Consider the following 115343-nt stretch of genomic DNA (forward strand, 5'->3'; position numbering starts at 1 on the left):
TAACAAATGAGATTTTGGCACTAAATTTGAAATCGTATTTTTACCGTATAAATAGCAATTCAATGTATAGATTTTTTTGGATATTTTTTATTTCAGCCTTAGGTCTTTCACAATCACCTAAAACCAATGCACAGCAATTTATGGACAAAAAGCAATACCAAAACGCTCAGAGCGAAATGCAAATCTATTTAGAGTCAAATCCCAATGATAAGGAAGCTATAGAATTATTAGGTGATGCATATGGTCATCAAAAAAAATGGGATGAATCTATTAATCAATACGAAAAATTAGTAAAAAAAGAACCTAGCAATGCAGATTACCACTATAAATATGGTGGTGCATTAGGTATGAAAGCATTGAGTATTAGTAAAATTAAAGCGTTAGGAATTATTGGTGATGTAAAATCATCATTTTTAAAAGCGGCCGAACTAGATTCAAAACATATTGATGCGCGTTGGGCTTTGGTGGAATTGTATGTGTCTCTGCCAGGCATTGTTGGCGGGAGCTTTTCAAAAGCTTTAAAGTATGCTGATGAATTAGAAAACTTATCTAAAGTTGATGGTTATTTAGCAAAGGGATATGTTTACGAATATGACGACGAACCAGAACTAGCAGAAAAGTATTATAGGTTAGCCATAAAAGTTGGAGGTTCTATTACCTGCTACGAAAAGCTAACAAGTTTTTATGAAAAACAAAACCAGCCAGATAAGGCTATTGGTAATATGGAGGTCGCTCAGCAAAAACATCAACGCAATTCACTACACTACCAAATAGGCAAAGTTGCTGCCGATTATAATATCCAATTAGAAAAGGGAGAAAAATGCCTAAATGCCTATTTATCCAATCATTCTGCAAAAGATGGAGTTCCCAAAGCCTGGGCATATTACAGGTTGGCTCAAATCCATAAACATAAGCAGAATAAAACGGAAGCTTTAAAATGGATTGATAAAGCCATAGACGGTTTGCCGGATATTGATGTGTTTAAAGAGGAAAAGAACACAATCACCAAACTCTAAAATTCAAATTTATAGATGATAGAATGCCGCAGACATTGTGGCATAATTTTTTGTTAAAAAGTTAAAATTAATAGTAATACTATTATATTTGCAATTAAATATTTTAAATATGATTGATTTACTTTCAAATATAAAAATTGCAGTACCCAATAAAATTTATATTAAAGATCCAGAATCCTCAGCTTTAGGCAAACGAATTGTTGAGAATAGTATTTTATTAATAGATGAAATTGGCTTTGATAATTTTACTTTCAAGAAATTGGGTGCTAAAATTGGCTCGAACGAAAGTTCAATCTACCGTTATTTCGAGAGCAAACATAAACTTTTGCTTTATTTGACCTCATGGTATTGGGCTTGGATTGAATATCAATTGGTATTTGCTTCTCACAACTTACCAGACCCAGAAGAAAAGTTGGTAAAGGCAATTGAGATTGTAACTCGCACCATTAAAGAAGATACTACGATATCCCATATTAACGAAGTGGTTTTAAATCGAATCATCATTAATGAAAATTCTAAATCCTTTTTAACTAAAGAGGTCGATACGGAAAATAAGGAAGGGTATTTTGAAGTATATAAACGTTTAATAAAGCGCTTAAAAACTATGATTTTAGAAATCAACCCAAAATACCAATTTGCCTTGAGTTTGGCCAGTACAATTGTAGAAGGTGCATTGCACCAACATTTCTTGAAAGATCATTTTTCTTCCATTACCGATTGTGGTAAACAGGTAAGCCCAACAGAATTTTTTACGCAATTAACCATTAATTCAATAACCAAATATTAAGTATGAATACTAAACAAATTATGTCACCTTGGGAAAGATTAGTCGGTTTATTAAAACTGGAAAAACGGGATGTTTTGCAAGTTATATATTATGCTGTCTTTTCTGGTATTGTGGCACTGACGTTACCACTGGGAATTCAGGCGATTATTAATTTAATTCAAGGAGCGCAAGTAAGTACATCTTGGGTTATTTTAGTTATTTTGGTTACAGTTGGTGTTGCTTTTGTGGGGATTTTACAGTTAATGCAAATGCGTATTATAGAAACGATACAACAACGGATTTTTACTAGAGCATCCTTTGAGTTTACTTACCGCTTTCCAAAATTGAAAATGAATGAATTGCGCAACTATTATCCACCAGAATTAGCTAACCGGTTTTTTGATACCCTCAACATTCAGAAGGGATTGGCAAAAATTTTGGTCGATGTGCCTGCTGCAATTTTGCAAATTTTATTTGCATTGATTTTATTGTCTTTTTATCATCCGTTCTTCATCGCTTTTGGTTTCATTCTTCTATTGCTTATTTACGTTGTATTTAAGTTTACAGCAAGAAGAGGCATGGAGACAAGTCTTTCGGAATCTAAAAACAAATATAAAGTAGCACACTGGATTCAAGAAGTGGCTAGAGCAGTTGTAAGTTTTAAGTTATCCGGAAAAACAACCCTTGCTGTAAATAAAAATGATCAATTAGTCGATGATTATCTAAAAGCCCGTGAAAGCCATTTTAAAGTATTGGTCATTCAGTTTATTCAAATGATTGGGTTTAAAGTAATAGTCACGGCTGGTTTATTGTTAATTGGTGGTTTGTTGGTGTTGAATCAAGAAATGAACATCGGTCAATTCGTGGCGGCAGAAATCATTATACTTTTAGTTATTGCGTCAGTTGAAAAACTAATTCTCGGTTTAGAGTCCTTCTATGATGTACTCACATCTCTTGAAAAAATGGGACAGGTGGTAGATAAAGAACTTGAACCCCAAGAAGGCGATAAACCAGAATTTAAAGAAAACTTTGTCATAGAATTGGATAACGCCTCATACAAAGTGCCAAATAGAGAAAAACCGATTTTAAAAGATATTACTTTAAAAATCAATTCGAAAAGTAGATTGTTGATCCGAGGCGAGAGTGGTTCTGGCAAATCGAGTTTACTACGTCTCATTGGTGGCATTATAGAACCCACTAAGGGTAAAGTATTTTTAGATAAATATTTGTTGAAAAACATAAATCTAAATCACTACCGATCACATTTGGGTATGTCTCTGGCGGACGAAACACCGTTCGAAGGTACCATTAGGGAGAATATCACCTTTGGTAATCCAGATATATCAGACGACCAGCTAATGTGGGCCATTGATAAAACAGGATTGTATGAGTTTGTAAAACAAAGTGCTCAAGGTCTTAATACGGTTTTATATCCTGAAGGTAAACAGACTTCCGCAACGGTTGCAAAAAAAATAGTATTAGCTAGAGCCATAGTAGACCAGCCAAGAGTTTTGATTCTAGAAGATCCATTACAATATTTTGAGAACGACGAAGCCCAGAGAATCATTTCATTCTTAACCGATGATTCTAATCCTTGGGCGCTCATCGTGGTGAGTGCAACAAATGATTGGTCACTGAGTTGCAAAGAGGTTATTACGCTTAAAAATGGTGAACTTATTTAAAGAAAAAGACAATGCTAAATATATCTAATAACCAATTGCATAAGTCCGTAGACATTACAAACTCAAAATCAGGTAGTCGCGTATTTCACGGTAGATATTATAAATATTTCAATCGCTTTCTAGGTGCCTTTGCCATCATTGGTGTGCTTATCCTTTTTTTACCTTGGACTCAAAATATCACGGGACGAGGAAATGTCACCACCTTGACACCAGACCAGAGGCCACAGACGATTCAGTCGCCAATTCCTGGTAGGATTGAGAATTGGATGGTTTTAGAAGGGGATTTTGTTAAAAAGGGAGATACCATCATGAAAATCTCTGAAGTAAAAAGCGAGTATTTCGATCCAAACTTGGTAGCGCGTACCGCTCAACAGCGTAATGCTAAAGCCATGTCTGTAGGTTCTTATGGCGAAAAAGTAAAAGCTCTAGACAGGCAAATTGCGGCATTAAACAGCGAGCGCCAATTAAAATTTGAGCAAGCTAAAAATAAGTTAATGCAAGCAAAGCTTAAAGTACAAAGTGATAGTATAGATTTTGAAGCAGCCAAAACCAACAACCAGATTGCTCAAAGACAGTTTGACCGAACTGTGACCTTGCAAGAAGAAGGTTTTAAGGCTACAAGAGATGTCGAGGACAAACGTTTGAAACTTCAGGAAACCGAAGCAAAATTAATTTCTCAGCAAAATAAATTATTGGCGAGTAAAAATGAAGTACTTAACGCACAATTCGAAATCTCAAGAGTGAATGCGGAATATGCCGATAAAATTTCAAAAGCTCAGAGCGATAAATTTACCGCACAGTCTAGCCAGTTCGATACGGAAGCGCAGGTAAGTAAGTTGGAGAATGAATATTCCAATTATCAGATACGCGACTCTTTACGTTTTGTTAAGGCACCTTACGATGGTTACATCAATAAAGCTATAAGAGGTGGAGTTGGCCAGACTTTTAAAGAAGGAGAGCCGTTGGTGGGGATTATGCCTGCTAAGGTCAATTTAGCAGTAGAGACATTTGTAGAGCCAATCGATTTGCCATTACTTCACATTGGCGAGAAATTTCGTGTTCAGTTTGATGGCTGGCCGGCAATCGTCTTTAGCGGCTGGCCAAATCTATCCTATGGTACTTACGGTGCAAAAGTGGTAGCGATAGAAAATTTTATAAGTGATAATGGTAAATTCAGAGTGCTTTTGGCGCCAGATGAAGAAGATCACCAATGGCCAAAAGATATTAGACCTGGCTCAGGAGCTTTTACAATGGCTTTACTGGATGATGTGCCGATTTGGTATGAGTTATGGCGAAAACTCAATGGTTTCCCTCCAAATTATTATCAACCAGAAGCTCAACCGCAGTCAAAAAAGAAATAAGAATGAAATTTAAACTTACATTTTTTTTAATAGTATTAGGTTTTTTTGGATATGCTCAAACGGATGCTCTAAACAATGTGTTGCGTTTTGATGAGTACTTGGCCATGGTGAAAAAATTTCACCCTATTGTAAAACAGGCCGAACTGGTTATTGACGAAAGTCAGGCAAGCCTTTTAAAGTCGAGAGGAGCCTTTGATCCAAAAATCGAAGTGGATTACGACCGAAAAAAATTTAAGAATACTGAATACTATGATAAACTCAACGGAACATTTAAAATACCAACCTGGTTTGGTATAGAACTTAAAGCGACGCTAGAAGAAAATACAGGAGACTTTTTGAATCCCGAAGCTTTTGTGCCCGAAGACGGATTGTATAGTGCAGGTATTGCAGTGCCCTTGGCACAAGGTCTTTTAATAAACAATAGAATGGCAGCTTTAAAACAGGCACGATTATTCAGAGAGCAAGCTAAGGCAGATCGTGACATATATGTTAACAACATTTTGTATGAAGCCTCTATATTATATTTTGATTGGCTAAAGGCTTACAATGAATTAAAGTTATTCGAGAATTTTTTAGTTAATGCCCAATTGAGATATAACGGAATTTTAAAAGGTGTTGAGGTAGGCGAAAATGCAGAAATTGATGCCACTGAGGCCAGAATTGCTCTTAATAATAGAAAACTTAGTTTGGAGCAATCTAGGGTAAACCTTATAAAATCCACTTTGCAGTTGTCTAATTATTTGTGGTTAGAAGATAATATACCTGTAGAATTACAGCCCAACGTCATTCCAGATGTTGATACAGAGACAATTGTCGATGTTGTTTTTAATATAAGTGAGTTACGGAGTACAGATAATTTTATCGATTCACACCCAAAATTGTTGTCTTTGGATTACAAATTTCAAAGTCTAGAAGTCGATGCGCGTTTAAAATCAAACAAATTATTACCACGAATAGATGTAGAGTATAACTTTTTGTCCGAAACACCAGAAGTTGCAAGGTCGTTTAACACGGCAGAGTACAAAGGTGGAGTCAATGTTAGTTTTCCATTGTTTTTAAGAAAGGAACGCGGCGATTTAAAGTTGGCTAAGATAAAATTACAGGATACAGAATTCGAAATTGGTGCCACAAGAGTCAATCTCGAAAATAAAATTAGTGCCCTCAAACAAGAATTGCAATCTTATACGATTCAAAACCAGATTACGTTGCAAATGGTAGAAGATTACCAGCGCATGTTATTAGCCGAAGAACGAAAATTTGAGCTAGGTGAGAGTTCGTTATTTTTAGTCAACTCAAGAGAATCTAAATTAATCAATGGACAATTAAAAGCTATCGAAATACAAAATAAGTTTTTTGATACAAAAGCTAAATTGTTTAATAGTTTGGCTGTGAGCCCAGAATTGTAAAAGCTTCTTTGTTTTCGACAGAAGTAAATTTACTCTAGGTTCACGACTAGTTTGTTATTCTTGTGAAAGTAGAAATCTAGTCTGAAAAGATTTAAAATATTTTGGATTCCTGCTTTTGCAAGAATCACAGAAGAGTACGGTTACAAGCTTTATACTTCAAAAAACTTACACTATTTTTACCTCACATAAATTTAGAAATGAACGTACACTTTATAGCCATTGGTGGTGCAGCCATGCATAACCTTGCTTTGGCACTACATAATAAGGGTTATCAGGTCACAGGTAGCGATGACGAAATTTTTGACCCATCTCAATCACGATTGGAGGCTAAAGGAATACTGCCCCAAACTTTCGGTTGGTTTCCTGAAAAGATTACTATGGATTTAGATGCGATTGTTTTGGGAATGCATGCCAAAGCCGATAATCCTGAATTACTAAAAGCCCAAGACCTTGGCTTGAAAATCTACAGCTATCCTGAATTTCTATACGAACAAGCCAAACATAAAACACGAGTGGTTATTGGTGGAAGCCACGGAAAAACAACGATAACCTCTATGATTTTACATGTGATGCATTATCACGATAGAGATGTTGATTATATGGTGGGAGCACAACTCGAAGGTTTTGACGTTATGGTAAAACTTACGGAAGACAATGACTTTATAGTTTTAGAAGGTGATGAATATTTAAGTTCACCCATAGACAGACGACCAAAATTCCATTTGTACAAACCTAATATAGCGTTGTTAAGTGGCATTGCTTGGGATCATATCAACGTGTTTCCAACCTATGAAAATTATGTGGAGCAGTTTAGCATTTTTGTAGATTCTATTGTGACGGGAGGGAGTATTAACTATAATGAAGAAGATGATGAGGTGAAACGTGTTGTGGAAGCTTCGGAAAACCCAATCCGAAAAATTCCCTACCAAACACCAGATTATACAGTTGAAGATGGCGAAACCCTTTTGGAAACTCCAGAAGGTCCAATGCCTATTGAAATTTTCGGTGCGCATAACCTCAATAATTTAGCAGGAGCCAAGTGGATATGCCAACACATGGGCGTTGACGAAGACGATTTTTACGAAGCCATTTCAACCTTTAAAGGAGCGAGCAAGCGTTTGGAAAAAATTGCTGAAAATTCAAAAAGTGTAGCTTATAAAGATTTTGCACATTCACCAAGTAAGGTTGAAGCTACAACCAAAGCCGTAAAGGAACAATATAACGATAGGACTTTAGTTGCGTGTTTAGAATTACATACCTACAGTAGCCTCAATGCCGAATTCCTAAAAGAATACAAAGGTGCATTGGATGCTGCAGATGTTGCTGTGGTATTCTATTCGCCACATGCCGTTGAGATCAAAAAGCTAGAGGAAGTCACTAAAGAACAAATTGCCAATGCCTTTGAGCGTGATGATTTAGTCATTTACACCAATCCTGCTGAATTTAAAGACTTTTTGTTTTCTCAGGATTTTGAAAACAAGTCGTTATTATTAATGAGCTCTGGTAATTATGGTGGTTTAGATCTTGGTGAGGTGACAAGGCTTTTTTAAAGCTTTGTCATCCTGAACTTGTTTCAGGATCTCATCATAATTTCACTACACTTTTGGATTCCGCATCAAGTGTGGAATGACAAAAAAAGTTTGGATTTTTTTGAGGTTACAAAATTATTTTAGATGTTTCGCTATCGTTGAATGTATGGTGCGTTTGCTTCCCAAAGGGAGCAAATGCACCATACATATTGTTAGGGCATGTAATTATAATGATTGAGCCAGTAACGCTCTGTTAAAAGTTATTGACAAGGCTGATAATATGAGATATTGCCACGATAAGAGGCAGCTTCAGCATCAGCTCCCGGATATAATGCATAACGCTCAAGAACCCATGTTTGCCATGCATCATCAACTATCAACAATGAGTCACCTAGGATTTCCTCAACAACCTCTGATGTCATTTCCCGTCCCCCATACATAATGTCCAATGCGGCATGACGGCCGTAGGTTTCGTCAACAAATCGGAACCATGATGCACGCATCGTGTAGGACTGATGTGCACACGACAGGTTGAGTTCTTCATGTGACGTTCGAAGTAATGCAAGTGTTGGACCACCTTGGGATACCCAGTGACCCGCAACCACGTTTTCGTTAAAACCGTAAAATGGGAAGCCTGTCTTTTCCGGGTCGATGAGTTGTGCTACGTACTCCGCCCAGGCCTCATTGTAGAAACCGAGAGACGCCCACTCTAGTGCCCCGAGCTTAGCAGAGGTGTCAAAGGCAATTGCATGCACCAGTTCATGAGTGAAAAGTGACCAGTAGCCGCCTTCAGCAGCTGAGTAGCGCCATAGCTCTATAGTTCCGTCACCATCAACATATGGCCCCTGACTTTCATAGTTACCATTTAGCTTTACAACAATAATTGAATCAAGTTGAAAGTCCGTGGGAAAAATCTTAGTTAAGGCGATATATAATTCTTCTGCTCGCTTAATGCCTTCCTGCATCTCTTCCATCGAGCTTGTTTGTGTCGTTGCAGTGAATAGAAAGTGCTCACTAGAGAGTTCTAATGGTTTTGCGAAGAAGCTGCATCCACTCATTACAAACAGAATCATAAGTGCACTTATGCCTCCAAGTACTCTTATCACTATGTAGCAGTTGAACTTCATCATATATGCCCTAACTTTAATGATATGACGTCGTTTCAATGACTTATATCAGTCGATAGCGAAGTTCGGTGAAATTTTTGATAAAGTCAAATACTATGTATTTTCTACCTTAACAATCATCTGCTTAAAAAGATCCAAAAGAAAAACAAGTTTTCCAGCATCACCAGCTGCTAGGAATTTCTGATTTTCAACCTTTACGCCATACCAATCTTGGCGATTTATTTCGTTAAGAATCCATTTGATTTCTAAATTCGCTATGGATGTTTTTGAAATATCAATTTCGACTTCCCATCCTGGCGTTGCTAAATTGGTAATTTGAATCACTTCATCCTTTTCCCATTCACCATCACAATTATCTTCGAACCAATCTTGTATCCAGTCTAAAATTTCCATTTGTGTTTAACTTTTCAAGTTAATTGATTTTTTTTGTGTGTTACCTTGAGTATTGGTTGAAATGAAAATTTATTTTCATAGAAATCACTTTGCATTGCAAAACGATAGGTCTTTTAAATACTTTCAACAAAATCCAAAAAAACCTCCTTGTGCTTTTCCAAATCCAAATCAGGGGACACGGAAACACGTGCAATATAATCCTTGTCACCTTCTTTGGTAGTGCCCTGAGTTGAGGTAGCAGGTATGGTCCAGTAACAACCTTTTAGCTGTCCGTAACTTACACAATACTTACTTTCATCAGGGATTTCCGTAATCATTAAATTGATTAATTTATGATTCAGTTTTCGCTTGTAATCTTCTTTTTCTTCAGCAGAATTTCCTTTTGTAGGTAAGTCTAATGAGAACACGGATGGTGTAAAACCTTGTTCGGCCAATTCCTCAGACACGAAATTGATTTTAGCTTCAGGCAAGGTCTTCTCGATAAAGTTGACAAACTCACGCGTATTTTTGTAAGCCTTTGCAATACGCTCATTCATAGATGGCATTTGTTCCGCCAGAAGATGGTACTGATTTGCCGTAGCTTCATTATCGCAAAGTATTAGATGTGTTTCGATTTTACTCAATAAACTTTCTGCTTTTTTGTTGGCTACCAAATAACCAGCTGTACATTTTCCGCCACTTGGAAATTTTGAACCACTGGCATAAGAAATTGATCTTACGGTAGAGAGTATTTCACCTTCAGCCAAAAACTGAACATTAGGACAAAAGGTTTGATCCAAGATAAAAACAGGGTCGACAGCATTGTTGCCGTTTTTCGTTTTTCGATGTTTTGTTAACGCTGCTTTTAGAGCTTCAAGATCTGGAACTTCCACACGTGGATTGGTCGGGATTTCGGCAATGATGTAGGGAATCCCATCTTCATGGGCAATTTGGTCTAAAACGTTATTGACACTCTTTACCATATCGTTATCGCCATCTACAGGTAAATCTACAACGTCCACATTATCGAGGCAAGCAGCTACACGACGTGCTTGGTCATTGGTGCCACCATAACAATTTGGTGGTACTACAAACTTAATGGCTTTGCCCTTGTGAAGTTCTAAAGCATCGTCAATCAATCCCATCATTATTGCATATTGCACAGATAGTCCGCTTGAGCCAACCAAAGGTTGAGCCGTTGTGCCAGTTACCTCTTTGATGAGGCTTAGTACGCTTTTTTTATTTGCTTCAGTGTTGGTGGATTGCGATTGTAAGGACGATTGTTCTATAAAGGCTTCCAAAGCTATAAGACAGTCCGAAGGTGTCATGGCAATGGTTTCACGTCGTCGCACATGCTGAATGGCCGAAACGTAATTTTCATTTTCCTTTCCATTTGCAATTAAAATACTACCAAGATTTTCATAAAGGTTGATATAAAAATCGACTTTAGCATTAAGCTCAATGTTAGAAATGTCACTTTGTTTTGAAACTAAAATAGTGGTACCATTAAAATCAGGAATGCTTTTATCGGTTTCAACTTTTTTCAATTTAAAATGATAACCATAAACGTGATTAATGAGTTCAGTATCAAAAGATTCGGGTAATGTTTCGTTGTATAAGATTTGAGTGTTTTTATTAGCTAATAAGTTGGTTCTTAGAATTGCTAAAATTGAAGCGGTATGTGATGAAAAACTAATCACATTTTCGGGATTTATTTTATGCAGTTTAGCAATAGTCCATTCTAAAACGGAAGACAAAGGATGTCCTAGACGAATGTAATCGTAAGCAGTTGGTAAAGCTTTGAGTGCAGATTTTACAGAGTTTTCAGATTTATATAAAATTTCAAATTGGTCTAAAAACTGTGTTTTTGCTAATTCCTCATTATAAATATCGAGTCTATGAGTGGTGAGGTTTAACCAATCTGACGGCATATTTTTCAATACCGATTTAATATAATTTCTGATGTTTACTTTGGCCATAAAATGTATCTTACTATAAACTTGTAAAGATACGTTAGTTAGTTTTTATTGGAAACCTTCCGGCAGGTTTTATAACACCATATTTGAAAACTTTTTTACTTTAAATGCTTCTTAAAAAATGCCATAGTTCTTTCCCAGGATAATTGCGCAGCTTCCTTGTCATAACGTGGAGTGGTATTGTTGTGAAATCCATGATTGACTTCGGGATAAATATAAGCGGTATGCTCAATATTGTTCTCTGTTAAAACTTGTTCGAACGCTGGCCAACCAGCATTTACTCTAGTGTCTAATTCGCCATATTGGAGTAGAAGTGGAGCTTTAATTTTTTTGGCGTCTTCGGGTTCAGGTTGTCTACCATAATACGGCACTGCGGCTCCCAGATCTGGTAAACGAACGGCCATCATGTTAGAGATCCATCCTCCAAAACAAAAACCTACAACTCCAACATTACCGTCACAATTTTCGTGATTTTTGAGATAGTGAAAAGCTGCAATAAAATCCTCGAGCATTTCTTGTTGGTTGCGTTGTTTTTGTAGAGCTCTTCCGTCATCGTCATTTCCAGGATAACCTCCTAGTGGAGTTAATGCATCGGGAGCTAAAGAAATAAAACCTTCTTTCGCAGTACGTCTTCCCACATCTTCAATATAGGGATTTAATCCTCTGTTTTCATGAACAACAATAACACCTGGTAATTTGTTTTTATGATCTTTTGGTTGAGATAGTAAACCTTTTATTGTACCACCACCTTTTGGAGATTTGTAAGTAATGTAACCAGAATCCAAAGTGGGATCGTTTGGTTTTACTAAAAGCGAATCTAAATAATTTGGGGACATAAAGCTTAAAAGAGAAGACACCGTTAAACCGCCAACTGCATATATACCTAGTTTCTCTATAAATTGCTTTCTGTTGAGCTTGTTATGGGCGTAATCATCATACAGGTCAAATACTTCTTGTTTGATGTCTTCTTTTTTTAAATCTTTCATTTTGTGACTTATTTGAATTGCCTTTTAAAGTTACTGATTAAATTGATTGATTCGTCTATGAAATAGAGGTATATTCTAAAGTATTTCGTCGGTTTTCTCTTTTTGCCATGGAAACTTACCCTCCAATTCAACTTGAATGGATAAACTTAAAATTATTCGAATAATAACAATTATACCGAGTGTAACTACGGACTTAAGATCTGGTATTGTTACAACTGTAGCCATGATATCTGCAGCAATTAGAATCTCTAATCCTAGTAAAATACATTTGCCAAGTGAAATCCTAAGCGTCATATATTTGGATTCTGATGATTTGGCTAGTTTATAGAGGAATTGTAGTAAGGAATAAATTACGCCAAAAAAAATGATTAAGATCCCTATAATCTCTGTGATTTTTGCTGCTTGACTAACTATGTTGTCTATTTCTTCCATGTTTTAAAAAATTCTATCGATAAAATGCCTGATGCTTTCTTGGTTTACTCTCACTAATTCTTCTCTAGCAGCTTTAATGTCTTTCGGTTTTTTGTCCTGCGAAAGTTTAAATTTACCATCCCAGTTTTTTATTTCAATTTCAAACATTTCTATATAAGCAAGGTTACTATCTAGTCGTGGATTGTTTGCTTCTAACACATATTTGTGTTCTGGAGCTTCTAGAAATTTAGTCATTGTAATTAAGGATTGTTTCAATGCCGCCTTACTTTCAATGGCTTTTGCTGTACCTGTTAAATGAACTTTTATATAATTCCAGGTTGGGAGTTGCGTGGTCGAATAGATGCTTGGCGAAATATAACATTCTGGCCCTGAGAAAATTACTGCAACCTCATTATTGTTTTTAAGTAATTTGGCTTGCGGATTATAGATGTCTATATGGCCAATGAGTTTACCCTCTTCATAAACTAACGGTAAATGTGTGATTAATGGTTCATTGTCTTTTATAGAAATGACTGTAGCTAAAGGGTATGTTTTAATAACATCAATCATGTGATTAATGTTGTTATCTTGATGGTGTTTTGGAGGATAGTTCATGTTGTGTTGCTCTAATATACTGAGCTTGTAGTTGTATGGAAGATGATTTAAAAACACATGGATAAATCAGAATTAATTATTCTTAAATTTTTATAGATCAAACTCCAAACTGCCGTAAGTGGTGATCCATATGTTTATATTGCATTTGTCCCCATTGTTGTGCTGTAAAATACCCAAATGCAGGGTGTGGATTCCATTCCGTTTTGTTTTTTTGGGCGTGAGCTTCGTCAATTAGAATTTCAAGAATTGCTTTCTCAGCTTGAAAAATTTTGTGGTCTTTTGTTTTTAAAAATTTAGCTGTGGGCAGTCCTTTTTTCCATGGCTTATTGTTATAAAGTGATTTTTTAAAAAATACTTTTGCGAGCCAATTGGGTTTCATGCCGTAATCATTTTTTTGAAGCATAATATTAAAAGGGCCTTGACAATGCCAGGCCATTTGCCCCACATTCATTTTTCCCCAACTTGCTGTAGAGTTCTCATTGAGATTGTTTAAGCGTTCTTTGATCTCAGTATACGTTTGGTCTTCAAAAATAGATTTCATTTTGTTGATTTTAATAGACGCTTAAATTTACAATTTTTTATCTTTAACGCATGTCAGAAAAACAGACTTCGTTTTCCATTAAAAATTGGTCGCAGGACGACCAACCCAGGGAGAAGTTAAGAGATAAGGGGAAAGCTGTACTGAGTGATGCAGAATTAGTTGCCATCTTAATCGGCTCTGGGAGTAGAGATGAAAGCGCAGTGAGCTTGTGCAAACGTATTTTGGCTAGTGTAGATAATAATTTAAATGCATTGGGAAAACGTTCTATTGCACAGCTCATGGAGTTTAAAGGTATTGGCGAAGCAAAGGCCATAACTATTGCAGCAGCATTGGAGTTAGGACGTAGAAGAAGATTGGAAGACGGGGTAAGGCAAGATAAAATCGATTCGAGTAGAGCGGTTTTTAATGTGATGCAACCTATATTAGGAGAGCTACCGCACGAAGAGTTTTGGATACTGTATTTAAACAACTCGAACAAAATCATCCATAAAAACCAGTTGAGTAAGGGAGGCATTACTGGCACCTTGGTAGATGTCCGTTTAGTACTTAAAAATGCTTTACAAGTTGGTGCCACTGCTCTTATTTTATGTCATAATCATCCATCTGGAACGCTTTTGCCGAGTAACGCTGATAAAGCAATTACAAAGAAATTAAAAACCGCAGCAGAAGCCTTGGATATCAAAATCTTAGATCATCTTATCATAACCGAGAAAGCCTATTATAGCTTTGCCGATGAAAATAATTTATAGCAAACAATAACTCATTTTTTTAATGACATCGATTTTTTAGGAATTTATAACCATTTATGCTTTTAGTTTATACACATAAAATAACACCGAGACTAACTTATACGTTTAAACATATTTGCAAGCGTGTTTTGGGTTTAGAGGTAAGTTTCACCTCGAAAGTTGAAGATTTTATTGCCCACGATAGCATAAAAATGACTTATACCAAACAGCCCTTAAGTAACGAGTTGTTTGTGCGAAGTAATGAATTGTTATTTGAAACTGGGCTTTCGGATTTGGACATTAATGTGCAGCAATGGGATGAAACCAAGGGCTTTTTTGCCACTGGAGAACGTAGCGATTTGCCGTTCGATATTTTTGCAGCATCTTTTTACTTATTGAGCCGGTATGAAGAATATTTACCACATGTAAAAGATACCTACGGTCGTTTTGTTGCAACAGAAAGTTTAGCCTATAACCATAAATTTCTCAATCAGCCTGTTGTGGATATTTGGGCCAAAAAACTCAAGACAGTTTTACAAGAACGCTTTGAGGATTATGAATTCCCAGAACGTAAATACTCGGTAAAACCTGTAATTGATGTGCCCATGGCATATTATTACAGAAAAAAGGGACTTTTACGTTCTGTAGGTGGTGCGGTAAATGACTTAAGACGATTTAAGCTTGGTCAATTTTATCAGCGTTTTTCAGTATTGATGGGTTTTAAAAGAGATCCTTACGACACCTTTAAATGGATTATAAATCGTCAGAAAACTTTTAAATTTAAATTTATGGTATTGTTTCTGGTAGGTGACTATTCCACTTATGATAAGAATATCAATATAAACAAACGCGAATTTGTTACCCTTATAAAATCTATGGCAGATTATTGCAATGTAGGTATAAAGGCTTCTTATTTAGCATTGGATGATATTTCGATATTAAAGAAGGAAAAATCAAAATTAGAATCAATTATTAATACAGAGCTAAAAGGTGTGAGACATTCGTATTCTAAATTGAATTTACCAGTTTCGTACAGAAATTTAATTGAACTAGAAATAAATCAGGATTTTTCCATGGGTTATGTAGATACTTTAGGCTTTAGAGCCGGCACATGCACGCCGTTTCAGTTTTATGATTTGGATTATGAAGTACAGACACCATTGCAGATCAATCCGTATCAATTTATTGATGCCGCATTATTAAAATATAAATCTCAACTTGATAAAGTAGAACATCTACAAAAAATCATCAAAGAAGTAAAGCAGGTTGATGGAACTTTAATACCGGTATTCCATAACTATTCCCTTAGTGATATGAGTAGATGGAAAGGTTATAAATCGCTTTTTAATTTAATTCTCGATTCGGCCGAATGAAACGACAAATAAAACATATATTTTTTGATCTGGATCACACCCTCTGGGATTTTGATAAAAACTCAGGATTAACTTTTGGTAAGATTTTTAAGGAAAATAAGATTGAGGTTAAGCTCGAGGATTTTTTGTGTGTTTACGAACCTATTAATTTAAAGTATTGGAAATTATACAGAGACGAAAAAGTTACCAAATCTGCATTGCGCTATGGGAGGTTAAAGGAGGCTTTCGATACCTTAAATTTTACTGTTAACGATGATGTCATTAACATTTTATCTCATGATTATATTGAGTACCTTTCTACATTTAATCATCTGTTTGATGATACTTTTGAAGTCTTGGACACTTTATCTCAAAGGTATAAGTTGCACATTATCACAAATGGATTTGAAGAAGCACAAGAGAAAAAAATGCATGGAGCAAAAATTAGAAATTATTTCGAAACCGTTACAAATTCAGAAATGGCAGGTGTAAAGAAGCCTAATCCAAAAATCTTTAATATGGCACTAAAATTTGCCAATGCCAAAGCAGAGGAAAGTATAATGATCGGAGATAGCTTAGAGGCAGATGTTGAAGGGGCCCATTTAATAGGAATGGATACAATCCATTTTGATTATAAAAATGTGCAAAACAATCATAGTTTTAAACGTGTCACTGATCTCAAAATGATTTTAAATTATTTATAAAAATTTCTTTAATGAAAGCTTTAATTATTTTCATCGTTACAATTCTTTTTTGTGCTACTGTAACAGCACAGAAAGATGTAAATAATTATAAGTATATCTTAATCCCAAAACAATTCGATTTTTTAAAGAGAGCAGACCAATATCAAGTTAATTCGTTAACTAAGTTTCTTTTTAATAAATATGGTTTTGATGCTTACTTTATAGATGATGAATTGCCACAGGATTTGCGGCAAGATAGGTGCCTCGCATTGACTGGGAACGTAAATAAACATAGTGGTATTTTTAAGACCAAATTGGAAGTTACACTGACCGATTGTTATGGTAATATCGTTGCACAATCTCGAGTAGGAGAATCTCGACTTAAAAAATTTGATAGGGCATATGCCGAAGCTTTGCGTGATGCATTTATTACCTATGAAGAAATGGATTATAAATACCAGCCGCATAATGTTATTCAAAAAAGAAAAGAGGAAATAAGCTTTAGTGATGAGAATCCGGAGCTGCCGAAGCCACAACCTTCTGTTAAATTTGAGAATGAAAATAATCATCTTATTTCAACAAACACGGACTATAAAGCAATAAAAGTAACTAGTGGTTTTAAATTAATGGATTCTGAAAACAATGTAGTTTTGACGATTTTCAATACACCACGGGAAAATATGTTTTTAGTAAAAGATAAATCGGCAATTGTATTTAAGAAAAATGATCAATGGATTTACTACGAATCTACCGAAAGTTATAAACTAGAAAAAATTATTAAAATTCAATTTTAATTATATATAGAAATGAAAAAATTATTAATAGTATTCATAATATTTATAGGTATTTGTAAGCTTAACTCACAAGAAAGCATCAATAATTATAAATATGTTGTGGTTCCGCTTCAATTTGATTTTCAGAAAGGGCAAAACCAATATCGTTTAAATACATTGATCAAACAGCTTTTTGAACAAGCAGGATTTGAGGTTTACTACGATAATAAGAATTTGCCAAAAGACCTGTTCGATAATAGATGCTTGGCCCTATATGCCGATGTAAAGGAAGCTGAAGGTGCATTTCTGTACACCAAAGTAGAGATTTTACTTAACGATTGCAATGATAATCTTATCATGAAATCACGTGAAGGACTATCTAAGGAAAAGCAGTTTAAGGACGCTTATAAAATTGCTGCCCGAGAAGCATTTAAAACATTGAAGCTTTCGGGTTATAGTTATCAACCCGATAAGATAAATAGTAATGAACAAGTTGAGGTTGTAGAACAACCAGTGGGAATAGAAGCAGAGTCAAAGAAGAAACTTACGTCAGACAAAACTTCAAAGGAAGAAATAACAAGTGTAACACCCAATAAAACTCAAGAAAACGATTCGGATTTAAATCAAAAGCCTACATATTATGCTCAAAAGATTAATATGGGCTACCAAGTTGTTGACGCCACACCCAAAATCATAATGGTTTTATTGTCAACAGATGCAGAACACATTTTTATTGTCAAAAACAAAAATGCTGTAGTTTATAAAGAGGATGGATTTTGGATCTATTCGGAAAATGATGGAGCCAAACAAAAAACAGAATTTATTGTTATTAAATTTTAGATTATATTAAAAAATTTCAATATCCATATTTCTCTTTCCATAAGACTTTTAGATAATTGCGTTGTGCCTGTTCTCTAGTATTATTTCCAGGATTATAGAGTTGTGTCCCGGAGATTTCTTCTGGTAAGAATTCTTGGTCTACAAAATTATTTTCATAATTGTGAGCATATTTGTATTTGTCACCATACCCTAATTCTTTCATCAATTTAGTGGGAGCATTACGTATGGGTAGTGGTACAGATAAATCTCCTGTTTCCTTAACAAGTTGTTGTGCTTTATTAATAGCTTCATAAGCTGCGTTGCTTTTTGGTGAGCTTGCCAAATAAGTGGTGCACTGACTCAAAATTATTCGAGATTCTGGATTTCCAATAACTGACACAGCCTGGAAGCAGTTGTTAGCGATAACCAAAGCTGTTGGGTTGGCATTGCCTATATCCTCACTTGCCAAAATTAATAAGCGTCTAGCTATAAATTTTACATCTTCACCGCCTTCTATCATACGTGCTAGATAATAAACAGCAGCGTTTGGGTCACTGCCTCGTATAGATTTGATAAAAGCCGATATAATATCGTAATGCTGTTCTCCAGTTTTGTCGTAACGGGCTGGTTTATGTTGTACCTGTTTCGTTACTAAGTCATTGGTAACGATAATTTTTTCATCATCAAATGAAGAGACAATAAGTTCAAAAATATTAAGTAATTTTCTCGCATCACCACCTGAAAGTCTAAGCAAAGCTTCGGTTTCTTGAAGTTGAATATCTAACTTAGACAAAATCTCATCCTTATCCATCGCTCTTTTTAACAAGGCCTCAAGATCTGCTTTGCTAAATGCTTCTAGTGTATAAACCTGACACCGGGAAAGTAAAGCGGAAATGACTTCAAAACTCGGATTTTCCGTTGTAGCACCAATTAATGTTACCCATCCTTTTTCGACTGCTTCTAACAATGAATCTTGTTGGGACTTGCTGAATCTATGAATTTCATCGATAAATAAAATAGGGTTTTTAGCCGTGAACAAGCCACCACTTTTTTTAGCTTTATCTATAATTTCCCGAATGTCTTTGACGCCAGAATTGATGGCGCTCAACTTAAAAAAAGGCCGTTCAGACTCATTCGCAATAATGTTGGCCAAAGTGGTTTTTCCAATACCAGGAGGTCCCCAAAATATTAAAGAAGGAATGACTCCACTTTTAATCTGTTGATAAAGCATGCCGTTTTTTCCAACCAAATGTTGCTGGCTCAAATAGTCATCTAAATTTTGTGGTCTAAGCCTTTCTGCTAATGGAATATTCATATTTCAAAATTACAAAATGTGTCTCACAGTTGCATTATCAAAAACCTCTCTTCTGCCAAAATAGCAGAAATAGAAATATTGGTTATAAATTTGAGATGGTATATTAAACTAATAATATGGCGGCTCCAACACAATTTAAATATTCTAATAGCGTCATTGTTTATCCAATGCTATTACTGCTAATAATGTGGTTGGTGTTTTGGTATCAAGTAAGGGTTGATTATGGCATAAAATCTTTTGGGATAAGGCCACAAAAAATTGAAGGTCTTGTAGGTATTTTTACGAGTCCATTTTTACATGGCGATATTAACCATCTCTACAATAATAGCATTCCGCTTTTTGTACTATCCTTGTCGCTCTTCTATTTTTACAATAAAATTGCTTGGAAAGTAATAGTTTTTGGAATCCTTTTATCAGGAAGTCTTACTTGGATTATTGGAAATTCAGGAAACCACATTGGCGCCAGTGGATTAGTTTATGTTTTGGTGAGTTTTATCTTCTTTAAAGGCATTTTGGCTAAACATTATAGGTTAATTGCTTTGTCTCTTATGGTTATTTTTCTTTATGGAAGTTTGATTTGGTATGTGTTTCCTATTAAAATGGGTATGTCTTGGGAAGGGCATTTATCCGGTTTAATAACGGGATTTTTATTTGCTCTGATATTCAGAAAGCAAGTTGCAAAGCCAGAAAGATATAAATGGGAACAACCAGATTACAATGAGGACGACGATCCTTTTATGAAGCATTTTGACGAAAACGGAAATTTTATAGAAATTGATGTTGAGCCTGAGGGTGAACTTAATACCGATTTTGAAAAAGAATTAAAAACTGAAAGTGATCAAACTTCAAACATTCGGTATATTTTCAAGAAAAAAGAAGATTAATTTTACTGTCGTTGTCTAACTGCTTCATATAAAAAAGCACCACAAGCTACAGAAACATTCAAAGACTCTATCTCTCCTAAAATTGGTAGTTTAGCTTGAGCATCAACAACTTTTAAAACCGAAGGATTGATTCCTCTCCCTTCTGAACCCATTATAATCGCACAAGGTTCTTTAAATGAAACATTAAATAAATAGTCCTCTGCTTTCTCAGTGGCAGCTATTACCTTAATTCCTGATGACTGCATATGAAAAACAGCATCTTTGATATGATCCACTTTACAAATTGGGATTTTAAAAATTGCACCAGCGCTAGTTTTAATTGTATCTCCGTTTACAGGAGCACCACCTTTTTTCTGGATTATAATTCCATTCACACCAGTACATTCTGCGGTTCTTACAATAGCTCCAAAATTTCTAACATCACTCAATTGATCCAATAATAAAAATAAAGGTGTTTTACCAGATTCAATAACATTCATAACTAGATCGTCTATATTATGAAATTCAATTGGCGAAATTTGCGCAACTGCTCCTTGGTGGTTGCCTTTTGTCAATCGATTAAGCTTTTCAATAGGGACATGTGAAGTATTTATCCCTTCAGTACGCAATAAGTGCTCTAATTCTTGAAATAACTCACCTCTTAATCCTTTTTGCACAAAAACCTTATCAATGGTTTTGCCAGATTTTATAGCTTCAATTATGGCTCTGATTCCAAAAATAGTAGTGTCGTCTTTCATATGGCAAAGATAGTTATAAAGAAATTTCGCTATGGATTAATTACAAAGAAAATCCCCAACATTAATTTTTGTTGGGGATTTTAAGAATTATAGAATTAAATAAATTCTAAAAATTAGTTTTGATCAGATGATGAAATATTTGGATTTGCATCAATTTCTGCTTGAGGTATTTTAAAGATCCAATCATCATTAACTGAAGGTCTTTCTCTCTGAAAAGATTCTTGATACAATACTTGTGAAGCACCAGAGCCACCATTAGCTGCATGGTCAATACCTTCATCCCATCTAATATGGTTAGTGTATCCAAATCCTTCTCCCCACATTTCTACTCTCCATTGGAATTTAATTTCATCCATTAATGAAGTTTGAGTATTAAACGCATTTACATTATAATTGCTGTCACGTGCATTCACTAAAGTTTCAAGAGCCGTTTGTGCACCTCCAATATCGTTCATCATAGCTTTTGCTTCTGCTTCGATAAGATACATTTCTGAAGAACGCATATAGATAACATCATCAGGATCGATACTTCCAGGATTTGCATTTTTCAATTTAAAATGCATATATGGATGTGTATTATGTCCTGAAACTAAACCATATTCAGCTTTGATACTTGCAACAGCAGCGTCAAATTCATCTTCGGTAGTATATAATGGGTTTGTATTATTATCCCAGCCACCTTCACCGTTCGCAGCAGATGTATTTGAGTTAGGTGCATCCGGTAAAAACACATCTTTTCTATAATCCGTATCTGGTATTGCATCTACCATTCTTCTATCGGCAATTTTAGGATTATTTCTAATCTGACTACCGTTAAAAGTATTGCTAGCTAAATAGAAATAAGATCTAAAAAATGTAGTTTCCGCAGCAATTACGTTACTTCCCCAAATTACTTCAGAAAGCGTGTTAGTGTTAAAACCTGACTTCCAAGCTCCTTCGCTTAGTAAAGGATATCCTTGTCTTGCAGCTACAGCAGCATCTGCAGCTGTCTGCCAATCTCCTTTAGATAAAGCCCAACGAGCTTTAAGTCCATTAGCAACATCAATGTTTAATTGAGATTTTGCTTCAGCTCCTCCTCCAGGTCTTCCTGATCCGTTTTCAAAAGCGTCTATTGCAGATTCCAAATCTAAACCAATTTGGTCGTAGATTTCTTGAACAGTAGATCTTGGCTGACTAGTAAATGGAGATTCTGATGAAAATAAAAGTGGAACACCAGGATCAGTAGAAGGGTTTCCAATTAAGTAACCTCTACCATAATGCTGTACTAATGATAGGTAAGCGTATGCTCTATAAGTATAAGCTTGGCCTAATATATAGTTTAATTTAGGTGTCTCAGTTAAATTTCCGTTTTCAATTCCATTAATTAACAAATTGGCATGTAGGATAATATTATATCGGTGATACCATAATAAACTTGATGTTAATGAAGTCGGTTGCGTATGCTCATTCCATTGCATAACATCTCTCCAACTTAAATTATTGGCGTTTGCAGAATGTATTAAATCACCTACTAAATTGTCTCCCATTGGTACCCAATAGTGGTTATTTGCCCTAGCGGTGTTTCCTCCTGGAAAAACCGTTTGAGATTGTGAATACAAACCACGATGTACACCGTTAAGTACAAGTTGCATGTTGTCTTCGTTCGCTAAAGCATCTGACGCAGAAATTGCATCAGTTGGAGTTCGCTCCAAAAAGTCTTCTTGACATGATATTATTGGTATCATGAGGAATACCAGTAATAGATATTTTATTCTAGTTTTCATATTGTTTATTTTTTTTAATTAAAATGATAAATTCAAGCCCATTGAAACAGTTCTAGCAGGTGAAAAATCATCTCCAGGTGCTGTTCCAGCTAAATTATATTGAGGGTCTAATCCTGTTCTTTCACTCTTTAAGAATAAGTTTTCTCCAGTAATAGAAACTCTTAAATTGTCTAAACCTAAATCGTCAGTTAATCCTTTACCGAAGTTATATCCAAGAGTAACATTCTTAAGTGACCAAAAAGATGCATCTGTAATAAATCTATCAGACTGTGTACGTACTAAATCAGGATTACCGTTTTCGAGTCTTGGTACATCAGTAATGTCTCCAGGTTGTCTCCAAGCTTTCAAAGCATCAGGGTGAAGTGATCTTCCATATGTACCACTGTGCATCATTGAAGCATAAGCATTATCTAGTGCGCTTCCACCGATACCATAGGTAATCAATAAATCAAATGTAAAATTCTTGTAAGTAAGATTACTAGATACAGAACCTAAAAGATCTGGTATAGAAGAATCTCCTGTGTAAGCACGTTCTGTTTCTTGCCAATCGTTTGTTGTTTCTTGATTTCCTTCAGCATCTAAAACAGGAACACTTTCGCCGTTGTCATCTAATTCATATAATAAGAATAATTGATCACCATTATCAGGATCGACACCTGCTGTTCTTAGAAGGAAGAAATCAAATATAGAGCGTCCTTCTGCCCATCTCTTACTTCCATTAATAAATGGATCTGGTATACTAGTAATTTCGTTATTAAATGTAGAAGCCTGTAAAGTCAAGTCCCATTTAACATTATCGTTATTCACTAAATGACCTGTAAGTCCGATTTCAACACCAGAGTTAAACATATCAGCTGCATTAACAGGTACAATGTTTAATCCGTTACTTGGTGCTATAGGTAAAAAGTACAATAAATCTGTTGTGCTCTTCTTATAGTATTCTACCGAGCCATCAATAAAATTATTGAATAGACCAAATTCTAACGCAACGTCAAAACTTTCTGTTGTTTCCCAAAGCAAATCTGAGTTACCAATATCTGTAAATAAGATTGCTGGACTTGCGGCATTAGAAGTAATTGAAAATCTAGCTTGAGATAAATAACTGTCTCCTAAATCATCATTACCTACCTCACCGTATGATGCTCTTAATTTTAATCTGTCAATGAATGACACATTTTCCATAAACTGCTCTTGGTCTATTCTCCATGAACCACCAACAGAATAGAATGTACCCCATCTTTTATCAGTATCAAAAACAGAAGTACCATCACGTCTAACCGATGCACTTAAGTAATACCTATTATCAAAGTTATAATTGGTTCTAAGAAAATAACCTTCAATACCTTTATCGAACGTAGCACCACCAAGGTCTACAATATTAGAAAAGTTAGCAAATTCATAAATACCATTAGCAGCTTGTACTGTCGCCAAACCATTTAGACTAGAAATCTTTCTGTCAAAACTTTCGTGACCGGCCGTGAAGTCTAAATTATGATTACCGAAACTCTTATTATAAGTCAAAATTTGGTTAAAGTTCTCAATTACTCTTCTGGCACGAGTCTGACTCAACCTTCCATCAGGTTGTGCATCACCAATGATTGCATTTTCGTATTCGCTTTCAAAAAGTTCATTGATATCTGTACCATAATTAAGTCTAAGCTTAAGACCATCTGCAATTTTTAATTCTCCAAAAAATCTAAAACCATAAGTATTGTCTTGATCCCTTTCCTTGTTTAATACAAGTTCTTGAAGCGCATGACGACCTTGGTTAACAGGTCTAGATCCTATATTGAATTCAGAAAAGCCCTCACCGTTATCATAAACAGGATTCCCAAATTCATCACGTACAAGATTCCCATCTAAATCATTAACAAAAACAGGATAAACTGAGCCAATACCTTGAGCAAAGCCAAATGGATTTACAATACTTCCTGTTCCTGCGGAACTTGGACCTCTAGCCTCAGTAAGCGCTACATTCGCACTACCACCAACTTTTATTGTTTTGCTTACGTCAAATTCTGCATTAAGCCTTGCAGTTAAACGGTCAAATCCTGAAGTTATAACATAACTTTCTTCATCTAAATAAGAAGCAGAGAAAAATACCGAATGGTCTTCTCCACCAGCTGCAACGTTTACGTTGTAGTTTGTTCTTACTCCAGTTTGTTGAAGTTCATCAAACCAGTCTAAACTTTGATAAATAACTTCGGCAGCTGGATTTAGTCTTCCATCTACACCAACAATCTGGTCATTTGGTACATTGAATGGATTATAACCTAGTTGGCTATAAATATTAGCACTTGCAAATGCAGGATCTCCACCACCAGCACTAGAATTTTTAAGAGCTTCCCACATCAATTCGTAATATTGTCCTGGTGAAACTTGATCATATCTTCTAATTGCATTTGATACAAAACCTGATTGAGCAGAAGCATTTACTTTAACACCACCAGTTTTAGAACCTTTTTTTGTAGTAATAATTACTACACCATTTGCAGCTCTTGAACCATAAAGTGATGTAGAGGCAGCATCTTTAAGAATAGTAAAAGATGCAATGTCTTCTTGGTTAATGGCATTTAAATTACCATCAAACTGAATACCATCAACAATATACAATGGGTCTGTATCACCATTAAAAGTACCGACACCACGAATTACGATACCAGGAGATTCACCTGGACCAGATGGAGATGTAAATTGCACACCAGTTGCCTTACCTTCAATAGCGGCAATTGGCGATGTTACATTTCTAATGGCTAATTCTTCTTCGCCAATGGTGCTTGCAGAACCTGTAAAAGCTTCTTTAGTTGTAGTACCATAGGCAACTACTACTACTTCATCTAAAACAGCGGCATCTTCTTCCATTGTTACATTGTAAGTATTAGCATTGCCAACTGTGATTTCTTGAGTTTTTAGACCAATAAAGCTAAATACTAATACATCACCTACGTTTGCCGTTAAATTGTACTTCCCGTCAAAATCAGTTTGGGCACCTCTAATAGTACCTTTAACCAGTACGTTCACTCCAGGGATTGGAAGTCCCTCGGAATCAGACACTGTACCTGATATTGTTTTTTCTTGTGCAAAAGTTAATTGCACCACCAACGCTAGAAAAAGCGTTAAAATTCCTTTGAATTTAGTTTTCATGCTTAAAATTGAGTTTTGATTGTTGCGTAAATGTGCTAATAAAAACTTAAAGGAACAACAATTCTTTAACCATTTCTTAAAATAAACCTAATTTTTAACATTTGAGAGTGCTTTAGGTATTCTTGATTAATAATCTAAACTCTATTTTAGATGTATTTTATGTAAATCTTGGGTTGTTTTTTGACTAGAAAAAAGAGATTAAGATGGATGTTAATAAGTCTTCCATTTTTGGTTTATACAAAAGTTACCTCAACCTCTTAAAATCATTTTAAAGATATGGATGATGATTAATAAATTAATGTCGTTGCCTGACAGCTTCATATAAAAAAGTACCTTAAGCAACAGAAATATTTATAATTTCAAATTTATGTAAGATTGGAAGTTTAGCTTGTGCAAATTAATTAGGGTAATTCAACTAATTTTTAATCACTTTTTTATTAATGATTCTAGAACCAGAATAAATTTTTAAATAATAAATACCTTCTGCATATTCTGATAAATCTATTTTAGAACTTTTGATTTCGTTCATTCTACGCCCCAAAGCATTGTATATATCAATTTTATCAATTGGGATTTTTGCATTAATTTCAATCTTGTTTTTAGATGGATTTGGAAATACTTTAACGATTGATTCTTCAAAATTAGAAATGCTCAAACTGTTGCACGAAGTAAGATCTGGATTTAGTTCTAATGTTGGTCCAGGTGTTAAGTCCCTTCCGATAAATCCAGGGTAATCCATATTATATTTAAAAGCTCTAAAGGTGAGATTGTCGGCTGGTGCCGAATCTCCTTGCGAAGTGGAAGTCCCATTATTGCTGCTAATTGGGTTGATGTATTCCCACACTTTTTCTCCATTTGAATTGATCTCGAAAAAATGCCCTTCCCTGCCTTCACATATTAATATATTTCCGTTATCTAATTGTTGTGCACTACTTACTATTCCCGAAAAAAACTCTGAGGGATCTGAGGATAGGTCCGAGTAAGTATAGTCAGGGTTCGTTGGTTCGTATGCTGTATTTGGCGCATAGTCGTAAACACCGAAACTGGTTTCTGGAGGTGAAATTATGTCAATCTGTGAGAAGTTGGGAGTTCTACCATTTCCATTGTTGAAAATTATAATTTTATCTTCATTTGGTAAACCAGGCTCAATAAAGTAAGGAGTATGTTGTCCGAATAATTTTCTGTCATTTAATGTGCCTTGCCTGTAAACTTCAGGGTTGCCCCATCTGTAAAGAAAGTCTCCGCCTTTATTGTAAATTCCGCCTGAGCTTGTTGCCGCCTCACTTGTTGAAGTTGAATGGTCTATAATCCATATTTCACTCAGATTTCTTGAGCTGATTATAATTTGATCTCGTGCTTGGTTATATTGTATTGAATTTAAATGGAGCCAATTGTTAGAGCCACTTCCGTTATTAGTATAATTAATATCTAGTAGTTGTTGGTTTTCGCTGACATTCCCAAAGTTATCTTTTGTACTATCAAAATCTTGAATCAAATGATCTTTGATATTCCATTCCCATACAATATTTGCTTGATTTGTTCCAATTGGCTCTACTTCAATAATTTGTTCATTGTATAATTCTCCGTCTTGAAGCAAGTTGGGGTTTCTGCCTGCCTGTATTGCTTCTGATTGGGACATTAAAGTAGCAGCCAATATAAGGACATTACCATTTGGCATCGGGTAAACATCATGATGTTGTCTAAAATCATTACTACTATAAGTGTAAGACCACAAGACGTTTCCGTCCCAATCAAAAAGTTCTACGATACCTCCTGTGCCAGGAAAGGTTATATTGCTGCTCCCGTCATTCAACCTTCCGGCTCTTAATAAATTTCCATTTTCTAATAGATATACAGCGTTACCTGGCGGATAGTTGCTATCCCATTGATTTATGACCTCTCCGCAATTATTAATAAGATATGATTTTGTGTGTACGGTAAACAATGTGAAGGCATCATTTACATCTTCTGTGATGGTGATGGTTCCAACTGTGTTCTGACTTTGCAGAAGATTAATAGAGAAAATTAAGGTAAAAAAATATATCTTTTTCATAATTGTAATTTAAATCAAGCAATTTTTTTACAAACTTAATTTTTTAATTAAAATGTAGCCGTTAAACTTAAATGAACTTTAGAGTCCGATAACTTGAAAGGCCTGTTCTCTGTTTTTCCGCTTGAATAATTAAGTTTAAAAAGCCCAGCATTAGTCAATAGCCCAAAACCAAATCCAAAACCAAATAATTTAGTTTTGAGATCTGAAAGTTTGTTCTCAAAATAGGCAAAATCAAATACTGAGTGCACATAAATACTATTGCTCAAGCGGTATCGATATTCAGTATTAATTACACCATAGAGGTCAGCGACTAAGCTGTTTTCTTCAAACCCTCGGATAGAATTAATGCCGCCAAACCGGAACAATTCATTATCCAAATAGTCGTCCGAAACTAAAATAGCGCTATTGACCCTGGCGAAAACACTATTTCTGTTGTTTAGGTTAAATATTTTGTAAGTCTCTAGATTAAAAACGCTTTGATCCTGTTGGCCTAAATTGTTGGTTCGGTCTCCAAAACCAGTTGAAAAGTCAAAATAAAAATTTATTGGAAATAACGGGTCGTAATATTGAGGATTTATGAAACTATAACTTAAAGTATAAAAACGAGAGCTGTAATCATTTAACTGATTGGTTTCGTTTTCTAATAAGTTTGTTGACGTTACTCCCAATATACCAATACCAAGTTGGTGCTTGGGATTGATTTGATAATTCACCTTTAGTTTTTGAGTAACATTAGAAAACGTTGAGTCTTGCCTAAAAATGTTTAGACCAACATCAATGCCAATAGGTGATGTGAAAAGGTATGGTAGCTTAGCATCAACTCTAAAGGTCAGTTGGTCTATTTCGTCACTTTTATAAAATAGATTTAAGCTCTCACCAAAATTTAAATTATTGACAAGCCTCAAGTCCAAATAACCATCAAATTCAATTTTGTTTGTCTGTTCGTTAGTGCCAAAACCTAAAAATCCGTCAAAATTATTTGATCTAGTTTTTTCAACATATATGTATAGTATAGTAGAATCCTTGGTGAAAAGCACTTCAGGATCTTTAATTTTATTTGCAAAAGGCAAGTCTTCTAGAAGTTCAACCTTTTTCTTTATATCATTTAAGTTGAATGATTTATACTTCCGTAGCTTTAAAAATCGCTTCACATAAGATTTTGGGAATTTTTCATAGCCTTTAACAACGATACCATCTATGCGTCTCTTTTGATTATTAATAATTATTAATTGAGCTGAGATTAAGGTAGAATCCAATTTGTTGAAATCAATTAATTGTAAAGTAGAAAACGGATCACCTTTCTCCGCGATTTTAGAATTCAGTTGGGTTAGTGAGTTTTCGAGCTGAGGAATGTTGACCTCGAAGAAATTTTCCCCTAATTTATGGTTTATGAGTTTTAGTAATTCAACATTGAAATTTGAGTCAAAATAAATCCTGATGGAGTTGATTCTTTTTCCTAAAGTAAACTGTGCACTAAAAAGTGTATCGTTTTTTTTAATAATGCTATCTATTTCGTTGTCAATATACCCTTGCTTTGTAAGTTTGCTTTTAAGCTTGGCAATTTCCGATTCAAGATTTTTGTAGTTATCAAAAACTTTTGAATAACCTAAGGAATCAATAAATGCCGAATTGGTTTCAGTTTCAGCTTCAATTTTTAGGTGAATAGATTGTCCTATTGACTGATTAGTAATAGTCAAAAGAAAAATAACAAAAACAATCCGGGCATTTTCAATCATTATATATTATAAGATTTTTTCAAATTTATATAACCTACTTTTTTATCCAATATGTTTCTAAATTAAAAGCGGTCTAAAATCTTATTTAAGAACGTAAAAATATACCTTATTATATAGGTCAAGAATTAAAGTTTCAAATTCTTTGTAAAATTAATGACTAACTGTTTGAATAATTAATATTAATTTCTACCTTTGCAGCCCTCAAAAGTGAGGGTTAATAAAATTTATATAGAAATATATGCCAACAATTTCACAATTAGTACGAAAAGGAAGAGCCAAAATAACCAAGAAGAGTAAATCGGCTGCTTTAGATTCGTGTCCTCAGAGACGTGGTGTATGTACTCGTGTTTATACAACGACACCTAAAAAACCAAACTCAGCAATGCGTAAGGTGGCAAGGGTTCGTTTAACAAACGGAAACGAGGTTAATGCATACATTGGTGGAGAGGGTCACAACCTACAAGAGCACTCGATAGTATTGGTTAGAGGTGGAAGGGTAAAAGATTTGCCAGGTGTTAGATATCACATCGTTCGTGGTGCATTGGATACAGCAGGTGTTGCTGGTCGCACACAACGTAGATCTAAGTATGGTGCAAAACGCCCTAAGAAGTAATTTAAAACTTTAAGAAGAAGACATGAGAAAAAGAGCAGCAAAAAAGAGACCGCTTTTACCAGACCCAAGATTTAACGATCAGTTAGTGACGCGTTTTGTTAACATGATGATGTGGGACGGTAAAAAGTCTGTAGCTTTTAAAGTATTCTATGATGCAATTGATATTGTTGAAGAGAAGAAGAATGACGACGAAAAAACAGCTTTAGAAATTTGGAAAGAAGCATTGTCAAATGTGATGCCTCACGTAGAAGTACGTAGCCGTCGTGTTGGTGGAGCAACATTCCAGATCCCAATGCAGATTCGTCCGGACCGTAAGGTTTCTACTGCGATGAAATGGTTAATTAGCTATTCTCGTAAAAGAAACGAAAAATCTATGGCTCAACGCTTAGCATCAGAAGTATTAGCTGCGGCTAAGGAAGAAGGTGCGGCTGTTAAGAAAAGAATGGATACTCATAAGATGGCAGAAGCAAACAAAGCATTCTCACACTTTAGATTTTAGAAAATGGCACAAAGAGATTTAAAATACACAAGAAATATAGGTATTGCCGCGCATATTGATGCTGGTAAGACCACAACTACAGAGCGTATCCTTTATTATACAGGTGTGTCTCACAAGATTGGAGAGGTGCATGATGGTGCAGCCACTATGGACTGGATGGAGCAAGAGCAGGAGAGAGGTATTACAATTACTTCAGCTGCAACTACTTGTACATGGAAGTTCCCAATGGAAAACGCACAACCATTACCTGAAACAAAGGATTACCATTTTAATATTATTGATACTCCTGGCCACGTAGATTTTACCGTAGAGGTAAACAGATCTTTACGTGTATTGGATGGTTTGGTATTCTTGTTTAGTGCAGTTGATGGTGTAGAGCCACAATCTGAAACTAACTGGAGACTTGCGGATAACTACAAAGTGCCACGTATTGGTTTCGTTAATAAGATGGATCGTCAGGGATCTAACTTTTTAGGAGTTTGTCAGCAAGTAAAAGATATGTTGAAGTCTAATGCGGTGCCAATTGTACTTAATATTGGTGATGAGATAGACTTTAAAGGAATTATTGACTTAGTAAAAAACAGAGCTATTGTTTGGCATGATGAAACACAAGGGGCAACTTTTGATGTTGTTGATATTCCTGAGGAATTAAAGCCAGAAGCAAGAAAATATAGAGCTTTATTAATTGAAGAAGTTGCAAGCTACGATGAGAACTTGTTAGAAAAGTTCATGGAGGACGAAGACTCAATTACAGAAGATGAAGTGCACGCTGCACTTAGAGCTGCTGTAATGGATATGGCCATCATTCCAATGATCTGTGGTTCTGCGTTTAAGAATAAAGGAGTACAGTTTTTATTAGATGCTGTTTGTCGTTACTTACCTTCTCCAGTAGATAAAGAAGGAATAATAGGTGTAAACCCAGACACTGAAAAAGAAGAAATTCGTAAGCCAGATGTAAAGGAGCCATTTGCTGCCTTAGCATTTAAGATTGCTACAGATCCATTTGTAGGTCGTTTAGCATTCTTTAGAGCATATTCTGGTCGTTTAGATGCAGGGTCTTACATTTTAAATAACCGTTCGGGTAAAAAAGAACGTATCTCACGTATTTACCAGATGCACTCTAATAAGCAAAATGCTATCGATTACATCGAGGCAGGTGATATAGGTGCAGCTGTTGGGTTTAAAGACATTAAGACTGGTGATACCATGACTGATGAAAAACACCCTATTGTTTTAGAATCTATGGACTTCCCAGATCCAGTAATTGGTATCGCAGTTGAGCCTAAGACTAAAGCTGATGTAGATAAGTTAGGTATGTCATTAGCTAAATTAGCTGAAGAAGATCCAACATTTACAGTAAGAACAGACGAAGCGTCAGGACAGACTATTATATCTGGTATGGGTGAGCTTCACTTAGATATTATTGTAGACCGTTTACGTCGTGAATTTAAAGTAGAAGTAAACCAGGGTCAGCCACAAGTTGAGTATAAAGAGGCAATTACAAGAGCTGCAGATCATAGAGAAGTTTACAAAAAGCAATCAGGTGGTCGTGGTAAATTTGCTGATATCGTATTTACGGTTGAGCCAGCTGAGGAAGGCAAAGTAGGTTTAGAGTTTGTTTCTGAAATTAAAGGTGGTAACGTTCCTAAAGAATTTATCCCTTCAATCGAAAAAGGATTCAAAATGGCAATGGTAAATGGACCGTTAGCAGGCTTCGAGGTTGATGCAATGAAAGTGACTTTGAAAGATGGATCTTATCACGATGTGGATTCGGATCAACTATCGTTTGAGTTGGCTGCAAAATTAGGATTTAAAAATGCTGCAAAAGCGGCAAAGGCTGTAATCATGGAGCCAATCATGAAACTTGAGGTGATTACACCAGAAGAGAACATGGGTGATATTGTCGGCGATTTAAATAGAAGAAGAGGTCAAGTAAGTGATATGGGTGATAGAGCTGGAGCAAAAACTGTTAAAGCGACTGTGCCATTATCTGAAATGTTTGGATATGTAACTACATTAAGAACGTTATCTTCAGGTAGAGCAACGTCAACAATGGAATTTTCTCACTATGCTGAAACACCATCTAATGTATCAGAAGAGGTAATTAAAGCAGCTAAAGGAGTTGAATCGTAAATCTTAAGAAAATGAGTCAAAAAATCAGAATAAAATTAAAGTCTTACGATCACAACTTAGTGGACAAATCTGCTGATAAGATTGTAAAAACAGTAAAAAGTACAGGTGCTGTGGTAACGGGTCCAATCCCATTGCCAACTCACAAGAAAATTTTCACTGTGTTACGTTCACCGCACGTAAACAAGAAGTCTAGAGAACAATTTCAATTAAGCTCTTATAAGAGATTATTGGATATTTACTCTTCGTCTTCTAAGACAATTGATGCTCTAATGAAGCTTGAATTGCCAAGTGGAGTTGAAGTTGAGATTAAGGTGTAATGACGAAACTTCGGTCAATGAGCGAAGTCTAAGCAAACATGTCCTAAGCTGCGGGCGAAGGAAAAACGGTAAAAAATACAATTCAAGGCTGAAACGTATTTTTCAGCCTTGAATTTTAAATAATCAATAAATAATAATTATGTCTGGGTTAATTGGAAAAAAAATCGGTATGACCAGCATTTTCGATGAAAATGGAAAGAATATTCCATGTACAGTAATCGAAGCTGGACCATGTATCGTTACCCAAGTCAGAACCGAAGAAGTGGATGGCTACAATGCTCTTCAGTTAGGTTTCGATGACGCGACAGAAAAAAGCGCTACAAAAGCAGACTTAGGTCATGCAAAAAAAGCGGGTACTTCTGTAAAACGCAAAGTTGTTGAATTCAAAGGTTTTGGTGAGGAGTACAAATTAGGTGATGCTATCACAGTAGAACAATTTACTGAAGGGGAATTTGTGGATATCGCAGGTACTTCTAAGGGTAAAGGTTTTCAAGGTGTAGTAAAACGTCACGGATTCGGTGGTGTAGGTCAAGCAACGCATGGTCAACACAACCGATTAAGAGCTCCTGGTTCTATTGGTGCAGCTTCTTATCCTGCGAGAGTATTCAAAGGAATGAAGATGGCCGGAAGAATGGGTGGAGATACAGTTAAAGTTCAAAATTTAAGAGTTTACAAAGTAGTTCCAGAAAAGAACTTACTTGTTGTGAAGGGATGTGTTCCTGGTCATAAAAACTCTTATGTAATTATTGAGAAGTAATGAAAGTAGCAGTTTTAGATATAAACGGAAAAGATACGGGAAGAAAAGCTGAGCTTTCTAAAGACGTATTCGCTATAGAGCCTAATAACCACGCAGTCTATTTAGATGTTAAGCAATACTTAGCAAATCAAAGACAAGGTACACATAAGGCTAAAGAAAGAGCAGAAATTACTGGAAGTACGCGTAAGATCAAAAAACAAAAAGGAACAGGTACAGCTCGTGCAGGTTCAATTAAGTCTGGTCTGTTTAAAGGCGGTGGTCGTATGTTTGGTCCAAGACCAAGAAATTACGGTTTTAAGCTTAATAAAAACGTGAAGCGATTAGCACGTAAATCTGCATTAAGTATTAAGGCAAATGATAAGTCAATAATGGTATTGGAAGATTTTAATTTTGATGCTCCAAAAACTAAAAACTTCATCAATGTTTTAAAGGCTTTAGAGGTTGAAAACAAAAAATCTCTTATTGTGTTGGGTGGGTCAAATAATAATGTATATTTGTCATCACGCAATTTCAAAGGGTCTGAAGTTGTAACAGCTTCAGAATTAAGTACTTATAAAATAATGAATGCTAATAAAGTTATTCTATTAGAAGGTGCATTAGAAGGAATTGAATCGAATTTAAGTAAATAGAACAGATGAGTATCTTAATAAAACCTATCATCACAGAAAAAGCAACTATGCAAAGTGAGTTGCTAAATGCGTATGCATTTGAAGTGAATACAAAGGCGAACAAGGTAGAAATCAAAAAAGCGGTAGAAGCTGCTTATGGAGTTTCTGTTGAAAAAGTTCGTACGATAAATGTCCGTCCAGAAAGAAGAACTCGTTTTACAAAAACGGGTGTTCAACGTGGTAAAACAAATGCTGTTAAAAAGGCGATTGTACAACTGGCGGAAGGTGAGACAATAGATTTATACACTAACATGTAATTTTAGACATTAATGTCAGTAAGAAAATTAAAACCGATCACATCAGCTCAGCGATTTAGAGTAGTAAATGGATTTGACGCCATCACTACTGATAAGCCGGAGAAAAGCTTGCTTGCTCCGAAAAAAAGATCTGGTGGTAGAAACAGTCAAGGAAAAATGACGATTCGCCAAGTAGGTGGAGGTCATAAGAAAAGGTATCGTATTATCGATTTTAAACGTAACAAAACTGGTATACCAGCAGAGGTTAAGTCAATCGAGTATGATCCAAACAGAACAGCATTTATTGCATTACTTAATTATCAAGATGGCGAGAAACGTTACGTTATCGCTCAAAATGGTCTACAAGTTGGTCAAAATGTTGTATCTGGTAAAAGTGGTATCGCTCCAGAAATTGGAAATGCAATGCCATTAAGTGAAATACCTTTAGGAACAATCATTTCTTGTATAGAGTTACGTCCTGGTCAAGGTGCTGTTATGGCGCGTAGTGCAGGTGCATTTGCTCAACTAATGGCAAGAGGTGATAAATTTGCTACGGTAAAACTTCCATCTGGTGAAACTAGAATGATTTTAGTGACTTGTATGGCAACTATTGGTGTGATTTCAAATTCTGATCATCAGTTACTAGTATCTGGTAAAGCAGGTAGAAGCAGATGGTTAGGTAGACGTCCAAGAGTAAGACCAGTAGTGATGAACCCGGTAGATCACCCAATGGGTGGTGGTGAAGGTAAGTCTTCAGGTGGTCATCCAAGATCTAGAAACGGTATACCTGCAAAAGGTTACAGAACACGTTCTAGGACTAAGTCAAGTAACAAGTATATTGTAGAACGTAGAAAGAAATAATTAAGATAGTATGGCACGTTCATTAAAAAAAGGACCTTATATCCACTATAAATTAGAAAAGAAAGTTTCAGAAAATGTAGCTTCGAATAAAAAGACAGTTATTAAAACTTGGTCTAGAGCATCAATGATATCTCCAGATTTTGTTGGTCAAACTATAGCAGTTCATAACGGTCGTCAATTTGTTCCAGTTTACGTTACTGAAAACATGGTAGGTCACAAATTAGGAGAATTTTCACCAACAAGATCTTTTAGAGGTCATGCAGGTGCTAAGAATAAAGGTAAAAAATAAGAATCATGGGAAGTCGTAAAAAACAAATGGCGGAAGCTATTAAGGCGGAAAAAAAGCTGGTTGCTTTTGCTAAGCTAAATAACTGTCCTACATCACCACGAAAGATGCGCCTAGTAGCGGATTTAGTAAGAGGTCAAAAGGCAGAAAAAGCTCTTCAGATTCTTAGATTCAGCCAAAAAGAAGCGTCTCGTCGTTTAGAAAAATTGGTTATGTCTGCTATTGCAAACTGGCAAGCTAAAAATGAAGATGCAGATGTTGAAGAGGCTAATCTTTTCATTAAAGAGATTAGAGTAGATGGTGGAGCAATGCTTAAGCGTTTGCGTCCAGCACCTCAAGGTAGAGCACATAGAATTAGAAAAAGATCTAATCACGTAACCGTGGTTGTAGATGCATTAAATAAAACACAAAGCTAAGATAGAGATATGGGACAAAAGACAAATCCAATCGGAAATCGCTTAGGAATTATCAGAGGATGGGAATCTAACTGGTACGGAGGAAACGATTATGGTGATAAACTTGCCGAAGACGATAAGATTAGAAAGTATATTCATGCTCGTCTATCTAAAGCTAGTGTAAGTAGAGTAATTATTGAGCGTACGCTTAAACTTGTAACCGTTACTATCACTACTGCTAGACCTGGTATTATTATCGGTAAAGGTGGTCAAGAGGTAGATAAGTTAAAAGAAGAGCTTAAAAAGATTACTGGTAAAGAAGTTCAATTGAACATCTTTGAAATTAAAAGACCTGAGCTAGATGCATTTTTGGTAGCATCAAGTGTTGCTCGTCAAATAGAAAGTAGAATTTCTTACAGACGTGCAATAAAAATGGCTATCGCTGCGGCAATGCGTATGAATGCTGAGGGAATAAAAATTCAAATTAGTGGTCGTTTGAATGGTGCTGAAATGGCACGTTCAGAGCACTATAAGGAAGGTCGTATTCCTTTATCAACCTTTAGAGCAGATATAGATTATGCTTTGGTTGAAGCACATACTACATATGGTAGATTAGGTGTTAAAGTTTGGATTATGAAAGGCGAAGTATATGGGAAAAGAGAGCTTTCTCCGTTAGTTGGTCTGGCCAAACAAAAAGGTAAAGGTGGACGTGGAGGAAATAAAAATCAACGTCGTAGAAAGTAATTTTTAAGTAAAAGACAATGTTACAGCCTAAAAGAACAAAATTTCGTAAGCAGCAAAAAGGACGTATGAAGGGTAATGCCGGGAGAGGTCATTTGTTATCAAATGGGACCTTCGGTATCAAATCCTTAGACTCATCTTTTATAACTGCTCGTCAAATAGAAGCAGCACGTATCGCCGCTACTCGTTACATGAAGAGAGAAGGATCTATCTGGATTAAAATATTCCCGGATAAGCCTATCACAAAGAAACCTCTTGAAGTACGTATGGGTAAAGGAAAGGGTGCCGTAGAATATTGGGCAGCTGTTGTAAAACCAGGACGTGTGTTATTTGAGATAAGCGGTGTGCCGTTAGAGACTGCACAAGAAGCGCTTAGATTAGCGGCACAAAAACTTCCTGTAAAAACTAAGTTTGTCATAGCTAGAGATTACGAAGCTTAATAAAAAGATATTATGAAGCAATCAGAAATTAAACAGCTTTCAACGGCTGAGTTACAAGAGAAACTTAGTGAAACTAAAAAGAGTTATACAGACCTGAAAATGGCTCATGCTATATCTCCTTTAGAAAATCCAATTCAGTTACGTCACGCACGTCGTACTGTGGCTAGAGTTGCGACAGAATTAACTAAAAGAGACGATCAATAATTGTATTCTGCTGAAAGATGGAAAAAAGAAATTTAAGAAAAGAACGTATAGGTGTTGTTACAAGCAATAAAATGGAAAAATCCATTGTTGTTGCTGAAGTGAAAAAAGTAAAGCACCCTATGTATGGAAAGTTCGTGTTAAAGACAAAAAAGTATGTCGCGCACGATGAAACAAATGACTGCAACGAAGGAGATACTGTAAAGATTATGGAAACTAGACCTTTAAGTAAATCTAAATGTTGGAGATTAGTAGAAATAATTGAAAGAGCGAAGTAATTATGGTACAACAAGAATCAAGATTAAAAGTAGCTGACAACACTGGTGCTAAGGAGGTTTTAACTATCCGAGTATTAGGAGGTACGAAAAGAAGATATGCTTCTGTAGGTGATAAAATAGTTGTATCTGTCAAAGATGCCACACCAAACGGAAACATTAAAAAAGGTGCTGTTTCTACAGCAGTTGTTGTACGTACATCAAAAGAAGTAAGACGTCCAGATGGATCTTATATTAGGTTTGATGACAATGCATGTGTGCTTTTAAACCCAACGGGAGAAATGAGAGGAACACGTGTTTTTGGCCCAGTAGCTAGAGAACTTCGTGATAAACAATTCATGAAAATTGTATCATTGGCACCAGAAGTGCTTTAATTGATAAATAAAATGACAAAGTTTAAAATTAAATCAGGAGATACTGTAAAAGTAATTGCCGGTGATCATAAAGGATCTGAAGGTAAAGTGCTTCAGGTATTAAAAGATAAGAACAAAGCCATCGTAGAAGGTGTGAATATGGTTAAGAAACATACTAAACCAAGTGCACAAAACCCTCAAGGAGGCATTGTAGAGAAGGAAGCATCGATTCATATGTCTAACTTATCATTGTTCACTGAAAAAGGTGAAACAACAAGAGTTGGTTATAGAATGGATGGTGATAATAAAGTAAGATTTTCTAAAAAATCTAATGAAGTAATTTAATTATGGCTTACGTTGCAAGATTAAAACAAGAGTATAAGGACAAAGTTGTTCCTGCTCTTACGGAAGAATTTGGTTACAAAAATGTAATGCAGGTACCAAAACTAAAAAAGATAGTATTATCTAAGGGTGTTGGTGCAGCTGTTGCGGACAAGAAATTAATTGATCACGCGGTGGATGAGCTTACAAAAATAACTGGACAGAAAGCTATACACACTATGTCTAAGAAAGACGTTGCTTCTTTTAAGTTACGTAAAGGTATGCCTATTGGCGCTAAAGTAACATTACGAGGTGAGCAAATGTTCGAGTTTTTAGATCGTTTAGTGACTTCAGCTTTACCACGAGTTAGAGATTTTAACGGTATTAAAGCTTCGGGTTTTGATGGACGTGGAAATTACAACTTAGGTGTAACAGAACAAATTATCTTTCCAGAAATTGATATTGATAAAGTTAATAAAATTTCAGGAATGGATATCACATTTGTGACTTCTGCAGAAACTGATAAGGAAGCGAAGTCATTATTAACAGAATTAGGATTACCATTTAAAAAGAATTAATTATGGCTAAAGAATCAATGAAAGCCCGTGAGGTTAAGCGTGCAAAAATGGTTGCTAAATATGCGGAAAAACGCAAAGCTTTAAAAGAGGCTGGTGATTACGAAGCATTACAAAAGTTGCCAAAGAACGCCTCACCGGTACGTCAGCATAACCGTTGTAAATTAACTGGAAGACCAAGAGGTTATATGAGACAGTTTGGTATTTCTCGTGTTCTATTTAGAGAAATGGCTAACCAAGGTTTAATTCCTGGTGTCAAAAAGGCAAGTTGGTAAAATTATAAATTGGTTTCAGGTTCTGGCATTATATGTCTGAAAACCGTTACCGCAAATTAATATATATGTACACAGATCCAATAGCGGATTATTTAACGCGAGTTAGAAATGCTGTGAAAGCAAACCACAGAGTGGTTGAAATTCCTGCTTCTAACTTAAAGAAAGAAATGACTAAGATTTTATTCGAACAAGGATATATCTTAAGTTACAAGTTTGATGATGAATCTACACCTCAAGGTATTATTAAAATTGCTTTGAAGTACAGTAAGGACACGAAAGAGTCTGTTATCAAAAAAATTCAAAGAATCAGTAAACCAGGTTTACGTAAATATGCTTCTTCTAACGAGATGCCTAGAATCTTAAATGGTCTAGGTATAGCAATTGTTTCTACTTCACATGGTGTGATGACAGGTAAGCAAGCGCAAAGAGAAAACGTTGGTGGAGAAGTATTGTGTTACGTTTACTAAAAACAGGAAATTATGTCAAGAATAGGTAAAAACCCAATAACAATTCCTGAAGGTGTAACAGTTGAAGTTAAAGACAACATGATTACCGCTAAAGGTAAGCTTGGTGAATTAACTCAAGAATATTCAGAAATTAAGATAAAAGTAGAAGACGGAACTATTACATTAGAACGTGATTCTGACAAGAAAGATTTAAGGGCTAAACACGGTCTGTACAGATCATTAATATTTAATATGATTGAAGGTGTTTCTAAAGGTTGGACCAAACAATTAGAATTGGTTGGTGTAGGTTATAGAGCATCTAATCAAGGGCAAAAATTAGATTTAGCCGTAGGATTTTCTCATAACATCATTATGGATATTGCTCCAGAAGTGACTGTAGAGACCATCACAGAAAAAGGTAAAAATCCAATAGTTAAATTAACATCTTTTGACAAACAATTGGTAGGTCAAGTAGCTGCGAAGATTCGTGGTTTTAGAAAACCAGAACCTTACAAAGGAAAAGGTATCAAGTTTGTTGGTGAAGAAATTAGAAGAAAAGCAGGTAAATCAGCTTAATAATTAAGTTATGGCATTGACAAAGAACGAAAGAAGAACAAGAATTAAAAACAGAATCCGTAAGGTTGTCGTTGGTACTGAAGCTAGACCAAGATTATCTGTTTTTAGAAGTAATAAAGAAATTTATGCTCAAGTCGTAGATGATGTAACTGGTAAAACTTTAGCTGCTGCATCGTCAAGAGACAAGGATATTGCAAAGTCAAAAGCAAATAAGACTGAAGTTGCTGCTTTAGTTGGTAAGGCTGTTGCAGAAAAAGCTATGAAAGCTGGTGTTGAAACTATTTCTTTTGATAGAGGTGGTTATTTATATCACGGAAGAGTAAAATCATTAGCTGAAGGAGCTAGAGAAGCAGGACTTAAATTTTAAGACATTATGTATCAAAAATATAAAAACGCAGAGCTTGTTAAACCAGGCGGATTAGAATTAAAAGATCGCTTAGTAGGCGTACAGCGTGTAACTAAAGTAACAAAAGGTGGTAGAGCATTTGGTTTTTCTGCTATTGTTGTAGTAGGTGATGAAGAAGGTGTTGTAGGCCATGGTTTAGGTAAGTCTAAAGATGTTGCAACTGCTATCGCAAAAGCTGTAGAAGACGCTAAAAAGAATTTAGTAAGAATTCCTATTATCAAAGGAACATTACCTCATGAGCAAAAAGGTAAGTACGGCGGAGCACGAGTTAATATTATTCCTGCTGCAGCTGGTACGGGAGTAATTGCTGGTGGTGCTGTTAGAACTGTACTTGAAGCAGTTGGTGTACATGACGTATTATCTAAATCTCAAGGCTCTTCTAATCCTCACAATGTGGTTAAAGCAACGTTTGATGCTTTATTGCAGTTAAGAGACGCTAAATCTGTAGCTAAAGAACGTGGTATTTCACTTGAAAAAGTATTTAACGGATAATTATAGTACAAAGTACAAAGTAGGAAGTAAGTAGTTTTAACTACAATAAATACTGATTGCTTTTCACTTTACACTTAATACTAAGTAAAAGATGGGAAAGATTAAAGTAACTAAAGTAAAAAGTGCAATCAACCGCACTAAAAACCAAAAGCTAATTTTAGAAGCTTTGGGTTTAAAGAAAATTGGGCAGGTTGTAGAACACAATGACACACCAAATATTCTTGGTATGGTTAACAAAGTAGAACATTTAGTTTCTGTAGAGGAAGCTTAAAAATATAACTTAACAATGGATTTAAGTAATTTAAAACCTGCAGAAGGTTCAGTAAAAAGTCAAGGAAAGCGCATTGGTCGTGGTCAAGGTTCTGGTAAAGGCGGAACGGCGACTAGAGGTCACAAAGGTGCTAAGTCACGTTCTGGATATTCTAAGAAATTAGGATTTGAAGGTGGGCAGATGCCATTACAAAGACGTGTGCCTAAGTTTGGATTTACAAACATCAATCGTGTTTCATATCAAGGTGTAAACGTTGATACGTTACAACAATTGGTTGACGAAAAGAAAATAAAAGACACAGTTGATTTTGAAACTCTTGTATCTATGGGATTAGCCGATAAGAATGATTTGGTTAAGATTTTAGGTAGAGGTGAATTAAAAGCAAAATTAACAGTAACTGCTCATAAATTTACTGCAACAGCAAAAGCTGCTATAGAAGCTGCTGGTGGTGAAGCCGTAACTTTATAAGATTTTAGGATGAAGATAATAGATACATTAAAGAACGTTTGGAAAATCACAGAACTCAAGGATAGAATTATCTTAACCTTGGGTTTGTTGCTTGTTTATCGTTTTGGTGCTCAGGTTGTTTTACCAGGTATTAATATTAATGCCTTAGGTGGTTTGCAAGCTGGAGTAGATGGCGGAATTTTAGGATTGTTAAATGCCTTTACAGGTGGTGCATTTGCAAACGCATCTGTATTTGCATTAGGTATAATGCCTTACATTTCTGCATCTATTGTAGTTCAGTTAATGGGTATTGCGATTCCTTATTTGCAAAAACTTCAAAAGGAAGGTGCAAGTGGTCAGAAGAAAATCACTCAAATAACACGATGGTTGACTATTGGTATATGTTTAGTGCAGGCACCAGGATATTTAGCTAGTGTACCAGCATTATCTGGTGCATCTTCAATGAGTGCTATGTTGTTACCAGGATTTGATGTTAATGTTTTTTATGTATCATCTGTAATTATTTTGGTAACTGGTTGTGTATTCGCAATGTGGTTAGGTGAGAAAATAACAGATAAAGGTATTGGTAATGGTATTTCATTATTAATTATGGTTGGTATCATTGCAACGTTGCCACAATCATTTATTCAAAATGCGGTTTCAAGAACTGCTGGAGACGGAGGGTTTATGATGATATTAATAGAGTTGGTAATTTGGTTCTTAATTATCTTAGCTTCTGTATTCTTGGTTATGGCAGTACGAAAAATTGCTGTCCAGTATGCGAGAAGAACTGCCTCTGGTGGTTACGAGAAAAACGTATTTGGATCACGTCAGTTTTTACCATTAAAATTGAATGCCTCTGGTGTAATGCCAATTATCTTTGCACAGGCAATTATGTTTGTTCCTGGATTGATTGGAGGGTCTTCATTTATGAAAGATTCTGCTGCTGGTCAATGGATGCAGACTAATTTTTCAGACATATTCGGGTTTTGGTATAATTTAGTATTTGCTTTATTGATTATAATTTTTACATATTTCTATACTGCGATTACGGTACCTACTAATAAAATGGCAGATGATCTTAAACGTAGCGGTGGGTTTATCCCAGGTATTCGTCCAGGATCTGAAACCTCTGAGTATTTGGATAAGATTATGTCACAAATCACATTACCTGGTTCAATATTCTTAGCATTAATTGCAATATTTCCTGCGTTTGTTGTTAAGTTGATGAACGTTCAAGCTGGTTGGGCATTATTTTTTGGCGGAACATCGTTACTAATTATGGTTGGTGTAGCTATTGATACAATGCAACAGATTAATTCTTATTTATTGAATAAGCATTATGATGGCTTGATGAAAACAGGAAAAAACAGAAAAGCGGTGGCGCAATAAGCATAAACTGATTAGATGTCAGTCTCAAAAATTAGGCAAGGTATTTGCACCTTTTAGACTGAATACTAAAAATAAATTATGGCAAAACAAGCAGCAATAGAACAAGACGGAACAATAATAGAGGCATTGTCAAATGCTATGTTCCGTGTGGAATTAGAAAATGGTCACATTGTGACAGCACATATCTCGGGTAAGATGCGTATGCACTATATCAAGTTGTTACCTGGAGACAAAGTGAAATTAGAAATGAGTCCTTACGATTTAACTAAGGCTCGTATAACATATAGATACTAAAGTATATTGGTGGCTAAGGCAATCAAAGCCGCGAATTATTTATAAAAAACAATAGAGATGAAAGTAAGAGCATCAGTAAAGAAAAGAAGCGCAGACTGTAAATTGGTGCGCAGAAAAGGAAGACTTTACGTTATTAACAAAAAGAATCCTAGATTCAAACAAAGACAAGGATAAAAAAAAGTCATTGGTAATTAGTAGTTAGATGAATCTGTCTGAAATAGAAATGTTTAGGATTCTAACAACTAAAAGCTAACAGCTAAAAACTAGAAAAGATATGGCAAGAATTGCAGGTGTTGACATACCGAAACAAAAAAGAGGAGTAATATCCTTAACTTATATCTATGGAATAGGTAGAAGTAGAGCACAAGAAATTTTAGCGGAAGCTAAAGTAGACGAAAGCACTAAAGTAGAAGATTGGACAGACGACGAAATCGGAGCAATCCGTGAGGTGGTTGGTTCTTTTAAGATTGAAGGTGAATTACGTTCTGAAACAAAAAATAATATCAAGAGATTGATGGATATTGGTTGCTATAGAGGTATTCGTCATAGGTCAGGTCTACCATTAAGAGGCCAACGTACTAAAAACAACTCTCGTACAAGAAAAGGAAGAAGAAAAACAGTTGCTAACAAGAAAAAAGTAACTAAGTAATAATTAAGACATTAGTCATTAGTAATGAGACGTTAGATGAATCTGTTCGAAATCGAAAGGTTTAGGATTCTAACAACTAAAAGCTAACAACTAGAAACTATAAAACATGGCAAAGTCAAGTACAAAAAAACGTAAAGTAATCGTTGATGCGATAGGAGAAGCTCACATAACAGCATCTTTTAATAATATCATCGTTTCTTTAACAAACAAAAAAGGTGACGTAATTTCTTGGTCATCAGCAGGTAAAATGGGCTTTAGAGGTTCTAAGAAGAACACTCCATACGCTGCTCAATTGGCTGCAGAAGATGCTGCAGGTGTGGCAAAAGAAGCTGGATTAAAAAAAGTAAAAGTTTACGTTAAAGGTCCTGGTAACGGTAGAGAATCTGCTATCAGATCTATACATAATTCAGGTATTGAAGTATCAGAAATTATTGATGTAACTCCAATGCCACATAACGGTTGTCGTCCTCCAAAGAGACGTCGTGTCTAATCTGAATTCATTTCAGAATCTAAAGACGCAATTAATAAATTATCATTTTAAACTAATATCATTCTTTAATGCTTGGTATTAGTTTATTTTGTGTAAATTTGCAAACCGAAAAAATCGGAAATAAATCAAGTATCAACGAGAGGTTAACGGTTGTAGAAGGATAAGATTAAGACCTTAATTTTATAATCACTCTCAAAACAAATTTAAAATGGCAAGATATACTGGTCCTAAAACTAAAATCGCCCGTAAATTCGGACAAGCGATCTTCGGAGACGATAAAGCCTTCGAAAAAAGAAATTACCCTCCAGGGCAACACGGAAACAACCGTCGTCGAGGAAAAAAATCTGAATATGCTATTCAGTTAATGGAGAAGCAAAAAGCGAAGTATACTTACGGTATACTAGAGAAGCAGTTCAGAAACATGTTTAAAAGAGCTACTGCAGCGCAGGGTATTACCGGTGAGGTTTTACTACAATTGTGCGAATCTCGTTTGGATAACGTTGTTTACAGAATGGGTATTTCGCCTTCTAGAAGTGGCGCTAGACAATTGGTTTCTCACAGACACATCACGGTTAATGGTGAAAAGGTAAATGTGCCTTCATACCAATTAAAAGCAGGAGATGTTGTTGGTGTTAGAGAAAAATCTAAATCATTAGAGGCAATCCAAAATTCATTAGCTAATTCTAGCAATGTTTATGAGTGGATTACTTGGAACTCTGGATCAATGCAAGGAACATATGTTTCTGTACCAGAAAGAATTCAGATTCCAGAGCAAATCAACGAACAATTCATCGTTGAACTTTATTCTAAATAATAAATTAATCACATTGGTATTTGGCCAAAGGGTTTGTTGGATTTCTTCAAGCTTACAGACCGCGCAACTAAATAACAATTAAAACGAAGAAAAAAATGGCAATATTAAATTTTCAGAAGCCCGATAAAGTAATAATGATCGATTCTACTGATTTCGAAGGTAAATTCGAATTCAGACCATTAGAACCTGGTTACGGCTTAACAGTTGGTAATGCACTAAGACGTGTTTTGTTATCTTCATTAGAAGGTTTTGCAATCACTTCAGTAAGAATCGAAGGTGTAGATCATGAATTTTCTACAATTTCAGGTGTAGTTGAGGATGTTACAGAAATGATTTTAAACTTAAAGCAAGTTAACTTTAAGCGTCAAATTGATGAAATTGATAACGAAACAGTTACAATTTCTATTTCAGGACAAGATCAAATTACTGCTGGTGACTTTCAGAAGTTTATCTCTGGATTTCAAGTGTTAAATACAGATTTAGTAATCTGTAACTTAGATCCTAAAGTAAACATTAATATGGAGTTGACAATTGAAAAAGGTAGAGGATATGTTCCTGCTGAAGAGAATAAAAAAGCTTCTGCACCAATCGGAACGATTTTTACAGATTCAATATATACTCCAATCAAAAATGTAAAGTATAGTATAGAAAACTATCGTGTTGAGCAGAAAACCGATTACGAAAAGTTAGTTTTTGAAATTAGAACTGACGGTTCAATCAATCCAAAAGATGCCTTAACCGAAGCAGCTAAAATTTTAATTCACCACTTCATGTTATTCTCAGATGAGCGTATTACATTAGAAGCTGATGAAATAGCACAGACTGAAACTTATGATGAAGAATCACTTCACATGAGACAACTATTGAAGACTAAATTAGTTGATATGGATCTTTCTGTACGTGCACTAAACTGTTTAAAAGCAGCTGAAGTAGATACTTTAGGTGATTTAGTATCATTCAACAAAAATGATTTGATGAAATTTAGAAATTTTGGTAAGAAATCTTTAACGGAGCTAGAAGAGCTTGTAAATGTGAAGGGTCTTAATTTCGGGATGGATTTGAGTAAATATAAATTAGATAAAGACTAATTAAATAATTATTAATAATCATATTTTGCTCTCTTGGCGATAAAGGTTAAGATTTGGTAGCAAGATGATAAAACAAACGTCATGAGACACGGAAAAAAATTCAATCACTTAGGCAGAAAGACTGCACACAGAAAAGCAATGTTAGCTAATATGGCTTGTTCTTTAATAGAGCACAAGCGCATCAATACAACTGTAGCTAAAGCAAAGGCTTTAAAGCAGTTTGTAGAACCAATGATTACAAAATCTAAAGAAGATACAACTCATAATAGAAGAATTGTGATGTCTAGATTAAGACAAAAAGACGCCGTAGCAGAATTGTTTAGAGATGTAGCTACTAAAGTTGGTGATCGTCCAGGTGGTTACACACGTATCATCAAACTAGGAAACAGATTAGGTGATAATGCTGATATGGCAATGATAGAGTTGGTTGATTACAATGATATATACACTGTAGGTAAGCCAGAAAAGAAAACACGTAGAAGTAGAAGAGGAGGAAAGAAGTCAACAACTGTTGATGCGCCTGCTTCAAAGGAAACTAAAGCTTCAAACGAAGAAGAATAGCAATGCCAACAGAAAAGCAAGTTGAATTTATTATCAAAAAAGATAGAAATTTGAAATTGACTTTCTCGTTTTTTAAAACTCGATTATCGAGTGTTAATAAGCATTAATAAATATAAAGGATAAACTGTTTCAGTTTATCCTTTTTTTTTGGAATTTTGTAAAACTTTTAATAAACATATATGAAATATAAATCGCGTAAAAAAGCACTCATTTTATTAGCTGACGGAACCATTTTCTACGGTAAATCCATAGGAAAGGAAGGTACAGCTTATGGCGAAGTATGTTTTAACACTGGTACAACTGGTTATCAAGAAATTTTCACAGACCCATCTTATTTTGGTCAAATTATGGTAACTACCAATGCACATATAGGTAATTATGGTACATTGGATAAAGAAATGGAATCAGAAAACGTAAAAATAGCCGGCTTAGTATGCAAGAACTTTAGCTTCGAATATTCAAGACCAGGTGGTGACAGTTCACTAGAAGGTTTTTTCGAAAAACATAACACACTCGCTATTTCAGACGTCGATACACGTGCTTTGGTAAGTTATATTAGAGATAATGGTGCTATGAATGCTGTCATTTCAACAGACGTTGATAATATTGAAGGTCTTAAGAAGCAATTAGCAGAAGTGCCTTCTATGGTAGGCTTGGAGTTGGCTTCAAAAGTTTCAACGAAAGAACCATATTTTTTCGGTAATGAAAATGCGACCTATAAAGTAGCGGCGTTAGATATAGGAATTAAGAAAAACATTCTTAGAAATCTTGCCAAAAGAGATGTTTATATAAAAGTGTTTCCCTACAATGCCAAATTTGAGGATTTAGAGGCTTTTAATCCAGATGGATACTTTTTGTCTAATGGTCCTGGTGACCCAGAACCACTTATAGATGCAATCAAGTTAACTAAGGAGATTTTATCAAAAAATAAACCACTATTTGGCATATGCTTGGGACACCAGGTGATTGCTTTGGCCAATGGCATTTCAACTTATAAAATGCATAATGGACATAGAGGTATAAATCATCCGGTAAAAAACTTGGTTACTGGTAAAGGCGAAATTTCATCTCAAAATCATGGCTTTGCTATCAACAGAGAAGAAACCGAGGCCAACGATAATGTAGAAATTACCCACGTACATCTAAATGATAATACGGTCGCTGGTATAAAATTGAAAAACAAAAATTGCTTTTCTGTACAGTACCACCCTGAAGCAAGTCCTGGACCAAATGACTCAGCTTATGTATTTGATCAATTTATAGAGAATATGAAAAAATAGAACTCAGAAAACCGCAACAAAACTTAATTTTTTTTGCGGTTTTTTAATTTCGAAATCATTATAGTAACAATTTATCGTAATTATAAATTCTTATTTATAAATCCATTTTTGATTTTTGTAAATTTGAATAAGACAATAGGGTTTGCCGATGAAGTTTTATAATCTTCATAGGGTCAAACAAAATTAAAATCAATAAAACTAATGAGCATAATTATAAACGTACACGCCAGACAAATTTTAGATTCAAGAGGAAATCCAACCGTAGAGGTAGATGTAGTTACTGAAAACGGAATTTTGGGTAGAGCGGCTGTGCCTTCTGGTGCATCTACAGGTGAACATGAGGCTGTAGAATTGAGAGATGGTGGTGATGCCTTTATGGGAAAAGGAGTTTCTAAAGCTGTTGAAAACGTAAATACAATTTTAGCTCAAGAGCTAATGGGTGTATCCGTTTTTGAGCAAAATGCTATAGATAATTTAATGATAAAATTAGACGGCACACCGAACAAATCTGTTTTAGGTGCTAATGCCATTTTAGGTGTTTCGTTAGCGGTTGCAAAAGCTGCAGCAAATGAATTGAATATGCCTTTGTACAGATACGTGGGTGGAGTTTCGGCAAATACATTACCAGTGCCAATGATGAATATCATTAACGGCGGTTCACACAGTGATGCACCAATTGCGTTTCAGGAATTCATGGTAATGCCTGTAAAAGCCAAAAACTTTACACACGCCATGCAAATGGGTACAGAGATCTTCCATAACCTAAAAAAAGTATTACTTGATAGGGGTTTAAGTACCGCTGTAGGCGATGAAGGTGGGTTTGCACCAACTTTAGAAGGTGGTACCGAAGATGCTTTAGACACGATAAACAAGGCTGTAACGAAGGCAGGTTATAAATTAGGTGACGATGTTATGATTGCTTTGGATTGTGCTGCGGCTGAATTTTATGTTGATGGTGCATATGATTATACCAAATTTGAAGGAAGCAATGGCAAAGTAAGAACAAGTAAAGAGCAAGCCGATTATTTAGCAGAATTGGTTGATAAGTATCCGATTATCTCCATTGAAGATGGTATGGATGAAAATGATTGGGAAGGGTGGGAATACCTTACAAAAAAGATAGGTGACAAAGTTCAATTGGTAGGTGACGATTTGTTTGTAACCAATGTAGAACGCTTGTCTCGTGGTATCGAAAATGGTATTGCAAACTCAATTCTTATTAAAGTGAATCAAATAGGAACATTAACAGAAACCATTTCTGCTGTGAATATGGCACATAATGCAGGTTACACCTCTGTGATGTCTCATCGTTCTGGAGAAACTGAAGACAACACTATAGCAGATTTAGCAGTAGCTTTAAACACAGGTCAGATAAAAACAGGTTCGGCTTCGCGTAGTGACCGAATGGCAAAGTACAATCAACTCTTGCGTATCGAAGAAGAATTAGGTGATGTTGCTTATTTTCCGAAGGATAAAGCTTTTAAGATTAAAGCTTAAAAAAAATATTATATTACGTTAAGCCTTTTCAATTTTTATTGATAAGGCTTTTTTTTGCTCAATCAAAAGAATATACAATACCATTAGTTAGTTCATATTGTGTATTGGGAATTCCAATGATTGGATTCGTATCAAAATAATAAGTAAATGATGTTTTAAAAGCCAAGTTTTTAAATAACCGAAACGCAACTGAAGTTTCATTAGAAATTCTAAAATCAGAAAATTTCTTCAATAATGGCTGATAATAAGTGGTGCTTACTATCGAAATGTTCTCTAACGGATACATGCTAAACGAGAAGTAAGTGCTACCTCTGAAATCTCTCAGAATAGAGATGGAGTTATCTGACGCTTCTTCATATTCGTACATTACGAGTGTGCCCCAATAATATCTGTAGTTTTTGTTTTTAAATAACTTAAGCCTTGGGCCAATTCCCAAAAGTCCTCTAAACTTTATATCCGAAACAGCATCGTACTGGCTCTGTGCAAATACTTCAAGTTTTAATCGTTCCGTCAATTTACGATTATACCTTAAGTGTTGTATGCCTCTATTCACAAAAGAATTAGCTTCTATTTTTTGGAGATTGATGTCATTGATAAAGAGGTAGAGATTGTTGTCCGTATTGTACTGTAATCTCACTCTATTAGTAATCCGAAATATAGCATTCGTATTTTTTATCAATCCAATATCAAGACTAGCTGAGCCAGACCATTTTGATGTGTCAGTAACACGTCGCAAAGATTCCACGTTTACAATTTGGGCATAAGTGAAACTGAAGAAAAAAAATATTATGAAGCTCGAAATGGTAGTTTTCAACATTATTTAAAGTTCTCGATAATTTGGTAAAAATAGTATCATTTTTAGATTTATGTTTCACAAATATCGTCACAATTATTCAAGCATCTTGGATTTGTTAAAACGGTTATAAATGTCCTTCTTAAATCGGTTGATATTTCGTAAATTTACATTCCTTAAAAAAATTCACAATAACATATTAAATAGAGCATGTCAGATAAAGCTACACTAGAAATTAATGGAGAGAAGTATGAATTCCCAATAAAAATTGGTACAGAAAATGAAGTTGCCATAGATATTAAATCATTGAGGGGTTCAACAAATGGGGTAATCACGATTGATCCGGGTTATAAAAATACAGGAAGCTGTGAAAGTGCTATAACTTTTTTAGACGGTGAAAAAGGTATTTTAAGATATCGAGGCTACTCTATTGAAGAATTGGCTGAAAAAGCAGATTTTTTAGAAGTCGTATATCTTTTGATTTTTGGTGAATTGCCAACGCAAGATCAGCTCGATAAGTTTGAGAGTGACATCAAGGAAAGATCTATGGTAGATGATGATGTAAAAAAGATTTTAGATGCGTTTCCAAAGTCAGCACATCCAATGGGTGTTCTATCATCTCTAACAAGTGCTTTAACGGCATTTTATCCATCATCTGTAGATGTTAATTCAGAAGATGACATGTATAATGCCATCGTTAGGATTTTGGCTAAATTTCCAATACTTGTAGCTTGGACCATGCGTAAAAAGCATGGTCTACCATTAGAATATGGTGATGATAATCTTGGTTATGTAGAGAATGTGCTAAAAATGATGTTCAAAAAACCTAGTAGTGATTACGAGCAAAACCCAATATTGGTGAACGCTTTAGACAAGTTACTCATCTTACATGCAGATCACGAACAAAACTGTTCTACATCTACAGTAAGAATAGCAGGTTCTTCACATGCAGGTTTATTTGTGTCTTTAGCATCCGGTATTTCGGCACTTTGGGGACCGTTGCATGGTGGTGCAAATCAAGCAGTATTAGAAATGCTAGAAGCTATCAAGCAGGATGGAGGTGATACTAAAAAATACATGGCCAAGGCCAAGGACAAAAATGATCCATTCCGACTTATGGGCTTTGGGCACCGTGTATATAAAAACTTTGATCCACGCGCCAAAATAATAAAAAAAGCTGCTGATGAAGTTTTGAACGATTTAGGTGTAGAAGACCCTATTTTGGATATAGCAAAAGGACTAGAAAAAGAAGCATTGGAGGATCCATATTTTGTGGATAGAAAATTGTATCCAAATGTTGATTTCTATTCTGGTATTATTTATAGAGCGATGGGCATACCAGTTGAAATGTTTACTGTAATGTTTGCGTTAGGTCGTTTACCAGGCTGGATTGCACAATGGCGCGAAATGCGCATGCGCAATGAGCCTATAGGAAGACCAAGACAGCTTTATATTGGTGCAACACACAGACCTTTTAAGTCTATTGAGAAAAGATAATTAATAAACAAATCTAACAAAAGCTTCATAAATTTTATGAGGCTTTTTGTATTTTGCTATGCTATGAAATTAAATATCCAGAACGAAACATCTCGACTTAGAGCTGTAATTTTAGGGACTGCGAAAAGTAACGGCCCAATACCAGGTATAGAAGAGGCTTATGATCCTAAATCTGCCGAACATATTCTCGCTGGTTCGTATCCTAAAGAGGATGATATGATTATTGAAATGGAAGCAGTTGCTAGGGTTTTTGAAAAGTATGATGTAACGGTTTACAGGCCAGAAATTATAAATGATTATAATCAAATATTTACGCGTGATATTGCTTTTGTAATAGAAAACAAATTTATTAAAGCCAATATTTTACCAGACCGTGATCGAGAATACGAGGCGATCAAATATGTTATTCAGAAAATTGATGAAGAGGATGTTATCGTTCTTCCACCTGAATGTCACGTTGAGGGAGGTGATGTCATGTTATGGAACGATTACATTTTTATTGGCACCTATTCAGGTGAGGATTACTCTGACTATATAACTGCTCGAACTAATATGGACGCCGTAATTGAGATACAAGAACTTTTTCCTCATAAAACAGTTAAGTCTTTTGAACTAAGAAAATCCAATACTAATGCCAAGGAAAATGCACTTCATTTGGATTGTTGTTTTCAGCCGGTAGGAACAGATAAGGCCATTTTGCACAAGAATGGATTTTTAGTAGAAAAAGAATACAAATGGTTATTAAATTTTTTCGGAAAGGAAAACGTCTTTGAGATTACCAAAGAGGAAATGTATCACATGAACAGTAATGTGTTTTCAATTTCTGAAAACGTCGTGATTTCTGAAAGAAATTTTACTAGATTAAATACCTGGTTGAGGGATAAGGGTTTTACTGTTGAAGAAGTACCTTACGCAGAAATTGCAAAACAAGAAGGATTATTACGTTGTTCAACCTTGCCGCTCATAAGAGATTAATAACCCTATTTTCGATATAGAAAATAATTGTTGACCAAGTCTATGTATTCTTGTTTTGCTTCATCTTCGGTGATGTCTTTTATCTGAAAAAGAGCATTAGTCTTAAATGCATTTATAATCGGTTTTCTGCTACTTGGACGGCCATAATCATTGGTTGCTTTTTTGTAGTACGCATAAAGCCTGAGTAGAAAATCTGCAGGAAAAGGTTCTGCGTGGTCGTTTACACGATCTACAGCTGCTTCAAACTCTATGTCTAATTCTTCAGAACTCATTTCATTTCTGCAATCACACTTTCGCCACCACGTACTTTTTGGTTAAGTTGTACTTTAATTTCAGCATCTAACGGTAAAAATAAATCTACTCGTGACCCAAATTTAATAAATCCAGAATCTGCACCTTGTACAGCCTTGGTGTCTATAATAGCATAGTTAACAATACGTTTTGCCATAGCGCCTGCAATCTGCCTATAAAGAACTTTTCCGAAATTTTCGTTTTCCACGACCACAGTTGTTCGTTCGTTTTCCTCACTAGATTTAGGGTGCCAAGCTACTAAATATTTTCCAGGATGGTATTTGCTGTAAGTAATATTTCCACTCACAGGATATCTAGTAACGTGTACATTTATTGGAGACATAAAGATTGATACCTGTATACGTTTTTCTTTGAAAACTTCATTCTCTATGACTTCTTCTATTACCACAACTTTGCCATCTACAGGAGATAAGGCTTGCTTTTCATTAGACTGTGTTTTTCGCTTCGGATTTCGGAAAAATTGAAGAATAAGAAGAAACAAAATGAGAATAACAATCAAAGAGACTGTTCTAAACCACTCATTTGTAGCATATGAATCAATTAAGAAAAATAGCGCCACTACAATTACCAGTGAAATGAAAATGATTTTATAACCTTCTTTATGAAACATAACTTACAATTCTTAAAAATAAATAAAAAAATGGCGCTGCAAAAATAAGACTATCTAATCGGTCTAATAATCCTCCATGTCCTGGCATGATTACACCACTATCCTTAACACCGGCCTGCCGCTTAAATTTAGACTCAATTAAATCGCCTAAAGTGCCAAAAACACTTACTATTATGGCCAACATCAACCAGTTATTAAAACGTAAAGTATCTGTATATGTGGCAATAAAATAACTAGCAACCGCAGCAAAAAATAGTCCACCTAAAAAGCCTTCAACGGTTTTCTTTGGTGAAATGCTTGGAAACAATTTTTGTTTTCCAAAGTTTTTGCCTATTACATAAGCCGCGCTATCGTTAACCCAGACTAAAACGAAGCCACCTAAAAGTATAAAGGGTGTAAACTTGTCTTCAAAATTTGAAATCAGTGCCATAAATATAAATCCACTTGTAAGGTAAAAGGTCGTGGCTATATATCTTTTTGATTCGAATAAAGGTATTTTTTTTTCAGCAAATAAATCTTTTATGAGTATTAAATTAACGAAAATCGTAATGACCAAAAGTATTTGTGTCGCTTCATTGCTACCCCTAAAATTTGAGCTCAAACATGCATATGCTACAAACCCATATAATAATATAAAGATAATATATTGGGCAAAAGAGTGAAGTTTGATAAGTTTGCTAAATTCTACTAAACATAACAATCCAAATATTGCCAATATACTAATGAGTGCTTCCTGCATATAAAGAGAGCCAATGAGCAATGCAACATAAATAAATCCAGAAATGGCTCTAATAAAAAATTCTTTCATTACAAATCCTCTAATAAGAGTAAATAAAGATTTTTAGAACTGCTGCCATAAGAAAGGAAATCTTTGTCTTCAGCTGTTTTGAAGTGCTTTATAGTGGTAATATTGGTAGGAATTGAAGACTTACTTTTGGCTTTTATACCTTTTAGTCCTTCACCTATATTTTCTACAAATTGACTGGTAGTAGCGTAAATTATGAAATTAGTAGGTAGTTCTCTTAATTTTTTTTCGGCGATTTGATTGGATGAAATCAACAGGGACCCATCATCAGAAATTAAGTACTCACAAGTTGAGAGAAAATAAGCGCTTTCAGATGCCTTTTTTGTGGTTTCAAGATTAAAATCTTTGAACAGATCGGACAATCGCTTGTCTATAAGAAAAACTTTTTCGTTTTGCCATTTGTTTTCTTTTAAAATGGCATTAAAACTATCCTTGATTTCATTAATATTTTCGCAGTATAAAAATTTGCCTCCGTTAGCTTTAAAATTAATCGTAAAACGCTCATCTGCAGGCAACTTTATTTCTGGCATGTATTTGCCACGCTCTTGATTTGGTACATTTTCTTCGGAATCATCAGACTTCTTCCCAAAAATTTTACGAAATAAGCTCATTCAACAGTTGCTATTAATCAAAATTTCGATTTTCTCAAATATAAAAAAACTTAAACTAACATTAGAGCCAATTTAAGTTTTTTATAATGATGGAGGATTGAGTTTATTCTTCTTCCTCTTTTATTATTTCGGACATAGATTCACTCTTTTCAAAAGCACGTTTTCCGAAGATTTTTTCAAGATTATCTTTAAATATTACTTCTTTTTCTAATAGTACTTCTGCAAGTTCAGTTAACTTGTCTTTATTGTTTTTAAGTAATTCAATAGCTCGTTGATACTGCTTTTCTATAATATCAGAAATCTCCTTATCAATCAATTCAGCGGTTTGCTCACTATACGGTTTAGTAAACCCATATTCTGATTGGCCCGAGGAATCATAATATGTAAGATTACCTACTTTTTCACTAAGTCCATACACTGTAACCATTGCTCTGGCTTGTTTAGTTACCTTTTCTAAATCACTTAAGGCGCCAGTTGAAATTTCATCAAAAATCACTTTTTCAGCAGCTCTACCACCTAAGGCAGCGCACATTTCGTCCAGCATTTGCTCTGGTCTTACGATTAACCGCTCTTCAGGTAAATACCAAGCAGCGCCTAATGAACGACCCCTTGGCACAATGGTAACTTTTACCAATGGTGCAGCGTGTTCTAACATCCAACTTACAGTTGCATGACCAGCTTCGTGAAAGGCAACGGCACGTTTTTCGTCTGGAGTTATAATTTTATTTTTCTTTTCAAGTCCACCCACAATACGGTCAACAGCATCCAAGAAATCTTGTTTGTTTACAGCTTTTTTACCTTTTCTCGCAGCTATCAATGCAGCTTCATTACATACGTTGGCAATATCTGCACCAGAGAAACCTGGTGTTTGTTTCGCCAAGAAATCGATGTCTAAAGTTTCTTCTTTTTTAAGCGGACGTAAATGCACTTCAAAAATTTCTTTACGTTCTCTAACATCTGGAAGATCTACATAGATTTGACGATCAAAACGTCCTGCACGCATAAGTGCACTATCTAAAACATCGGCACGGTTAGTTGCTGCCAATACAATCACATTGGTATTTGTACCAAAACCATCCATCTCCGTAAGAAGTTGATTCAGTGTGTTTTCACGTTCATCGTTAGATCCTGAGAAGTTATTTTTACCTCTTGCTCTACCGATTGCGTCAATTTCATCAATAAAAATAATGGAAGGTGATTTTTCTTTTGCTTGTTTAAATAAATCCCTAACACGTGAAGCACCAACACCAACAAACATCTCTACAAAGTCAGAACCTGACAATGAGAAAAACGGTACTTTAGCTTCACCTGCAACGGCTTTTGCTAATAACGTTTTACCAGTTCCTGGAGGACCTACTAAAAGTGCACCTTTTGGAATTTTACCACCTAATGAAGTATATTTCTCTGGGAATTTTAAGAAATCTACTATCTCTTGGACTTCCTCTTTTGCTCCTTCTAAACCAGCCACGTCTTTAAAGGATGTTTTTGTATCGCTCTTTTCGTCAAATAGTTTAGCTTTTGACTTTCCGATATTAAAGATCTGTCCGCCAGCACCACCACCTCCGCCAGAAGACATACGGCGCATAATAAATATCCATACACCAATAATCAACACAAATGGTAGTAGCGTTAATAGAAAGTCTCCCCAAACATTATGTTCTGTCTTAAAAGAAACAGGAACATCAATATTCTGTTCTGCTTTTATTTTTGCTATTTCTTCTTGAAATAAAGTTAAATCCCCAAACTCAAATTTATAATTTGGCGCTGGTGAAACCGATGGTAAAATAGAATTTGGTTTAGATTTTTTGTGAATGGTCTGTTCTTCAGCTTCATCAGTCAAATATACATTAGCCTCACGGTTATTTACAATTTCTACTTTTTTAACATCACCTTGACGCAAATAGGTGAAAAATTCATTTGGTGTAGTTTCCGTTCCAGTAGAATCTCCAAAACCACCAGAAAATAGCTGAATTGAGATAAATACTGCAATTATGATTCCGTAGATCCAATACGGATTCATCTTTGGTTTTTTGTTTAAATTTTTATTTTCTTTAGCCATAGCGTTGCCGCAAATGCGGTAATCTTAAATTTAGTAACTTGTTTCTATTTGGGTAGTCTTAGCGTCACCCCAAAGACTCTCTATATCATAGTACTCTCTAATGTGTTTTTGAAACACATGTACCACAACATTGACATAATCCATTAATATCCACTCTGCATTGTCAGTACCTTCAACATGCCATGGTTTGTCCTTAAGGGTTTTGCTAACTTGTTTTTGTATGGAGTTGACGATTGCGTTTACTTGTGTATTTGAAGTACCTTCACAAACAATAAAATAATCGCAAACCGTATTTTCTATCTCTCTTAAATCTAAAATTGTAATTTCTTGTCCTTTAACCTCTTCTATACCACCTATAATTGTTGTAATGAGTTGGTCTGCATTGGTATTTTCTTTCGTCATTAAATTGAATTAAATTTGTGCAAAGTTATTATTTTTTTAGTTCATGTAACCTCTTATTGTCATAAGAAAACCATAAAATAAAACCGCGTCTTTAATGTACATAATCAAACTTGATGCCATTGATTCCACAAACAGCTATCTTAAGAGCATGGCAACCAAAACCTTGCCAAAGGATTATACCATAGTGATGGCAGAATTACAGACAGAAGGACGAGGGCAAATGGGTACCAATTGGCAAGCCAAATCGGGTGAAAACCTTACGGTTAGTGTATTTAAAAGATTACCAGGCTTTAATATAGAAAAGCAATTTTATATTAGTATGGCGGTTTCTTTGGCAGTTGCTAAGGCCTTAAAGCGTTTTAAAATTCCTAAAACGCGTATTAAATGGCCAAACGACATTTTGTCAGCAGATAAGAAAATATGCGGAATTCTGATTGAAAACGTCATTAAAAACAATAAATTTCAAGGCTCGGTCATTGGTTTAGGAATTAACATAAACCAAAAGTATTTTGAAAATCTACCTAAAGCTAGTTCTATGCATTTGCTTTTGGGAACGGTTTTTAACAAGGATGAAGTCTTTTCTGAGGTATTAAAATCTTTAAAGTTCTATTTTGAGAAATTGGAAACAGAAAAATATGCAGAAATCAAATCTGATTATGAGAAATTATTATTTAAAAGAGATAAACCTTCGACATTTAAAGCTAAGGAAACATTTTCAGGTATAATTAAAGGAGTTCATCCAAATGGGAAACTAATGGTCTGGACTGAAAATGATATACTTAGATCGTTCGATTTAAAAGAGGTTCAACTGCTTTATTAAATTGCGGTTTTCATATTAGTTACTAAGGTCTCTATAAACTTTTTTATAGGGCCTTTAATCATCATTGACATCATCGTATTAAATTCTCCACTAAATTCTAATTGCACATCGCTTTTTTCTTCCTGAGCTCTAGTAATATGTGCGACCAATGCAAAATCCAATTTACCACCTGCAGCACCCAAAACAATTTTGTTATATGGTATTTCTTCTTTCTTTTTCAAGACGATTTCTGGCATCCCTTTTAGTGCGAATAGAAATTTATCATCACCCAAAACTTCAAACTTACTAATGTTTTCTGGCATTAATTTTTCAAAATTCTTAACTTCAGAAAGGAAGTTGTAAGTTTCTTCCGGTGATTTATCTAGGGTTACTTTTGGCGATTCTAAATTCATAATTTATAAGTTTAGTTGTGGATTGGTTTAGTCATCAAGGTATTTAGCTGATTAAAAATTAAACCATACTTGAGACTCAAGATTATTCTGCTGTCCATTCACTTGGGTTAGAATTCCACTGTGCTAATATATGCTGTTGTTTTGAGTTGATATAATTGGTGTCTAAGGCTTGCTCCAATAGGTTTTCGTAATTGCCTAAGGTATGTAGCTCTACTTTAGCATCTTCAAAATTTTGTTTAGCTACATCAAAACCATAAGAGAATATTGCAACCATGCCTTTGACGTTCACTTGAGCCTCATTTAAAGCTTTTACCGCATTGAGACTGCTTTTTCCAGTGCTGATTAAATCTTCTACTACCACTACGTTTTGTCCTTTTTCTATAAAACCTTCAATTTGGTTTTGGCGACCATGTGCTTTAGCTTCGGGTCTCACGTATACAAATGGTAGGTTAAGATAGTCTGCTACTAGAGCGCCAATGCCAATTGCACCTGTTGCTACTCCTGCAATCACATCTATTTTGCCATAGTGATCTTCAATATGTCTAGCCATGGTTTCGCGTATGTAATTTCTAATTACTGGATAGGATAAAATAATTCTATTGTCACAGTAAATAGGCGATTTCCAGCCTGATGCCCAGGTAAAAGGCTCATCTGGTTGTAACTTTATGGCATTGATTTGCAATAAAACCTCGGCAGTTTGTTTAGCAGTTTCTTTGTTAAAAATCATGATGCAAAAATAATGTTTTTTGAAGGTTGTGAAATTTTTAATTTAAATTAATTTTCATTTCAAATGCATTCTCATATTTTTACAGAACCAAAGATGTAAGATAGCAATCTATGTACACCATTTATGTAGGCGACAAACCTATTATTCTCACTACAGAAAACGAAAAGGAAACAGATTTTAAGTCTTACCTTTTAAAAACTGTCAATATAGGCAAGGTGATTAAAAAGCTGAATAAAACTGATTTGGCAGCCGTGCATCTAATTCATAAAAATCCGGATAAACTGCTAAAAAAATTCTTGAAACTTCTGCCTAATGTTATTGCTGGTGGTGGAAAGGTATATAATGCCAACAAGGAAATTCTTTTCATTTACAGAAACGACAAATGGGACTTACCAAAAGGAAAAGCAGAAAAAAAAGAATCCATTGAAGAAACAGCTTTGCGTGAAGTGGAAGAGGAGACAGGTGTAAAAGGGTTGGAAATCACAAAGCCATTACCAACCACATACCATATATTTAAACGCAATGGCAAACATAAAATAAAAGTGACCTATTGGTTTGAAATGACTACAGATTTTGAGGGTAAACTCTATCCTGAAGAAAACGAAGGCATTACAAGAGTAGAATGGTTGGGCAAACAAGCCTCAACGGAAGCTTTGGAAAACAGCTATGCTAATATTCGGGTTTTGGTTTAGTCTTCTCAGTTAAGCATATTAAGCTCACAAATAATAATTCTAGCTCCTTCAAAATTTCGCAGTTAACAAATTTATTGTTTTATATAAAGTATCTCTTATCGTCCTTTCCATCACATTATTTGTTGAAAATTTCTGATTAATTTCAATCTCAATGCCCAAATAATCAATTGGAAATTGCTTTCTTAAAAACGTGGTGAAACCATCAGATTTTCCCAAATAAGGATAGTTGAATCGTACGTTTAAATCGAGATTATGTTTATTAATTTCAGTTTTAAGCTGTTTGCAAAATTCTTGTTCTGCTTTTTTGCGTGAATCATACAATAGACCAATGTCACAGTTGCGTATTTCACCATTTAGTTCTGGTGTAAAACTGTGAATGGATAAGTGCAAAACCTTGTTGTTTGTATCAATGAGTTTTGCAATTTGGTGTTCTACGGCAACTCTATATGGAATATAATTCTGTTTTAAAATTTTAGTTTTTTGAGCTTTAGATAAATCCTGTGTAAATTCCGAAAACAATTGCTTGCTGAACAACGACCGATTTAACTCTATCAATAATCGAGATGTCGTGCTAAACAATGAAGTGTCTGCCAAAGGCTCTAAATGTTGGAACACATCCAAAGCGCCTAAATCGAAACCACGATGAGTGTTTAGAGCTTCATTATTTTTGAAATACGATTTATAAGCTGCAGGAATGTCGTTCCCGCCATGCTCACAGGTTAAAACGAGTTTCACGGTTGAAATAGTGAATTGTTTTGTAGACAATGTTGAAGCTGACGATACACATTAGTAATATTGTTTTTTGATGTATCATTTCCGACGGCTTTTAAAATACGAGTGGCTAAAGTGCCTTCTTCTAAAATCAACTCAATAGGTTGATGATGCGATTTATCAATTTTCGCTTTCACCTTTTGGTACAAATGTTTCCAAACGGCATTTGCTGTTTTAGCTCCCTTAATTCCGAATAATCTCAAATAATCTTCGTTTTCAATTTTTGAATCTTCAGCATGCTTTATCGCATCATTAAAAATATCGAATAACGAATTATGTGACCAGCTTTTTTGAGCTTTGAGTGTGCAAAATTCATTGTTAACGAACGCTTTTAAAACTTCAATAATAAACGCACAGATAGCAATATCTGCTTTTGGGCATTCTTGTATATCAATCAACCGGATTTCAATTGCATTTCGATCAAAACGAGCAATAGCACCTCTAGAATTTAAAAAATGCTGATCCAAAACCTTGTCTTTGTCATATGGTCGAATCGCTTTTTTAATTGGTTCAAAGATAGTAGTGTGGTAATCTGCTTTTGTGAAAATAGCTTCAGGAATTACCATACCTGTCAATTCCGGAATTTCCTTTTGGTTGTTCTTATAAAATTCCAAACGCGTATCTCTAAAACCGGTTATTCTCCCTTCTAAAATTGGCGAACTGGCGCAAAGCGCAGGGATTAAAGGTAAAATAATACGGATTGCTGCGTGCAGTTTTTCAAATTCCGTATCGTTATAAAAAGGTAAATTAATATGGGTGCTCTGCACATTGCTCCAGCCATGGCCTTTACAGTTAAATATCTTGTTGTAAAGCGCATAGACTTCACTATAACTGTGTTTCCAGAGTTGTGTGTCAGTATTTGGAACCATGAGTGGATGGGATGCAGTTCCTAACAACTGTAAATTTAGAGATTGTAAAAGCTCGTTGATTTCTAGAACGTTGTCATGAAACTTCTCAGCTAAATCATTCGTGTTATGAGTTGGGCCATTGGTCTTTATTTCAATAACGTGTGCAACAAGTTCGTTGCTCCAAGCGATATCTCCATTTTCAATATCTGCTGTTAATTCTCCCGCTTTTTTTGTTAATAATTCATCAACTTTTGGTACGACCTTAAACGTGTCTTTGCTTATGAGCATATATTCCAGCTCTATACCGTAAACTTCAAATAAGTGATACTTTTTAGCCATCTTAATCTACGCGTTTTTTTAAAGCATTTAAAATATCGATATAAACTTTATCTCCATAAAGGGCATCCTCGACACCAAAATCGATGTTGGGATTGTCGTTAATTTCAATCACCATAAGTTTGCCATCTACAACCTTAATGTCAATGCCGTAAAGCCCTAGTCCCATTAATTTAGCAGATTTAAGAGCAATATCTATTACGTTTTTGGGTACATCTTCAATAGGCAAACAATCAGCGTTTCCATCTTGGTCATCCTTATCCTCAGCTTTCCAATTATAAATTTGCCAGTGCCCTTTTGCCATGTAATACTTACAAGCATAAAACGGTTGGTTGTCAATTATGCCAATACGCCAATCGTAGTCCGACGGACAAAATTCTTGGGCTATAATTAAATCTGATTCTTTTAACATTTCCGTCACCAATGCATCAAATTCGGTTTTCGTTTTTGCTTTTTTCACTCCGAATGAGAATGTAGAATCTGGTGCTTTTAGCACACAAGGCAAACCTGTTTGTTCCAAGACATTATCACGATTATTAGCGTGAACGATGACCGTTTTTGGTGTATTAATATTGGCATTGTCCAAAGCTTCTGCCATATATACTTTATTACAGCATCTTAAGATTGCGTCGGGATAATCGATAATCGCAATACCTTCCTGCTGAGCTTTTCTGGCAAAGGTGTACGCTTCGTTATTGACTTCGGTGCTTTGTCTTAAAAACAGAGCGTCAAAAGACGACAAACGAGAGAGGTCTTTTGGCTCAATAATTTCTGCGTAAATGTTCATCTTTTCAGCAATTTCGACGAATTTTTTTAGAGCTTTTGGATTGCTGGGTGGAGCAGGATCATTGGGATTGACTAAGATGGCCAAATCAAAATCGTAATTAACAACTTTTGCAGTGTCATATCGTTTTTTTGCAAAATACTGATTGGCAAATTCATATACGCTAGGCATGTGGTCAACAGGAATTTCAGCTTCCGAAATCGCTCTGATGCTCTGTACATTCCATTTGGTGGTGTGGTTGAGCTTTACGCGCAAAAATGGTACTTGAAAATGTTTGTAAAACAGTGCACTTAAAGCCTTGTACTTTTGGGCAACATTTTGTCCAAAATAAATGCTGAGCGTAAATTCCTGTGATTTTATGTTTTTTAGACTTTGCTGAATTTCATCATCAAATTCGTCGGAAACAATTCTAACGAGTTTGAGTGTTTTTAAATCCACAATATTTTTTGTGGTTGGAATAGGTAAGTGGCCTCTGGCTTCTGCCAAAAGCGAAACGTAATAACCTTTGGATTGGTACGAATAGTCCTTGCACAAATTGAAAATTCGTGCTGTTTTTAAAAGGGCGTATTTTGGGTTAGTAAGGTAATCTTGTGAGGAAATTACGTTGATATTATCAGTTGAAAAATTCCAGTTTTCAGGCTGATTTACAACAATGTATTTGTTCATTTAGAGCGCAGTACGCTATTAAAATTTTAAACAAATGTATATTATTTTTCGATTAGTTTTACATTGAGTATAAAATAATTATTTGTTAAATAATTGATTGAATTTGAACTAAAAATAGATATTAAAAAAGAGTTTTAGTTAGGGTTTAATTTTAGTGGTTGCAAAATGTAACTGATTCTTCATCGTTGCTCAAAACTAAAAAAACGAGCCAACTAAAAGTGGACTCGTTTTGTCTGAGCATATTTAATTTAACTCATTAAGCTACGACACTTAATTTTTCTTTTGTTGTCTTAGTATCATCTTTAAGTTTAAACTGGTTGGAGGTGTTTTTCTCACCGCCAGCTTTTAAAGCCTTGTCTCCAGCAAAGAATGTCTTGTGGTCGTCACCAAGATCAGAACCTGCCATTCTTTGATGTTTTACACACGAAACCCCTTTGCGAATTTCTTGTCGCTGCACTCCTCTCACATAAGCCAGCATACCTTCTTCGCCAAAATAATCTTCCGTCAAATCGTTCATGTGAAGAGCTGTTGTATGATAGGTTGGAAGGGTAATCAAGTGGTGAAAAACTCCCGCATCACGTGCTGCATCGCGTTGGAATGTTTTGATTTTTCGGTCAGCACGATAGCATAACTCTGATCCATCATATTGCGCGTCCATCAAATTGTTTCGATCATATGCGGTCATGTTTTCTCCTTCCTTCAACATGTCATCAAAAGCTTGATTTCTGAAGTTTAATGTCCAGTTAAAAGACGGAGAATTGTTGTAAACTAATTTAGCATTTGGTACGACCTCTTTGATTCTGTTAACCATGTTGGCAATTTGTTTGACATCTGGAGTTGGAGTTTCAATCCATAATAAGTCAGCACCATTTTCTAAGCTTGTAATGCAATCCAAAACCACCCTGTCAATGTTAGATCCATGCTTAAACTTGTATAATCCATTTGGTAATCTTACAGGTCTCACCAATTTGCCATCTCTCTTTAAAAGAACATCATCTTCACGAGCGTCAGCGATTGCAATTTCTTCAGCTTCAACAAATGCTAAATATTGAGAAGCCAAATCTCCAGGTTCTTGACTTACGGGTAATTTTTGTGTAAGTCCAGCTCCTTCTGAATCTGTTCTTGCCACAATAACTCCATCTTCTACTCCCAATTCTAAAAAGGCATATCTAATGGCATTTAATTTGGCCACAAAATCTTCGTGTGGCACAGTGACCTTACCATCTTGGTGTCCACATTGTTTAGCATCTGAAACCTGGTTTTCAATTTGAATTGCACAAGCTCCAGCCTGAATCATCTTCTTTGCCAACAAATATGTTGCTTCCTCATTGCCAAAACCAGCATCTATATCTGCAATAATCGGTACAATATGAGTTTCAAAATTATCGATTTCATCTTGCACATTTTCTCCGTTTTCGAGTCTTTTAAATAAATCATTTAATTCTATGGCATCTGCCTGACGAAGGAAATCATAAATCTCATTAATTAATGAAGGCACAGCAGTTTTTTCGTGCATAGACTGGTCAGGCAATGGTCCAAATTCTGAACGCAACGCAGCAACCATCCAACCAGAAAGATATAAGTATTTTTTATTGGTAGTTTTGTGATGTTTTTTTACTGCAATCATTTTTTGCTGTGCTACAAATCCATGCCAACAACCAAGAGATTGCGTGTATTTTGAAGTATCTGCATCATACTCAGCCATATCTTTCCTCATAATGGCAGCAGTGTATTTTGCGATGTCCAAGCCGGTGTTAAAACGGTTCTGTGTTCGCATTCTTGCTGCATTTTCAGGATTTATAGAGTTCCATGTATTTCCGTATTTTTCTTTTAGAGTTTTTACGGTTTGTAAAGCAGATTGATAATTGCCTTGTGCTAAATTTTTCATAATTTTGAATTTAATTATTGAGGTTATACAAGATTTTGATAATTAAGTCTCGCAGGCTATTCCCGTAGTTGCGAGACATTTTTTTATATATATTGGTAAGCAGGAAGCGTTAAGAATTCTTCAAATTTTTCTGAAACGACCAACTGATTAAAAAGGTTGATGGCCAATTGAAATTTAGTAGAGTTTAAATTTCCTTCTCCAACTTCAGTGATGATTTTTTCTACTTCATCATCATATAGATTATTATATAGTTCGCGGTTAAGCTGTCTTCCGTCTTCTAGTTTAGCTTTATTTCTGAGCCATTGCCATAGTTGTGTTCTCGAAATTTCTGCAGTTGCAGCATCTTCCATTAAGTTATAGAGTGCCACAGCCCCATGGCCTCGTAACCATGCTTCTGTGTAAAGAATACCGACATTGATGTTTTTTCTAATTCCATCTTCAGTAATAGTACCTTTTGGCAACTCAATCAAATCCTTTTCCAACACAGAAATATCATCACGAGTCACATGTAGTTGATTGGGTGTTGGCATATGCTTGTTAAATTCGTTCATGGCAACTTCTACCAAAGCAGGATGAGCAACCCATGTGCCATCGTGTCCATTTTCAACCTCCCGTTCTTTGTCTTTTCTAACTTTTTCCAAGGCTGCTGCGTTTGCTAGTGGGTTATTTTTAATTGGTATTTGGGCTGCCATTCCGCCAATGGCAAGAATACCTCTTTTGTGGCAACGTTGAATTACAAGTTTAGAATAAGCATCCATAAAAGGAGTTGTCATAGTTACTTGGTCACGATTTGGCACTAAAAAGCCATCATGATTTCTAAATTTTTTGATATATGAAAAAATATAATCCCAGCGTCCGCAGTTAAGACCAACAATATGGTCTTTGAGTTCATAAATAATTTCGTCCAATTGAAAACTCGCTGTAATAGTCTCCACCAACACAGTGGTTTTAAATGTGCCTTTAGGAACATTAAGATAATCTTGCGCATAGTTGAAAACGTCATTCCACCAGCGGGCTTCTAAATAATGCTCTAGTTTTGGAAGGTAGAAATACGGAGCCGTTCCGTTTTCCAATAGGGTTTTAGTATTGTGAAACACATACAGTCCAAAATCCACCAAACTGCCAGAAGTAACTTCGTCATTTATTAAGATGTGTTTTTCATCGAGATGCAAACCTCTTGGCCTTACCAAGAGTACAGCTGGATCTCCATTTAATTCATAACTTTTACCACGTTTGGTGTCTGTTAATGAGATCGTTCTTTCATTCGCATCTTTAAGATTTTGTTGGCCGTTAATGGTATTTTTCCAGGTTGGTGCATTACTGTCTTCTAAATCTGCCATAAAAGTTTTGGCGTCAGAATTTAGTGCGTTGATAACCATTTTTCTGTTAACTGGTCCTGTGATCTCTACACGTCTGTCTTGCAGATCTTTTGGAATGGAACCAGCTGTCCAGTCACTTTCTCTTATATTTTTAGTTTCAGCAGGAAAAGTTGGAAATTCCCCTTTGTCAAAAATCTCCTGTTGAGCTTCTCGTGATTTTAAAAGTTGAAGGCGTTTTGAATTAAAGTGCTCATGTAGGGCAACGAGAAAATCCATTGCCTCGTCTGTTAATATCTCAGGAAAATAATTGTTTACTGCTCTTGAGAAGGTGATTTTGGTCTGTTTTAAAAGAGGTTGTTCCATGATATAAATTATTTTGAGACAATATTAAAATAAACATTTGAATAAAACAAGCGAACGTTCGCTAAAACGATTAAGTTCACATAAATTAGATAATTCGCAAATTATGTTATCTTTGAAAATACTATGGAAGAAGATTATATTAAACTCATTTTTGGGCTAAAATTGAAGCAGATAAGAACGGAAAAGAACCTGTCTTTATTCGGTTTGTCGAAGATTTCGGGCTTGTCAAAATCATATTTAAATGAGATTGAAAATGGAAAAAAATACCCAAAACCAGATAAAATCGCTTCACTCGCTGAGGTTTTAAATGTGCCGTATGACCAAATGGTATCATTAAAATTGGATAAAAACTTAGCTCCAATAGGCAATTTGTTACGCTCCAAAATATTAAAGGAAATTCCTTTGGAGCTTTTTGGAATTAAAGAAAGTGATTTAATTGACATCGTATCAAATGCACCAGCGAAAGTGAACGCATTTATAAACACTATTATTGAAATCGCTCAGCACTATAACTTTAGTAGAGAGAGTTTTTTCTTGGCATCAGTACGCTCGTTTCAAGAAGCCAATAATAATTATTTTGACGATTTAGAGGAGCAGGTTTTAAAGTTTGTGGAGGCATATCAGATAGATTTTAATAAACCGATATCATCTGCAGAACTGAAAGAAATTTTAGAAGAAGAATATAGCTATACTATCGTAGAAAGCGAATTAGGTAAATATGAAGCATTGGAAAATCTACGATCTGTTTTTGTCCCGAAAACCAAGACCTTACTGCTAACCGATGCTATAGATGAATCACAGCGAGCATTTATCTATGCTAAAGAATTGGCTTATAATTTTCTAAAAATCGAAGAACGTCTTTATACATTCCCATGGATTAAATTTGAAACCTTTGACCAGGTGTTGAATAATTTTTACGCCTCCTATTTTGCAGGAGCGCTAATTATTCCCCAAAAACTTATTTCTGATAATTTAGAGGAAATTTTTGCAAAAAAGAAGTTCGACAAGTCATCATTTTTAAGAGTCATGGATAGCTTTAATGCATCACCAGAGTCGTTTTATCAGCGTTTGACCAACATTTTGCCAAAGGAATTCAATATTAAGAATTTATTTTTTCTAAGGTTTACCCATCGTACAAACAGCGGAAAGTTTCATCTAAACAAAGAATTACATTTATCGCATCAACATTCTCCGCGAGCTAACGAAATAAATGAGCACTATTGTAGGAGATGGGTGTCTTTAAAAGTGCTGATGGATATTAGTAAAAACAGTAAAGAACATCAATTCGATATTCAAATTTCAAATTATGAAAATGAGGGTAATAAATATCTTGTATTCTCGTCTGCAACAAAAGATCCATTTAAAGAAGGTCAATATCGTAGTATTAGTATTGGTTTACTCATGAATAATCAGCTTGAGAAAAAAGTAAACTTTCTCTCTGATAACACTATTAAAATTGAAAATGTTGGCGTCACCTGTGAGCGTTGTGTTATCGAGAATTGCGAAGTGAGGCAAACGCCACCGATTGCCATTGAAAAGGTTAAAAAGAATAAGCAAATAGAAACGATAGTAGAGGAATTAAAATTGAAATTTGACAAAAAATGAACTTAATCTATTCTAGTCTATAAATAGGATAAAGGAAATGAGCAGTCTCATAATTTGGGCTTTGTTTGTGTAGCCAATCTAATTGTGCATACCAATTGTTAGCAAAGTCCTCTTCGTAACTCACTTTAATATTATATTCAATCTGAAGTTTAGGATTGTTTTTGAGTAATTGCTGCGCTTTATCTTCCCATACATAAGGCGAAAACCCTTCCTTTTGTTGTAAAATGGTATCGAAGAAATTCCAGTTAAAGAAAGAATCTGGAGCAATAGGTTCTAGGGTTTCCAATAAATATCGGATTCCTTTTTGGTCGGTTGTAATAAGGTAATCTCCTTTTCTAAAATTTACATTTTCAGAGGATGCTTTTACCGAAGTTTTGTAATGCGTGTAGTGACCCTCGTAAGCTGAGGTTCTTGTATCGTAATTAGCAATTTTATATAATTCTACATTAATGGTAGTGTCATTTTCTATTTGGGTCATTTCAATCTCATTAAGCTTTAATAGCTCAATTATATGGTGCCAGCCTTGTGGGATTACATAAGCTTTTGGTATGGTAACCGAATCGGCAGCTTTAAAATAATTCTGGTATGTAATTTCTTTTGTAAATGGTTTTGACGTATCGTATTTTAAGCGTTGTGCTCCGGTCAATTCGCTTGGAATCAATTCTCCTTCATAGCCTTTGAAACTTAAGGTCGAGGATTGTGTGGTGTCAACCTCCCAGGCTAAGGGGTAAATGTCGCCAGCTGACCAGGTTTTGTGTTGCTCTTTTCTCAATTTTGAAATTTTATCACCTTGTTCTTCGGTTATTTCAATCATACTTTTCATTAATTCATAAGTGCCTTCTACGCGCTGTTTGTAAGGCTTAAGCATATGTGTTTCTACCATCATTCCCAAGGTATTGAATAAGGTTGTGTAACCTGTGGAATAGCGAGGTGAATCAAGAAATTGTGTAAACCCCCTGTCGGGTGTGCTATTAAAAACATTAACGTAAGGAGTAATATCCCAAGATTTAGTTTCTAGTTTTTGTTTGAGTTTAGGCATCATTTCGGTGTGTAAATAGTTGCCTAGTTTTCCACCTAATTTATTGTGTTGGGTAAATAAATGGGTCAGTGTATATTGATAATCTGCTCCATTACTCACATGATTATCGATAAAAACATCTGGTTGTATCATGTGAAAAATCTTTGCAAATGTTCTAGCATTTTTGGTGTCAGATTTTATAAAATCACGATTCAAATCATAGTTACGAGCATTGCCTCTAAAGCCATATGCTTTTGGTCCATTTTGGTTGGTTCGGGTAGTGGAATTTCTATTAAGACTTCCGCCAACGTTGTAAATCGGAATCGTTACTAAAACCGTGTTCTTCGGTGCATCAATTTTGCCTTCTACAATATCTCTATATAACATCATTGTGGCATCAATCCCATCTGATTCCCCTGGGTGAATACCGTTATTAATTAGCATAATTCGCTTGTTTTCTCTCAAAGCCTCAAAATCATTTTCTGAACCAGTCATATTTAAAGTTGCGATGTGTAAGGGTTTCCCTGAATCGGTTTGGCCAATGGCTTCCATCGTTATTTCAGAATAGCTGTTTGCCAAATCTGAATAATACTGAATGGTTTGATCGTATGTGGCAGTCTCCGTGCCCTCGCTTTTTTCAAAAACAGTCGTAAAATCGATATTTGATGAATCTTCTTTTGAATTTTTATTTTCAGTTTTATCGTTACAGGAAGAAAGAATGAGTAATAGAATTATTAGTTTTTTCATGGTGAATTGGTTTGTCCTTCAAACATAATCAAAATATAGAAATAAAATTATGGGAAGTTGAATTTGAAAAATAGAAAATGATTAGTTTTGCGGCACTTTTAAAATTGAAAAAATGCAACAAGCCACAGATACTATTTTGATGATTCGTCCAGTGAATTTTAGGATGAATGAACAAACGGCCGTAAACAATTATTTTCAGGAAGATTTAGATCTTAAAAATGCTGAAATTAATGCTAAAGCACAACAAGAATTTGATGTTTTTGTAGAAAAATTAAAGGCTGTTGGTGTCAATGTGATTGTGCTGGATGATGATAAATTATTGGATACACCAGATTCTATTTTTCCGAATAATTGGGTGAGCTTTCATAGGAGTGGTGATGTTGCAAAATATCCAATGTTTGCCGAGAATCGACGTCGAGAAAGGAGAGATGAAGTATTTATTAAGCTCGAAGAAGAAGGTTTTAAAATAGAAAATATTGTAGATTATACTTCGGCCGAAAAAGAAGGCATTTTTTTGGAAGCAACGGGAAGTATTATCTTGGATCGAGTAAACCGAAAGGCCTATTGTGCTTTGTCACCAAGAGCAGATGAAGATTTATTCATTGAGTTTTGTGAGGATTTTGAATACTCTCCAATTATTTTCACGGCATATCAAACAGTCGACGGAAAACGATTACCGATTTACCATACTAATGTAATGATGTGTATCGCTGATCAATTTGCCGTAATATGTCTGGACTCTATTGACGATAAAAAAGAACGTAAAAATGTCGTGAAGCATTTAAAGCAAGACGGAAAGGAAATCATTTCAATTACTGAAGCACAAATGCATCAATTTGCAGGCAATATGTTACAACTTTTAGGTAAAGAAAATAAACCCTACTTGATTATGAGCGAAGCTGCTCATAAAAGCTTAACTCCACATCAGATAAAAAATATTGAAAAATTCTGTCCCATAATTTCAAGTTCCTTAGATACGATTGAAACATGTGGAGGAGGAAGTGCACGTTGCATGATGGCTGAAGTATTTTTGCCTAAAGCGTAGCTTAAAGTTATAAAGAAATAGAATTATTTTTGCTGAGGCGCAGATTTAGGTAATTCCACAAAGAATTTACTACCCACATTTTCGGTACTTTCCACCCAGATACGGCCATTGTTTAATTCTACCAAATCCTTACAAATTGTTAAGCCTAAGCCAGTACCTTTTTCGTTTTTGGTACCAATAGTGGTAAAGTTGTTATTAGCTTTAAATAGTTTGCTAATATTTTCGCGCGAAATACCAACACCAGTATCCTCAACACAGATTAAAGCTTTACCATTTACATCTTGGTTAGAAACTGTGATTACATCGCCTTTTCTGCTGAATTTCACAGCATTTGTTATTAAATTTTGAATAACAATTTCTATCATGCTGCGATCTGCATAGACAAAATCTCGTTGGGATTCATCAATTAAAACAATTCGTTTGTCTTCAACCTTTTGCTCTACCAATGCCATTTTGGTATGGAAGATATCTTGAATATTCAGCAACTCTGGCTTTGGTTCTAAATTCTGCATTTGCGATTTAGACCAGTTCAACAAATTAAAAAGAAGCGAGGAGGCGTTATTTGCATTTTCGCTCAATTCTGGAATAAGCTCGTTGAACTCTACCTGAGAAATACTATCTTCTTTCAGAAGATCCAAAAATGCTTTTATGGACGAAATGGAATCTTTTAAATCGTGGGAAACAATAGAAAACAATTTGTCTTTTACTTGGTTAACTTCTTCCAAATGATGCGTTTGATCAAGGATAGCTTCGTTCCTTATTTTTTCTTGTTTCAAGGTATCCTGTTGCTCGGCAATCAGGTCTTTTTGTTGCCTTGTTTTTATGAACATATATAAGAGAAGCGCCAAAAGAACCACCAAAATAGTTAAACCTCCATAAAGTATCCAAGGGTCATTAAGCCATGAGTTATTTGAGGCTGAATTATTTGTGTTGGCAATTGATTTGTCTTCAAGATTTTCCTTATCCATCAAGTCTAAATCTTCAACAGTGCTGGGAAATGAAGGTTCATCGATTTTAGAAAGCGATTCTTTTAAATCATAGTATTTGTTCTGCCAGAAAAACGCATTTTGATAAAAACCACGTGTAGAGTCCAGGGCAATATGCAATTTGTAGTTTTCCAGTAATTCAGTTTTATTGTCGATTTTTTGAGCTATTGCATAGGCTTCGTCGAGTTGTGATTCTGCTAATCTTACCTTATTTTGTTTTAGATTTAAGTTTCCTATCGCATTTAGCGATCTTAAAAGTCCTTCTTGGTTGCCTTGTCTTCTATTGTATTTTAACCCTTCTACTAAATATTCCGTAGCTTTATCATATTCCTTAAAACGTAGATATTCGCTACCTAACTTGGGAAGTATCTCACCACGTAAGTCTTGGTCTGTTTCTGTATCTAAGAGTGCCATCACTTTCTCATAATACTCTATAGCCTTTCGATGCTCTTTACGCATAGAGTAGAGGTCTGCGATATTTTTAGTGGTAGCTTTGATGGCAACTTTATTACCTAATTGTTTTCTGACTTCCAACGCTTTAAAGTTGAACTCCAGTGATTTATCGATCTGGTTGGTTTTATAATAGGCTTCGGCCAGACTGTTATAAGCTAAACTGAGTTCTTTATTTAAGTTTTGTTCTTCAAAAATTTCAATGGCAGAAAGAGCGTTTTTCAATCCAAGCGCATAATTACCGCGTTCAATTTCCAACAATCCAATACTGTTGCTCACTTTAGCAACACCAAGTGTGTCATTTATTTGTAAATAGTAATCACGAGATTTCGTGTAATTATCAATGGCGTTGTAGTAATCGTTGCGTTGCGCATAGATTAAGGCTCTATAATAATTGCTTTCGGCAAGACCTTTGGTGTAGTTTAATTCTTTGGAAAGTTTTGAAGTCTGGTTAATAAACATCAGAGCCTTATCGAATTCTTCAACATCAAAAAGTTCGTTTATGAGCATTAGCGAGGTATCCACTTTTGTGGAATCCTGTTTTTGATATGCCAACTGTACCGTTAGTTCGTCTATTTTTTCATTTTGTGAAAAACTAAACAACGTTACAAGACAAACAGCTAATGTCATTAACTGCTTCATGCTCTGATGGCATTAAACCGAATTGAAATGTGATGCGTATAACTTTTAAAGAGGGATGCAAAAAGTAAGTTAACACAAAACGATAACAACTTTGTTAAAGTTTGATAATTAAGCCTCATTAATGTTTTGGGACATTGTGATTAATAGCATCTCAAAAATGGCATAATAGACTTAGATACGCTAATAATTGGGATTTAATACCAATAAATTAGATGAAGTGACTGATGAAATTAGAAATTAAATCGACCTATCGATAAAAGGCAAAAATCATAGGAAAACTACCTAATCATCGATGAAATGCACTATTGTTGTAAATATCAGAATATGAGTTAGTTATAATTTTTTATGACAATATATTAAACTGATTCAAACTAGAAATGCATTAAGTTAAGAGTTTGTTTCTTGACCGAATTTTATCATATTCCCATTCTCATCAAGTATCGCAAACTCGCGCATGCCGTGTGGGTGGTTTTTCAATTTTCCGTTGGGATGTATAACGCCAAAGGGTTTCAGTTCTTCGTAAAGTCCATCGACATCTTTAACATCGACATAACAACTGGTGTTTTCGGGATGGATTTTGTCATCGCATTTCCAAAAGTGTACCACAAAATTATCGCGTGCAATCACGGCATAATTATCATCCAAATAGCCCACACGATTAAAACCGAGCTTGGTTTTATAGAATTCCACCGTTTTTTTAATGTCCAACGAAGCCAAAACAGGAATGCCTTTAAGCAAATGTTCTTTTCTTTCCATTGATTTGATTGATTTTGTAATGCTTAAAGTTACTGAATTTAGACACTTCAAACTCTTAATAAAACAATAAAACTGCTATCTTTGCAGCCGTTTAGAAATGCAACTTTAACACGATATATGAATCTTCAGGACAATTTAGAATTACAGGTAAAATCAGCCATAAAAACATTGTTTGATGCCGAATTGGAATCTGTGGAATTTCAGGCCACACGCAAAGAGTTTGCCGGTGATATTACCGTTGTGGTGTTCCCTATGTTGCGAGTGGTAAAGGGAAATCCTGCGGTGATCGGTGAGCAAGTGGGACAGTATTTACAAGATAATGTTGCTGTAGTGAAAGGTTTCAATGTGGTAAAAGGATTCCTGAATATTGAGATTGCAGACGCGTATTATGTCAATTTTTTTAACGGAATTAAGGGTGAGAAAAATTATGGATTTGCAGAGGTAAAAGGTAACAAAGCTATAATGGTAGAATATTCTTCACCCAACACTAACAAACCTCTGCATTTAGGACATATAAGAAATGTGCTTTTGGGTTATAGCGTTTCTGAAATTTTGAAAGCTTCAGGCAAAAAAGTTTATAAAACTCAAATTATTAATGATAGAGGTATTCATATTTGTAAAAGTATGTTGGCTTGGCAACGATTTGGTGAAGGTGAGTCACCAGAATCCGCAGGTTTAAAAGGCGATAAACTTGTCGGAAATTATTACGTGAAGTTTGATAAAGCCTATAAAAATGAAATTGCAGAATTGGTTAAGAGTGGCGTTTCAAAAGATGAAGCCGAAAAACAAGCACCAATTCTTTTGGAAGCTCAAGAAATGCTAAGAAAATGGGAAGGTGGTGACGAAGAAGTCGTAGCCCTTTGGAAGAAAATGAACGGTTGGGTTTATGAAGGTTTTGAAAAAACCTATAAGGAAATCGGAGTCGATTTTGATAAGAATTATTATGAAAGCGATACTTATCTCTTGGGTAAGGAGTTTGTTGCTGAAGGTTTAAGATCTGGTGTGTTTTATAAAAAAGAAGATGGTTCTGTCTGGTGCGATTTAACAGAAGACGGTCTTGATGAAAAAATAGTATTACGTAGTGATGGCACTGCCGTTTATATGACCCAGGATATTGGTACTGCAATACAGCGTATTAAAGATTACCCAGATGTTGGTGGCATGGTTTATACTGTTGGTAATGAACAGGATTATCATTTTAAAGTTTTGTTTTTAATCTTGCAAAAACTTGGTTTTGATTGGGCCGAAAATCTATTTCATTTAAGTTATGGTATGGTAGATTTACCAAGCGGAAAAATGAAGAGTAGAGAAGGAACAGTGGTTGATGCTGATGATTTAATCGAGGAAATGGCATCTACTGCAGAGGAGATCTCAGAAGAACTCGGAAAACTTGAAGATTATTCTGAAGCCGATAAAAAAGAACTTTACAAAACAATAGGACTTGGAGCGCTCAAATATTACATTTTAAAGGTTGATCCAAAAAAACGTATTCTATTTGACCCTAAGGAATCGATTGATTTTCAAGGAAACACTGGGCCATTTATTCAATATACCTATGCCAGAATTCAATCCATTCTTAGAAAAGCTGAAATAGAAGATATTTCAGTTGATGAGATTGAGCTTCATGAAAAAGAAAAGCAAGTTATCAAGCAATTGGCGCAATTTCCAGAAGTGATCCAAAATGCGGCAGATCAGCACAGTCCTGCATTAATAGCTAATTACACTTATGATCTGGTAAAGGAGTTCAATTCTTTCTATCAAAATGTATCGATACTTGGCGCCGACTCCGAATTAGAAAAAGGCTTTAGAGTAGCACTCTCTGCAAATGTTGGACACGCTATCAAAAATGCGTTTAGTATATTGGGTATTGAAGTGCCAGAACGTATGTAGTTTTTTTAGCGGCAAATTGTGCTAACATGTGCAATACCATATTCATTACACTTTGAAAATTTCTCAAACTTTTTCAGAATGTAAATTAGAAACATTAAATGTTTATCTGAATAAGCACAGAATATAAACTGCAAAGCGCTGTTTGTATTATCACTGGTAGAAGTCCTTTCTCTTTCAGAAAAGAAAGTAAAAAATAATAATTCTTAACGTTTTAGAACATTGGTTCACAGCAATTTTGATTGTTTTGTTGTATCTTAGGAGTAGATATTTCAACTTAAAAAGAGGTGACTATGAAAGCGATACTACACAAGAATCAGAGCATTATGGTTTGGTTCACAATGCTAATAATCACATTTAACATTAGCGCCCAAAACACTTATAAAGAATTTAGCGGTAAAGTTGTAGATTTTAAGAACAATAGGGCTTTGGAGTCTGCGAGTTTGAGTGTTAATAATGCCAATATTAGTACCATAACCAACTCAGAAGGTGAATTTATTTTAAAGGTGCCTGAGCAATTTTCAGATTCAAAAGTGATCATTAGTTTGCTTGGTTTTAATACTAGGATTATTCCTTTATCTGAGTTTACTGAGGATATTAAAATTGAACTCAATGAAGCAGTAACTCAATTATCTGCTGTAAGTATAAATGCGTACAAAAATGCAGAAACCTTAGTAAAAAAGGTATTTGAAGACCAAAATAAAAATACACAGGACGAGTCCGTTTATATGACCGCTTTTTACAGAGAAACAATTAAAAGAAGAAGTAGAAATGTTTCGTTAACGGAAGCTGTAGTTAATATATTAAAACAACCACGCACATCATCACAACGTGATGCCATTAAGTTGGGTAAAGCAAGAAAAAGCACAGATTACAAACGCTTAGATACGGTTTCCGTAAAATTGCAAGGAGGTCCTTTTTCTACGGTATATTTGGATATGATGAAATATCCGGAGTACATATTTACTGAAGAATCTATAAAAACCTATAGTTTTTCATTTGATGCGCCTACAACTATAAATAATCGAAATGTCTATGTTATTAATTTTGGACCTAAAAACAATAGTTTGAATGTAAACTACAATGGTAAACTGTTTATAGATGTAGAGTCACTTGCATTAGTGAGTGCTAAATATGCACTGGATGTAAGCGACCGAGATAGATCTAAAAATCTTTTGGTAAGAAAGAAGCCGCGTGATGTTAATGTCTACCCTTTAGAGGCTAATTATCGTGTGGATTACAAGTTAAAAGGCGATAAATGGTATTATAGTTATTCTAATCTTAGTTTAAAATTTGTAGTAAACAAAAAAAGGCAATTATTTAATAAAGTTTATACACTGTCTAGTGAGATGGCGGTAACAGATTGGGAGATTTCTCCTAGTGATGTAATAATTAGAAATAGAGACAGATTGAGGCCAACCGTTATTATTGCCGATGCTATTTCAGGGTTTTCAGATCCCGATTTTTGGGGAGAGTATAATTTAATTGAACCAGATAAGTCTATTGAATCTGCTATAGAGAAAATTCAGAAAAACATTGAAAGAGAAAAAGAACGGGAGGAACGAAAAAACGGAACGCCATAATATTTTAACTAACTAATAACTAACTAAATTTTCCCTTGGAGATTATAGCCTGTTTTATGTGGGCCAAATGATGGTTGCTGTGCCATGCATACACACCGATGGTTTCTTTAAGAGAAAAATGTTTTCCATGTTCCGGATGAACGAATTCTCGTTTCAGCTCTTCGGCATTTAAGTTTCTAAGTAAAACACCCAATTTTTTGTGTACACCATCAATTATCGAAATGGCAGAATCAATTGGCTCAGTATAGTCGTTGAGCTTAGCCCAACGATCTTCAAAATACGGCTTTATTGTAGGGCGGTCTTCTGTCAAAGCCAATTTAAATCTAATTAAACTATTGGTGTGGCTATCAGCACAATGGTGTACAACTTGTTTTATTGTCCAGCCATTTGGTCTGTATTTGTAGTTGAGTTCTGTCTCATTTAAACCTTCGGTAACTTCTTTGATTGCATTGGGAAAAGCTTCGATAGATGAAATCCAAATATTTATATCCTCGGGTCTAATTTCCTTCGGTTTTTTAAATTCTCCTATTGGAAATTTCAATTTATATAGGTCTTTTTCGTTCATTCTTATAATTTTTCAAGCTCAATTTAGCCATAATATCCTATAATGGAATTATTCGACTGAGAATATTACAGTTTTCGATTTTAAGTCAAACCTTTTTATAAATGTCAAATGAATAGAAAAAGCTATTTAGATTTGTAAATAAGCCATTCGTTTTATATGGTGTAAATTCTTAAATTTGCAACTTCTAAAAGAGATAAAGATTATGTTCAATAATTTAAGTGATAAGTTAGATAAAGCGTTACATGTGCTCAAAGGCCATGGAAGCATTACAGAAGTAAATGTTGCCGAAACTTTGAAGGAAGTAAGACGAGCGCTTTTAGATGCCGATGTTAACTTCAAGATCGCTAAAGAGTTTACGGTTCGTGTAAAGGAAAAGGCACTTGGTCAAAATGTATTAACTACATTACAGCCAGGCCAATTAATGGTAAAAATCGTTAAGGACGAATTAACCCAACTTATGGGCGGTGATGCCGAAGGTCTAAATCTTTCGGGCAATCCAAGTATTATATTAATGTCTGGTTTACAAGGTTCTGGTAAAACGACTTTTTCTGGTAAACTGGCCAATTATCTTAAAAATAAAAAAACTAAAAAACCTTTATTGGTAGCCTGTGATGTGTATCGTCCTGCTGCAATAGATCAATTGCATGTTGTTGGAGATCAGATTGGGGTTGAGGTGTATAGTGACAAAGGAAATTCTGACCCAGTTGCAATTTCAAAAGCAGGTATTGCTCACGCCAAAGCCAATGGTCATAATGTTGTTATTATTGATACCGCAGGTCGTTTGGCTGTAGATGAAGCGATGATGACCGAAATCTCTAACATTCATAAAGCCATCGAGCCTCAGGAAACTTTGTTTGTTGTAGATTCAATGACTGGTCAAGATGCTGTGAATACGGCAAAAGCTTTTAATGATATATTAAATTTTGATGGTGTAATTTTAACCAAATTAGATGGTGATACACGAGGTGGTGCTGCAATTTCCATTAAATCAGTAGTTAATAAACCGATTAAATTTATTGGTACTGGTGAAAAGATGGAAGCGATTGATGTTTTCTATCCATCACGTATGGCCGACAGAATCCTTGGAATGGGAGATGTCGTTTCTTTAGTTGAAAGAGCCCAAGAACAATACGACGAGGAAGAAGCACGAAAAATCCAAAAGAAGATTGCCAAAAACCAGTTCGGGTTTGATGATTTTTTAAAACAGATTCAGCAAATCAAGAAGATGGGTAACATGAAGGATTTAATTGGTATGATACCAGGTGCTGGTAAAATGATGAAGGATATTGACATAGACGATGATGCCTTTAAAGGAATTGAATCCATTATTCATTCCATGACACCAGAAGAACGTTCAACACCTTCAGTGATTAATTCGAGTAGAAAAAAACGAATTGCAAAAGGCTCTGGAACTTCGGTTCAGGAAGTGAATCAACTGTTAAAGCAATTCACCCAAATGAGTAAAATGATGAAAATGATGCAAGGTGGAGGCGGTAAACGTATGATGCAGATGATGAAAGGGATGCAGTAGTTTTCAGTCTCAGTCTCAGTTTTCAGATAAAAAATTAAACCAAAATTAAAGCATGACAATTCTCGACGGCAAAAAAGTAAGCAACGATATTAAAAACGAAATTAAAGCTGAAGTTGATAAGATGAAGGCCAATGGCGAAAAAGTTCCGCATTTGGCTGCTGTTATCGTTGGGAACGATGGTGCTAGTTTAACTTATGTTGGAAGCAAAGTAAGGGCATGCGAGCGTGTTGGTTTTGAATCTACAATGGTACGTATGTCTAATACCACAAGTGAAATTGAACTGTTGGATAAGATCGAAGAATTAAATGAAAATGAAGATATCGACGGTTTTATTATTCAATTGCCGTTACCACCGCAAATCAATACTCAAAAAGTATTAATGGCCGTGCATCCAGATAAGGATGTGGATGGTTTTCATCCTATGAATTTTGGAAAAATGGCATTGGATATGTCTACATTTATTCCAGCAACACCTTTCGGGATTTTAGAGTTATTGGACAGATATGGAGTTGAAACTAAAGGAAAACATACGGTTGTAATTGGCCGATCGCATATCGTTGGTCGCCCAATGAGTATTTTGATGGGAAGAAAAGGTTTTCCTGGTAATTCTACAGTAACATTAACACACAGCCATACTAAGAATATTACTCAGATTACATCGCAAGCGGACATTATTATTTCCGCATTGGGAATTCCTAAATTCTTGAAAGCTGAAATGGTTAAGGACGATGCTGTAATTATAGATGTTGGTATAACTCGTGTACCAGATGACTCCGAAAAAGGTTATTATATTACAGGAGATGTGGATTTTGAAAAAGTAAGCAAAAAAGCAAGTCATATAACTCCGGTTCCAGGTGGAGTAGGACCAATGACAATTGCTATGCTTTTAAAAAACACTTTATTGGCGAGAGAACAGCACAGAAAGCACAATAGATAATCGTTAATTTATGTTTTCAAATATTCTTTCTATCATTATTGAACCGGTAACGATAGGGAGTTTTCAGCATTTGTTTCCTATAGGATTGACATTCATTTTTGCTGTTATATTTATCAGGTATTCTAATACACGCTTAGCCTTGAAGCAACAGCAAAGGGCAGTTCATTTTTTGGCTTGTATAATTTCGTTTGTTGTAATAAGTTTCCACATTAATAAAATTCTTGAAAGCAATTACAACTTTAAAACAGATTTACCACTTTACCTCTGTAGTCTCTTAGCCGTAATCTGTCCAATAATTACGCATTATCGTAAATACTGGATGTTTGAGATTTTAATATTCTGGATTATTGGTGGGACGCTTCAGGGTGTAATTACGCCAGATATTCAAGATGGTTTTCCAAGTTTCGACTATTTTAGATATTGGACCGTGCATTTGGGCTTATTAACCATCATTTTTTATTTCATTTTTGTATTTAAAATGAAGCCTAAATTTAAAAGTGTATTTAAATCATTTTTAGCTCTACAGGTTTATGTCGTGCTCATGATGATTTTAAACTTTCTACTTAACGCCAATTATTTTTACCTTAATGAAAAACCAAAGTCTGCGTCACTATTGGATTACTTTGGAGATTGGCCTTATTATATTTTAGTTGGACAACTGATAATTATTCCTCTGTTTTTACTGATTTACTTTCCGTTTTACCTTTCCAAAAGAAAAGATAATCATTTTGCAAACAATTGACCTATATCCTTAAATGCCTTAAATTCTAATGCATTACCAGAGGGATCTTTAAAAAACATCGTAGCTTGTTCACCTACTTTTCCCTCAAACCTAATGTATGGTTCAATAATAAATTGAATGTTGTTTTGTTTCAAATGAGCTGCAAAGGAATTAAAATCATTCCAGCTTAAAACAACACCAAAGTGAGGTACTGGTACATCTTTACCATCAACAGGATTTGTTTTGGTTTCTTCTTTTTGTCTTTCTTTATAGTGAATCACTAATTGATGCCCAAAAAAATTGTAATCAACCCAATGGTCACTGCTTCTGCCTTCTTCGAGGTTCAGAATCTCTGTATAAAATTTTCGACATTTTTCTAAATCGTCAACCGGTATTGCCAAATGAAAAGGGGAGAGTGTGTTAGTCATTAAAAAAAGTGTAATTAAAAAAAGATTATTCTTTTGGTTGATCCTTACGGTACTTAAGCATTGAAACACCAGAAAGGAAGAAAATACCTCCAAGGATAGTTAAAGCCCACGGACTTAGGCTTACCAGATTGTTTCCAAATATTCCTAGTACTCCTAGCACAAGTGCAATCATACCGCCTATGGTTAGGATTAGAGCTAAAATTTTTATCATAAATTTTTAGTTTGGTTAGCGTACTAATTTAGGTATAATTATTTGTAGAACAAAAAATGAATATGAAATTGAAGCCTTAAGTTTAAAGGTAAATTACACTAACTTTATTGACTCAAAGAATTCCAAATGTCTAGGTATATTTTCCATTCACCATTAATGTTCTTCCAGATTATAATGTATTTGCCCTTCCATGAAGACTCTTTTTTGTCTTTGTATTGAGTTTTACCTTCATAATAGCCATAATCATATGCTATGTCATTCTCAATTTTAATTTCGATTGGTGTTATTTTGTGATGAAGAATTTTTGCACCTTCAGGGATATTCCAATAAGACTTTAAATCTGTTTGTCCTGAGATGATGTCACGATTGTTAGGAAATATTTTACCATCCTTGGTATACATATTAACCAATGCTTCAATATCACCATTCATATAAGCCTTTGAAAATGCTGAAATGTTTTTATTGATAACATCTAAATCAGAAATAGAATTTGGTGTTTTTGTACAGTCTATTTTCCAAGTTGCAAATGTGGTTGTTTCATCCTTGTCAGTCCATTCGCCAACCCATTTATAGCCTGACTCGTTAATGTCATAAAATGTTAACCTAAACCAACCTTCTGTACCATTGGGCGCTTTTTGATCGCGATAGAGAACGATATTTCCATTTTCAGTTTTGCCACCTTCCCAAGTTGGCAACGTTGTAGAAGGTGCACCTGACGCATAATAATGAACATACCACTTACTACTATCTGCTATAAACTGACGAATGCTGCCAGAATGTTTTCCGTCTGCTTTTATGGTTTCATCCTGTACGCCCATTCCGTTCATGATGTATTTCCATTCCCATGTCATATCTACAGGATCGGCCCAAGTTTGGTCTTGTTTTCTGGATACGGATTTGCAGTTACATTTACCGATCAAACCTTCAAAATCCTTAATTTCTTCGGGGGCTTCAGGATTTGGAAGTCCGAAGGGATGTGTATTTGATACTGAATAGTTGTTTTGTGAAAATGCTGAAAAAGTAATGAATAGAAACAATAGTAGTGATTTCATAATTGATTGATTTTCTTAAAATTAGAAATCAAATATATTTCACACCACTTTATTGGGAATTAATTAACGTCTGCTTTTTCGAGATACACCCTGTGTTGGATCAAAAGTTTTTTTAGACTCACTGATGAGTTTGGTGAGAGTTTCGAACTCTTTATTAGTTAGTTCCCGATATTTACCAACTGGCATATCGAGTTCAATATTCATAATTCTAATACGCTTCAGAGTTTGGACTTCATAGTTCAGGTATTCGCACATTCTACGTATTTGCCTGTTCAAACCTTGGGTTAATGTGATGCTAAAGGTGAATTTGTCTATTTTTTTGACCGCACACTTTTTTGTCTTTTTGCCCAAATCCTCAAGATAAATGCCGCCAGACATACGATTTATAAAAGTCTGGGAAATTGGAGTGTCGACAGTTACAATATATTCCTTTTCGTGATTGTTGCTCGCTCTGAGAATCTTGTTGACTATATCTCCGTCATCGGTTAATAGTATTAAACCTTCACTGGGCTTGTCTAATCGACCGATTGGAAAAATACGTTTTGGGTAATTGATAAAATCAATAATGTTATCCTTTTCAACGCGTGTATCGGTAGTGCAGACAATGCCGACAGGTTTATTAAAAGCTAAATAAACAAAATCCTGCTTGCGTTCTCCGATAATTTCACCATCAACTTTAACCACATCACCAGAGGCGACTTTAGTACCCATTTCTGGTACAACATCGTTGATGGTAACTCTACCAGCATCGATTAAACGGTCTGCTGCTCTGCGTGAGCAATAACCGGCTTCGCTGAGGTATTTATTGAGACGTGTTAAGTTTTCTGACATGGTGCAAAGGTACGTTAAAGATTATCCATTTATAAACTCAACAATCTTAGGGGTTAATGACGCATCTATCAAGCTATGCCCGAAACCTTCGGTTGTAATTAATTCAGAATTTTTAAATTTCTTATCAAATAGCAATGCGTCTTCGTAGGGAATCACTCGGTCTTTTTTATCGTGAATTATTAGTCCGTCGATATCAAAATCTTTTGTAAAGTTAGCGGCTGAGAAATAATCCGTAGGTTTATTGTATCGCTCCTGTACCAACTTTTCCATACCGTTGGAAATTCTTCTGTTGTAACCCATCATGGATTTATATCTTGCAAATACACCAGTAAAATGAGCAGGAGAACCAAGTAATACTACTTTTTTAACTGATGGTATTTTATATTTATACTGGCAAAAAACTGTGGCCATACCACCTACGGAATGTCCGAGAATAACTTCAGGTTGAAACTTTTGCGCAACAACATTTATAAATTCGGAATATAGTATCGCGTTAAATTGTCTACTTTCAGAATGTCCGTGAGCTGGTGCATCCAAAGTAATGATATTATAATTTTCAGCTTTTAATGCGTCTAAAAGGTAGTTCCATCTTGAGGCATTGCTTTCCCAACCATGAGCAAGTAAAATTGTTTTTCCCGTTCCTTTCCAGCGGTAGGTTGCGATTTTAAGATTTTCATATTGTAATTCTTCGAATTTTGCTGAGTTAACGATGGCTTCCTGATTTTCGGAATAACGCCCTTTACGAGGTGTAGCAAATAAACTCAACGCTTTTTTAGAAGCGTATTGCGAAGAAACTAAACTTGTTGCGTTTAAGGCGTTTCCGATAGATTTTATTAAAAATTTACTCATTCTATTCTTCTTCTCGGTTTACAGCATCAATTGAAAACGCAGGTAAGCAAATTGCCAAATATTCACAAGGCTCGGTAAATGGATTGGAATATTGAAGTCTCGTGTTTTTCTCAACTTTTATAGATTGCCCTGCTTCTAAAATAATAGTTTCTCCAGCAATAATAAATTGTTTTTTACCTTTTATGATAAAGGTATATTCATCAAATTCTGGTGTTTGAAACGGTTCGCTCCAACCAGCGGGAGCCACCATATGAGCTATACTTAATTGTGAATTACCATCGCTGGCAAGACCAAAATGTTCCCTGATGATTTTACCATCTTCTGTAGGAACTACAAATGGTGAATTTTGAATTTTATATTTTTTCATCACATCTATTTTAGAGGCTTCTTTTTTATCATTCCTCCTTTCAGGTCTTTTACTAAGCCCATTATAATAAAAGCTTTCTTATCTATTTTGTCTATTTCAGTATGTAATTTTGCAAGCTCCAATCTTGTAACTACTGTATAAATAATATCTTTGTCATAACTATCAGCTCTATTGCTATATCCGCCTTTACCTGCGTAAATTGTACATGCTCTTCCTAATTTTTCAATAATCATGACGCGCAATGCTTCATGACGCTCGGAAATAATGGTAACACCAACATATTCTTCTACACCATCAACTACAAAGTCTACAGTTTTTGCCGCTGCCATATAAGTTAGTATTGCGTATAGTGCAATTTCTACGGAAAGTATATAGGCTCCAAAAGAAAATATAAAAATGTTTATGAGTAATAAAACATCACCAATGGTAATGGACAATTTTCTGCTTAAATAAAGTGCTAAGACTTCAGTCCCATCTATTACGCTGCCACCTCTCATGGCCATACCAATTCCTAAACCCAGAAAGAAACCACCAAAAACAGCAATTAATAACTTATCGTCCGTAATAGTGGGATAATCTACAAAATGTACCACAAGCGCCAAAAATGTAATTGCTGCAATACTTTTTAGGGCAAATTTGACATTTAATGTACGAGCACCTAATATTAAAAAAGGAATATTGACAATAACAAGTAGAATGCCTAATGATATATCTGTAACATTATTTAATAAAAGTGAAATACCTGTTGCGCCACCATCAATAAATTTATTTGGTAGTAAAAATCCTTTTAAGCCAAATCCTGCTGAAAAAACGCCAGCGATAATAAAAATAGCTTCCTTTATCGCATGACTTAATTCCACTTGTAAATTTCTTACAAGTGGAACTAATTGTTTTTTAGATATTGGCTTTTTAGAATGCTTACGCTTAAGGCGCTTGTGAGCAATATCAACCAATATTTTTGAAAGAAAAGGATTCATAACTTAATCATAGTATGGTTATTACCAATGAATGAAAAAATATTTAATTTTAGCCTTTTCAGGAATCTGAATTTCGTCTATAGATGAATCCATGTCAAAGCGTAAGCTTGCGGGCAATTCGTTTTTGTCAATAGTAAATGACGCGTTAATTTCGTCAACGGAAACAACCACAGCATTTATTAGATTATTGATTTTTGAAATCTTATAGGCATTTTTAATGTCGCCAAAAGTGCTCATTGTAGAAATTTGCTTTTCGGTTTTATATCGTTCGTCCATTATACGCACGCTTGATATTACCGAAGTAGAATCTAAAGCTTCTTCGGGTGAAAGGTCCAGCAATTTTTTTCCCGTTTTTTCAAAAATTTCAATCGTATTTACGGAACCTGCAAATTCATCTCCTGCAATGTACCGTACCACGGAGTCATTTGGAAAAATGGCGTCCAATTCCCTCACTTGTGTTGAATCTGTAAGTAAACCGATATGATTTTTTTCTACTAAAAATGGATTAGGTTCATTGTTGCAGCTCGTCGCTAAAAGTAGGCAGATCGCTAAAATAAGAATAGTGTTTTTCATGTTATTAAGTAGGTATTTGTATTTGTTCTGTTAATTATAAATTTTGTCATGCCGCACGTAATGCGTAATTGGTGATGTGTTGAAATTAAAATAGATACTACCTTCGCTTTGGCGATCTAAGTCTATGCCGTAAAAATATTGGATTCATCAATATGTTTTTTATTTAATCATTTTAGATAAAATGCCTAATACTCCACGGATTACTGTGGCACTCGTTAATACTTTAACAATAGGATTTTGCCGTGTGCTACGTCTACGGGTTGAGGTTGAACGTCTTTTACTTTCGGCTCGTTTGAGTTTTTCTTTTTCTTCTTTTGCTTTTTGTTTGGCTTCCTCAGCCTCGGCTTGCTCAATTTTTTTATTCAGCATTTCGTAAGCACTTTCTCTATCGATTTCCTCATTATACTTTTTAGCGAGTTTGGACTGCGCTAAAAGACTTGCCAATTCCGCTTCGGATAAAATATCCATTCTGCTCATTGGTGCGCGCATCATGGTCGCGGCCAATGGAGTTGGTTTTCCTTTTTCATCCAATGCAGAAACTAAAGCTTCGCCAATTCCGAGTGAAGTTAGCACTTCAGCTGTGTCATAATAATCAGTGTCAGGATAATTTTGAGCTGTCAATTTTATGGCTTTTCGATCTTTTGCTGTAAAGGCACGTAAAGCGTGTTGTACTTTTAGACCTAATTGTCCTAACACCGCTTCTGGCACATCAGTGGGATTCTGAGTAACAAAATAAAGACCAACTCCTTTACTACGAATTAGTTTTACAATGCTCTCAATCTGATTTAGCAACGCATCCGAAGCTTCATTAAAAATCAAATGAGCTTCATCAATAAACATTATGAGCTCTGGTCGTCCGCTATCTCCTTGTTCGGGAAAGGTCGAATAAATTTCAGCCAAAAGACTCAACATAAATGTTGAAAACAGTTTTGGTTTATCTTGTATGTCCGTTAATCGTATGATATTAATATAACCTCTTCCATCATCATCAACTCGTAACAAATCTTGTGTGTCAAAAGACGTTTCTCCAAAGAAAACATCTCCGCCTTGTTGTTCAATCTCAATAAGTTTTCTTAGGATGGCTCCTGTTGATGCTGTTGAAATTCTACCATAAGATTCTTCAAATTCTTTTTTGCCTTCATTTGTAGCATACTGAAGCATTTTCTTAAAATCCTTTAAATCCAACAACGGTAATTTGTTGTCATCACAATATTTAAAAATAACAGAAATGATACCAGCTTGAGTTTCGGTCACATCCAAAATTCTCGAAATTAAAACAGGACCAAATTCGCTAATGGTTGCACGCAGGCGCACTCCATCTTGCTCGGAGAGCGTCAATACTTCAACAGGAAACGCTTGTGGGTTAAATGGTAAGCCAATCTTTTCGTGACGCTCGTCAATTTTTGGGTGTCCCGGACTTGCCTTTGCCAATCCGCTTAAATCCCCTTTAATATCCATGAGTAAAACAGGAACACCTTTTTCTGAGAGATTTTCGGCTAATACTTGTAATGTTTTTGTCTTTCCTGTTCCCGTTGCACCAGCAATCAATCCATGTCTGTTCATGGTTTTTAAGGGCACGTTCACAAACGTATCGGTCATGGTTTTACCATCAAGCATGGCAGCACCAAGGGTAATGTAGTCTCCATTGAAGGTGTTACCGTTATTTATGTCTTTTACGAATTTATCGGAATTGCTCATGGAATAGAAAATTTTGCATAAAAATACTGTAATTTTAATCAAGTTAAAAAACCAATACAGATGAAGTCAAAATTTTTAATTCCAATGATAATTTTACTTTTAAACTTCCAATCTTGTAAAGACGACGATGCCAAAATTGTATTCCATAAATCGCATGAACCAAGTCGTGCCAATGTACCTTTTAGTGATGCCGTGGAAACGGATGATTTATTGTTTCTTACAGGTCAAATAGGGAAGGATCATAAAACTGGTGAATTAATTATTGGAGGTATAAAAGCCGAAACTAAACAAGTAATTAAAAATATCGAAGCTGTATTACAGCATCATAAATTATCTTTGGATAATGTGGTAAAATGTACTGTGATTTTAAAACGAATTGAGGACTTTTCAGAATTCAACTCAGTTTACACACAGTACTTTACCAAAAAGCCTGCACGTACCACATTTGTTGCTGCAGAACTAGCAGGCGAAGCCAGCATTGAGATTGATGTAATTGCATCAAAAGAATAAAACATTATCTATAAGCCTCATATAAAATAACAAGGTTATCTACGTGACTATCAATATTAAGCGTGAATCCATCAGGATTAAATGTTAAAACTTCTGCAGTGGTCACACCTAGGTTGTCTCCATTTTGATTTGTATATCTTATACCAATAGAATGGCTGCTGGAAGCATACCTGGAGATGTCATTTATTGAGTTTCCTGAGCCACCATTAAAAATAACTTGTTGCTGTAAGGTGCCACCGTAGTTTGTAGCATAGCCTGCCATAGAACCAAATGTATTGGGGATGCCATTGTTATTATTGCCTATCTGATTATCTGCATTTAAATTGTAGCTCTCGACATTTGCAAAAGCGGTAAATTTTATTTGCGAAGGTTCAAATGGGAGTCCTGTTATACTTAAGTTGCCAGTACCATTAATTATAAATTTTCCCATATGTACACCTCGTGTCAGCAGCGCGCCACCATCTGTACCTGTTTCGAGTTGGTTATTAGCGTCAGAACTAACACTTGGCATTTTGCTTATAGTTCCCCAAGAAGGTGTTACTGTGGTGCCGGAGTTGTATTCAAAATTATTAGTCTCGATGTTGTAAACTAATAATCCTACAGCCGGATCTGTAATAGCATCGCGTTGTGCGGTAGTGAGTCGTGGTATCAGTAATCCTGAATCGTTTGATTCAATGTGTAGTGCTGATGATGGGTCTGGATTTGTGGTGCCAATACCCACCTGTGCGTTAATTGCAATTAGAGGGAGTGCAATTAACATCACGGTTGTGATGTACTTTATCATTTTAGTCGTCAAATAATTAATTAATCCGTAGCTAAAATACTATAAAAGTTTAGTAATACAAAGTCCTGTTGTTTGTGATGGTTTTATGGCTATCTTTGCGGCCTATGACAAGAAGAGAACGACAAGAGCTGATTGATAAGGGGTTATTGCTACCGCTGATGGAAGAGTTTTACACCATCCAAGGAGAGGGATTTTACAAAGGAACTGCAGCATATTTTGTAAGAATTGGCGGATGTGATGTGGGTTGCCATTGGTGTGATGTAAAAGAGAGTTGGTTGGCAGAATTGCATCCACCAACCGAAACAGAAAAAATTGTTGAAAATGCCGTTAAATATAGTAACACTATTGTTGTAACAGGTGGCGAACCATTAACGTGGGACATGGGACCTTTAACTGAGCAGCTAAAAGCGAAGGGTGTACAGACTCATATTGAAACGTCTGGAGCCTATAAATTAACTGGTGAATGGGATTGGATTTGTCTGTCTCCGAAAAAAATGAAATTACCGACGGAGGAAATTTTTGAAAAAGCACACGAATTGAAGTGTATCATTTATAATAAAGATGATTTTAGATTTGCTGAAGAGCAGGCTGCCAAGGTCAATAAGGACTGTATCTTATATTTACAGCCAGAATGGAGTAAACGTGATAAAATGATGCCGCAGATTGTAGATTATGTTATGGCAAATCCAAAATGGAAAGTCTCGCTTCAAACTCATAAGTACTTGAATATTCCTTAAAATATTACCTTTGTTATTTATAATTCTTACTTAATTACATTTAAATGACTTTTCCAGACATACAAGATCTACGTCGGGAAGTATGGAAAATTGTAGATTTTGATGAATCAATTCATCAAGATGAGTGCTACTATGTTTCAAATCATGGCAGATTAGTTAGGGTGAAAAACGCTGAGCCATACTTATTTAAACCTTATATAATGCATGGTTATCCGTATTTTAGGGTTAAGAAAAAAGAGGCGAAAAAATTTAAAACGTTTTATCTACACAAGGTTATTGCGACACATTTTTTAGAAAAGGTAGACGGTGTTTGTGTAATTCACTTAGATTATGATAAAAAGAACAACCACGTGAGTAATTTAAAGTGGGCAACAAAGCGGGAGAAAGAACAACATCAATGGAAAAACCCTGAGTTTGTTGAAGCCGTAAAGAATAAAAGTCGGTCGTATGCTAAACTGACAGAAAATAATGTGCGATTGATAAAAAAGATGATAAATGACCCTAATCGTCGCACCCGTTTAAAAATTATCGCAAAGCGTTTTGGTATCACTACAATGCAATTGCGACGTATAAAAACAGGTGAAAATTGGGGAGATATTCCACCTCTTTCTTAATTTATTTCATGTAAAAAGCCCTGATTACATTTATATAATCAGGACTTAAATCTTTTAAATTCTTATGTAAACTCAATCTTTTTTAAAAGGTACGGCAACTCTAGTAGTTCCCCAGCCCATATGCATATGTACTCCGTCATCTGCCTTTTCAAAAGCTATTGAAAATGCTTCTAAAGATTCGTCGCCTTCTGTCACAGGAACTGTAATACGGGCAACATCATTATCTTCTTTGTAGAAATAACTTCCCCATACATTAAGGTCCTTGTTTACAATAACGGTCCATTCTTTTTCTCCTGGTATAGCATACATTGTATACGTACCTGGATCAATTTCTTTACCGTTTAATTCCATATCAGTGTAAAGGTGCAGCTCAGCCGCTTCATTTGCACCAAGTCTCCATACTTCGCCCGGTTTAGCCAATGTATTAACATCTCTACCCTTTAATTGTGGTCGGCTGTAAACTACTTTTATAAGTTTATCAGACATTTTGTAATCGCTCGGAAATGATGCAGCATCCATTGGGCTTTTGTCTATTCCAGAGAATTTTTGAGCCTCAGCATTAAATGATAATAGCATCATAAATGCAAATGCCATGGTTGTAATTAGTTTTGTTGTCTTCATGATTTTTTAATATTAGTTTGTTAAAGTTAAAGGATATAATGTCCAATTTGTCGTAACGAAATACTAAAATTTACAATTTGATAGTATAATGGTCAATTAAGGAGTGTGAAAGTTTTATTTCTTAATTAAAACATATTAATTGGTTTTAATATGAAATCATTTAAGTGTAATATATTTAATATTATAAAGTATAGTATCATATTTGTTATATAATTATAAATAAAACTAAAAGTTATGTGCGGAATAGTATGTGCGTTTGATATAAAAGAGAAAGCTGATGATTTAAGGCCTCAGGTTTTGGAAATGGCAAAATCCATTAGGCATCGTGGACCGGATTGGAGCGGAATTTACAGTGATGATAAAGCAATAATGGCTCATGAACGTCTTGCAATAGTAGATCCATCATCAGGTAAACAACCCTTATTTAGTGAAGACAAAAAATTAATTTTGGCTGCTAATGGTGAAATATATAACCATAGAGCATTGAGACAACAATTTCCTAATTACAAGTTTCAAACTGAAAGTGATTGTGAGGTCATTTTGGCTTTATACCAAGAAAAAGGTGTTGATTTTATTGATGAAATGAACGGCATTTTTGGATTCGCGATTTATGATACCGAAAAAGATGAATATTTTATCGCACGGGACCATATGGGAATTATACCTCTATACATAGGCTGGGACAAAAACGGAACCATTTATGTAGCTTCAGAATTAAAAGCTTTGGAAGGTGTCTGCACAAAAATTGAACTGTTTCCACCAGGTCACTATATGTCTAGTAAGGATGGAGAATTTGTAAAATGGTACCAACGTGACTGGACGAATTATGACGCTGTTAAAGAAAACGAAACCAGTATCGAAGAAGTGAAACAAGCCCTTGAAGATGCGGTACACAGACAGTTAATGAGTGATGTGCCTTATGGAGTATTGCTTTCAGGAGGATTGGACTCTTCAGTGACTTCCGCCATTGCCAAAAAATATTCAGAACGACGGATTGAAGCAGATGATAAGGAAAAAGCTTGGTGGCCACAATTACACAGTTTTTCCGTAGGATTGGAAGGTTCTCCAGATTTGGCTGCTGCAAAAAAAGTGGCTGACCATATTGGCACGGTACACCACGAAATAAAGTTTACCATTCAAGAGGGGTTGGATGCTATAAAAGATGTCATTTACAATATAGAAACATATGATATTACTACAATCCGTTCATCTACGCCAATGTATTTAATGGCACGTGTAATTAAATCTATGGGTATAAAAATGGTATTATCTGGTGAAGGAGCCGATGAAATCTTTGGAGGCTATTTGTATTTTCATAAAGCGCCAAATGCGAGAGAGTTTCATGAAGAAACGGTCAGAAAATTAGATAAGCTACACATGTACGATTGCTTAAGGGCAAACAAAAGTTTAGCAGCTTGGGGAATTGAAGGCCGTGTGCCATTCTTAGATAAAGAGTTTATGGATGTGGCTATGCGTATCAACCCAAAAGACAAAATGATAAACGGAGAACGGATGGAAAAATGGGTAATTCGCAAGGCGTTTGAAGATTATATTCCAGAAAGCGTCGCTTGGCGACAAAAAGAACAATTCAGTGATGGAGTGGGTTACAGTTGGATAGATACATTGAAAGAATTAGTAGACAAAGAAGTTACGGACGAGCAATTAGAAAATGCATCATTTCGCTTTCCGATTAATACACCTCTAAATAAAGAAGAGTATTACTACAGAAGTATTTTTGAAGGTCATTTTCCAAGTGATGCTGCCGCAAAAAGTGTCCCTCAAGAAGCTAGTGTGGCTTGTAGTACAGCAACAGCTTTAGAATGGGATGAAGCATTTAAAAATATGAACGATCCAAGCGGTAGAGCAGTGGCAAAAGTTCATAGTGATGCTTATTAATGAGATTTTAATTTTTAAAACGCAGTCGAAAAAAATCAGGTCAATCGAATTATAACTGTTTTAATCTATGACATCTTTTCGAATAAATAATTGAGTTTGTTTGTTGATTATTTTCAAGGTTGGCAATTTGTCAACCTTTTTTGTTTGATGTAATTTATAAATTTCAAATTTGAGAATTTACCCTCTGAAACACTCATGTTTACTATAAATGACAGATAGGTGACATTTAAATGACGTGCAAAAAACCGTCAGTTTGTTTTAGATTTGTATCATCAAAATTTATAAAATGAAAAGCCGGACAATAAGCGAAAATTTAATATATCAACGTAAATCAAAAGGACTTACACAAGAAGAACTAGCGGAAAAGACTACCGTTGGAGTTCGTACGATCCAGCGTATAGAAAAGGGTGATGTGCAACCGCATTTACAGACGGTGAAGTTATTGGCTGTTGGTCTGGAGGTCAATGTAGATGATTTAATAGTGTTGGATCATCCTAATGAAGAGGTCATTCAACGTAAATGGATGTTGTTATTACATGGAACTCCATTTATCGGATTAATAATTCCTTTTGCAAATGTTTTAATTCCGCTTTTTATATGGGTTGGTAAAGCAGATGACAATAAAATATACGATGTACACGGTCGTGCGGTAATCAATTTTCATAGCACTATAAATTTACTGCTTATAATTTCTTTGTTGTTGTTTTTTCCATTTCCTGGCATTAACTTTTTTGGAACAGCTGCTGTTTTTCTTTTTGGAATTTTTGTAAGCGCTATGAATATTGTGTCTGCCTTAAATAAGCAAACATTCAATTATCCATTATCAATCCCTTTTTTAAAGCCAATAAGGGCTTAAAACTTTAAATATATTATGTTAGGATTATTAGTAATAATAGTAATCTCGTGGGTGCTTTTGCATTTCATAGAAGGAAAAAATATCAATGCTTTAGGAATTGTTCCAAATGCTAACCATATGATTCAGTTTTTAATAGGAATCTTGTTTATAATACCCATAACTCTTTCGATGATTTTTATTGAAAGCAAGGTCATGACAATAGATTGGGAATTAAATAGTCCTATTAAATACGATTTAATTTTTGATTCTTTTATATATCATCTTAGGTCGGCTTTAACAGAAGATTTAATCTTTAGAGGTGCAATTCTATATATACTTATAAACAGAATCGGAGCTAAATGGGCTATTTTGATATCTGCGATTTGCTTTGGGATCTACCATGTGTTTTCTTATGGCTTGAGTGCAGATCGTGTTATTTTAATTCTGTATGTAATTTTGGTTACGGGATTTTCCGGTTATGTTTGGGCTTATACATTTCATCGTACCAAATCGATTATGATGCCTCTAGGGTTTCATTTAGGTTTCAATTTGGTGATGACATTTTTCTTTGCATCACAGCCTTATGGTCAGTTAATATTTGTAGAAATATCTCGCATGGGTCTTTCTGAATGGAATGAATTATATTTTTCATTGTTTAAAGGCTTATTTCCTTCGATAGCGACACTTGTTTTTGTAAAATGGTTACTTCGATTAGAATTGAGAATCTTTCAACCAGGCAATAATTAATTGAAAACCAGTTTTTAAGCGGAATTTTTTTATGTGATTATTTGTAACAATTTGTTACATTTATAAACTAATTAAGTACAATCAACCATCTCTACTTCATGATTTCCTGCTTACGATTCAAATTGTAAGCTAATGATTAAATTTTTCCGTCATATTCGTCAGCAACTGTTCACTGACAATAGATTTAGCACGTATCCACTTTACGCCATCGGCGAAATTGCCCTTGTGGTCATCGGAATTCTTATTGCATTACATATCAATAATTTAAACGAAGCAAAGAAAATAAGCGCCAAAGAAGTAGCCTACTTAAAAAATATTAATAATGATCTAAAAATAACGGGTTTAGACATTGACGAATTTATAACTTCACGAACGCAGCGAGCAGTTGCAGCCAGAAATATTGTTGAGCATTATAACGGCAAGCCAGTGACAAACTGGAATGAATTTAATAAGTATACCATTAATGTGTGTACATGGCAAAGGTTCTATCAAACAGATAATACATTTAAGGAATTAATGAATTCTGGTAACCTCGCAATTATTACTAACGATACCATAAAAAATGAATTGCTCGCCTTAGACAAGCTGTACAAAAAACTAAAATACACCGAAGACCACTTTAGGTTTGATGCAGAAATAACCTTATACGAGCCATCTTACGGAATGACAGATATCCACAGCTTATCCAATAATTATTCCAATCAAAGATCCAATGGCAAAGAAGATTTTTTGGGCAATCTTAGTGATAATGATTTTAGGGAAACGATTTTTTAAAAAAAACGGGAAAGCCAAAAACCGATCAAAGTAGGCATTAAACAAACATCATTATGAAAAGGCCAATTAAACAGCTGATCTTAATTACTTATTTAACGACCTTGATATTTACAGTTCAAAGTTGTGAGCAAAAGGAAAAAGAATCAACCAAAGAAATTGAAAAAGAAGTAGTTATTGAAGCAGAATATCCTGAGTATTTTTCACTTCGCCCAGAAGTAGAAAAAGCCTATGGATACTCGCATGCCGTAAAAATAGGAAACAGTATAAAAGTTTCTGGAGCTGTAAGTATGGATGCTGAGGGCAACGCAACCGCCATTGGTGATTTAGAACAGCAAATGAAAAATTGTTACGCAGATTTAGATAAGGTTTTAAAGCATTACGGTTGCACGTTTGACGATGTCGTGGTCGAAAATGTATTTACAACGGATATGCCTAAATTTTTGCAAGCTTCTGCCTACAGAGCTGAAATTTATAAAAACCACTTCCCAACGGGTTCATGGATAGGAGTTAAGGAATTGGCAATACCGGAATTCTTGATTGAAATAGAATTAGAAGTACATAAATCCAAATAATAACATAAAAATTGAAATCATGAGTAAAAAAGAAAAAAAATGGAACAAAGAAGAGTTGCATACTTACATCCTTTTATTATGTGCCAATGCGGATAATGATGAAAGCGAGGACGAATTGAAAATGATACAGACCAAAGTATCTGCAAAGACTTTTTTAAAGATGTATACTGAGTTCAAAGGAGACTCAGAAGAGGAACAGCTTAAAAAAATAGAACGTGCAATAAATCAGAACGAATATACAGAAATGGAATTAGCAGCTTTTAGAAGAGAAATTTATGAGGTATTCTTTACGGACTGTAATTTTAGTATGATGGAAAAAAGACTAGACTGGACTTTAGACAACATTTTGTATTAAGGTGCTTAAGTTTTTTAGACATATCCGCAGACGATTAATTGGAGATAATCGATTCTCAAAATACCTGCTCTACGCTATAGGCGAAATCATCTTAGTGGTTATAGGGATTTTAATTGCATTATCAATCAACAATTGGAATGAAACCCGAAAAAACAATTTAACAGAAAGTGACTATTATTGCAGATTGCTCGAGGATTTTGAACTGGACCGTCAGAATATAATGCGATTATCTGATGAGTCAGACTATAAAATTAAAATAAGCAAAGCACTTCTCTTGGAATTACCAAAAAAGGAAAAATCCAAGGAATACCTCATAGACAATTACATCCAAGGCTTAAGAACCAACGCTTTTGTACCAAGTAAAGTAACGATATTGGATATTACATCTTCGGGCAAGCTTAATCTCATAAAAGATGAAGAATTAAAAAAGACGCTAGTTAGGTATTATGCAGAACTGGATAATCTTATATATCAATTGGATTTAAATAGAAACCATAGTATAGAACGCGCATTTGCTTATGAAGATGATAACCAAGTTGGGTTTCAATATGCGGATTATGCCAAAGCCTCTTTGGGAGACAATATCATGGCAACTTTACCGGTAGATAACTGGCATTTGGACGAAAATTCGAAAGTTTATAGACAATTTCAGAATGACCTTGTGTTTTTCGTATTAATGAGTAATAGGGAACAACAACATTTCGACAAAATCCTTAGCGAAATGCAACCGGTCTACGAACAATTGCAAAATCTATGCAAATAGTATGATTAAGCTCTTTAGACATATCCGCAAACGATTAATTGGAGATAATCGATTCTCAAAATACCTGCTCTACGCCATTGGCGAAATTATCCTTGTGGTCATTGGGATTCTCATTGCGCTTCAGATTAATAATTGGAATGAGAACAAAAAGAACGATCAACAAGAACAGCTTATACTATCACAATTGTTGGCAGAATATGATAGTAATCTGCAGCAAATAGAAAGTAAAATTAGTCTTAGAAATGATGTCATTAAGTCTTGTATTACACTTTTAAATTATATTCATAAACGTCCTCAAAATATTACTGTAGATAGCGTGGATTATCATCTTTCGCGAGCAACTATGAGACCTACCTTTGACCCGCAATTGGGTGTTAGTAATGAATTGATTAATGCAGGTAAACTTTATCTGATAGGTAATACTACTTTACGGAATCGAATATCATCGTACTCTAGTTTTTTAAAGGAGCTTAATGAAGAAGAATTGAACATTTTTAGATTTACTGAAGAAGAATTTTACGCTTTTTTAATAGACCAATATCAAATAGGAGGGTTCACTACTCAATTTTTATTTGATGAAGAATTAAGATCTAGATTCACAATAGGTAAAAGTCTTAGCGATTTTTCCGAATTAAAAAATTTAGTGCCTAAAGCCAATTTCAAAAATCTTTTAAATCATCCCAACTTCGAGGATCACATCACTAGGTTGCTCGGTATGACGCCTTATACCAATGAACAGTCTATTGGTGTTAGGAATAAAACACAAGAAATAATTGATTTAATTAATTCGGAAACAGGAAAAAACCAATGATAAAATTCTTCCGCCATATTCGTCAATCCATGATAGATCAGAATAGAGCCATGTGTCATTCCGCACTTGATGCGGAATCCACTTTGAAACGAAAATTATGATTAAGTTTTTCAGAAAAATTAGATACAATCTCATGGGAAAAGGAAAAACAGGAAAATACCTTAAATACGCCATTGGCGAAATCATACTTGTGGTTATTGGTATTCTCATTGCATTGCAGATAAATACTTGGAATGAAAACAGAAAACAAAAGGTAGAAGAACTTGAAACACTTAAGAACATTAAATCAGAATTCAAAAACGCCATTCAAGAATTTGAAGAGCTAAACGCTTTCAGGGAGCGCATAATCTCGTCAACAGAAACTTTATATAAAATTATCCATACAGGTAAAAATCCATATTCAAAAACCCAATTAGACAGTCTAACATCAGAGTTATTTATTAATCCTACATATAACGGCCAAGCAGAGACGTTGAATATATTGTTTTATTCAGGTAAGATCAATATAATTTCCAACGATTCAATTAAAAAATACTTGGTACAGTGGCCTCAATTAGTAGAAGATGTTACGGAAGATGAAGTATATTCAAGCAATTTTCTATTTAATGATATCCAACCGATTATTAAAAAACACGTTTCCCTTCATGACATTTATAGCCGTATTAGATACAAACGTTATCAATTATTTAATCACAAAACCAATAGTTCGTTTGTTGCTGACTATGAGCGTTTATTAAACGATTCCCAATTTGAAGGTGCGCTTGCAGCTAGGGAACTTCCAATTTCTGTTTCCAGACTTCAAACTGAGGAGCTTATTGTAACCGCAAAGGAAATATTACGCTTAATCGATTTAGAAATCACTAAAGGACCATGATAAAATTCTTCCGCCATATTCGACAACGACTCGTAAAGGAAAACAGGACTTCAAAATATCTGCTCTACGCCATTGGCGAAATCATCCTTGTGGTCATTGGTATTCTCATTGCATTGCAGATTAATAATTGGAGTGACGAAAGAAAAACACAAAATCTGGAAGAAAAAATACTCAAAGAACTTCATGTTAATTTAAGTATGGATCTTAAAGAGTTACAAGACGATGTGTCTTATATGGACAATATAAATAGTGCGAGCATAGATGTTAGAGAATTTATTGAGAATAATGAATTCCCTAATGATTCTATTTTTAAAGTTATTTCTATACTTAGAGTTACACCTCATTTTGATCCTAACAAAAGTGGGTATCAATTATTGCAATCTAAAGGTGTGGAAGTAATTTCTAATGATAGTTTAAGAAATGATATCTCTCTGCTTTACGAAAGATCATATCCTTATTACAAAAGATACGAGGAGGAACGATTGCGTTTTCATGCATTACATAGCGAACCACTATTATTAAAATACTTTACTATGCAATTCAATTTAAGCAGAAAATACTATGGAGATTTTAAAATTTCTCAAGAAGAATATAGCAAACTAAGAACTGATGATGCTTTTCTAAAACTACTATCTGCCATAGCTTTTGAAAATGCAGCAGTGCAAAACAGAGGAGAGGGAGTAATAAAGAGTATTAAATCACTTTTAAATTCTATTGAAAAGGAAATTTCTGATTAAATGTAATAATAAAGTGCAACCAATGATAATATTCTTCCGCCATATCCGTCAATCCATGATATTCCAAAATAGAGCCATTTGTCATTCCGCACTTGATGCGGGTTCCACTTTGAAACGAAAATTATGATTAAGTTTTTCAGAAAAATAAGATATAACCTCATGGAACAAAACAAAACAGGAAAGTACCTTAAATACGCCATAGGCGAAATTATCCTCGTGGTTATTGGGATTCTCATTGCATTGCAGATTAATAATTGGAATGAGAGCAAAAAAGCAACAACTCAAGAAATAACCATTTTAAAAAATATTAAGGAAGATATTGTAAGAGACACTTTAGACATGGTTTTTAATATAGATTATAACAAACGATTTTTAAAAGCAGAAACGCAGTTATTAAGATTTTTACTCAGCGATTTAAAAGAGCCTATTGACACCATAAATTATGCTGATGCATTAAGTATACCTATTTTTTCTGTGCTACATAAAGCTACCTTTAGTAATTTACAAAGTAGCAACCCTGGGTTAATAACCAATAATACTCTATATAAGGATATTTCGCGTTTTTATGATTTTTTCTCTGAGGCTCTCGATCTCATGGAGAATAAAGCAGTGGTTTACGAAACCTATGGAGAAAAAAAGAACTACTTCAAAAAATATTTCCAGATTGAAAATAAAAGCTTACACCTCAGTAATATCGATTATAGCTCTGATGATTATTACAATCCGGATTTTATAAAGTTATCTATGATATTTGATCATATAGAAGCTGCAAAAAATGACGAAGGTTTAAAGTTAGAACTGAATGAAAGCATCTTTTTTAGGCAGATAATCTTAGGGTTTTACGCTGATATGATGAAACGGATTAACGAGTTAATTGTAGCTATCAATAAAGAACTGGAATTTTTAGAAGAAAAATTATGATAAAATTCTTCCGCCATATACGTCAACGATTAGTAAAAGAAAGCAGGACTTCAAAATATCTCCTCTATGCCATAGGAGAAATCGTCCTTGTGGTAATCGGGATCCTTATTGCGCTTCAGATCAACAATTGGAATGAAGAACGAAAAGATAATGCATTTGAAAAGGAAATACTTTCGCAAATACGAGCAAACCTCATACAAGATCGTGAAAATCTAAACGATATAAAAACTTGGCACCAGCGCGCATTTGATGCATCACAAAAACTTGTGGATGATAGTCTTAGAAATAAAAATTTTGATAGCGTACCATACTGGTTAGGGGAGGTTGTCCATTTCAGCAGGTTTCAGTCCCTTACCAATTCTTACGAGGCATTAAAATCTGCTGGTCTTCAAACAGTAAAAGACAAAGAATTGAGGAAAAATTTGGGAGTTTATTATGATGGCAAAGTAAACCATGTAAGTAAGGCATTGGGTGATATTGAGTATGCTTTCAATAACCAGTGGCTACCTCTTATGGAGGCTCACGCCACAAATTTTGAATTTAAGGAAATATTAGAAGTCGAGGATATGCAACATTTTTTTTCTGAAACTAATGCTTGGAGATTACTGATGTTAAACCGTGATAACATTAGAGCTTCCATAAGAAATTTGGAAAATACCATTGACTCGATTGATCTGGTGTTATCCCTAATGCCAAACGATTTAAATAAGACCTAGTGATAAAATTTTTCCGCCATATACGTCAACGATTAGTAAAAGAAAGCAGGACCTCAAAATATCTCCTCTATGCCACAGGAGAAATCGTCCTTGTGGTTATTGGGATTCTCATTGCGCTTCAGATTAATAATTGGAATACTAACAGAATAGAAAGAAAAGAAGAACTGCAAATTCTTAAATCTCTCAAAGATGATTTTGAAAAGACCAGTGACAATCTAGATGAAACTATAAAAAAACAAACAAGAGTGGTTAACTACTGTCAACAACTTATTACTGAGATGCGAAGGAATAACACGAAAATTGACTTAAATACACTTGGTGAATACATGTACAGAGGTGCCTTTTCTTATTGGAGGATAGAACCCGTTAATGGTACTTATGATGCCATGATTGGTTCTGGAAAAACGGGAATTATCCAAAATCAAAACCTTGTACAACTGTTGGCAAAATTTTCTGCAGAAGTAAAATTTGGGTTTGAGGACGAAACCATGTCTGTGGCTCTTGCCACCTCATTAGTGGATAAATCCAGTCACTATTCGACAGAACTGTTTCCAAAAGTTTTGCACGGTTATCTCAAATGGGAAGAACAATCAATGAGCGAAAATGAAAAAATAATGGTAATTGAGAAGCATATGAACAATGAACGCTTTTTGGGTAGTTTAATAATGAAATATGGTTTAGAGCAAAACAGGCTGGATTACCAAAATGCGATAAAGGAATTAACCAACAATATTCTTACGGAATTGGACGAAGAATTAGCAAAATAACATGATTAAGTTTTTTAGACATATTAGACAAACTATGATAAAGGAAAACAGAACAACAAAATATCTACTGTACGCCATTGGCGAAATCATTCTTGTGGTTATTGGTATTCTAATAGCACTACAGATTAATAATTGGAACGAAAACCGAAAATCTGCGAAACAAGAAAATCTCTATCTAAAAAGACTGCTTTCCGAAAATAGAGAGGACATTAATACTTTCAATAGCAATATTGCTAATTTAAAAAGAGGGATTGAAACCATAGAAAACCTCTCAAAAGCACTGAACGCTAATGAAACAAAAGACAAAGAACTTATTGCTGCTGCCAACGACTTTTTTGGCTATGGTAGTATCTATCCCATTTTTACGTCTTCAACATCAACTTTCCAGGATCTTTCAAGTACAGGAAATTTAAAAGATATTAAAAACACCAAGTTGCGCGACCAATTGGTAAAACATTACGCCAAGCACAAGCAAGTTGCAGAATGGATTAGGATTGGTACTGAGTGGGCGCTTCCTAATGATGCACCATTTACCTATAACAACAGTATTATGAGGTTTGAGCCTGCCTCAGCCTTTTTATTTGGAGAACAAAATCAAGCAGAATTAGCCAACCATTTAAGGAATAAAAAAGATGAATATATAAACAATATGGCAATTCATTATTGGATAAATAAAGATGCCATAGAACAATTACAATTACTCATCAAAGAAACGACTGTGCTTATTACCATGTTAGAAAATGAATTAGGAATTAATTAAATTAAAAACATTATAATCCTATTTTTTACTAAATTTAACAATCCCCTTACCCTAAATTGATTAATAGCATTTAAAACCTAAACTAATGTATTATTCAACTATAAATGAAATCAAAATCAATAAAGGGAAATTCCACCGAAGCCATTCGAGATGCGCTCGATCAAAAGATATCCGATGGTTTTAAGCCCACTTTAGCCATCATATTTATCTCTGTGGCTCAAGACCGCAATGCTGTTACCAAATTACTGAATGATAAAAAGATCGCTGTATTTGGCAGCACAACCAATGGCGAATTTATTGATGAAGATTCTGAAACTGGGTCAATTGCAATTTTATTATTAGACATCAAAAGAGCGCATTTTAAAATTTACCTCGAAGAATATCCCGAAAAAAACTATCGCGAAACTGCACAAAACTTAGCGTCAAAAGCTAAAAAAGAGTTTGACAAACCTGCCTTTTTAATAGCTGCAAGTCATATGGAAACAGATGCAGAACAGCTGCTCTTTGGTTTTGAGGACATTATAGGAAAACAAGTAAATGTTTTTGGAGGAATGGCAGGTGACGACTTTTCATTTTCAGAACAATATGTTTTTACTAACGGGCTAGAAAGTAACAGAGGCACTGTTGTCTTAGCCTTAGATGAAGAAAACATAGAGATTAAAGGTATTGCAACCTGTGGTTGGAAAGCAGTAGGAACTGAAAAAATAGTGACAAAAAGTGAAGGAAATCATGTTTACACTGTAGATGACGTTCCAGCTTTAGATATTACTGTAAAGTATGGTGGACTAGAAAATGTAACACCAGAAAATAAGAACTTATTACTGGAACTTGCAGCAAATTTTCCGTTGCAGCTCCAGAGAGAAAAAGGCGACCCTGTAATGCGACCAGGCTTAGTGGTAGATTGGAACGATCGTTCTTTCTATTGCAGTGGCACAGTACCTCAAGGCTCTAAAGTAAGATTCTCACTTCCTCCAGATTTTGATGTGATGGAAAAAGTAATAAAAGGAGTTGAGCAATTAAAAGAGACTGAAATGCCAGAAGCTGATGCGTTGGTGGTATTTAGCTGTGCAGGCAGAATAATGTCGCTTGGACCATTGATGTCCGAAGAGATTGAAGGCATAAAAAACGTATGGAACGTCCCAATGGCTGGTATGTTCTCAAATGGGGAACTGGCCAGAGCAACTGGTGGCAACCTAGAAATGCACAACCTCACCACCTGTTGCGTTGCACTAAAAGAGAAATAATTTAAAACCAATTGATATGCATAAACTCACGGTATTATATGGACACCCAACTGATGTTGAAACGTTTGAAACGTATTACAAAACAAAACATTTACCACTCGCTGCAACCATGAAAGGTGTAGCAAAATTAGAACTCACTAAAATATTAGGGACTACAGACGGATCGAAACCAGAATTTTACAGAATGGCGGAGATTTATTTTAGTGATATGGAACAATTACAAAAAACCATGAGCTCACCAGAGGGACAGGCTACTTCTGCGGATTTAGAAAATTTTGCTACTGGAGGCGTACAAGTGATGATAGGAGTGTTAGAATAATGTAAAAAGGCTCTAAAAATTATGAAAGCAAAAACCATTAAAGGACATTCAGTTGAGGAAATTAATAACGCATTTAGGCAATCTATTAAAGATGGATTCGCTCCAACTTTGGCCATTGTTTTTCTGTCTATTAAACAAGACCGTGATGCAATTTGCGAGATTTTCGAAAAAAATAATATCTCCATTTTTGGTGCAACGACTTCTGGGGAATTTATAGATGGAGACATTGAAGAAGGAAGTGCCACTGTAATGTTGCTAGATATAAATCCTAATTTCTTTAAACTGAAATTTTTTGAAACCGGAGCACAAACCACTTTCGAAAACGCAAAACAGTTAGGTGTTGAAGGTAAAAACACCTTTCAAAATCCAGCCTTTATTATTGTGTCAGGTTGGTTGAGTAACGATGGGGAGCTTATCATAGATGGCATTACAGAAGGTTGCGGCAAGGAAGTAACAATTTTTGGAGGCATGGCTGGTGATGATATGTTACTCGAGGGTCCAATTGCTTTTACCTACGGAAAAAGCAGTGATCAAGGTCTTTTAGGGCTAATCATAGATGAAGATAAAGTAGAAATCAATGGTATTGCAACATGTGGTTGGAAAGCCATAGGTACAACCAAAACAATTACTAAAAGTGACAAAAACGTCATTTACACAATAGACGATAAGCCTGCGTTAGATATGATAATAAAATACCTTGGTGTAGATTATGATTTTAGCACCGGAAACGAAATAGTTACTCAAATTGGAGCCTATTATCCGTTGCAAATGGAGCGAGAAGGTGTAGCACCTGTTATGCGCACAGCAATGCTTGCAAACAGGGAAGACCGTTCGCTTATTTGTGCTGGTACTGTACCACAGGGATCCAAGGTTAAATTTTCGCTTCCACCAGACTTTGATGCTATTGAACACGTGATTGAAGAATGTAAAGAAGTGAAAAATGAACGTCAAAATCAAGCCGATGCACTCATAATGTTTTCCTGTATTAGCAGGCATTTGTCTTTTGGTATTTTGATGACAGAAGAAATTGAACAAGTGAAACAAGTTTGGGATGCGCCTATGGTTGGATTTTTCACTTACGGAGAATTTGGGAAGTCTAAAACAGGAAAACATGAATTTCATAATAACACCTGTTGCATTGTGGCCTTAAAAGAAAAATAAAAGATGAAATCTAAAACCATAAAAGCTAGCGCAACAGCAACTTTAATCAATGAACTTGATAAAGCCCTTTCTGACGGTTTTAAGCCAACCTTGGCCATCATTTTTTCCTCTATAAAACAAGATTGGAAAGCGGTCTGTAATATGTTAGACGAAAGAAATATCAAAGTTTTCGGTGCAACAACTGCAGGAGAATTTATAGATGGAGATATTGAAGAAGGTAGCATTGTTGTGATGCTACTCGATATGAATACTGCTTATTTTAAATTAGAGTTTCTTGAAACAAGTGAGAAAACCACTTTCGAAGATGCAAAAAAATTAGGAAGTATTGGAAAAAAAACATTTTCTAATCCTGCATTTATATTGGCAACAGGCGGAATTTTTATTGATGGTGAACACGTTATAGATGGTATCACAGAAGGTTTCGGCAGTGAAGTAACCGTATTTGGTGGCATGGCTGGAGACGATTTAATAGCTGAAAAACCAATCGTTTTTACCAATAATAAAAGTAAAGACAACGCAATCGTTGCACTAATAATCGATAAAGATAAAATTGACGTTAGAGGCATCGCCAGCTGTGGTTGGGAAGCTATTGGCACTACGAAAACAGTGACCAAAAGTGAAGGTAACATCGTTTACACTATAGACGATAAACCAGCGCTGGACACCTTAATGAAATACCTTGGTGTGGAGGTGAAATTAGATGAAACCCAAGAAATTGTGGCGTTTCTCAACTCTTGGTATTACCCATTACAGTTAGAACGAGAAAACGGAGATACTGTAATACGAGCAACTAGATTTGCCAACCAAAAGGAGCGTTCGCTTATTTGTACAGGAAGTGTGGCTCAAGGGTCAAAAATCAAATTTTCCCTGCCACCAGATTTTGATGCCATCGAAACAGTCGTGTCGGAATGTAAAAGCATTAAGGATAACCCAGAGCAACAAGCTGATGCACTTATAATGTTTTCATGCGTAAGCAGGCATTTATCATTTGGCGCTCTAATGCAAGAGGAAATAGAGCAAGTACAAAACATCTGGAATGCACCAATGGTAGGTTTTTTTACCTACGGAGAATATGGGAGATCGAAGATTGGCAATAATGAGTTTCATAACAATGCATGTTGTGTTGTGGCACTAAAAGAAAAAGCATGAATCAAAACCTACAAACTATACTCGATTTTATTCAACAGTCCAAACATCTATCTGAAGATGAAAAGGCAACGCTGACCAAAGCTGCAAAAGATGCGGACAAAGCTTTGACTATTTCTGAATTTAAACTGGTGCGCACGGAAAAAGTAAAACGCACCACAGCTATCCTACTGGAAGAAACCATTGAGGAACTGGAACACAAGCGAAAAGCCATCGAAGACTCTAACAACGCATTACAAAAATCCTTAAAAGAATTAAAAGCTACCCAATCGCAATTGATTCAATCTGAAAAAATGGCAAGCCTCGGTGAACTCACCGCTGGTATTGCACATGAAATACAAAACCCACTGAATTTTGTCAATAATTTTTCCGAAGTCAGTAAAGAATTACTGGAAGAAATGCAGGAAGAATTAGAAGAAGGTAATCTTGAGGATGTAAAGGAAATTGCAAACGATGTGATTCAAAATCTTGAAAAAATATTACACCATGGTCAACGTGCAGATGGTATTGTAAAAGGTATGCTCATGCATAGCCGAAGCAATAGTGGCGAAAAAGAAAGTGTGGATATAAACAACCTTGTAGACGAATATTTACGTCTTGCTTATCATGGTTTACGTTCCAAGGATAAATCTTTTAATGCAAAGTTGGAAACCAATTACGACGACAGTATAAAAACTGTTAATGTGGTTCCACAAGATATTGGTCGTGTTGTCCTTAATCTTATAACCAATGCGTTTTATGCCGTAAATGAAAAGAATTTACTTCAGGAAACTCAAGGAGATAAATACGAACCAACGGTTTCAGTAGCAACAAATACAATGAAAAACAACATTGAAATTTCAGTAAAGGACAATGGAAATGGCATCCCTCAAAAAGCATTAGATAAAATCTTTCAACCCTTTTTTACAACCAAACCCACAGGGCAAGGCACAGGACTAGGTTTGAGTTTAAGTTATGATATCGTAAAAGCGCATAATGGAGAATTAAAAGTTGAAACAAAAGAAGGACAAGGCACAAAGTTTATTATTAAAATTCCAATCATTTAAAATGAAACTAACCAAAAAAATAGAAGCTGAAATAACGCAATTTCTGCAATCATATTGGGATACCTATTTTGAAGGCAATCTTTCAAAGTGGCAGTCTTTCTTAAACGAAGATTACAAAAACATAGGAACAAATCAGGAAGAAATCTGGAATAGTAAAAAAGAAATTTTAGACTATACGAATGAAGTTTTGGACCAAATGGTTGGCCAAGCAGAATTGCGAAATAAAAAAGTGCAAATAATTCTTTATGAGCCTTATATCATGACCCACGAACTGGGCGATCTATTTGTAAAAGCAGGAGATGAATGGACGTTCTACGCACCTATTAGATTATCATCACTAATACAAAGAAAAGATGGGGAATGGGTTGTATTACATCAACATGGTTCTTTCCCAGATTCTAAAACACAAAAAGGTGAAGCATTTGGTTTAGACGCTCTCAAAGCCGAAAACGCAAAACTTCAAAAAGCTGTAAAAAAACGAACCTTTGAATTAGAGAAGAAAAATCGCAAACTTGAAATTGAAACAGCCTTAGAGCGCATCAGAGCACAAGCAGTTGCCATGAAGGAATCCTCAGATTTGCTGGACATCGTGGTAACCATGCGCAACGAGTTTATCAAACTCGGTCATGAAGCGCACTATTTTTGGCATATGATGTGGCTTCCAGACACCTATGAAAAAGCAATGACATCGGGAGATGGTAGCAAAATTGGTTTTGTAATGAAATTGCCTCGACACATGCATGGAGACATTCCGCAATTGGCAAAGTGGGAAAAAAGTAAAAAACCAACTGTCGTGTATGCAATGGATGCAGAAGAGGCCATTGCTTATGTAGACAAAATGGTGGCTTTGGGTGATTTTAAAAATATTGACCCTCAAGCACCAACGCATGATGATATCAAACAAATTGGAGGTCTAACATTTATTATGGCAAGGACTACACATGGGGAGATTGGATACAGTTTGCCTGGAGTGGTCAAAAAGCCACCAAAAGAAGATATTGACATTTTGGTGAAGTTTGCAGGAGCATTCGATTTGGCACATCAGCGTTTCCTCGACCTTCAAAAAGCAGAAAGGCAATCACGGGAAACCCAAATAGAATTAGCACTTGAAAAAGTGAGAAGTCGAAGTTTGGCCATGCATAATACGTCTGAATTACAAGACGTTATTCATGTTGTACATGACGAATTACTAAAATTAGACATTTCCATTTTTGGAGGTTCATTTATTACGATAAATAATGAAATTGATTCCGAGTTACGTTGTTGGGGTTCGGGCGGCACTGCGAATACTTCAGAAGAAATCATTATTCCTTATGTTAATAAACCTTTTTACACCAATCTTTTAAAAGGAATTAAAAAAGGTCCTGGTTTTTTTACCGAATCGTATTCAAACAAAGAAAAGAAAGAATTTTTTAAACATTTATTGAAACATAAGCCTTGGTCAGAGCTTAGTGCTAAAGAAAAGAAAGACATCCTATCAACAGAGGGAGGTTACACAAGGTCATGTAATGTACTACAGCATACTAGTATTTTTATCATAAACCATTACGGAAGACCATTTACCCAAGATGAAAACGAAATTCTAAAACGCTTCGGAAAAGTTTTCGAACAGACCTACACTCGCTTCCTCGACCTTCAAAAAGCTGAAGCGCAAGCCAGAGAAGCACAAATTGAGGCTGCATTAGAACGTATACGCAGTCGTTCTATGGCAATGCAAAAAAGTGATGAACTATTGGAGGCTGGAGAATTACTCTACAATGAACTGAAAAAGCTTGGGATTGATAATCTTACAACAGGTTACGTCCTCTTTAATGCGGATGCAAAAATAGGTTATAGTTATGGCGTAAATCCGGTTGACGGCAGTATTAGGGACTTTCCTGTAGAAATGCCACACAATGAAACTTCTATAATGAAATCCATCGTTAAGAGTTGGAAAAATGAAGAATCTTCACTTATAATTGAACTGAATGAAGAGGAAACGATAAAACACCAAACCTTTATTGCAGAAAGAAGTAAAAATTTTCCAATCTCTGCAGAGAAATTACTGGCTATTTCACCTGAAAGACTAAAAATTCACACTTTCAATTTCAAACAAGGTTACCTCTTGCTAATTGGGAGTAAATTATTGACAGAGACAGAACAAAAACTGGTTATAAGATTTGCAAAGGTTTTTGAGCAAACCTACACAAGATTCCTCGATCTTCAAAAAGCCGAAGCACAAACACGGGAAGCACAAATAGAGATGGCTTTGGAAAAAGTACGTTCCCGTACCATGGCCATGCAACATAGTGAGGAATTGCCTGAAGCTGCCAATCTATTGTTCACAGAAGTTCAGAAATTAGGAATTCCGGCTTGGAGCTGTGGTTACAATATTTTGGCTGATGATAAAAAATCGAGCATCTGTATCATGAGCAGCGAAGGCGAATTACAAACTCCTTTCGTCTTGCCACTTACAAAACATAAAAGTTTAAAACCATGGTACAAAGCCATTAAAAATAATGAGGATTTCTTTGTTTACAATCAAGATGGAAAGGACCTAGTTGAACATTATGATTACATGAAATCCCTTCCAGATTTAAAAGCCACGTTTAAGCAATTGGAAGATGCAGGTTTAGAATTGCCTACACAACAGTACAACCACTTGGTTAAGTTCAATGAGGGCTTTTTACTGTTTATAACCTATGAGGAAGTTCCTGAAGCACACGGTATTTTTAAACGTTTCGGAAAGGTGTTTAATCAAACCTATACACGTTTTTTAGACCTTCAAAAAGCTGAAGCGCAAGCAAGAGAAGCACAGATTGAAGCTGCCTTGGAACGTGTGCGTAGCAGATCCACAGGGATGCAACATTCAGATGAGTTGGTTGAGGTTGCTATTTTGCTAAGGGAAGAAATGGGCAATCTTGGCGTAGAGGAATTGGAAACCAGTTCCATTTATATCGTTGATGAAGAATCAAATAAAACCGAATGTTGGTTTTCAATTCAAGACAATAAGGATGAAAAAAATCTAATTTCAGATCATATGACCATTGATCTTAAGGATACCTGGGTCGGAAAAAAAATGTTGGGTTTTTACCAATCAAACAATAGAAAAACGTCAATTGTGATGCAAGGTGAAAATCGTGTTGAATGGATAAATTATTGTGCAGAAAAGTCTGAACTGTTCAACGTCGCGAGTTTTTATGGTGATTCAATTCCTGAACGTATTTATCATTTATATAAATTCAAATACGGTTTTATGGGTGCCGCAGCACCAGAAGAGATTTCAGAAGAGAGTTGGGATCTTTTAAAACGAGCTACGTCGGTTTTTTCAATGGCATATACACGCTTTAGCGACCTTAAGAAAGCTGAAGCACAAGCGCGAGAAGCAAAAGTGGAAGCGGCTATGGAGCGTATACGAAGCCGCTCTATGGCGATGCAAAAAAGTGAGGAGTTAAACGACGTTATTCTAGAAATTCATAAAAAATTTAAAGAGCTTGATATTTCAATGGAATCTCGTGTAGCCATTGTTGTAGTCTCTGATCCAGACAATAAAGATTTCAATCAATATATTGCTGCTCATGATCTTTCTAATATCTATATTTCTACACCATATTTTAAACATCCTGTATTAGACGATTATTTCGAAGCCAAAGAAGCAGGTGTAGAATTCTTTTCAAAATCGTATTCAGAAAAAGAAAAAAATTCTTATTTCAAAACGTTTTTTGAAACCTCAAACCTTGACGATATTGAAGGTATCGAGGATCAAAAAAAATGGGTTTTTGCACAAAAATTCTATACGCATTCTCAAGCTTTTCAAAAAAACTCATGCATTGGGATTGCAGATTATTCAGGTATTCCATTAACCGAATTTGAAATTGATATCATCATACGATTTTCAAAAGTTTTTGATCAAGCCTACACACGTTTCCTCGACCTTCAAAAAGCCGAAGCGCAAACACGCGAAGCGCAAATAAACTTAGCTGTTGAGCGTGTAAGAGCCAAAGCTTTGGCAATGCATAAATCTGAAGAGATTTTAGGAGTAGTAGCCAAACTCAAAGATGAAGTTTTGGCTTTGGACATTCCTGATGTAATTGCTGCGACAATTTTCTTAAAAGAAGGAACCGACAACGTAAGAATGTGGGATTTATCATCACTTGAAGAAAACAATAATGGCTATGAAATACCTTTTGACATTACATTTAAACTTAAAAAACGTGATCCGAATCTTTATATAAAACGAATTTGGGAAAATCCGGACGATTATTTCATAGAAATTCAAAATAAAAAGGATTTTAAAAGGATTATTGGATGGCTTCGTGAACAAAATGAATCAAAATTTGCATTTGAAGTTGAAACATTTATTGATGAAACGGAACTTAAATGCCTACACCATGCCGTAAAAAAGCTAAACAATGGTAGGTTAGTTATCGACTTATTAAATCCTCCTTCCGAAGAAATGGAAACCATACTCACCAAAATGGGAGCTGCATTTGATTTAGCTTACAAAAGGTTTGAAGATTTACAAAAAGCAGAAGCACAAACACGAGAAGCACAGATTGAAGTCGCTGTGGAGCGCGTTCGTGCCGAAGCCATGGCAATGCACTCTTCCGATGATTTTGGTAAAGTAAACAAAGAATTGTGGGAGCAAGTCCAAAAGTTGAATGTCACAGGATTTGCAGGAGCAGGGATTTTTCTATTTGACAAAAACGATCATATCACATATTGGGATTTTTCCAGTCCAGGAAACATCGGGCAACATAAACATAAATTATACCAGTATGATTACAAGAAATATTCATTGGTGGGCAAAGAAATAAGGAACTCATATCAAAGTGGCGAACCCTATTGTCTGTTAGAGTATGACCTAAATAGATTAAAAAAAGCAGCAAAGGAATGGGAATCTATCGATGCTTCTATTGCAACTGGATTTAAAGAAGCGATTGCTTCTGGACAATTGACTTATCAATGGGGTGCTTGTGGACGGATTACAAACGGATTTTTAATTTTTGATCACTTAGAACAACCTGATGAAGACAGTAAAAATATTCTTATAAAAATGTCCAATGCTTTTGATTTAGCTTATCAAAGGTTTCTCGACCTTCAAAAAGCAGAGGCACAAACACGTGAAGCGCAAATTCAATTAGCTTTGGAGCGTGTTCGTGCTAGAACCATGGCAATGCAGCATAGTGATGAACTGGTTGAAACCTCAGAGTTATTGTTTCAGCAAATAAAGGATTTAGGTATAGAATTATGGTCATGTGGTTATAGTTTATGGTATGACGATGATTCTTATTTTATAGGTTATAATCCTATGCCAGACGGCAAAATGGGACCAACATTTAAAATTCCGCTCACAGAAGATATATTCTTTAAAACCATTCGAGAGGCAAAAAGAAAAGGGGATAAATTTTTAGTATTTGAGTCTAAGGGTAAATCGTTGGTACGAACTTACCAATACATGGATACACTTCCTGTAGTTGGAGAAGCAATGCGAGGGATTGTAGATGCTGGTTTTGACCTACCCAAATACCAAGTAACCCATTGTGGTTTTTTTACACATGGTCATTTAATGTTTATTACACATCAGCATTATCCTGAGGCACATGATATATTTAAACGATTTACCAAGGAATTCGAGCAAGCCTATACGCGTTTCCTCGACCTTCAAAAATCTGAAGCACAGGCAAGAGAAGCAAATATTGAAGCTGCTCTCGAAAGAGTTAGGAGTCGAAGTATTGCGATGCATAACAGTGAAGAGTTATTAGATGTAATAACAATAGTCTCTGAGCAATTAAGCCAATTAAATTTGAGATTTGCCCATGTAAGTTTTGCCTATAATAATATAGACCAAGATTATAAATTTTGGACTTATGCTAAGGCAATTCCAAAGCCCATGAAACTTTCCGTGCCCTATTTGAATATACCACTGTTGAAAAATCTAAGAGAAGCCCAGAGAAAGGAACTTTCATTCTTTACGGATTACCTAACCCAAGAAGAACATCAAGAGTGGCACTTGCATCTACTGAACCACTGTGCGGCAGATTTGTTTACGAAAGAAATCAACGAGTATACCATGAGTAAACAAGTGGTGAGGTCCATTG

Annotated in this window: 122 protein-coding genes (1 of these 122 only partly in view); 80 read left to right on the forward strand and 42 right to left on the reverse strand. The window is 35.2% G+C overall.

Annotated elements, in window-relative coordinates; all coding sequences use genetic code 11:
- Positions 1-62 precede the first annotated feature (62 nt).
- The 6 genes from HM983_RS10580 (at position 63) to HM983_RS10605 (ending at position 7781) form a co-directional block, all read left to right on the forward strand.
- The gene (locus tag HM983_RS10580; protein ID WP_179345412.1) at positions 63-1016 is read left to right on the forward strand and encodes a tetratricopeptide repeat protein; all 954 of its coding nucleotides are present in this window, start codon (positions 63-65) and stop codon (positions 1014-1016) included.
- Between the two features lie 109 nt (positions 1017-1125).
- On the forward strand, positions 1126-1803 hold the full coding sequence (locus HM983_RS10585) for a TetR/AcrR family transcriptional regulator (RefSeq protein WP_179345413.1): 678 nt from the start codon (positions 1126-1128) through the stop codon (positions 1801-1803).
- Positions 1804-1805: 2 nt separating this feature from the next.
- Positions 1806-3464, forward strand: coding sequence for a peptidase domain-containing ABC transporter (locus HM983_RS10590; protein WP_179345414.1), 1659 nt, complete (start codon positions 1806-1808; stop codon positions 3462-3464).
- A gap of 11 nt (positions 3465-3475) precedes the next feature.
- Complete coding sequence (locus tag HM983_RS10595; RefSeq protein WP_179345415.1) at positions 3476-4825, forward strand: HlyD family secretion protein; 1350 nt, start codon at positions 3476-3478, stop codon at positions 4823-4825.
- Positions 4826-4827: 2 nt separating this feature from the next.
- A complete protein-coding gene (locus HM983_RS10600) occupies positions 4828-6231 on the forward strand; it encodes a TolC family protein (RefSeq protein WP_179345416.1) in 1404 nt (467 codons plus the stop codon).
- Positions 6232-6428: 197 nt separating this feature from the next.
- Entirely contained in the window at positions 6429-7781 is a 1353-nt protein-coding gene (locus HM983_RS10605) for a UDP-N-acetylmuramate--L-alanine ligase (protein ID WP_179345417.1), read from the forward strand.
- Between the two features lie 239 nt (positions 7782-8020).
- Here HM983_RS10605 and HM983_RS10610 read toward each other — a convergent pair whose 3' ends face one another.
- The 7 genes from HM983_RS10610 to HM983_RS10640 all read right to left on the reverse strand — a co-directional run bounded on the left by HM983_RS10610 (position 8021) and on the right by HM983_RS10640 (position 13788).
- Positions 8021-8890 carry a hypothetical protein gene (locus HM983_RS10610; RefSeq protein ID WP_179345418.1) on the reverse strand — a complete coding sequence of 290 codons (870 nt, stop codon included), beginning with the start codon at positions 8888-8890 and terminating at the stop codon, positions 8021-8023.
- Between the two features lie 90 nt (positions 8891-8980).
- Positions 8981-9280, reverse strand: a complete 300-nt coding sequence (locus HM983_RS10615; protein WP_179345419.1) for an immunity 53 family protein — start codon at positions 9278-9280, stop codon at positions 8981-8983.
- A gap of 113 nt (positions 9281-9393) precedes the next feature.
- Positions 9394-11238 (reverse strand): PLP-dependent aminotransferase family protein, encoded by a 1845-nt coding sequence (locus tag HM983_RS10620; protein ID WP_179345420.1) that lies wholly within the window; start codon positions 11236-11238, stop codon positions 9394-9396.
- A 95-nt stretch (positions 11239-11333) separates the two neighbouring features.
- Complete coding sequence (locus HM983_RS10625; RefSeq protein WP_179345421.1) at positions 11334-12221, reverse strand: dienelactone hydrolase family protein; 888 nt, start codon at positions 12219-12221, stop codon at positions 11334-11336.
- Between the two features lie 75 nt (positions 12222-12296).
- On the reverse strand, positions 12297-12653 hold the full coding sequence (locus HM983_RS10630) for a DUF1622 domain-containing protein (protein WP_179345422.1): 357 nt from the start codon (positions 12651-12653) through the stop codon (positions 12297-12299).
- 3 nt (positions 12654-12656) lie between these two features.
- On the reverse strand, positions 12657-13247 hold the full coding sequence (locus HM983_RS10635) for an FMN-binding negative transcriptional regulator (RefSeq protein ID WP_179345423.1): 591 nt from the start codon (positions 13245-13247) through the stop codon (positions 12657-12659).
- A gap of 97 nt (positions 13248-13344) precedes the next feature.
- Positions 13345-13788 carry a DUF1569 domain-containing protein gene (locus HM983_RS10640; protein WP_179345424.1) on the reverse strand — a complete coding sequence of 148 codons (444 nt, stop codon included), beginning with the start codon at positions 13786-13788 and terminating at the stop codon, positions 13345-13347.
- Positions 13789-13838: 50 nt separating this feature from the next.
- Between HM983_RS10640 and radC the strand changes: the two genes are divergently transcribed.
- Genes radC through HM983_RS10665 form a run of 5 tightly spaced genes read left to right on the forward strand, consistent with a single transcriptional unit; the run spans position 13839 to position 18164 of the window.
- Positions 13839-14537, forward strand: coding sequence for a RadC family protein (gene radC, locus HM983_RS10645; protein WP_179345425.1), 699 nt, complete (start codon positions 13839-13841; stop codon positions 14535-14537).
- A 56-nt stretch (positions 14538-14593) separates the two neighbouring features.
- Positions 14594-15889, forward strand: a complete 1296-nt coding sequence (locus tag HM983_RS10650; RefSeq protein ID WP_179345426.1) for a polysaccharide deacetylase family protein — start codon at positions 14594-14596, stop codon at positions 15887-15889.
- On the forward strand, positions 15886-16572 hold the full coding sequence (locus HM983_RS10655) for a YjjG family noncanonical pyrimidine nucleotidase (protein ID WP_179345427.1): 687 nt from the start codon (positions 15886-15888) through the stop codon (positions 16570-16572). Before HM983_RS10650 ends, HM983_RS10655 begins: the two co-directional genes overlap by 4 nt.
- An 11-nt stretch (positions 16573-16583) precedes the next feature.
- Positions 16584-17345 (forward strand): hypothetical protein, encoded by a 762-nt coding sequence (locus tag HM983_RS10660; protein WP_179345428.1) that lies wholly within the window; start codon positions 16584-16586, stop codon positions 17343-17345.
- A 12-nt stretch (positions 17346-17357) separates the two neighbouring features.
- Entirely contained in the window at positions 17358-18164 is an 807-nt protein-coding gene (locus HM983_RS10665; RefSeq protein WP_179345429.1) for a hypothetical protein, read from the forward strand.
- A 16-nt stretch (positions 18165-18180) separates the two neighbouring features.
- On the opposite strand, the gene HM983_RS10670 is transcribed toward HM983_RS10665, so the two are convergent.
- Complete coding sequence (locus HM983_RS10670; RefSeq protein ID WP_179345430.1) at positions 18181-19458, reverse strand: replication-associated recombination protein A; 1278 nt, start codon at positions 19456-19458, stop codon at positions 18181-18183.
- Between the two features lie 116 nt (positions 19459-19574).
- On the opposite strand from HM983_RS10670, the gene HM983_RS10675 reads away from it, so the two are divergent.
- Positions 19575-20342: a rhomboid family intramembrane serine protease gene (locus HM983_RS10675; protein ID WP_179345431.1), complete on the forward strand. Its 768-nt coding sequence runs from the start codon at positions 19575-19577 to the stop codon at positions 20340-20342.
- Positions 20343-20344: 2 nt separating this feature from the next.
- Here HM983_RS10675 and rlmB read toward each other — a convergent pair whose 3' ends face one another.
- The 5 genes from rlmB to HM983_RS10700 form a co-directional block, all read right to left on the reverse strand.
- Complete coding sequence (rlmB, locus tag HM983_RS10680) at positions 20345-21079, reverse strand: 23S rRNA (guanosine(2251)-2'-O)-methyltransferase RlmB (RefSeq protein ID WP_179345432.1); 735 nt, start codon at positions 21077-21079, stop codon at positions 20345-20347.
- 113 nt (positions 21080-21192) lie between these two features.
- Positions 21193-22842, reverse strand: coding sequence for a RagB/SusD family nutrient uptake outer membrane protein (locus tag HM983_RS10685; protein WP_179345433.1), 1650 nt, complete (start codon positions 22840-22842; stop codon positions 21193-21195).
- Positions 22843-22860: 18 nt separating this feature from the next.
- The gene (locus HM983_RS10690; protein WP_179345434.1) at positions 22861-25986 is read right to left on the reverse strand and encodes a SusC/RagA family TonB-linked outer membrane protein; all 3126 of its coding nucleotides are present in this window, start codon (positions 25984-25986) and stop codon (positions 22861-22863) included.
- A 415-nt stretch (positions 25987-26401) separates the two neighbouring features.
- Positions 26402-28039 (reverse strand): aryl-sulfate sulfotransferase, encoded by a 1638-nt coding sequence (locus HM983_RS10695; protein WP_218841854.1) that lies wholly within the window; start codon positions 28037-28039, stop codon positions 26402-26404.
- Positions 28040-28086: 47 nt separating this feature from the next.
- Positions 28087-29775: a BamA/TamA family outer membrane protein gene (locus HM983_RS10700; RefSeq protein WP_218841855.1), complete on the reverse strand. Its 1689-nt coding sequence runs from the start codon at positions 29773-29775 to the stop codon at positions 28087-28089.
- Positions 29776-30013: 238 nt separating this feature from the next.
- Between HM983_RS10700 and rpsL the strand changes: the two genes are divergently transcribed.
- The 34 genes from rpsL to eno all read left to right on the forward strand — a co-directional run bounded on the left by rpsL (position 30014) and on the right by eno (position 50424).
- Positions 30014-30388: a 30S ribosomal protein S12 gene (gene rpsL / locus HM983_RS10705; protein ID WP_008269190.1), complete on the forward strand. Its 375-nt coding sequence runs from the start codon at positions 30014-30016 to the stop codon at positions 30386-30388.
- Between the two features lie 22 nt (positions 30389-30410).
- The gene (gene rpsG, locus HM983_RS10710) at positions 30411-30887 is read left to right on the forward strand and encodes a 30S ribosomal protein S7 (protein ID WP_179345435.1); all 477 of its coding nucleotides are present in this window, start codon (positions 30411-30413) and stop codon (positions 30885-30887) included.
- 3 nt (positions 30888-30890) lie between these two features.
- A complete protein-coding gene (gene fusA / locus HM983_RS10715) occupies positions 30891-33020 on the forward strand; it encodes an elongation factor G (RefSeq protein WP_179345436.1) in 2130 nt (709 codons plus the stop codon).
- An 11-nt stretch (positions 33021-33031) separates the two neighbouring features.
- Positions 33032-33337 (forward strand): 30S ribosomal protein S10, encoded by a 306-nt coding sequence (gene rpsJ, locus HM983_RS10720; protein ID WP_007650482.1) that lies wholly within the window; start codon positions 33032-33034, stop codon positions 33335-33337.
- A gap of 139 nt (positions 33338-33476) precedes the next feature.
- Positions 33477-34094 carry a 50S ribosomal protein L3 gene (gene rplC, locus HM983_RS10725; RefSeq protein ID WP_179345437.1) on the forward strand — a complete coding sequence of 206 codons (618 nt, stop codon included), beginning with the start codon at positions 33477-33479 and terminating at the stop codon, positions 34092-34094.
- Positions 34094-34723 (forward strand): 50S ribosomal protein L4, encoded by a 630-nt coding sequence (rplD, locus tag HM983_RS10730; RefSeq protein WP_179345438.1) that lies wholly within the window; start codon positions 34094-34096, stop codon positions 34721-34723. The genes rplC and rplD overlap by 1 nt, the downstream gene beginning before the upstream one ends.
- 5 nt (positions 34724-34728) lie before the next feature.
- Positions 34729-35019 carry a 50S ribosomal protein L23 gene (gene rplW, locus HM983_RS10735; RefSeq protein ID WP_179345439.1) on the forward strand — a complete coding sequence of 97 codons (291 nt, stop codon included), beginning with the start codon at positions 34729-34731 and terminating at the stop codon, positions 35017-35019.
- A gap of 12 nt (positions 35020-35031) precedes the next feature.
- Positions 35032-35859: a 50S ribosomal protein L2 gene (gene rplB, locus HM983_RS10740; RefSeq protein ID WP_179345440.1), complete on the forward strand. Its 828-nt coding sequence runs from the start codon at positions 35032-35034 to the stop codon at positions 35857-35859.
- A 10-nt stretch (positions 35860-35869) separates the two neighbouring features.
- Positions 35870-36148, forward strand: coding sequence for a 30S ribosomal protein S19 (rpsS, locus tag HM983_RS10745; RefSeq protein WP_179345441.1), 279 nt, complete (start codon positions 35870-35872; stop codon positions 36146-36148).
- Positions 36149-36153: 5 nt separating this feature from the next.
- Positions 36154-36561 carry a 50S ribosomal protein L22 gene (rplV, locus tag HM983_RS10750; RefSeq protein WP_179345442.1) on the forward strand — a complete coding sequence of 136 codons (408 nt, stop codon included), beginning with the start codon at positions 36154-36156 and terminating at the stop codon, positions 36559-36561.
- Between the two features lie 9 nt (positions 36562-36570).
- The gene (gene rpsC, locus HM983_RS10755; RefSeq protein ID WP_179345443.1) at positions 36571-37284 is read left to right on the forward strand and encodes a 30S ribosomal protein S3; all 714 of its coding nucleotides are present in this window, start codon (positions 36571-36573) and stop codon (positions 37282-37284) included.
- Positions 37285-37301: 17 nt separating this feature from the next.
- A complete protein-coding gene (rplP, locus tag HM983_RS10760) occupies positions 37302-37721 on the forward strand; it encodes a 50S ribosomal protein L16 (protein ID WP_179345444.1) in 420 nt (139 codons plus the stop codon).
- Between the two features lie 12 nt (positions 37722-37733).
- Positions 37734-37925 (forward strand): 50S ribosomal protein L29, encoded by a 192-nt coding sequence (gene rpmC, locus HM983_RS10765; protein ID WP_179345445.1) that lies wholly within the window; start codon positions 37734-37736, stop codon positions 37923-37925.
- Between the two features lie 17 nt (positions 37926-37942).
- A complete protein-coding gene (gene rpsQ, locus HM983_RS10770) occupies positions 37943-38200 on the forward strand; it encodes a 30S ribosomal protein S17 (RefSeq protein WP_114300015.1) in 258 nt (85 codons plus the stop codon).
- A gap of 2 nt (positions 38201-38202) precedes the next feature.
- On the forward strand, positions 38203-38571 hold the full coding sequence (rplN, locus tag HM983_RS10775) for a 50S ribosomal protein L14 (protein ID WP_179345446.1): 369 nt from the start codon (positions 38203-38205) through the stop codon (positions 38569-38571).
- 12 nt (positions 38572-38583) lie between these two features.
- Positions 38584-38895, forward strand: coding sequence for a 50S ribosomal protein L24 (gene rplX / locus HM983_RS10780; RefSeq protein ID WP_179345447.1), 312 nt, complete (start codon positions 38584-38586; stop codon positions 38893-38895).
- Positions 38896-38897: 2 nt separating this feature from the next.
- Positions 38898-39449, forward strand: a complete 552-nt coding sequence (gene rplE, locus HM983_RS10785) for a 50S ribosomal protein L5 (protein ID WP_179345448.1) — start codon at positions 38898-38900, stop codon at positions 39447-39449.
- Positions 39450-39451: 2 nt separating this feature from the next.
- Complete coding sequence (gene rpsN, locus HM983_RS10790; RefSeq protein WP_179345449.1) at positions 39452-39721, forward strand: 30S ribosomal protein S14; 270 nt, start codon at positions 39452-39454, stop codon at positions 39719-39721.
- Positions 39722-39786: 65 nt separating this feature from the next.
- Complete coding sequence (rpsH, locus tag HM983_RS10795) at positions 39787-40188, forward strand: 30S ribosomal protein S8 (protein ID WP_179345450.1); 402 nt, start codon at positions 39787-39789, stop codon at positions 40186-40188.
- A gap of 12 nt (positions 40189-40200) precedes the next feature.
- A complete protein-coding gene (gene rplF, locus HM983_RS10800; RefSeq protein WP_179345451.1) occupies positions 40201-40743 on the forward strand; it encodes a 50S ribosomal protein L6 in 543 nt (180 codons plus the stop codon).
- A gap of 10 nt (positions 40744-40753) precedes the next feature.
- Positions 40754-41110, forward strand: a complete 357-nt coding sequence (gene rplR, locus HM983_RS10805) for a 50S ribosomal protein L18 (RefSeq protein ID WP_179345452.1) — start codon at positions 40754-40756, stop codon at positions 41108-41110.
- Between the two features lie 6 nt (positions 41111-41116).
- Positions 41117-41641 (forward strand): 30S ribosomal protein S5, encoded by a 525-nt coding sequence (gene rpsE, locus HM983_RS10810; protein ID WP_179345453.1) that lies wholly within the window; start codon positions 41117-41119, stop codon positions 41639-41641.
- A gap of 91 nt (positions 41642-41732) precedes the next feature.
- A complete protein-coding gene (gene rpmD / locus HM983_RS10815; RefSeq protein WP_179345454.1) occupies positions 41733-41912 on the forward strand; it encodes a 50S ribosomal protein L30 in 180 nt (59 codons plus the stop codon).
- 15 nt (positions 41913-41927) lie between these two features.
- A complete protein-coding gene (rplO, locus tag HM983_RS10820) occupies positions 41928-42380 on the forward strand; it encodes a 50S ribosomal protein L15 (protein ID WP_179345455.1) in 453 nt (150 codons plus the stop codon).
- Between the two features lie 9 nt (positions 42381-42389).
- Positions 42390-43751 (forward strand): preprotein translocase subunit SecY, encoded by a 1362-nt coding sequence (gene secY / locus HM983_RS10825; protein WP_179345456.1) that lies wholly within the window; start codon positions 42390-42392, stop codon positions 43749-43751.
- Positions 43752-43829: 78 nt separating this feature from the next.
- On the forward strand, positions 43830-44045 hold the full coding sequence (infA, locus tag HM983_RS10830; protein WP_007094967.1) for a translation initiation factor IF-1: 216 nt from the start codon (positions 43830-43832) through the stop codon (positions 44043-44045).
- A gap of 57 nt (positions 44046-44102) precedes the next feature.
- On the forward strand, positions 44103-44219 hold the full coding sequence (gene ykgO, locus HM983_RS10835) for a type B 50S ribosomal protein L36 (RefSeq protein ID WP_008269159.1): 117 nt from the start codon (positions 44103-44105) through the stop codon (positions 44217-44219).
- A gap of 100 nt (positions 44220-44319) precedes the next feature.
- Positions 44320-44694 (forward strand): 30S ribosomal protein S13, encoded by a 375-nt coding sequence (gene rpsM, locus HM983_RS10840; RefSeq protein WP_179345457.1) that lies wholly within the window; start codon positions 44320-44322, stop codon positions 44692-44694.
- A gap of 106 nt (positions 44695-44800) precedes the next feature.
- A complete protein-coding gene (rpsK, locus tag HM983_RS10845) occupies positions 44801-45184 on the forward strand; it encodes a 30S ribosomal protein S11 (RefSeq protein ID WP_179345458.1) in 384 nt (127 codons plus the stop codon).
- Positions 45185-45392: 208 nt separating this feature from the next.
- Positions 45393-45998: a 30S ribosomal protein S4 gene (gene rpsD, locus HM983_RS10850; protein ID WP_179345459.1), complete on the forward strand. Its 606-nt coding sequence runs from the start codon at positions 45393-45395 to the stop codon at positions 45996-45998.
- Positions 45999-46093: 95 nt separating this feature from the next.
- Entirely contained in the window at positions 46094-47086 is a 993-nt protein-coding gene (locus tag HM983_RS10855; protein ID WP_179345460.1) for a DNA-directed RNA polymerase subunit alpha, read from the forward strand.
- An 81-nt stretch (positions 47087-47167) separates the two neighbouring features.
- The gene (rplQ, locus tag HM983_RS10860; protein ID WP_179345461.1) at positions 47168-47647 is read left to right on the forward strand and encodes a 50S ribosomal protein L17; all 480 of its coding nucleotides are present in this window, start codon (positions 47168-47170) and stop codon (positions 47645-47647) included.
- Between the two features lie 179 nt (positions 47648-47826).
- A complete protein-coding gene (gene carA, locus HM983_RS10865) occupies positions 47827-48927 on the forward strand; it encodes a glutamine-hydrolyzing carbamoyl-phosphate synthase small subunit (RefSeq protein WP_179345462.1) in 1101 nt (366 codons plus the stop codon).
- A gap of 201 nt (positions 48928-49128) precedes the next feature.
- Complete coding sequence (gene eno, locus HM983_RS10870; protein ID WP_179345463.1) at positions 49129-50424, forward strand: phosphopyruvate hydratase; 1296 nt, start codon at positions 49129-49131, stop codon at positions 50422-50424.
- 58 nt (positions 50425-50482) lie between these two features.
- On the opposite strand, the gene HM983_RS10875 is transcribed toward eno, so the two are convergent.
- Positions 50483-51169 carry a DUF481 domain-containing protein gene (locus HM983_RS10875; RefSeq protein WP_179345464.1) on the reverse strand — a complete coding sequence of 229 codons (687 nt, stop codon included), beginning with the start codon at positions 51167-51169 and terminating at the stop codon, positions 50483-50485.
- A gap of 258 nt (positions 51170-51427) precedes the next feature.
- On the opposite strand from HM983_RS10875, the gene HM983_RS10880 reads away from it, so the two are divergent.
- Together HM983_RS10880 and HM983_RS10885 are read left to right on the forward strand one after the other, a co-directional pair.
- Positions 51428-52714, forward strand: coding sequence for a citrate synthase (locus HM983_RS10880; RefSeq protein WP_179345465.1), 1287 nt, complete (start codon positions 51428-51430; stop codon positions 52712-52714).
- 63 nt (positions 52715-52777) lie between these two features.
- The gene (locus HM983_RS10885) at positions 52778-53689 is read left to right on the forward strand and encodes a dimethylarginine dimethylaminohydrolase family protein (RefSeq protein ID WP_179345466.1); all 912 of its coding nucleotides are present in this window, start codon (positions 52778-52780) and stop codon (positions 53687-53689) included.
- Between the two features lie 5 nt (positions 53690-53694).
- Here HM983_RS10885 and HM983_RS10890 read toward each other — a convergent pair whose 3' ends face one another.
- The 6 genes from HM983_RS10890 to rsfS form a co-directional block, all read right to left on the reverse strand.
- Positions 53695-53961: an acyl-CoA-binding protein gene (locus tag HM983_RS10890; protein WP_179345467.1), complete on the reverse strand. Its 267-nt coding sequence runs from the start codon at positions 53959-53961 to the stop codon at positions 53695-53697.
- Positions 53958-54611, reverse strand: a complete 654-nt coding sequence (locus tag HM983_RS10895) for a phosphatidylserine decarboxylase family protein (protein ID WP_179345468.1) — start codon at positions 54609-54611, stop codon at positions 53958-53960. The genes HM983_RS10890 and HM983_RS10895 overlap by 4 nt, the downstream gene beginning before the upstream one ends.
- Positions 54601-55419: a phosphatidate cytidylyltransferase gene (locus tag HM983_RS10900; protein WP_179345469.1), complete on the reverse strand. Its 819-nt coding sequence runs from the start codon at positions 55417-55419 to the stop codon at positions 54601-54603. The genes HM983_RS10895 and HM983_RS10900 overlap by 11 nt, the downstream gene beginning before the upstream one ends.
- On the reverse strand, positions 55419-56027 hold the full coding sequence (locus tag HM983_RS10905; protein WP_179345470.1) for an LUD domain-containing protein: 609 nt from the start codon (positions 56025-56027) through the stop codon (positions 55419-55421). The genes HM983_RS10900 and HM983_RS10905 overlap by 1 nt, the downstream gene beginning before the upstream one ends.
- A gap of 103 nt (positions 56028-56130) precedes the next feature.
- Positions 56131-58086 carry an ATP-dependent zinc metalloprotease FtsH gene (ftsH, locus tag HM983_RS10910; RefSeq protein WP_179345471.1) on the reverse strand — a complete coding sequence of 652 codons (1956 nt, stop codon included), beginning with the start codon at positions 58084-58086 and terminating at the stop codon, positions 56131-56133.
- A 30-nt stretch (positions 58087-58116) separates the two neighbouring features.
- Positions 58117-58488 carry a ribosome silencing factor gene (gene rsfS, locus HM983_RS10915; RefSeq protein WP_179345472.1) on the reverse strand — a complete coding sequence of 124 codons (372 nt, stop codon included), beginning with the start codon at positions 58486-58488 and terminating at the stop codon, positions 58117-58119.
- Between the two features lie 94 nt (positions 58489-58582).
- Between rsfS and HM983_RS10920 the strand changes: the two genes are divergently transcribed.
- Positions 58583-59308: a biotin--[acetyl-CoA-carboxylase] ligase gene (locus tag HM983_RS10920; RefSeq protein WP_179345473.1), complete on the forward strand. Its 726-nt coding sequence runs from the start codon at positions 58583-58585 to the stop codon at positions 59306-59308.
- Here the strand turns inward: HM983_RS10920 and HM983_RS10925 are convergent.
- Positions 59305-59700 carry an SRPBCC family protein gene (locus tag HM983_RS10925; RefSeq protein ID WP_179345474.1) on the reverse strand — a complete coding sequence of 132 codons (396 nt, stop codon included), beginning with the start codon at positions 59698-59700 and terminating at the stop codon, positions 59305-59307. The genes HM983_RS10920 and HM983_RS10925 overlap by 4 nt on opposite strands.
- 82 nt (positions 59701-59782) lie before the next feature.
- Entirely contained in the window at positions 59783-60427 is a 645-nt protein-coding gene (gene pyrE / locus HM983_RS10930) for an orotate phosphoribosyltransferase (protein WP_179345475.1), read from the reverse strand.
- Between the two features lie 110 nt (positions 60428-60537).
- Here pyrE and HM983_RS10935 point away from each other — a divergent pair, with 110 nt between their 5' ends.
- Positions 60538-61119 carry an NUDIX hydrolase gene (locus HM983_RS10935; protein ID WP_179345476.1) on the forward strand — a complete coding sequence of 194 codons (582 nt, stop codon included), beginning with the start codon at positions 60538-60540 and terminating at the stop codon, positions 61117-61119.
- A gap of 48 nt (positions 61120-61167) precedes the next feature.
- Here the strand turns inward: HM983_RS10935 and HM983_RS10940 are convergent, their stop codons facing one another.
- The 5 genes from HM983_RS10940 to aceB form a co-directional block, all read right to left on the reverse strand.
- Positions 61168-61854, reverse strand: coding sequence for an N-formylglutamate amidohydrolase (locus HM983_RS10940; protein ID WP_179345477.1), 687 nt, complete (start codon positions 61852-61854; stop codon positions 61168-61170).
- A complete protein-coding gene (locus tag HM983_RS10945; protein ID WP_179345478.1) occupies positions 61851-63077 on the reverse strand; it encodes a glutamate-cysteine ligase family protein in 1227 nt (408 codons plus the stop codon). Before HM983_RS10945 ends, HM983_RS10940 begins: the two co-directional genes overlap by 4 nt.
- 1 nt (position 63078) lies before the next feature.
- Positions 63079-64524, reverse strand: a complete 1446-nt coding sequence (locus HM983_RS10950; RefSeq protein WP_179345479.1) for a RimK family protein — start codon at positions 64522-64524, stop codon at positions 63079-63081.
- A 256-nt stretch (positions 64525-64780) separates the two neighbouring features.
- Entirely contained in the window at positions 64781-66412 is a 1632-nt protein-coding gene (locus HM983_RS10955; protein WP_179345480.1) for an isocitrate lyase, read from the reverse strand.
- An 83-nt stretch (positions 66413-66495) separates the two neighbouring features.
- A complete protein-coding gene (gene aceB / locus HM983_RS10960; protein WP_179345481.1) occupies positions 66496-68094 on the reverse strand; it encodes a malate synthase A in 1599 nt (532 codons plus the stop codon).
- A 123-nt stretch (positions 68095-68217) separates the two neighbouring features.
- Here aceB and HM983_RS10965 point away from each other — a divergent pair, with 123 nt between their 5' ends.
- The gene (locus HM983_RS10965; protein WP_179345482.1) at positions 68218-69699 is read left to right on the forward strand and encodes a helix-turn-helix domain-containing protein; all 1482 of its coding nucleotides are present in this window, start codon (positions 68218-68220) and stop codon (positions 69697-69699) included.
- A gap of 7 nt (positions 69700-69706) precedes the next feature.
- Here the strand turns inward: HM983_RS10965 and HM983_RS10970 are convergent, their stop codons facing one another.
- A complete protein-coding gene (locus HM983_RS10970) occupies positions 69707-71464 on the reverse strand; it encodes a M14 family metallopeptidase (RefSeq protein WP_179345483.1) in 1758 nt (585 codons plus the stop codon).
- Between the two features lie 112 nt (positions 71465-71576).
- Here HM983_RS10970 and ctlX point away from each other — a divergent pair, with 112 nt between their 5' ends.
- Positions 71577-72509 (forward strand): citrulline utilization hydrolase CtlX, encoded by a 933-nt coding sequence (ctlX, locus tag HM983_RS10975; protein ID WP_179345484.1) that lies wholly within the window; start codon positions 71577-71579, stop codon positions 72507-72509.
- Between the two features lie 23 nt (positions 72510-72532).
- Here ctlX and HM983_RS10980 read toward each other — a convergent pair whose 3' ends face one another.
- Both HM983_RS10980 and HM983_RS10985 read right to left on the reverse strand, forming a co-directional pair.
- Complete coding sequence (locus HM983_RS10980; RefSeq protein ID WP_246277507.1) at positions 72533-74575, reverse strand: tetratricopeptide repeat-containing sensor histidine kinase; 2043 nt, start codon at positions 74573-74575, stop codon at positions 72533-72535.
- A 399-nt stretch (positions 74576-74974) separates the two neighbouring features.
- Positions 74975-75343, reverse strand: a complete 369-nt coding sequence (locus HM983_RS10985) for a bleomycin resistance protein (protein WP_179345486.1) — start codon at positions 75341-75343, stop codon at positions 74975-74977.
- Positions 75344-75460: 117 nt separating this feature from the next.
- On the opposite strand from HM983_RS10985, the gene argS reads away from it, so the two are divergent.
- Together argS and HM983_RS10995 are read left to right on the forward strand one after the other, a co-directional pair.
- Complete coding sequence (gene argS / locus HM983_RS10990; RefSeq protein WP_179345487.1) at positions 75461-77233, forward strand: arginine--tRNA ligase; 1773 nt, start codon at positions 75461-75463, stop codon at positions 77231-77233.
- A 290-nt stretch (positions 77234-77523) separates the two neighbouring features.
- Entirely contained in the window at positions 77524-78813 is a 1290-nt protein-coding gene (locus HM983_RS10995) for a carboxypeptidase-like regulatory domain-containing protein (protein WP_179345488.1), read from the forward strand.
- Between the two features lie 19 nt (positions 78814-78832).
- Here HM983_RS10995 and HM983_RS11000 read toward each other — a convergent pair whose 3' ends face one another.
- A complete protein-coding gene (locus tag HM983_RS11000) occupies positions 78833-79378 on the reverse strand; it encodes a YfiT family bacillithiol transferase (RefSeq protein ID WP_179345489.1) in 546 nt (181 codons plus the stop codon).
- A 202-nt stretch (positions 79379-79580) separates the two neighbouring features.
- On the opposite strand from HM983_RS11000, the gene ffh reads away from it, so the two are divergent.
- From ffh to HM983_RS11015, 3 genes are read left to right on the forward strand one after another with little or no spacing between them, the layout of a single operon-like run.
- Positions 79581-80909, forward strand: a complete 1329-nt coding sequence (gene ffh / locus HM983_RS11005; RefSeq protein WP_179345490.1) for a signal recognition particle protein — start codon at positions 79581-79583, stop codon at positions 80907-80909.
- Positions 80910-80961: 52 nt separating this feature from the next.
- The gene (locus tag HM983_RS11010) at positions 80962-81846 is read left to right on the forward strand and encodes a bifunctional 5,10-methylenetetrahydrofolate dehydrogenase/5,10-methenyltetrahydrofolate cyclohydrolase (RefSeq protein ID WP_179345491.1); all 885 of its coding nucleotides are present in this window, start codon (positions 80962-80964) and stop codon (positions 81844-81846) included.
- 10 nt (positions 81847-81856) lie between these two features.
- Positions 81857-82588: a YwaF family protein gene (locus tag HM983_RS11015; protein WP_179345492.1), complete on the forward strand. Its 732-nt coding sequence runs from the start codon at positions 81857-81859 to the stop codon at positions 82586-82588.
- Here HM983_RS11015 and HM983_RS11020 read toward each other — a convergent pair.
- From HM983_RS11020 to HM983_RS11060, 9 genes are all read right to left on the reverse strand, one after another.
- The gene (locus tag HM983_RS11020; RefSeq protein WP_179345493.1) at positions 82570-82995 is read right to left on the reverse strand and encodes a VOC family protein; all 426 of its coding nucleotides are present in this window, start codon (positions 82993-82995) and stop codon (positions 82570-82572) included. The two genes, HM983_RS11015 and HM983_RS11020, sit on opposite strands and share 19 nt — an antisense overlap.
- Before the next feature lie 25 nt (positions 82996-83020).
- A complete protein-coding gene (locus HM983_RS11025; protein WP_317166964.1) occupies positions 83021-83167 on the reverse strand; it encodes a hypothetical protein in 147 nt (48 codons plus the stop codon).
- Between the two features lie 143 nt (positions 83168-83310).
- Positions 83311-84258, reverse strand: coding sequence for a YybH family protein (locus HM983_RS11030; RefSeq protein ID WP_179345495.1), 948 nt, complete (start codon positions 84256-84258; stop codon positions 83311-83313).
- Positions 84259-84321: 63 nt separating this feature from the next.
- Positions 84322-85089: a 23S rRNA pseudouridine(2604) synthase RluF gene (gene rluF, locus HM983_RS11035; RefSeq protein ID WP_179345496.1), complete on the reverse strand. Its 768-nt coding sequence runs from the start codon at positions 85087-85089 to the stop codon at positions 84322-84324.
- 21 nt (positions 85090-85110) lie between these two features.
- Positions 85111-85938: an alpha/beta fold hydrolase gene (locus HM983_RS11040; RefSeq protein ID WP_179345497.1), complete on the reverse strand. Its 828-nt coding sequence runs from the start codon at positions 85936-85938 to the stop codon at positions 85111-85113.
- Between the two features lies 1 nt (position 85939).
- Entirely contained in the window at positions 85940-86305 is a 366-nt protein-coding gene (locus tag HM983_RS11045; RefSeq protein WP_179345498.1) for a cupin domain-containing protein, read from the reverse strand.
- Between the two features lie 5 nt (positions 86306-86310).
- The gene (locus HM983_RS11050; protein ID WP_179345499.1) at positions 86311-87282 is read right to left on the reverse strand and encodes a YitT family protein; all 972 of its coding nucleotides are present in this window, start codon (positions 87280-87282) and stop codon (positions 86311-86313) included.
- Positions 87283-87303: 21 nt separating this feature from the next.
- Positions 87304-87855 carry a hypothetical protein gene (locus HM983_RS11055; RefSeq protein WP_179345500.1) on the reverse strand — a complete coding sequence of 184 codons (552 nt, stop codon included), beginning with the start codon at positions 87853-87855 and terminating at the stop codon, positions 87304-87306.
- A 159-nt stretch (positions 87856-88014) separates the two neighbouring features.
- On the reverse strand, positions 88015-89553 hold the full coding sequence (locus HM983_RS11060; RefSeq protein WP_179345501.1) for a helicase HerA-like domain-containing protein: 1539 nt from the start codon (positions 89551-89553) through the stop codon (positions 88015-88017).
- Positions 89554-89613: 60 nt separating this feature from the next.
- On the opposite strand from HM983_RS11060, the gene HM983_RS11065 reads away from it, so the two are divergent.
- Positions 89614-90063, forward strand: a complete 450-nt coding sequence (locus HM983_RS11065; RefSeq protein WP_179345502.1) for a RidA family protein — start codon at positions 89614-89616, stop codon at positions 90061-90063.
- 4 nt (positions 90064-90067) lie between these two features.
- Here HM983_RS11065 and HM983_RS11070 read toward each other — a convergent pair whose 3' ends face one another.
- Positions 90068-90847 carry a hypothetical protein gene (locus tag HM983_RS11070; RefSeq protein WP_179345503.1) on the reverse strand — a complete coding sequence of 260 codons (780 nt, stop codon included), beginning with the start codon at positions 90845-90847 and terminating at the stop codon, positions 90068-90070.
- Positions 90848-90951: 104 nt separating this feature from the next.
- Between HM983_RS11070 and HM983_RS11075 the strand changes: the two genes are divergently transcribed.
- Both HM983_RS11075 and HM983_RS11080 read left to right on the forward strand, forming a co-directional pair.
- The gene (locus tag HM983_RS11075; protein ID WP_179345504.1) at positions 90952-91584 is read left to right on the forward strand and encodes a 7-carboxy-7-deazaguanine synthase QueE; all 633 of its coding nucleotides are present in this window, start codon (positions 90952-90954) and stop codon (positions 91582-91584) included.
- Between the two features lie 44 nt (positions 91585-91628).
- A complete protein-coding gene (locus HM983_RS11080) occupies positions 91629-92198 on the forward strand; it encodes an HNH endonuclease (protein ID WP_179345505.1) in 570 nt (189 codons plus the stop codon).
- A gap of 72 nt (positions 92199-92270) precedes the next feature.
- On the opposite strand, the gene HM983_RS11085 is transcribed toward HM983_RS11080, so the two are convergent.
- On the reverse strand, positions 92271-92819 hold the full coding sequence (locus HM983_RS11085; RefSeq protein ID WP_179345506.1) for a DUF2911 domain-containing protein: 549 nt from the start codon (positions 92817-92819) through the stop codon (positions 92271-92273).
- Between the two features lie 234 nt (positions 92820-93053).
- Here HM983_RS11085 and asnB point away from each other — a divergent pair, with 234 nt between their 5' ends.
- From asnB to HM983_RS11185, 20 genes are all read left to right on the forward strand, one after another.
- Positions 93054-94715: an asparagine synthase B gene (asnB, locus tag HM983_RS11090; RefSeq protein WP_179345507.1), complete on the forward strand. Its 1662-nt coding sequence runs from the start codon at positions 93054-93056 to the stop codon at positions 94713-94715.
- A 286-nt stretch (positions 94716-95001) separates the two neighbouring features.
- On the forward strand, positions 95002-95571 hold the full coding sequence (locus HM983_RS11095) for a helix-turn-helix domain-containing protein (protein WP_179345508.1): 570 nt from the start codon (positions 95002-95004) through the stop codon (positions 95569-95571).
- Between the two features lie 15 nt (positions 95572-95586).
- A complete protein-coding gene (locus HM983_RS11100) occupies positions 95587-96297 on the forward strand; it encodes a CPBP family intramembrane glutamic endopeptidase (RefSeq protein ID WP_179345509.1) in 711 nt (236 codons plus the stop codon).
- 132 nt (positions 96298-96429) lie between these two features.
- Positions 96430-97071, forward strand: coding sequence for a DUF6090 family protein (locus HM983_RS11105; protein ID WP_179345510.1), 642 nt, complete (start codon positions 96430-96432; stop codon positions 97069-97071).
- A gap of 53 nt (positions 97072-97124) precedes the next feature.
- Positions 97125-97643 carry a RidA family protein gene (locus HM983_RS11110; RefSeq protein ID WP_179345511.1) on the forward strand — a complete coding sequence of 173 codons (519 nt, stop codon included), beginning with the start codon at positions 97125-97127 and terminating at the stop codon, positions 97641-97643.
- 19 nt (positions 97644-97662) lie between these two features.
- Positions 97663-97998, forward strand: coding sequence for a hypothetical protein (locus HM983_RS11115; protein WP_179345512.1), 336 nt, complete (start codon positions 97663-97665; stop codon positions 97996-97998).
- A 1-nt stretch (position 97999) separates the two neighbouring features.
- Complete coding sequence (locus tag HM983_RS11120) at positions 98000-98761, forward strand: DUF6090 family protein (protein WP_179345513.1); 762 nt, start codon at positions 98000-98002, stop codon at positions 98759-98761.
- A gap of 1 nt (position 98762) precedes the next feature.
- Entirely contained in the window at positions 98763-99572 is an 810-nt protein-coding gene (locus tag HM983_RS11125; RefSeq protein ID WP_179345514.1) for a DUF6090 family protein, read from the forward strand.
- Between the two features lie 97 nt (positions 99573-99669).
- Positions 99670-100446 carry a DUF6090 family protein gene (locus HM983_RS11130; RefSeq protein ID WP_179345365.1) on the forward strand — a complete coding sequence of 259 codons (777 nt, stop codon included), beginning with the start codon at positions 99670-99672 and terminating at the stop codon, positions 100444-100446.
- Complete coding sequence (locus HM983_RS11135; RefSeq protein WP_179345515.1) at positions 100443-101183, forward strand: DUF6090 family protein; 741 nt, start codon at positions 100443-100445, stop codon at positions 101181-101183. Before HM983_RS11130 ends, HM983_RS11135 begins: the two co-directional genes overlap by 4 nt.
- A gap of 159 nt (positions 101184-101342) precedes the next feature.
- Positions 101343-102104, forward strand: coding sequence for a DUF6090 family protein (locus HM983_RS11140; RefSeq protein ID WP_449658182.1), 762 nt, complete (start codon positions 101343-101345; stop codon positions 102102-102104).
- Positions 102101-102820: a DUF6090 family protein gene (locus tag HM983_RS11145; RefSeq protein WP_179345516.1), complete on the forward strand. Its 720-nt coding sequence runs from the start codon at positions 102101-102103 to the stop codon at positions 102818-102820. The genes HM983_RS11140 and HM983_RS11145 overlap by 4 nt, the downstream gene beginning before the upstream one ends.
- The gene (locus tag HM983_RS11150; protein WP_179345517.1) at positions 102820-103587 is read left to right on the forward strand and encodes a DUF6090 family protein; all 768 of its coding nucleotides are present in this window, start codon (positions 102820-102822) and stop codon (positions 103585-103587) included. Before HM983_RS11145 ends, HM983_RS11150 begins: the two co-directional genes overlap by 1 nt.
- Position 103588: 1 nt before the next feature.
- Positions 103589-104347 (forward strand): DUF6090 family protein, encoded by a 759-nt coding sequence (locus tag HM983_RS11155; RefSeq protein WP_179345367.1) that lies wholly within the window; start codon positions 103589-103591, stop codon positions 104345-104347.
- 104 nt (positions 104348-104451) lie between these two features.
- The gene (locus HM983_RS11160) at positions 104452-105591 is read left to right on the forward strand and encodes an FIST signal transduction protein (protein WP_179345518.1); all 1140 of its coding nucleotides are present in this window, start codon (positions 104452-104454) and stop codon (positions 105589-105591) included.
- 16 nt (positions 105592-105607) lie between these two features.
- Positions 105608-105910, forward strand: a complete 303-nt coding sequence (locus tag HM983_RS11165; RefSeq protein ID WP_179345519.1) for an EthD family reductase — start codon at positions 105608-105610, stop codon at positions 105908-105910.
- Positions 105911-105931: 21 nt separating this feature from the next.
- The gene (locus HM983_RS11170) at positions 105932-107071 is read left to right on the forward strand and encodes an FIST signal transduction protein (RefSeq protein ID WP_179345520.1); all 1140 of its coding nucleotides are present in this window, start codon (positions 105932-105934) and stop codon (positions 107069-107071) included.
- A gap of 3 nt (positions 107072-107074) precedes the next feature.
- The gene (locus HM983_RS11175; protein ID WP_179345521.1) at positions 107075-108220 is read left to right on the forward strand and encodes an FIST signal transduction protein; all 1146 of its coding nucleotides are present in this window, start codon (positions 107075-107077) and stop codon (positions 108218-108220) included.
- A complete protein-coding gene (locus HM983_RS11180) occupies positions 108217-109263 on the forward strand; it encodes a sensor histidine kinase (RefSeq protein WP_179345522.1) in 1047 nt (348 codons plus the stop codon). Before HM983_RS11175 ends, HM983_RS11180 begins: the two co-directional genes overlap by 4 nt.
- A 1-nt stretch (position 109264) precedes the next feature.
- Positions 109265-115343, forward strand: partial view of an ATP-binding protein gene (locus tag HM983_RS11185; RefSeq protein WP_179345523.1) — the 5' portion only. Its footprint extends 3788 nt past the window's final position; the window shows 6079 of its 9867 coding nt (coding positions 1-6079); it begins with the start codon at positions 109265-109267; its stop codon lies off the right edge, out of view.

The sequence above is a fragment of the Winogradskyella ursingii genome (assembly GCF_013403975.1).
GTDB lineage: Bacteria > Bacteroidota > Bacteroidia > Flavobacteriales > Flavobacteriaceae > Winogradskyella > Winogradskyella ursingii.

What these genes read in the sequence shown, in the direction of transcription:
- HM983_RS10700 (WP_218841855.1), bottom strand. Translation starts at nt 29,775, where the DNA reads ATGATTGAAAATGCCCGGATTGTTTTTGTTATTTTTCTTTTGACTATT.
- rplX (WP_179345447.1), top strand. Translation starts at nt 38,584, where the DNA reads ATGACAAAGTTTAAAATTAAATCAGGAGATACTGTAAAAGTAATTGCC.
- HM983_RS10925 (WP_179345474.1), bottom strand. Translation starts at nt 59,700, where the DNA reads ATGAATTTAGAATCGCCAAAAGTAACCCTAGATAAATCACCGGAAGAA.
- HM983_RS10970 (WP_179345483.1), bottom strand. Translation starts at nt 71,464, where the DNA reads ATGAAAAAACTAATAATTCTATTACTCATTCTTTCTTCCTGTAACGAT.
- rpsL (WP_008269190.1), top strand. Translation starts at nt 30,014, where the DNA reads ATGCCAACAATTTCACAATTAGTACGAAAAGGAAGAGCCAAAATAACC.
- HM983_RS11015 (WP_179345492.1), top strand. Translation starts at nt 81,857, where the DNA reads ATGTTTTCAAATATTCTTTCTATCATTATTGAACCGGTAACGATAGGG.
- pyrE (WP_179345475.1), bottom strand. Translation starts at nt 60,427, where the DNA reads ATGATTTTTAACAAAGAAACTGCTAAACAAACTGCCGAGGTTTTATTG.
- rpsH (WP_179345450.1), top strand. Translation starts at nt 39,787, where the DNA reads ATGTACACAGATCCAATAGCGGATTATTTAACGCGAGTTAGAAATGCT.
- HM983_RS10660 (WP_179345428.1), top strand. Translation starts at nt 16,584, where the DNA reads ATGAAAGCTTTAATTATTTTCATCGTTACAATTCTTTTTTGTGCTACT.
- rplD (WP_179345438.1), top strand. Translation starts at nt 34,094, where the DNA reads ATGAAAGTAGCAGTTTTAGATATAAACGGAAAAGATACGGGAAGAAAA.
- rplE (WP_179345448.1), top strand. Translation starts at nt 38,898, where the DNA reads ATGGCTTACGTTGCAAGATTAAAACAAGAGTATAAGGACAAAGTTGTT.
- rpsS (WP_179345441.1), top strand. Translation starts at nt 35,870, where the DNA reads ATGGCACGTTCATTAAAAAAAGGACCTTATATCCACTATAAATTAGAA.
- HM983_RS11125 (WP_179345514.1), top strand. Translation starts at nt 98,763, where the DNA reads ATGATTAAGCTCTTTAGACATATCCGCAAACGATTAATTGGAGATAAT.
- HM983_RS11155 (WP_179345367.1), top strand. Translation starts at nt 103,589, where the DNA reads ATGATTAAGTTTTTTAGACATATTAGACAAACTATGATAAAGGAAAAC.
- ykgO (WP_008269159.1), top strand. Translation starts at nt 44,103, where the DNA reads ATGAAAGTAAGAGCATCAGTAAAGAAAAGAAGCGCAGACTGTAAATTG.
- HM983_RS10965 (WP_179345482.1), top strand. Translation starts at nt 68,218, where the DNA reads ATGGAAGAAGATTATATTAAACTCATTTTTGGGCTAAAATTGAAGCAG.
- HM983_RS11095 (WP_179345508.1), top strand. Translation starts at nt 95,002, where the DNA reads ATGAAAAGCCGGACAATAAGCGAAAATTTAATATATCAACGTAAATCA.
- rpmC (WP_179345445.1), top strand. Translation starts at nt 37,734, where the DNA reads ATGAAGCAATCAGAAATTAAACAGCTTTCAACGGCTGAGTTACAAGAG.
- HM983_RS10895 (WP_179345468.1), bottom strand. Translation starts at nt 54,611, where the DNA reads ATGTTTCATAAAGAAGGTTATAAAATCATTTTCATTTCACTGGTAATT.
- HM983_RS10955 (WP_179345480.1), bottom strand. Translation starts at nt 66,412, where the DNA reads ATGAAAAATTTAGCACAAGGCAATTATCAATCTGCTTTACAAACCGTA.
- HM983_RS11030 (WP_179345495.1), bottom strand. Translation starts at nt 84,258, where the DNA reads ATGAAATCACTACTATTGTTTCTATTCATTACTTTTTCAGCATTTTCA.
- HM983_RS11110 (WP_179345511.1), top strand. Translation starts at nt 97,125, where the DNA reads ATGAAAAGGCCAATTAAACAGCTGATCTTAATTACTTATTTAACGACC.
- HM983_RS11010 (WP_179345491.1), top strand. Translation starts at nt 80,962, where the DNA reads ATGACAATTCTCGACGGCAAAAAAGTAAGCAACGATATTAAAAACGAA.
- rplR (WP_179345452.1), top strand. Translation starts at nt 40,754, where the DNA reads ATGGCATTGACAAAGAACGAAAGAAGAACAAGAATTAAAAACAGAATC.
- rplW (WP_179345439.1), top strand. Translation starts at nt 34,729, where the DNA reads ATGAGTATCTTAATAAAACCTATCATCACAGAAAAAGCAACTATGCAA.
- HM983_RS11075 (WP_179345504.1), top strand. Translation starts at nt 90,952, where the DNA reads ATGACAAGAAGAGAACGACAAGAGCTGATTGATAAGGGGTTATTGCTA.
- rpsC (WP_179345443.1), top strand. Translation starts at nt 36,571, where the DNA reads ATGGGACAAAAGACAAATCCAATCGGAAATCGCTTAGGAATTATCAGA.
- HM983_RS10905 (WP_179345470.1), bottom strand. Translation starts at nt 56,027, where the DNA reads ATGAGCTTATTTCGTAAAATTTTTGGGAAGAAGTCTGATGATTCCGAA.
- HM983_RS10935 (WP_179345476.1), top strand. Translation starts at nt 60,538, where the DNA reads ATGTACACCATTTATGTAGGCGACAAACCTATTATTCTCACTACAGAA.
- HM983_RS10695 (WP_218841854.1), bottom strand. Translation starts at nt 28,039, where the DNA reads ATGAAAAAGATATATTTTTTTACCTTAATTTTCTCTATTAATCTTCTG.
- rluF (WP_179345496.1), bottom strand. Translation starts at nt 85,089, where the DNA reads ATGTCAGAAAACTTAACACGTCTCAATAAATACCTCAGCGAAGCCGGT.
- HM983_RS10950 (WP_179345479.1), bottom strand. Translation starts at nt 64,524, where the DNA reads ATGAACAAATACATTGTTGTAAATCAGCCTGAAAACTGGAATTTTTCA.
- HM983_RS11080 (WP_179345505.1), top strand. Translation starts at nt 91,629, where the DNA reads ATGACTTTTCCAGACATACAAGATCTACGTCGGGAAGTATGGAAAATT.
- rlmB (WP_179345432.1), bottom strand. Translation starts at nt 21,079, where the DNA reads ATGAAAGACGACACTACTATTTTTGGAATCAGAGCCATAATTGAAGCT.
- ctlX (WP_179345484.1), top strand. Translation starts at nt 71,577, where the DNA reads ATGCAACAAGCCACAGATACTATTTTGATGATTCGTCCAGTGAATTTT.
- HM983_RS11045 (WP_179345498.1), bottom strand. Translation starts at nt 86,305, where the DNA reads ATGAAAAAATATAAAATTCAAAATTCACCATTTGTAGTTCCTACAGAA.
- rplB (WP_179345440.1), top strand. Translation starts at nt 35,032, where the DNA reads ATGTCAGTAAGAAAATTAAAACCGATCACATCAGCTCAGCGATTTAGA.
- rplO (WP_179345455.1), top strand. Translation starts at nt 41,928, where the DNA reads ATGGATTTAAGTAATTTAAAACCTGCAGAAGGTTCAGTAAAAAGTCAA.
- HM983_RS11175 (WP_179345521.1), top strand. Translation starts at nt 107,075, where the DNA reads ATGAAATCTAAAACCATAAAAGCTAGCGCAACAGCAACTTTAATCAAT.
- HM983_RS10885 (WP_179345466.1), top strand. Translation starts at nt 52,778, where the DNA reads ATGAAATTAAATATCCAGAACGAAACATCTCGACTTAGAGCTGTAATT.
- HM983_RS11140 (WP_449658182.1), top strand. Translation starts at nt 101,343, where the DNA reads ATGGAACAAAACAAAACAGGAAAGTACCTTAAATACGCCATAGGCGAA.
- rpmD (WP_179345454.1), top strand. Translation starts at nt 41,733, where the DNA reads ATGGGAAAGATTAAAGTAACTAAAGTAAAAAGTGCAATCAACCGCACT.
- radC (WP_179345425.1), top strand. Translation starts at nt 13,839, where the DNA reads ATGTCAGAAAAACAGACTTCGTTTTCCATTAAAAATTGGTCGCAGGAC.
- HM983_RS10665 (WP_179345429.1), top strand. Translation starts at nt 17,358, where the DNA reads ATGAAAAAATTATTAATAGTATTCATAATATTTATAGGTATTTGTAAG.
- rpsE (WP_179345453.1), top strand. Translation starts at nt 41,117, where the DNA reads ATGTATCAAAAATATAAAAACGCAGAGCTTGTTAAACCAGGCGGATTA.
- HM983_RS10595 (WP_179345415.1), top strand. Translation starts at nt 3,476, where the DNA reads ATGCTAAATATATCTAATAACCAATTGCATAAGTCCGTAGACATTACA.
- HM983_RS10625 (WP_179345421.1), bottom strand. Translation starts at nt 12,221, where the DNA reads ATGAAAGATTTAAAAAAAGAAGACATCAAACAAGAAGTATTTGACCTG.
- carA (WP_179345462.1), top strand. Translation starts at nt 47,827, where the DNA reads ATGAAATATAAATCGCGTAAAAAAGCACTCATTTTATTAGCTGACGGA.
- HM983_RS11160 (WP_179345518.1), top strand. Translation starts at nt 104,452, where the DNA reads ATGAAATCAAAATCAATAAAGGGAAATTCCACCGAAGCCATTCGAGAT.
- rplC (WP_179345437.1), top strand. Translation starts at nt 33,477, where the DNA reads ATGTCTGGGTTAATTGGAAAAAAAATCGGTATGACCAGCATTTTCGAT.
- HM983_RS10630 (WP_179345422.1), bottom strand. Translation starts at nt 12,653, where the DNA reads ATGGAAGAAATAGACAACATAGTTAGTCAAGCAGCAAAAATCACAGAG.
- HM983_RS10920 (WP_179345473.1), top strand. Translation starts at nt 58,583, where the DNA reads ATGTACATAATCAAACTTGATGCCATTGATTCCACAAACAGCTATCTT.
- HM983_RS10985 (WP_179345486.1), bottom strand. Translation starts at nt 75,343, where the DNA reads ATGGAAAGAAAAGAACATTTGCTTAAAGGCATTCCTGTTTTGGCTTCG.
- rpsJ (WP_007650482.1), top strand. Translation starts at nt 33,032, where the DNA reads ATGAGTCAAAAAATCAGAATAAAATTAAAGTCTTACGATCACAACTTA.
- rpsG (WP_179345435.1), top strand. Translation starts at nt 30,411, where the DNA reads ATGAGAAAAAGAGCAGCAAAAAAGAGACCGCTTTTACCAGACCCAAGA.
- HM983_RS11055 (WP_179345500.1), bottom strand. Translation starts at nt 87,855, where the DNA reads ATGAAAAACACTATTCTTATTTTAGCGATCTGCCTACTTTTAGCGACG.
- argS (WP_179345487.1), top strand. Translation starts at nt 75,461, where the DNA reads ATGAATCTTCAGGACAATTTAGAATTACAGGTAAAATCAGCCATAAAA.
- HM983_RS11135 (WP_179345515.1), top strand. Translation starts at nt 100,443, where the DNA reads ATGATAAAATTCTTCCGCCATATTCGACAACGACTCGTAAAGGAAAAC.
- HM983_RS10590 (WP_179345414.1), top strand. Translation starts at nt 1,806, where the DNA reads ATGAATACTAAACAAATTATGTCACCTTGGGAAAGATTAGTCGGTTTA.
- HM983_RS11050 (WP_179345499.1), bottom strand. Translation starts at nt 87,282, where the DNA reads ATGAATCCTTTTCTTTCAAAAATATTGGTTGATATTGCTCACAAGCGC.
- HM983_RS10980 (WP_246277507.1), bottom strand. Translation starts at nt 74,575, where the DNA reads ATGACATTAGCTGTTTGTCTTGTAACGTTGTTTAGTTTTTCACAAAAT.
- HM983_RS11025 (WP_317166964.1), bottom strand. Translation starts at nt 83,167, where the DNA reads ATGATTGCACTTGTGCTAGGAGTACTAGGAATATTTGGAAACAATCTG.
- HM983_RS10605 (WP_179345417.1), top strand. Translation starts at nt 6,429, where the DNA reads ATGAACGTACACTTTATAGCCATTGGTGGTGCAGCCATGCATAACCTT.
- HM983_RS11145 (WP_179345516.1), top strand. Translation starts at nt 102,101, where the DNA reads ATGATAAAATTCTTCCGCCATATACGTCAACGATTAGTAAAAGAAAGC.
- HM983_RS10640 (WP_179345424.1), bottom strand. Translation starts at nt 13,788, where the DNA reads ATGAAATCTATTTTTGAAGACCAAACGTATACTGAGATCAAAGAACGC.
- HM983_RS10900 (WP_179345469.1), bottom strand. Translation starts at nt 55,419, where the DNA reads ATGAAAGAATTTTTTATTAGAGCCATTTCTGGATTTATTTATGTTGCA.
- rplV (WP_179345442.1), top strand. Translation starts at nt 36,154, where the DNA reads ATGGGAAGTCGTAAAAAACAAATGGCGGAAGCTATTAAGGCGGAAAAA.
- HM983_RS11065 (WP_179345502.1), top strand. Translation starts at nt 89,614, where the DNA reads ATGAAGTCAAAATTTTTAATTCCAATGATAATTTTACTTTTAAACTTC.
- HM983_RS10635 (WP_179345423.1), bottom strand. Translation starts at nt 13,247, where the DNA reads ATGAACTATCCTCCAAAACACCATCAAGATAACAACATTAATCACATG.
- HM983_RS10945 (WP_179345478.1), bottom strand. Translation starts at nt 63,077, where the DNA reads ATGGCTAAAAAGTATCACTTATTTGAAGTTTACGGTATAGAGCTGGAA.
- HM983_RS11105 (WP_179345510.1), top strand. Translation starts at nt 96,430, where the DNA reads ATGATTAAATTTTTCCGTCATATTCGTCAGCAACTGTTCACTGACAAT.
- HM983_RS10675 (WP_179345431.1), top strand. Translation starts at nt 19,575, where the DNA reads ATGGCGGCTCCAACACAATTTAAATATTCTAATAGCGTCATTGTTTAT.
- HM983_RS11020 (WP_179345493.1), bottom strand. Translation starts at nt 82,995, where the DNA reads ATGACTAACACACTCTCCCCTTTTCATTTGGCAATACCGGTTGACGAT.
- HM983_RS11165 (WP_179345519.1), top strand. Translation starts at nt 105,608, where the DNA reads ATGCATAAACTCACGGTATTATATGGACACCCAACTGATGTTGAAACG.
- HM983_RS10995 (WP_179345488.1), top strand. Translation starts at nt 77,524, where the DNA reads ATGAAAGCGATACTACACAAGAATCAGAGCATTATGGTTTGGTTCACA.
- HM983_RS11100 (WP_179345509.1), top strand. Translation starts at nt 95,587, where the DNA reads ATGTTAGGATTATTAGTAATAATAGTAATCTCGTGGGTGCTTTTGCAT.
- HM983_RS10880 (WP_179345465.1), top strand. Translation starts at nt 51,428, where the DNA reads ATGTCAGATAAAGCTACACTAGAAATTAATGGAGAGAAGTATGAATTC.
- HM983_RS11085 (WP_179345506.1), bottom strand. Translation starts at nt 92,819, where the DNA reads ATGAAGACAACAAAACTAATTACAACCATGGCATTTGCATTTATGATG.
- rpsM (WP_179345457.1), top strand. Translation starts at nt 44,320, where the DNA reads ATGGCAAGAATTGCAGGTGTTGACATACCGAAACAAAAAAGAGGAGTA.
- HM983_RS10585 (WP_179345413.1), top strand. Translation starts at nt 1,126, where the DNA reads ATGATTGATTTACTTTCAAATATAAAAATTGCAGTACCCAATAAAATT.
- rplF (WP_179345451.1), top strand. Translation starts at nt 40,201, where the DNA reads ATGTCAAGAATAGGTAAAAACCCAATAACAATTCCTGAAGGTGTAACA.
- HM983_RS10685 (WP_179345433.1), bottom strand. Translation starts at nt 22,842, where the DNA reads ATGAAAACTAGAATAAAATATCTATTACTGGTATTCCTCATGATACCA.
- rpsN (WP_179345449.1), top strand. Translation starts at nt 39,452, where the DNA reads ATGGCTAAAGAATCAATGAAAGCCCGTGAGGTTAAGCGTGCAAAAATG.
- HM983_RS11170 (WP_179345520.1), top strand. Translation starts at nt 105,932, where the DNA reads ATGAAAGCAAAAACCATTAAAGGACATTCAGTTGAGGAAATTAATAAC.
- HM983_RS10615 (WP_179345419.1), bottom strand. Translation starts at nt 9,280, where the DNA reads ATGGAAATTTTAGACTGGATACAAGATTGGTTCGAAGATAATTGTGAT.
- rplQ (WP_179345461.1), top strand. Translation starts at nt 47,168, where the DNA reads ATGAGACACGGAAAAAAATTCAATCACTTAGGCAGAAAGACTGCACAC.
- rpsK (WP_179345458.1), top strand. Translation starts at nt 44,801, where the DNA reads ATGGCAAAGTCAAGTACAAAAAAACGTAAAGTAATCGTTGATGCGATA.
- HM983_RS10580 (WP_179345412.1), top strand. Translation starts at nt 63, where the DNA reads ATGTATAGATTTTTTTGGATATTTTTTATTTCAGCCTTAGGTCTTTCA.
- HM983_RS10650 (WP_179345426.1), top strand. Translation starts at nt 14,594, where the DNA reads ATGCTTTTAGTTTATACACATAAAATAACACCGAGACTAACTTATACG.
- HM983_RS10620 (WP_179345420.1), bottom strand. Translation starts at nt 11,238, where the DNA reads ATGGCCAAAGTAAACATCAGAAATTATATTAAATCGGTATTGAAAAAT.
- HM983_RS11130 (WP_179345365.1), top strand. Translation starts at nt 99,670, where the DNA reads ATGATTAAGTTTTTCAGAAAAATTAGATACAATCTCATGGGAAAAGGA.
- ftsH (WP_179345471.1), bottom strand. Translation starts at nt 58,086, where the DNA reads ATGGCTAAAGAAAATAAAAATTTAAACAAAAAACCAAAGATGAATCCG.
- rplP (WP_179345444.1), top strand. Translation starts at nt 37,302, where the DNA reads ATGTTACAGCCTAAAAGAACAAAATTTCGTAAGCAGCAAAAAGGACGT.
- HM983_RS10655 (WP_179345427.1), top strand. Translation starts at nt 15,886, where the DNA reads ATGAAACGACAAATAAAACATATATTTTTTGATCTGGATCACACCCTC.
- HM983_RS10690 (WP_179345434.1), bottom strand. Translation starts at nt 25,986, where the DNA reads ATGAAAACTAAATTCAAAGGAATTTTAACGCTTTTTCTAGCGTTGGTG.
- HM983_RS11115 (WP_179345512.1), top strand. Translation starts at nt 97,663, where the DNA reads ATGAGTAAAAAAGAAAAAAAATGGAACAAAGAAGAGTTGCATACTTAC.
- HM983_RS11180 (WP_179345522.1), top strand. Translation starts at nt 108,217, where the DNA reads ATGAATCAAAACCTACAAACTATACTCGATTTTATTCAACAGTCCAAA.
- secY (WP_179345456.1), top strand. Translation starts at nt 42,390, where the DNA reads ATGAAGATAATAGATACATTAAAGAACGTTTGGAAAATCACAGAACTC.
- HM983_RS10855 (WP_179345460.1), top strand. Translation starts at nt 46,094, where the DNA reads ATGGCAATATTAAATTTTCAGAAGCCCGATAAAGTAATAATGATCGAT.
- HM983_RS10670 (WP_179345430.1), bottom strand. Translation starts at nt 19,458, where the DNA reads ATGAATATTCCATTAGCAGAAAGGCTTAGACCACAAAATTTAGATGAC.
- HM983_RS11040 (WP_179345497.1), bottom strand. Translation starts at nt 85,938, where the DNA reads ATGAGTAAATTTTTAATAAAATCTATCGGAAACGCCTTAAACGCAACA.
- rpsD (WP_179345459.1), top strand. Translation starts at nt 45,393, where the DNA reads ATGGCAAGATATACTGGTCCTAAAACTAAAATCGCCCGTAAATTCGGA.
- infA (WP_007094967.1), top strand. Translation starts at nt 43,830, where the DNA reads ATGGCAAAACAAGCAGCAATAGAACAAGACGGAACAATAATAGAGGCA.
- asnB (WP_179345507.1), top strand. Translation starts at nt 93,054, where the DNA reads ATGTGCGGAATAGTATGTGCGTTTGATATAAAAGAGAAAGCTGATGAT.
- HM983_RS11060 (WP_179345501.1), bottom strand. Translation starts at nt 89,553, where the DNA reads ATGAGCAATTCCGATAAATTCGTAAAAGACATAAATAACGGTAACACC.
- HM983_RS10600 (WP_179345416.1), top strand. Translation starts at nt 4,828, where the DNA reads ATGAAATTTAAACTTACATTTTTTTTAATAGTATTAGGTTTTTTTGGA.
- rsfS (WP_179345472.1), bottom strand. Translation starts at nt 58,488, where the DNA reads ATGACGAAAGAAAATACCAATGCAGACCAACTCATTACAACAATTATA.
- HM983_RS10890 (WP_179345467.1), bottom strand. Translation starts at nt 53,961, where the DNA reads ATGAGTTCTGAAGAATTAGACATAGAGTTTGAAGCAGCTGTAGATCGT.
- fusA (WP_179345436.1), top strand. Translation starts at nt 30,891, where the DNA reads ATGGCACAAAGAGATTTAAAATACACAAGAAATATAGGTATTGCCGCG.
- rpsQ (WP_114300015.1), top strand. Translation starts at nt 37,943, where the DNA reads ATGGAAAAAAGAAATTTAAGAAAAGAACGTATAGGTGTTGTTACAAGC.
- aceB (WP_179345481.1), bottom strand. Translation starts at nt 68,094, where the DNA reads ATGGAACAACCTCTTTTAAAACAGACCAAAATCACCTTCTCAAGAGCA.
- HM983_RS10610 (WP_179345418.1), bottom strand. Translation starts at nt 8,890, where the DNA reads ATGATGAAGTTCAACTGCTACATAGTGATAAGAGTACTTGGAGGCATA.
- rplN (WP_179345446.1), top strand. Translation starts at nt 38,203, where the DNA reads ATGGTACAACAAGAATCAAGATTAAAAGTAGCTGACAACACTGGTGCT.
- HM983_RS11070 (WP_179345503.1), bottom strand. Translation starts at nt 90,847, where the DNA reads ATGATAAAGTACATCACAACCGTGATGTTAATTGCACTCCCTCTAATT.
- ffh (WP_179345490.1), top strand. Translation starts at nt 79,581, where the DNA reads ATGTTCAATAATTTAAGTGATAAGTTAGATAAAGCGTTACATGTGCTC.
- HM983_RS11000 (WP_179345489.1), bottom strand. Translation starts at nt 79,378, where the DNA reads ATGAACGAAAAAGACCTATATAAATTGAAATTTCCAATAGGAGAATTT.
- eno (WP_179345463.1), top strand. Translation starts at nt 49,129, where the DNA reads ATGAGCATAATTATAAACGTACACGCCAGACAAATTTTAGATTCAAGA.